This is a genomic window from Pseudomonas rubra (assembly GCF_028656935.1).
GTDB classification, from domain to species: Bacteria; Pseudomonadota; Gammaproteobacteria; order Pseudomonadales; family Pseudomonadaceae; genus Aquipseudomonas; species Aquipseudomonas rubra.
Map to the genome: position 1 here is coordinate 115,344 of NZ_JAMDGZ010000015.1, position 93,228 is coordinate 208,571.

A 93,228-nucleotide genomic window follows, 5' to 3' on the forward strand; every position below is an offset into this window, starting at 1 on the left:
ACCACCAGTGGCTTGCCGGCAAAGCGTTCGCAGAGATCAATCTGCTCCTTGCCACGCAGTTCCGGCAGCGTGCCCTTGAGCACAGCCGGGCAATCGGCGGCCAGGGCATTGGCAGCGGCGGCCAGGGTCAATAGCGGAACCAACATCCAGCGTGTGCGCATCTTCTCTCTCCCTCGATCGTGCCTGGAGAAATCAGAGTACTCCTAGCACACGCTCATGCCCAACTGCATCAATGCAAGACCACCCTCATGCCAACCCCACCAGGCCAGCGCCAGCAGCAACAGTGCGGCAAGGCCAAGCAAGGTGCGAATCGCCACAGAGCTCATGCCGCTTGCGCCTGCAAGCGTGCTACCGGGCGCTCGCGTACCGGCCAGTTGAGCGCGGCAGCGAGCAGGCTGAGCAGGATGGAAATCTGCCAGACCAGGTCGTAGTTGCCCGTCTGGTCATACACCACCCCGCCCAGCCAGCCACCGAGAAAGGCACCCAACTGGTGGAACAGGAAGACGATGCCGCCCAGCATCGACAAGTTACGCACACCGAACAAGGTGGCGACGGTGCCATTGGTCAAGGGCACGGTCGACAGCCACAGCAGGCCCATGGCGATGCCGAACAGGTAGGCGCTGAATGCGGTGATAGGCGCCCACAGGAACAGTACGATGACCACTGCGCGCAACAGGTACAGAGCGGTCAAAAGGCGCGGCTTGGACATGCGCCCGCCGAGCCAGCCGGCGGTGTAGGTGCCGACGATATTGAACAGCCCGACCAGCGCCAGCACCGTGGTACCGATGGTGGCGGGCAGGTGCTGGTCGACCAGGTAGGCCGGCAGGTGCACGCCGATGAACACCACCTGGAAGCCACAGACGAAAAAGCCCAGGGCCAGCAACCAGAAGCCCGAATGCGAGCAGGCCTCGCGCAGGGCCTGCCCCAGCGTCTGCTCGTTGCCTTCGCTGGGCAAAGGACGATCACGCAGCAAACCCACCAGCGGCACGATAAAGGCCACCAGCAAACCCAGCACCAGCAATGCGGCCGACCACCCGAGCCAGCCGATCAGGCCCAGGGTGCCAGGCAGCATGGCGAACTGGCCGAAGGAGCCTGCGGCGCTGGCTATGCCCATGGCCATGCTGCGTTTCTCTGCCGGCACAGCCCGGCCGACCACCCCCAGAATCACCGAGAATGACGTGCCCGACAGGCCGATACCGATCAACAGGCCGGCACTGAGCGACAGACTAAGGGGCGAGTCGGACATGCCCATCAGCACCAGGCCGACGGCATAGAGAACACCACCGACCAGCACCACTTTGGCCGCGCCCAAGCGATCAGCCAGAGCCCCGGCAAACGGCTGGGCCAGACCCCAGATCAGGTTCTGCAGGGCAATGGCAAAAGCGAACACCCCGCGACCCCAGCCAAAGTCGGCACTCATCGGCGCGAGGAACAGGCCAAAGCCATGCCGCACACCCAGCGACAACGCCAGGATCAGTGCCGCCCCGAGGAGAATCCACCCGCTGGTTCGCCATACCGATGTCATTGTTGTTGTCTCCAGAATGCCGCAAGGTTATGCGGGTATATACCCGCTTATAATCGTTAGAAACTCAGGCCAGCATCTCCAGCAGGCGCACCAGTTCGTCGCGCTGGCCTTCGCCGAGCGTCTGAATCAAGTCGCTCTGCGCCTGCTCCCAGGCAGGTTCTGCCGCCTGCAGCCGGGCCCTGCCCTGCTCGCTGAGCAGGACGATGCGATTGCGCAGGTCTTGCCCTTCGGCCAGAGCCACCAGGCCATCGGCTTCCAGCACCCGCAGGTTGCGCCCCAGGGTGCTGCGATCCAGACCCATGGCTTCAGCCAGGGTGGAAATACTCGGTTGATCCAGACGGCGCAGGTGGCGCAGCAGGGAAAACTGCGCGACATTGATCCCGAAGCCTTCAAGGGCTTCGTCGTAGTGTCGGCTCACCCCGCGGGCGGCACGACGCAGGTGGGTGCAGATGCATTCGCTGGTCAACATAATGCGTGTATATACCCGCACCTGGGCAACTGCAAGCCTTTTGTTAAACGCTTACAGCACCAGGGCGAGCAGGACCGTCAGCTCCAGCAGCTCCAGCAGCGCCCCGGCGGTATCACCGGTGGTACCGCCCAGGCGACGCACCATCAAGCGCCGCAGCCAGGCGAAGACCAGTGTGGCCACTGCCAGCACCCACAGCCCTTCGAGCCCTGCCAGCAACCCACAAAGCAATGCGCTGGCCAGCAGCACGAACGTGCCCGCCCTACGCGGCAAGTGGTCAGCAAGCGCCTGGCCCAGCCCCCCGCTACGCACATACGGCGTGCAGAGGAACAAGCCCAGCAGCGCCGCACGCCCGATCAGCGGCGCAAGCAACAGCAGCAGCCCCTCACCACGCTCGACCAGCGCCAGCAAGGCACAGAACTTGAGCAGCAGCACCAACACCAGGGTAACCACGGCAATCGGCCCGCTGCGCGGGTCTTTCATGATCAGCAGGGTGCGTTCGCGATCACCGAAACCACCCAACCAGGCATCGGCGCTGTCGGCCAGGCCATCCAGGTGCAAAGCGCCGCTGAGCAGCACCCAGACACTGAGCAGCAGCGCAGCGTGGAGCAGCAACGGACTGCCCGCCAGCAGCGCGTTCAGCCCCCAGAGCACTGCCCCGAACAACAGCCCCACCAACGGGTAGCACAGCAACGAGCGGCCCATTTGCTCCGGCGCCGGCATGCCCGTCAGGCGCACCGGCAAGCTACTGAGAAACTGCAGGGCAATCCAGAAGGGCAGCATCTCAGGCCACCTCACGCAGACCGCCATCCGCCGAAAGCGCCAGGCGATGCAAGGCACCGTGGGCCACTTCGACCTGCAGCAACTGTTCACGGGGCAAGCCACGGGCGCTGGCCAGCAGCAGCCGCATCACGCCACCATGGGTAACCAGCAGCAGGTGCTTGCCGGCATGTGCCTGGTACAAGTCGCCGATGGCCTGCAAGACTCGTTCGGAGAAAGCCGCCACTGGCTCGCCGCCTGGCGGTGTGTAAGTGTAGGGGTCCGCCCAGAATTGGCCGAGTTCGGCTTCGTGGGTGAGCATCAGGTCTGCCGCACTACGCCCTTCCCACTCACCAAAATGCAGCTCTTGCAGCCCCGGCGCCAGGTGCATTGGCAGATTCAACTGCGCGCTCAGTTCTTCGGCAAAGCGGGCACAGCGCTGCAAGGGTGAGCTGACCAGCGCATCCCAAGGGCCACCAGCCTTCACCGCTGCGCGCATCTGCGCCCAGCCCTTGGCGGTCAGGGCATCGTCGAGGCTGCCGCGCAGGCCGCCGCCCAGTTCGGTTTCACCGTGGCGCAGCAGGTCGATGATCATGCCGGGCGGTCCGCTACCGCAGCTTCTGCAAAGGTCGCCATCTGCCCGTGCAGGTCACAGGCCAGGCGCAACACCGGCACCGCCAGCGCCGCGCCACTGCCCTCGCCCAGGCGCAGGCCCAGCTCCAGCAGCGGCTCGGCGTCGAGCTCAGCGAGCACCCGGCGATGCCCCGGCTCGGCACCGCGATGACCAAACAGCAGCCAGTCGCGACACCCCGGATTGATGTACGTGGCCACCAGAGCGGCGACCGTACAGATGAAGCCATCCACCAGCACGGCGACACCGGCCTGGGCGCAGCCCAGATAGGCACCGACCAGCGCGGCGATCTCGAAGCCGCCAAAACAGAACAGGCGCTGCAGCGGGTCGTCGCCCAGCGCTGCATGCTGCTGCAATGCACGCTCGATAACCTCGGCCTTGTGCCGCACACCGGCGGCGTCCAGCCCGGTACCCGGACCGCTGAGCTCAGTCGCCGGACAGCCGAGCACGGCGCAAGCCAGGGCACTGGCGGCAGTGGTGTTGCCAATGCCCATCTCGCCGCCGATAAACAACCGGGCACCGCTGGCAGCCGCGCGCAAGGCACTCTCGCGCCCGCCCTGCAGGGCCAGTACACCTTGCTCGTAGCTCATCGCCGGCACCTGGGCGAAGTTCGCCGTGCCAGCGCCAAGGCGCAGGTGGCGTACCCCCGGCAGTTCCAGGGCCAGGTCGATGGTACCCAGGTCGATCACTTCGAGCTGGGCACTCAGCTGGCGCGCCAGCACGCTGATGGCGGCGCCTCCGCTGACGAAGTTGTGCAGCATCTGCCCGGTCACCGCTTGCGGATAGGCCGAGATGCCTTCGGCGACCACGCCATGATCGCCGGCAAAGATCGCGATCCAGACCTGCTCAACGCTGGGTTTGAGCTGGCCTTGCAAACCGGCCAATTGCACCGCCAGGTGCTCCAGGCGGCCCAGCGAGCCAGCCGGCTTGGTCAGTTGCTGTTGACGTGCCAGGGCCTGTTCGCGAACAGTCAGGTCAACAGGACGACAGGCTTCAAGCCACCAGGTTTGACTCATAGTGCAGGTCCTTTCAGGGTAAGCGGCAGGCCGGCGACGCTCAGCACCACGCGCTGGCAGCGCTCGGCGATGGCCTGGTGCAGCCAGCCGGCTTCATCGACGTAGCGGCGGGTCAACTCGCCCATGGGCACCACACCCAGGCCGGTTTCATTGCTGACCAGGATGATCTCACCCGGCAACTGCGCCAGGCAGTCGAGCAGCGCCGTGCGTTCAGCCACCAGGCGCTCGGGGTTGTCGAGCATCAGCAGGTTGGTCAGCCACAAGGTCAGGCAGTCCACCAGCAGGCAGCGCTCGGCGCTGGCAGTGGCACGCAGCACATGGGCCAAGTGCAGCGGCTCTTCGATCAATGCCCACTGCGCCGGACGCCGCTCGCGGTGCAATTGCACCCGCGCGTTCATCTCGCCATCGAGCGGTTCGCTGGTGGCAATATAGGTGACGGCTAGGCCGCTGTGCTCGGCCAGTTGTTCGGCCAGGCGGCTCTTGCCCGAACGGGCGCCGCCAAGAATCAGGTTGAGCATGTCAGTTCAGTCCGCAGAGTTGGCGCAGGCGCGCGGTGTCCAGGTGCTGCTCGACCAGGTCGGCCAGGCGCTCGATGTCGCGCTCGCGCAGGGCGTGATAGTCGATCTGCTCGACCTCCTGCAGCCCGGCCCAGCGCAACAGTGCCGCGCAAGAGTGCGGAGCCTCGAACAGGCCATGCAGGTAGGTGGCAAGGACCTGCCCGTCAGCGCTGATGGCGCCATCGGCGCGGCCATCGTCCAGTTGCACCGCCGGTTGCTGCAGTGCCGGCCCCCGGGTCACCCCGGCATGAATCTCGTAGCCACTGATAGCTGCCTGTTCCAGCTGCAAGGTACCGGCGACATTACGCAGCTGCTTCTGGGCCTCAAGCACGGTGACAAACTCCAGTAACCCCAGGCCATCACTGGCCCCCGCCGGCCCTTCCAGACCCAAGGGGTCTTCCACCCGCTGGCCGAGCATCTGCAGCCCGCCGCAAATCCCCAGGACCTTGCCGCCATAACGCAGATGGCGACTGATCGCCTCGTCCCAACCACGCTCGCGCAACTGCGCCAGATCGCCGCGCACGCTCTTGGAGCCGGGCAGGATGATCAGGTCGGCCGGCGGAATCGGCTGGCCGGGGCCAATGAACTGCAAATCGACCTGCGGGTGCAGGCGCAATGGATCGAAATCGGTGTGGTTGCTGATACGCGGCAGCACCGGCACTATGACCTTGAGCTGGCGTTCGGCCTTGATGCCCTGGCGCTGGTCGATGCCGTCCTCGGCTTCCAGGTGCAGGTCCATCACATAGGGCAGCACCCCCAGCACCGGCTTGCCGGTACGTTCTTCGAGCCAGTCCAGGCCTGGCTGAAGCAAGGCGATATCGCCACGAAAACGGTTGATGACAAAGCCTTTGACCCGCGCCTGCTCGCTTGGCGAGAGCAACTCCAGGGTGCCGACCAGGTGAGCGAAGACCCCGCCACGGTTGATGTCGGCAATCAGAATCACCGGGCAATCTACCGCCTCGGCAAAGCCCATGTTGGCGATGTCGCCGGCGCGCAGGTTGATCTCGGCCGGCGAGCCCGCACCCTCGACCATCACCACCGGATAAGCCGCGCTCAGGCGCTGATGAGAGGCCAGTACGGCCTGCATGGCAATGACCTTGTAGTCGTGATAAGCCACGGCGTTCATGCTGGTGACCGCGCTTCCATGGACGATCACCTGGGCACCGGTGTCGCTGTTGGGCTTGAGCAGAACCGGGTTCATGTCGGTGTGCGGCGCCAGGCCAGCGGCCTGGGCCTGGACGGCCTGGGCCCGACCGATTTCGCCCCCGTCAGCGGTGACTGCGCTGTTGAGCGCCATGTTTTGCGGTTTGAACGGCACCACGGCCACGCCTTGACGCCGCAGCCAGCGGCACAGCGCAGTCACCAGGGTGCTTTTGCCGGCATCGGAGGTGGTGCCTTGCACCATCAGGGTGGTCATGGCTGTTCCTTGGTGTATTCGCTCAAAGCCTGGGCCAGGCGCTGGAAATCCGCTTCGCAGGCTGGCAGGCCGAAGCGCAGGCTGAGTGGTTGGCTGAACAGGCGCACAAGAATGCCGCGCCGGGCCATGAATTCATGCAGTTGCACCGCCTGCTCGGTAACCAGGTACTGGAACAGGTCGCAACTGCCATGAGGGGCAAAACCGGCCCCGCCGAGGATTGCGGCCAGACGCTGGCTGGCCGCGGCGCAACGGACAATCTGCTGCTGATGCGCGGTGCTATCGAGCAGGCAGGCCTGGCCAAGGATGCGGGTCGGACCGCTGATGGTCCAGGGCCCGAGCTGTTCGGCCAGCAGTTGCAACAGCTGGCGCTGCGCCAGGACAAACCCCAGGCGCACGCCGGCCAGGCCAAAGAACTTGCCGAACGAGCGCAGCACGATCAGCCCGGGGCGCTCGGCATGCGCGGCGATACTGTGCTGTGGGGTGTTGTCCATGAACGCTTCATCGACCAGCAACCAACCGCCACGGCGGGCCAGGCGCTCATGCCATTCCAGCAGTTGCTCGGCACCGATCAACTGCCCGGTGGGGTTGTTGGGGTTGACCACCACCAGCACGTCGAGGCTGTCGAGGTAGTAATCGACCTGCTCTTGCGACAATTCACGCACCCGGTGCCCCGCACGGCGCCAGCCTTCGGCGTGTTCGGCATAACAGGGCGACAGAACACCGACCGTGCCGGGGCGGCGCAGCCGTGGCAAGGCCTGGATTGCGGCCTGGGAACCGGCCACCGGCAGCAGTTGCTCGACCCGGTAATACACACAGGCCGCCTGTTCCAGACCATCGTCGGTTTCCGGCAAGCGTGCCCAGGCACGCAACGGAATCTCGGGGATTGCATAGGGCCAGGGGGCAATGCCGCTGGACAGGTCCAGCCAGTTTTCGCGGGAGATACCGTATTGCTGGACTGCGCGTTGCAGGCGACCACCGTGTTCAAGCATAGAATTCAGCCCCCAGGCACAGCAACAGCAGCCACAACCACACACCCTGGCAGACCAGACGCCAGCCGCGCTCGATAGCCTCGGCATCGGCCTGTGGACCTTCGCCCAGTTGCGGGCGCTCATGCAGCTCGCCGTGATACACCGCCGGGCCGCCCAGCTCGACGCCCAAGGCGCCGGCCCCGGCCGCCATCACCGGGCCGGCGTTGGGGCTGTCCCACAACGGCGCCTGGCGCCGCCAGCAACGCAGGGCCAGGCGGGTCTTGCCTAGCAGTGCGTAGGTCAATGCCACCAAGCGCGCCGGAATATAGTTGAGCAGGTCATCGATTTTCGCAGCGGCCCAGCCAAAACGCTCGAAGCGTTCATTACGATAGCCCCACATCGCGTCCAGGGTATTGCTCAGGCGGTAAAGCACCACCCCGGGGACACCGGCGACGACAAACCAGAACAACGCGGCGAACACCGCATCGCTGCCGTTCTCCAGCACCGATTCGGTGGCAGCGCGAGCCACGGCGGTTTCATCGAGCTCGCGGGTTTCACGGCTGACCAGATAGCCCACCCGCAGCCGGGCCTTTTCCAGATCACCCTGGCGCAAGGCCTCGGCCACTGGCGTCACGTGTTCGCCAAGGCTGCGCAGGCCCAAGGCGCAATACAGCGCCAGCACTTCAACCAGCCAGCCAATGTACGGCAGCCAGGACAGCAGCATGGCGAGGAAGGTTAGCGGCACCACGGCCAGGAACCAGGCCGTAACCCCATGACTGCGCCAGCCACGCCCGCCGGCATTGAAACGTTGCTCCAGGCGCGCAGCCATGCGCCCGAACGCTACCAGTGGATGCCGGCGTTTAGGCTCACCCAGCAGCCCATCCAGTGCCACCCCGGCCACCGTCAGCAAGGCCACACTCATCAAGACTCTCCCCACTGGTTCTCATACAACAATTCGTGCAGCGGCTGCGCCGTGGCCCAGCCCTCGAGCACCAGCATGGGCGCCGGGTAGAATTCTTGCACCGGGCCCAGGCACAGGATCGCCAGCGGCTTGGCGCCGGCCGGCATGCCCAACAGCGTGGCCAGAGCCTGGGGCTCGAACAGCGACACCCAGCCCATCCCCAGGCCTTCGGCGCGGGCCGCCAGCCAGAGGTTCTGGATCGCACAGGACAGCGACGCCAGGTCCATTTCCGGCAAGGTGCGGCGGCCGAAGATATGCGCGTCGCGCTCATCCATCAGCGCAGCGACCAGCAGCTCGGCGCAGTCGTTGATGCCCTCGACCTTGAGTTTCATGAAGTCGTCTGAGCGCTCACCTAACGCCTGCGCGGTGCGCAGCCGCTCCTCTTCGACCAGGGCCTGGATACCCTGGCGCAATTGCGGCTGGGTAATGCGAATAAACCGCCAGGGCTGCATCAGGCCGACGCTGGGGGCCTGATGCGCAGCCTCAAGCAGGCGGGCGAGCAACTCAGGGGCGACTTCGCCACCACTGAAGTGGCGCATATCACGGCGCTCGCCGATGGCGCGGTAAACCGCAGCGCGCTCGGCTGCGCTAAAAGCATGTTCGTTCATGGACACAACAGCGCCGCCGACGCCTGGGGGTTGGAAGCAAAGTAGAAATGCACGTAGGAAGCGGTCAGCCGGCCGCGGCGGTACACCGCCTCGGCGCCCCGGCCACCGTTGGGGCTCTGGCCACGGGCAATCGGTTCAAGCTCGGTGCTGGTCAGCGAATGATGGTAGGTGTGCCCGCGCAGGGTGCCTTCCGGCAGCTCTACTGCTTGCAGGGCCAGGGCGGCCAGGCGCTTCTGCATCACCGCCTCGCCAGCCAGCAGGCCAAGCAGCTCGGCGCGCTCGCCGGCCACATCGGTCAGGGCATCGAGCAGGTAGAGCATGCCGCCGCATTCGGCGAGCAACGGTTTACCGGCGTGATGGTGGGCGCGAATGGCGTCGAGCATCGGTGTGTTGGCAGCCAGCGCCTGGTGATGCAGCTCCGGGTAACCACCGGGCAGGTACAGGCTGTCGGCTGGCGGCAAGCTTGCGTCATGCAGCGGTGAGAAGAACGCCAGCTGCGCACCCATGCCGCGCAACAGGTCGAGGTTGGCACCATAGGTAAAGGCAAAGGCCTCGTCACGGGCAACCGCGATGCGCACGCCTTGCAGCAAAGGCTCGATGGCAACTTCACTCGGCGCTGCGAAACTCACCGCCGGCGGCAAGGCCGCATCGCAGCTGGCGCCCAGGGCAGCTGCAGCCGCATCCAGGCGCGCATCGAGGTCGTTCAGCTCGCTGGCCTGGACCAGCCCCAGGTGGCGGCTCGGCAGCTCGATGCCGGTTTCACGCGACAACCCACCGTACCAGCGCAGCCCTTGGGTCAGGCTGCCTTCAAGCAACTGGGCATGGCGCAAGGTACCGACACGGTTGGCCAGCACCCCGGCAAACGGCAGGTCCGGCTGATAACGCGCCAGGCCCAGGGCCAGCGCACCGAAAGTCTGAGCCATGGCCGTGCCATCGATCACCGCCAGCACCGGTACGCCAAAATGCCGGGCCAGGTCGGCGCTCGATGGCGTGCCATCGAACAAGCCCATGACCCCTTCAATCAGGATCAGGTCGGCCTCGGCCGCCGCTTCCCACAACAGCCGACGGCTCTCCTGCTCGCCGACCATCCACAGATCAAGCTGATACACCGGCGCGCCGCTGGCGCGCTCGAGGATCATCGGGTCGAGAAAGTCCGGGCCGCACTTGAATACCCGGACCTTGCGGCCCTGGTTGCGATGCAGGCGCGCCAGCGCGGCAGTCACCGTGGTCTTGCCCTGGCCGGACGCCGGTGCTGCGATCAGCACCGCCGGGCAATGGCGCGCATCACTCATAGTTCGACGCCCTTCTGGGCGCGAATGCCGGCCTGGAAGGCGTGCTTGATCATACCCATTTCAGTGACGGTGTCGGCCAGTTCGATCATTTCATCCTTGGCCGCACGACCGGTGACAATCACATGCTGCATCGGCGGGCGGGCCTGCAGGTCGCTGAGCACCTGGTCCAGATCGAGGTAGCCATGTTTGAGGGCGATGTTCAGCTCATCGAGCAGCACAAAGGCGATCGACGGGTCCTGGAGCATCTGCCGCGACACCGCCCAGGCGGCTTCGGCAGCGGCAATGTCGCGCTGGCGGTCCTGGGTTTCCCAGGTAAAGCCCTCGCCCATCACGTGGTAACGCACCTGCTCGGGGAAGCGCCGGAAGAACAGCTCTTCGCCGGTGCTGTTGCGGCCCTTGATGAACTGCACCACACCGCACTGCATGCCGTGGCCCATGGCCCGGGCGAGCATGCCGAAGGCCGAGCTGCTCTTGCCCTTGCCGTTGCCGGTGAGCACCAGCAGCAAACCGCACTCATTAGGGGAATTGGCAATGCGCTCGTCGATCACGGCCTTCTTGCGCTGCATGCGCGCCAGGTGGCGTTCGTCGCGCTCGGTGGATTCAGTCATGAGGTTCTCCGCAAACCACTGTCGGCCGACCCGCACGAGCATGGCAGCCCATGGCTGCGCAAAGGATGCGAAGGAAACGGCGTGACAGATGAATGGATATGGCAGACGGAAAACGCGCAGGGCTGCGGCACAGGCCGGAGGATCCGCGCATCACCCTCCGTGATGCCGTTGACTGTTGCAGGCCGGTCTCCGGGCTTGTGAGCGGGGCCATGAACACCCGGGACCGCGCGCCTTCCCGGGTTGCAATCCCAGTGGCCCTGCGCGGCCTTGACTCACCTACCGTTGCGGGGGCAGCGCCGGATTCGCGCGCCCTGCGCGCCCACCGGCTTCCCTGTTTCACCCTGCCAGGCCATAGCCTGCAGAGCACCTGAAACAAGTCGCGAAGGTTAGAGGGTTGCACCCGGAGCGTCAATGAAAGGCGCCGAACTGGCCTGGATCAATGGCGCCTTTGTCATCTTGTGCAACACTGACTTCAGTGATATCAAATAGCCACAACCTCGGCTGTACTCGATCACAACTACAAGGGAGAGCAGCATGCAAGGCCTGAACATCAATAACCCGCGCCTGGAATTCCTGCGCCCGGCCCTGGAACGCTGGGTAGATTGCATCGACCGCTTCAACCAGACGCTCGGCGATGGCGAGGCGCCCTACTGGCACGGCGCCCAGGCTAATCTCGGCCTACTCTGCGCCGCAGCCTGGCAAGCAGAGTTGGTGACCCTGCAACAGCATCAAAGCCGCAAGCAGCGCGAAGACGGTGACCGTGAGGGCCGCTGCGACCTGTACATTGCCAGCCGCGAAGAAGCCGCCTACCTGCAAGCCAGCCAGCGCTGGCCGAAAATTGCCAAGCTCGACCTCAACAATGCCCTGGCCGAGACTGTGTATGCCGCCCGGCAGATCGCCGCGCCGAGCCAGCTCAAGGTTGCCGCATTGTTCGCCAGCCCCTGGAAAGCCGGCCAGCACGCCAGCCCCGAAGAGCTCCAGGACCTGGTTGACGACCTGCAAAAGCACAACGCCTGTGCCATCGCCTGGTACTTCCCCTACGCCTATCGCAAACTGCACAACGAAGCCGGCCAGTATTACCCTGGCATCGCCCTGCTGCTCAAGCAGGCCTGAAGCAGGCGAGATCAGCGCTTACGGCACAGGGTCAAGCCATCGCCAATCGGCAACATCGACAGATCCACCCGCAGGTCATCCTTGAGCGCACGGTTCAGCGCCTGGATCGCGCGGGTGTCTTCACTGTCCGGATTCTTCTCCAGCACCCGCCCACTCCACAAGGTGTTGTCGAACAACACCAGCCCGCCTACCCGCAGCAAACGCAGCGCCTCTTCCAGATAGTGCGGATAGTTGGCCTTGTCGGCATCGATGAAGATCAGGTCATAGCGCTCTGCCGGCAGTGTCGCCAAGGTCTGTAACGCCGGCGCCAGGCGCAGTTCGATACGCGCGGCAACCCCGGCCTCTTGCCAATAGCGCCAGGCCACAGCGTTGTAGCTGCCTTCAAGGTCACAGCAGAGCAGCTGCCCATGCTCCATGGCCTGGGCCATGCACAGGGCACTGTAGCCGGTGAAGGTACCCACCTCGATCACCCGTTGCGCGCCGATCAGGCGCACCAGCAGCGCCAGCAGTTGCCCCTGCTCCGGCGCCACCTGCCAGCGCGCGTCGGGCAATGCCTGGGTCTCAAAGCGCAAACGGGCGAGCAAAGGTGTCTCGCGCAGCGACACGCTTTGCAGGTAGTGGTAGAGCGGATCGTCGAGGTAGAGTGTCTGAGCGGTCATCGTCTACCTCGAAAGGTTCAGGGGTTGCGCGCCAGATGCGCCGGCTGCAGCACGCGCTTGGCGTTCAGGTAGGTTTTTTGCCAGTAGCTGTTGGACAGGGAGTCCAGGCGCACCGTTCCGCCGGTGGCTGGGGCATGAACGAAGCGCCCTTCACCGACATAGATGCCGGCATGGCTGACCTGCGAACCGCCATTGGTGGCAAAGAACACCAGATCACCGGACTGCAGCTCGTTGCGCTCGATGCTGGGGGCGCGGATGCCGATCATTTCACGGGTCGAGCGCGGCAGCGAGATGCCGGCAGCATCGCGATACACATAGCCAATCAGGCCACTGCAATCAAAACCCGAGTCCGGGGTGTTGCCGCCCCAGCGGTACGGCGTACCCACCAGGCCCAGGGCGCGAAACAGCACGTCTTCGGCAACCGGGGAGAAATACACTTGCGGGGCCATGATCGCAGGCTCAACCACTTTACGCGGGGCCGGGGCATGACTTGAGCAGGCACCGAGCAGTGCCGCGAGGGAAAGTACAGCGAGGCGCGCCATCATCGCCATGGTCAGAACATCCTGTCTGAAGCCGCTCCGGCCTAGAGCCGAAAATAGTTGAGAATTTAGATTAGACGCTTTCTGTAAACACGCACGGCGACGAGCTTTTCAGCTACGTCGCCGTGGTCGAACCTGTCGCAGGATCAGTTGCGCGAGAGGGTGGTCGCGGCCGGAGCCATGGCCAGTGCACGCTTGGCTTCGATGAAGGTCTTGCTCCAGTAGCGATCACCGAGCTTGTCGATGCGCACACCACCGCTGCGGCGGCTGCTGGAGTGGATGAACTGGTCGTCGCCCAGGTAGATCCCGGCGTGACTGACGCGGCCACGACCATTGGTGCTGAAGAACAGCAAGTCGCCTGGCTTGAGGTTGTTGCGAGAAACCAGCGGCGCCTTGACGTTGATCATTTCGCGGGTCGAGCGCGGCAGGTTGAGGCCGGCTTCCTCACGGAACAGGTAGCCGATAAAGCCGCTGCAATCAAAGCCGGTGTTCTCAGAAGTACCACCGAAACGGTAACGGGTACCGATCAGCGACATGCCGCGTTCGAGAATGTTGTCAGCCAGGGCTGGCAGTTGGTAAGGCTTGCTGCTGGCGAAATCTTGCAACTCTGCTTCGGCGGCCAGTTCTTCCTCGAACGTCGCCTGGACGGAGGACTTGGTCAAAGCCTGAGCGGAAACCTGTTGCGGCTGAACCTGCTGCTGCGATACGGGACCGGTGGTCGCGCAGCCAAAAAGCAGGGTCACGAGTGCGAGGGGCACGAGGGGTGCGAAGCGATTTAGCATGGGCACGACCGTGTCTGGGATTTAAAGAAGCCGAGACTATGCCTTCTATCGCATCGATTTGCAAATTCAATCGAAAATAATGTGACTTTTATGTGCCGAGGCTCTAGACCTTGTTTTACCAGCCCAACGTCTCTTTCAAAAACGGGATGGTGAGCTTGCGCTGAGCCTGCAAGGAGGCCTGATCGAGGCGCTCGAGCAGGTCGAACAGTGCACTCATGCTGCGGGTACCGCGGGTCAGGATGAAGTGCCCAACCTCGTCGGTCAGGTGCAGGCCACGGCGCGAAGCACGCAATTGCAGGGCGCGCAGCTTGTCTTCGTCAGACAGCGCGCGCATCTGGAAGATCAGCGCCAGGGTCAAACGCGACTTGAGGTCGGCAAGCTTGATCGGCAGCTCACGGGGCGAGCTGGAGGCCGCGAGCAACAGGCGTCGGCCGCTGTCACGCAAACGGTTGAAGAGGTGAAACATGGCCTCCTCCCACTCAGGCTTACCGGCAATCACATGCAGGTCGTCGAGGCAGACCAGTTCGTACTGCTCAAGGTTGTCGAGCAGTTCGATGCCACGGTCGAGCAATTGCGCCAGGGGCAGATACACCGCTGGCTCGCCCATTTGTTCAAAGCGCAGGCAGGCAGCTTGCAGCAGGTGGGTACGGCCCACGCCTTGCTTGCCCCACAGGTAGATCAGGCTTTCGGTCCAGCCGGCGTCGGCTTCGCAGAGTCGCTCGACGTAGCCCAAAGCGGCGGCGTTGGCACCCGGATAGTAGTTGATGAAGGTGGCGTCATCACGCAGACGCACACCCAGGGGCAACTGGATCGGTTTCATGCTGGCTGGGCAGTCCCGAAGAACCGCAAGGGGCCTTTTGTGAAAAGTCGGCAAAGTTTATACCCGTGACGTCGGCCGCACAATGCGTTAGCAAAATCAAAGGCTTGCACGGCACGCGGGGTGGACATGGGTCAATCCTCCAGCAGTTCCTCTGCACTCAGGCGAAACAGCTCCAAGGGTTGTATCGTTGCGCCCTCGACCGAGCCCAGCTTCTCCAGCACCTTGTTGACCGCGTCCATTTCGGCACTGCGTCCGGCAACCCGCTCAAAGGTGCGGCGCGGCACGGCAGTGCTCCAGCCATGCTCGAAGGTTTCGTAAGCCAGGGTCAGCGCCGCAGTGAAGTAATGTTGGCCGGCCACGGGCAACTTCACAGCTTTGTCGCCCTGATCATAGGCGACGAAGTGGTTGGGTAACGAAGCGATCCCCAGGCGCTTGAGCACCACCCAGGAGAACGCCGAGGGTACGAACATCGTGAGCTTCTCGGCCTCCAGCCGCGAGTAGCCCTGCTGCTGCAGCGCCGCCGCCACATCGTCTTCGTCGAGATCATCGGCCAGCAGCGGCAATGCATCCATCACGCCTGCCAGTGCGCAGGCGTGCTCCGTTTCATGTTCCATCACGCAGGGTGTCCTATTACAAATCAGGGTCTATCTCGCCAGCATACATGTCCGACTCTTTATACAGGTCGTGAATGTGCCGCAGCAGCACCATGATCACCGCCGCCACCGGCAAGGCCAGCAACACCCCGGTAAAGCCGAACATTTCGCCACCGGCGAGGATGGCGAAAATAACCGCCACCGGGTGCAAGCCAATGCGGTCACCCACCAGCAAGGGCGTCAGCACCATGCCTTCCAGGGCCTGACCGATCATGAACACTGCGGCAATACCAAGCAGCGGGTACGGATCGCCACCAAACTGAAACAACCCGGCGATCATCGCCGCGCCGATGCCAATGATGAAGCCCATGTACGGCACGATCGCCGCCAGGCCAGCCAGCAGGCCGATCAACAGGCCCAGCTCCAGCCCCACCAGCATCAGCCCCGAGGCATAGATGATGCCCAATGCCAGCATCACCAGCAGTTGGCCGCGAACGAAAGCGCCCAGCACCTCGTGACACTCGCCGGCCAACGCCACTACCCGCGCCTCGCGCTGACGCGGCAACAGGCTGCGGATCTTGGCCATCATCAGGTCCCAGTCACGCAGCAGGTAGAAGCTCACCACCGGGATCAGCACCAGGTTGGCCAACCAACCGATCAGGGCCAAGCCCGAGGCGGTGGCCTGGGACAGGATCACCCCGACGATATCGGTGGTCTGGCCCATGTGCTCGCTGATAGCGGCCTTGATCTTGTCGAACTTCCAGAAACCTTCGGCCAGCCCCAGGCGCGCCTGCACCCAGGGCAGGGCCTGATGCTGCAGCCAGTCGAGCATCTGCGGCGCCAGCTCGTAGAGGCGCACCAGCTGCCTGGCCAGCATCGGCACCAGCACCAGTAACAGCAAGGTCAGCAGCAGGGTGAACAAGGCAAACACCACCACCACGCCCCAGGTGCGCGACAAGCCGGCGCGCTCCAGGCGGTCAACCAGCGGGTCGGCCAGGTAGGCCAGCAGGATGCCGACCAGAAAAGGTGAAAGAATCGGGTGTAGCCAATAGAGCAAGGCGGCGCACAGCAGCCCCCCGCCCAGCCAAACCCAGCGACGTGTATCGGTCATGAACGGCTCCCGGCCAGGTCAGGGTTTACCAACGAAAACGCAGCCCGTTGAAAGGTTGCGCGGCTGCGGCCTGGGTTGCCCCGGGGTTGGCCGGATCGGCGGCGACAGGTGCTGCCGGCGCCTCGGCAGGCATCTCCTGCAACTTGGCCAGACCCAGTTGCGCGCGTAATTGATCGCTGTTGCCAGTGACCTGGTAGGTCAGGGTATCGCCCTGCGCCTCCTTGAGCCGCGCGCCATAGGGCTCGAGGACTCGACCCAGTTCGGCATAGCGCTCCAGGGTCATGCCCTGAACCTGTACTTGCATTTCGCTACTGGCACCAGGACGCGCGACGAAACGCGGCGCCAGGCGATTGCTGACTGCAAGCATCACGGCATCGGCCAGGGCAGCCTGATCTGCACCTTCGGCAGTGCCCTGCTCGCGCTGCTCGCCCAGCCACAGGCGCCACTTGCCCTGCCATTTGCCGTCGGTTTCACTGGCGTGCACCGCCAGCAAGGCGTCAGCGCCATAGCGTTCGGAGGCCTCACGCAGTGGCGCCGGATCGCTGCCTTCAAGGTACTTGCCGGTAGCCACCAGTTGTTCCTGCAGATCGGCCAGTGGCAAGCGCAGCGGCAGGCCACGGTGCTGGGCAGCGCGACGCAACGGCTCGGCGCTGCCCTGGCCGTCGCCGACCAGGTTCGAGCCTTCGAGGCTGTCGTTCAACCACCAGCCAAGGATCGATGGCCGGTTGTTGCCCCACAACGCCAGGCCCGCCTGACGCAAAGCACGTTCGGTGCTGCCCGGATCGAAGTCGACCAGTACGGTTTCCGGCGGACCGGCCTCGAAGCCGAACTGGCTGATGATCTGTTGCGGATCTTTACGCAGGGCAGCCAAGCCTGGGCTTTGTGCGGCCTTGGCATCGCCGGTCAGGCGCAAAACCAGGGTTTCGAGGGCTTTTTCGGTGGCTTGGGTACGGGCTTCGGCGCCCTGGCCGTTAACCGACTCGCGCACCTGATACAGACCGGAGAGGGTTTCAGCCTGGGCCGAGAGGCCGAACAGGGCCAGACAGCCGGCGGCCAGGTAGTTACGCAAACGCATGAAGGATTCCTGTCCTGGTGATAAAGAAGCGAAGGCAGCTAATCGGACGCAGCTCAGACCGCAGCACTCGGTAAAACATTCAACTGCGGACAGTAAATTCTGCCCATCGCCTTTGCTATACCTTATACAGCCTGCGCCGTGGCAACCAGTCGCACACTGTTAAAGCGTATTTTTCGCAAGATTAAGGCTCTGCCCGTCGGCCTGAGGATGGCCGCTACCGGGCAACCCTGATAAAATCGCGCGCCTTCGCAGACCGGCGACGGTCGGGCAGCCGGATTATCTCCGCCTTGCCTGGCAGGTCACGGTCGATTCCCCTGAATCCCTCCCCCCTAAAGGCCTGGATCATGAGCAAGCAACCCTCCCTGAGCTACAAGGACGCCGGTGTAGACATCGACGCCGGTGAAGCATTGGTCGAACGCATCAAAGGCGTCGCCAAGCGCACGGCGCGCCCGGAAGTCATGGGCGGCCTGGGCGGTTTCGGCGCCCTCTGCGAGATCCCGGCCGGCTACAAACAGCCGGTTCTGGTCTCCGGCACCGATGGCGTCGGCACCAAGCTGCGCCTGGCGCTGAACCTGAACAAGCACGACAGCATCGGCCAGGACCTGGTCGCCATGTGCGTCAACGACCTGGTGGTCTGCGGTGCCGAGCCGCTGTTCTTCCTCGACTACTATGCCACTGGCAAACTCAACGTCGACATCGCCGCCACCGTGGTCACCGGTATCGGTGCCGGCTGCGAGCTGGCTGGCTGCTCCCTGGTCGGCGGTGAAACCGCTGAAATGCCAGGCATGTACGAAGGCGAAGACTACGACCTGGCCGGTTTCTGTGTCGGCGTGGTGGAAAAGGCTGACATCATCGACGGCTCCAAGGTTGCCACCGGCGACGCGCTGATCGCCCTGCCGTCCTCCGGCCCGCACTCCAATGGCTACTCGCTGATCCGCAAGATCATCGAAGTCGCCGGCGCCGACATCGAAAACATCCAGCTCGACGGCAAGCCGCTGACCGAGCTGCTGATGGCCCCGACCCGCATCTACGTCAAGTCGCTGCTCAAGCTGATCAAGGACACCGGCGCGGTCAAGGCCATGGCCCACATCACCGGCGGCGGCCTGCTCGACAACATCCCGCGCGTCCTGCCAAAAGGCGCCCAGGCTGTGGTCGATGTCGCCAGCTGGCAGCGCCCAGCGGTATTCGACTGGCTGCAGCAGCAAGGCAACGTCGACGAGCACGAAATGCACCGCGTGCTGAACTGCGGCGTAGGCATGGTCATCTGCGTTGCCCAGGATCAGGTCAAAAACGCCTTGAACGTCCTGCGTGAAGCCGGCGAGCAGCCTTGGGTCATCGGCCAGATCGGCGTTGCTGCCGAAGGCGCTGCCCAGGTCGAGCTGAAGAACGTCAAGGCACACTGATGCCGAGCAAGACCTGTGATGTCGTGGTGCTGTTGTCCGGCACCGGCAGTAACCTGCAAGCGTTGATCGACAGCACCCGCACCGGCGACAGCCCGGTGCGGATCTGCGCGGTCATCTCCAACCGCGCCGATGCCTATGGCCTGCAGCGCGCCAAAGATGCCGGTATCGCCACCGCCGTGCTCGACCACAAAGCCTTCGACGGCCGCGAGGCATTCGACACGGCGCTGGTCGAGCTGATCGACGGCTACCAGCCGCAACTGGTGGTACTGGCCGGCTTCATGCGCATCCTCAGTGCCGGCTTCGTTCGCCACTACCAAGGCCGCCTGCTGAATATCCACCCTTCCCTGCTGCCCAAGTACAAAGGCCTGCACACCCATCAACGGGCGCTGGAAGCCGGCGATGCCGAGCATGGCTGCAGCGTGCACTTCGTCACCGAGGAACTCGATGGCGGGCCGCTGGTCGTACAGGCAGTAATACCGGTAGAGTTGGATGACACGCCAGAACGTCTGGCACAGCGGGTTCACAGCCAGGAACACCTGATCTATCCGCTGGCGGTGCGCTGGTTTGCCGAGGGCCGTTTGCGCCTGGGCGAGCACGGTGCTCTACTGGATGGCCAGCCTCTGGCGGCCAGCGGCCACTTGATTCGACCCTAGGAGAAATTATGCGTCGCGCCCTGCTCTTCGCTCTTGCCGTGCTCGCGTTACCGTTGCAGGCAGCCGATCTGAAGCCTTTCTCGGCCAGCTACACCGCCGACTGGAAGCAGCTGCCCATGAGCGGCACTGCCGAGCGCAGCCTGGAAAAGAACGCCAACGGTACCTGGGACCTCAATTTCAAGGCGTCGATGATGATCGCCAGCCTGACTGAGCAAAGTACCCTGAAGCTGGACAAGGACACCCTGCTGCCCCAGACCTACCACTTCGAACGTGGCGGCTTGGGCAAGGCCAAGAAGGTCGATCTGGATTTCGACTGGACCAGCAAGAAGATCACCGGCACCGACCGCGGCGACGCGATCAACCTGCCGCTCAACCGCGGCGTGCTGGACAAGTCCACCTATCAACTGGCCCTGCAGCACGACGTGGCAGCGGGCAAGAAGAGCGTGAGCTACCAGGTGGTCGATGGCGACGAGATCGATACCTACGACTTCCGCGTCTTGGGCCTCGAAAAAGTCACCACCAAGACCGGCCAGGTCGATGCCATAAAGGTTGAGCGCGTACGCGACCCGAGCCAGAGCAAGCGCATCACCGAGCTGTGGTTCGCCAAAGACTGGGACTACCTGCTGGTGCAACTGCGTCAGGTCGAGACCGACGGCAAGGAGTACGTGATCGTGCTGCAGGAAGGCACGGTCGACGGCAAGGCGGTCAAGGGCAACTGATTGCCTGACTGCTGGTTATCCCCCAAACCCCGCCTTGTGCGGGGTTTCTTTTTATACCCAGGTAGGAGCGGGCTTGCCCCGCGAAAGCGAGCTGTCTGTCCCATCGCATCGCGGGGCAAGCCCGCTCCTACTGACATGAAAGATGTTTCATGCGTTGTTTATTTACTTAGCCTGCTAACAAATTCTATAAAAGAGACCTGCGACACGGTGCCGCAGTTAACTGAACGTGGAGTTTGCAGATGACTGTCAAAGTAACTGAGCGCGACGAAAGCAAAATGTCTCACGAAGGCCTGGCTGCAGGCCTGCGCATCTGGGATGTGCATCAGCAGGATCAATTGGTCGGCATGTTCCACAACGAGCATGAAGCCCACAGCTACCGCATCGAGCTGGAATACCTCGAAAACAGACAGCAGCAGCCATAGCATCCTCCAGCAAAAACAAACCCCGCCGAAGCGGGGTTTGTTTTTGTTACCACATCAGATCGTCAGGGATCACGTAGGCTGCGTACGGATCGTCGGCATCCGGCTCTTCAACCTGGGTGTTGAGCAAGACAATACGCTGCGGGTCGCGCTCCTGGATCTTCACTGCGGCCTCACGGGGGATCACTTCGTAACCGCCGCCATGGGCGACGATGGCCAGCGAACCACTGCTCAGCTTGCTGCGCATCAGGGCGTTGACCGACAGGCGCTTGACCTTCTTGTCGTCGACGAAGTTGTAGTAGTCCTCGGTGGTCAGCTTGGGCAGGCGCGAGACCTCGATCAATTGCTTGACCTGGGCGGCGCGGGCTTTCTGCTCAGCCTTCTCCTGCTGCTGGCGGTTGAGCTCCTGGTCGCGCTTGGCTTTCTCGGCCATGGCTTCCTTGGCCAGCCGCTGCTGGGTATCGTCGACCTCGACCTGGCCTTTGTGCTCCAGGCGTTTTTGTTTCTTCTGATCTTTACTGACCTGCTTGACCTGTTTCTGGTTGACCAGACCGGCCTTGAGCAATTGGTCGCGAAGGGAAAGGCTCATCGTTCACTCACTTATGCAACAGCTCAGCCGCAGCTGGGCAGGTTCTTTTCCTGACGTTTGGCTTCGCCCCAGAGCGCATCCATGTCTTCGAGGGTGCAATCTTCAATCGGACGGCCTATCTCGCGCAATGCCTGTTCGATAAAACGAAAGCGTCGTTCAAACTTTTTGTTGGCCCCGCGCAGGGCGTTTTCCGGGTCGACCTTCAAGTGCCGGGCCAGGTTGACTGCCGCGAACAGCAGGTCGCCAAGCTCGTCGGCCAGCGCCACGCTGTCGTCGTCGGCCATGGCCTGGAGCACTTCATCGAGCTCTTCGCGCACCTTGTCCAGCACCGGCAAGGCGTCGGGCCAGTCGAAGCCGACCCGGGCCGCGCGCTTTTGCAGTTTGGCTGCGCGCGACAGGGCCGGCAATGCGGCCGGCACATCATCGAGCAGCGACAACTGTTCAGGCTCGCCCTTCTCGGCGCGCTCCTGGGCCTTGATTTCTTCCCAGCGCTGCTTGACCTGGGTTTCATCGAGCTTGGGCGTATCCAGTGCAGCGTACAGCTCGCCGGTAGGAAACACGTGAGGGTGACGGCGGATCAGCTTGCGGGTGATGCTGTCGACCACACCGTCGAACTCGAAACGGCCTTCTTCACGCGCCAACTGGCTGTAGTAGACCACCTGGAACAGCAGGTCACCGAGTTCACCCTGCAGGTGCTCGAAGTCGCTGCGCTCGATGGCGTCGGCCACTTCGTAGGCTTCTTCGAGGGTGTAGGGGACGATAGTCGCGTAGGTCTGCTTGAGGTCCCACGGGCAGCCGTGCTGCGGGTCGCGCAGGCGGGCCATGAGGTGGAGCAGGTCGTCTAGGGTATACATGTCGGGTTCCTTATCGCGGGGCAAGCCCGCTCCCACAGAGCCTGATACCTGTGGGAGCGGGCTTGCCCCGCGATGACGATGTCAAGGCGTACGGTTGCGCCGCGTCTCGATGATGTTCGGCAGTTGCGAAATCCGCCCCAGCAAGCGCCCAAGGGCATCCAGGCCAGGAATTTCGATGGTCAGCGACATCAGTGCGGTGTTGTCTTCCTTGTTCGAGCGGGTGTTGACCGCCAGCACGTTGATCCGCTCGTTGAGCAGGACCTGGGAAACGTCACGCAGCAAGCCTGGACGGTCGTAGGCACGGATGATGATGTCCACCGGGTAGGTTTGCACCGGCACCGGCCCCCAACTGACCTGGATGATCCGCTCCGGCTCGCGCCCGGCCAGTTGCAGCACCGAGGCGCAGTCCTGGCGGTGGATGGTCACGCCGCGGCCCTGGGTGATGTAGCCGACGATCGCATCGCCCGGCAGCGGCTGGCAGCAACCGGCCATCTGCGTGAGCAGGTTGCCGACGCCCTGGATCTGGATGTCGCCACGCTTGCCCGGTTTGTAGCCGGTTGCCTTGCGCGGCACCAGCTCGACATGGTCACTGCGCTCCGGCTCCACCAACTGCTGGGCGGCGTTGACCAGGTGCGCCAGGCGCAAGTCGCCGGCACCCAGTGAGGCAAACATGTCCTCGGCGGTGCGCAGGTTGGCTTTTTCCGCCAGGCGCTCAAAGTCGACCTGCGGCAGGCCCAGGCGGTTGAGCTCGCGCTCGAGCAGGGTCTTGCCAGCGGCGACGTTCTGGTCGCGGGCCTGCAGTTTGAACCAGTGGACGATCTTCGCCCGCGCCCGCGAGGTGGTGACATAGCCAAGGTTGGAGTTCAGCCAGTCGCGGCTGGGGTTGCCGTGCTTGCTGGTGATGATCTCGACCTGCTCGCCGGTCTGCAGGCTGTAGTTGAGCGGCACGATACGGCCGTTGATCTTCGCCCCGCGGCAGTTGTGGCCGATCTCGGTGTGTACCCGGTAGGCGAAGTCCAGCGGCGTGGCGCCCTTGGGCAGGTCGATGGCGTGGCCATCGGGGGTGAACACATAGACCCGGTCCGGCTCGATGTCGACCCGCAGTTGCTCGGCCAGGCCACCAATGTCGCCGAGCTCTTCGTGCCACTCCAGCACCTGGCGCAACCAGGAGATTTTCTCTTCGTAATGGTTGGAGCTGGGTTTGACGTCGGTGCCCTTGTAACGCCAGTGCGCGCAAACGCCGAGTTCGGCCTCCTCGTGCATGGCGTGGGTACGGATCTGCACTTCGAGGACCTTGCCCTCGGGACCGATCACCGCCGTGTGCAACGAGCGGTAGCCGTTCTCCTTGGGGTTGGCGATGTAGTCGTCGAATTCTTTGGGAATGTGCCGCCACAGCGTATGGACAATGCCCAGTGCGGTGTAGCAGTCGCGCATCTCCGGGACCAGCACGCGCACGGCGCGTACGTCGTAGATCTGGCTGAATTCCAGACCCTTGCGCTGCATTTTGCGCCAGATCGAGTAGATGTGCTTGGCCCGGCCGCTGATGTCGGCGTTGACCCCGGTGGCCAGCAGCTCGTTCTGCAGCTGGTTCATCACGTCGCCGATAAAGCGTTCGCGGTCCAGCCGGCGCTCGTGCAGGAGCTTGGCGATCTGCTTGTACTGATCGGGCTCCAGGTAGCGAAAGGACAAGTCCTCCAGCTCCCACTTGATATGACCGATGCCCAGGCGATGGGCCAGCGGCGCATAGATGTCGAAGACTTCACGGGCAACGCGGTTGCGTTTTTCGTCGTCGGCGCCCTTGACCGCCCGGATCGCGCAGGTCCGTTCGGCCAGCTTGATCAAGGCCACACGGACGTCGTCGACCATGGCTACAAGCATCTTGCGCAGGTTCTCGACCTGCGCCTGCGAGCCCAGCACCAACGACTGGCGCGGGCTGAGGCTGGCGCTGATGGCGGCCATGCGCAGCACGCCGTCGATCAGCTTGGAAACTACCGGACCAAAACGCTGGCCGACCTCGGCCAGAGTCACCTTGCCTTCACGTACGGCACGGTAGATGACCGCCGCGACCAACGAGTCCTGGTCGAGCTTGAGGTCGGCAAGGATTTCGGCGATTTCCAGGCCGGCCTGAAAACTCGACGTCCCATCGGCCCAGGAATGCTTGGCCAGGTTGCCCTTCTTCTCGACGTCCTGGGCGAACTCGCAAGCGGCCTTGAGGGCCTCCCGGTCCAGCGCCAGGTCGACGCTCACCACATGATCCAGCCATGCTTCGAGATTGATACTGCCGTCGGTGTTGACCGGCTGGTGCACTCTCACCTGTACCATCTTTGTTTACCTTTCCCTACAGCGCATTCGCGATGCGCTTGAAATCACTGGTGCTGCCCCTGCCGGACCCAAGGTGCAGCGCCGAACGCGTCAGCCAGGCTAACCCGCTTCGAATAACGCCATGGCTTCGACATGCGCCGTTTGAGGAAACATGTCGAGAATCCCGGCACTTTTTAACCGGTAACCCTGCCTGACCAGTTCGACGGTGTCACGGGCCAGGGTCGCCGGATTGCACGATACATAAACAAGACGTTTCGCTCCGAGGTCTGCGATTTTTCGCACAACCTCAAATGCACCATCACGCGGTGGGTCCAAGAGTACCGCAGAAAAGCCTCCTGCGGCCCAGCCCGACGCCGCCAAAGGCTGCGATAAATCGGCCTGAAAAAACTGCGTGTTATGCAAATTGTTGCTACGGGCATTGGCGGCCGCCCGCTCGACCATCGCCTGCACCCCTTCGACCGCCACCACCTCCCGGGCCTGCCGGGCCAGCGGCAGGGCAAAGTTGCCCAGGCCGCAGAACAGATCAAGTACACGCTCATCGGCCTGGGGTGCCAGCCAGGCCAGGGCCTGCTCGATCATCGCGGTGTTGACCTGGGCGTTGACCTGGACGAAGTCGCCAGGCCGGTAGGCCAGTTCCAGGTTCCAGGGTTGCAGGACAAAACCGAGGCTCTGACCGGCAACCACCGGTAAAGGTTCACCCTCACCTTGCAACCACAGCTGTACACCTGCTTCGCTGCAGAACGCTTCGAGGCGTGCCAGGTCGCCATCACCCAAAGGTGCGGTATGGCGCAACAACAGTGCCAACGCGGTACCGCTGAACAATTCGACGTGGCCCACCACCTGCGGTTTGCTCAGGCTGCGCAACAGGGTCGGCAGGTGACGCATGATCGACTGCAAGGGTTGTACCAGCACCGGGCAATCGTCGATGGCGACGATGTCCTGACTGGCTTCGGCGCGAAAGCCGACTTCAAGATTTTTTGCCTTGTTGTCCCAGCGCACCGCCACCCGCGCCCGGCGCCGGTAGCCGAACTCCGGCCCGGTCAGCGGCGCGGCCCAATGCTCGGGCTGAACGCCCGCGACCCGCTGCAACTGCTCGGCCAGCAAGCGTTGCTTGAGCGCCAGTTGCTCGGCATGGGGCAGGTGCTGCAGGTTGCAGCCGCCACAGCGGTCGAAGTGCTTGCAGGGGGCGTCGCGGCGCGCCGGGTTGGCCTTGAACACCCGTTCCAGGCGGGCCTCGACCACCTTGCCGTGGGTATTGAGTACCCGCGCTTCGACGTCTTCCTCGGCCAGTGCACCACTGACGAACCAGGTACGCCCGTCGAGAAAGGCAATGCCGCGGCCGTCACCGGCCAGGCGCTCGATGCTCAGGCGCTGTTTCTTGCCGGTGGGGATCTGTGGCGCACGGGTGCCACCGGCCGGCTGAAAGCGCAGGCCGCTGTTACGTTTATTCTTGGACATCAGTTCACTGAATCGAAAATGCCGGTCGACAGATAACGGTCGCCACGGTCGCAAATGATCGCCACCATCACGGCGTTTTCCAGCTCGTGGGACAGGCGCAGCATCGCCGCCACTGCACCACCGGAGGACACGCCACAGAAAATGCCCTCTTCGCGGGCCAGCCGGCGCGTGGTTTCTTCGGCTTCGCTCTGGGCCATGTCGACCACACGGTCAACACGCTCGGACTGGTAGATCTTCGGCAGGTATTCTTGCGGCCAGCGGCGAATACCGGGGATGGCCGAGCCTTCCATGGGTTGCAGGCCAATGATCTGAATCGCCGGGTTCTGCTCCTTGAGGTAGCGCGAGCAGCCCATGATGGTGCCGGTGGTACCCATGGAGCTGACGAAGTGGGTAATGCTGCCCTGGGTCTGGCGCCAGATTTCCGGGCCGGTGCTCACATAGTGAGCTTCGGGGTTGTCGCCATTGCCAAACTGATCAAGCACCAGGCCGCGACCTTCGGCCTGCAGTCGGTCGGCCAGGTCGCGGGCGCCTTCCATGCCCTCCTCCTTGCTGACCAGGATCAACTCGGCGCCATAGGCAGTCATCGCTGCCTTGCGCTCGGCGCTGGAGTTGTCGGGCATGATCAGGATCATCTTGTAACCCTTGATCGCCGCCGCCATGGCCAACGCGATACCGGTATTGCCCGAGGTCGCCTCGATCAGGGTATCGCCCGGCTTGATCTGCCCACGCAGTTCGGCGCGGGTGATCATCGACAGCGCCGGCCGGTCCTTGACCGAGCCTGCCGGGTTGTTGCCTTCGAGCTTGAGCAGGAGGGTATTGCTGGTGTCACCGGCAATGCGCTGCAGGCGGACCAGAGGCGTGTTGCCGACGCAATCGGCGATGGTTGGGTACTGCAAGGTCATGGCGTATTCGCAATCCAGACTGCGGGGGCGCCTATCATACCGGCAAACGGGATTTGCCCATATCACGCAATGTGTGGGGGTTATAGCTGGGAGCTATAAGCAGGGATTGGGGGTGGATGTTCCGGCCCTATCGTGGCATAGGTATCTACACATCTCTAGCGAGTCAGCCTATTGGCTCTTGATAGGCGTGCTTATCCAGTTGATGTGGCGAGGCTGGATAAGCACACATGCCCAGACCAACCCTGAGCCCTCTTCATAGATCAGGATTAGAGATGTGTAGATACCAATGCCTATCGTGGGGCAAGCCCGCGCCTACAGTAGGTGTGCATGCACTCAGGACCATATTCAGCCGCAGGCCCTGGCCGGTGTTTTGCGCCCACAACCGACCGCCCTGGCGGACGATGGCATTGCGGGCAATGCTCAAGCCCAGGCCAAAACCACCGTCTCCCGGCCGCGACCCGTCAAGGCGGGTGAAGGGGGCAAAGATTCGCTCAAGCTCAGCTTCAGCCACCCCGCCGCCCTGGTCTTCCAGCCAGATCAACCAGTCATCGCCCTGACGCCGCCCATCCAGGCGGATCACGCCACCGGCTGGCGAATGACGGATGGCATTGCGCAAGATGTTCTCCAGGGCCTGGGCCAGGCTGTTGAGGTTGCCCTGCACCCAGCACGAGGCGTCGAGCACGCAGTGCAACTGCGCAGGCTGCCAGGCACTTTCATAGCAGGCATCTTCGGCCAGCATCTCCCACAGCGCCTGAACCTGGATCGGTTCCTTGCTCAAGGGCGCCCGCTCGGTGTCGAGCCAGGCCAATTGCAGTGCGTCCTCGACCAGGCGTTGCATGCAATCGATCTCCCGGCCCAGGCGTTCGCGCAACTGTTCGGCATCAGCTTCACTGTCGCACGCCACGCGCAAACGGCTCAGGGGCGTGCGCAGCTCATGGGAGAGGTCACGCAACAACTGTTGCTGCAGGGCCACGGTGCCCTGCAGACGTTCGGCCATGTCATCGAAGGCGCGGCCCAGCTCACCCAGTTCATCCTGGCGGCTGGTGGTGCTGCTGGCCACCCGTGCCGAGAGCCGATCGGCGCGCCAGGCATTGGCCTGTTCGCGCAACTGGATCAGCGGCACGATCAGCATGCGGTAGAGACCGATACACAGCAGCAAGGTAAACAGCCCCGGGATAATGCCATTGGTCACTACCCGCCACAGCACCTTGTACTGCCCCGGCGCCAGGCGTTGCGGCAGTTCCATGACCAGGGTTCCCAGGTGCGGCTGCTGCGGGAACGGCAGGCGCATCCACGGCATGCCGATCGAACGCGGGCTCACCGGCCAGTCAATGCCGCGCAAAAAGGTCAGGCGCCGACTTTGTGCTTCGTTCAGCGGCGTGCCGCTCAAGGACTGCAGGTCCGGGCCGACCACCCCGACCCAGCCGGACTCCTTCTGCCGCACCGCACTCAACCAGGCGTCGATACCGGCCTGGCCGCCTTGCAGCCAGGCCTGCTCGGCCTCACCGGCATAGGCTTGCAACGTGCTTTTGGCCTGCTCGGAGAGGAAAGCGTTCTGCGTGTCCATGTGCCGGCCCCAGGTCCAGCTCAGGCCGATCATCAACAGGCAGAAGCCCACCAGCAGGATGGCCAGCTTCCAGAACAACGAATGACGATTGGGCATTTTCAGCTGACCTCAGCGCTGCTGAGCACATAACCCTTGCCCCAGACTGTTCGCACTTCGCGCTCCAGGTAGCCGATGGCCTTGAGCTTGCGGCGAATCTGGCTGACATGCATGTCCAGGCTGCGGTCATGACGGGCATAACCACGCTGCAACACCTGTTGGTAGAGGAAGGCCTTGCTCAGCACCTCTTCATCGCTGCGCTGCAGGGTATCGAGCAGGCGGTACTCGCTGAGGGTCAGGCCCGCCCGCTGCTCGGCGTAATACACATCATTGACCTCTTCATCGAAGCGCAACTGACTGGGTAATACCGGATTGGGTTGCTGATGGCGCCGCTCCAGCGCCACCCGGCGCAGGATCGCTTCGATACGCACCTGCAACTCGACCATGCTGAACGGCTTGGGCAGGTAGTCATCGGCGCCGCGCTGGAAGCCGGTAATGCGGTCGGCCTCGGCGCCCAGGGCCGACATCAGGATCACCGGCGTCGAACTACTCTGGCGCAACTGCGCGAGCACCTCCAGGCCGCCCAGGCCAGGCAGCAGGATGTCCATCAGCACCACATCAAAGCAGCTGCTTTGCGCGACCTGCAGGCCGTCGCGGCCATTCTGGCACCAGGTGACCTTGCAGCCGCCGCGCTGCAGTTCTTCACGCAGATAGGCACCGAGGACCGGATCGTCCTCGATGGCGAGGATGTTGGAGGTATGAATGGATACGGGAGTCATTGGCCGATGCTAGCAATTCTCAATCACGCGATTATTGGACATTCACCGAATACAGGCAACCAGCGCTCGACCAAAGCCTGGCGTTAACCGGGGTAATCGACAAAAGCAGATACAAATGAGTGCATTACGCGAGTAGGCGCGGTACTTTTCCGACTTGGTCCGTCAGCAGGAGCTGACGGGGGCTTACAGCGCTTACCAAGCACAGGAGAGTGGCGTGCTGAATAGATTGGGGATCAGAAGCCGCGTGCTGTTGCTCGCCTTGTTGCCTGCCGGCCTTATGGCGCTGGTGCTGGGCGGCTATTTCACCTGGCTGCAGCAGAACGAGCTGCAGACCCAACTGCTGCAACGCGGCAAGATGATTGCCGAGCAACTGGCACCGCTGGTGGCGCCAGCCCTGGCGCGGCACGACCCGGCGCAACTGGAGCGCATCGCCGCCCAGGCCCTGGAACAATCCGACGTACGCGCGGTGGCTTTCCTTGGGCCCGATCGCAATGCCCTGGCCCATGCAGGCCCGAGCATGCTCAACCAGGCGCCCACCGGCGGCGGCACGCAATTGCTCCAGCGCACCGGCAATGACGCCACCCGTTACCTGTTGCCGGTGTTCGGCCGCCACCGCGACCTGGCCGGCGAGCTGATCCCCGGCGAAGCCGACCGCCTGCTCGGCTGGGTGGAAATCGAGCTGTCCCACGACGGCACCCTGCTGCGCGGCTACCGCAGCCTGTTCACCAGCCTGCTGCTGATCCTGCTGGGCCTGGCCGCCACCGCCCTGTTGGCGATGCGCATGAGCCGTGCGATCAACGGCCCGATCGGCCAGATCAAATATGCGGTCAACCAGTTGAAAGACGGCAACCTCGAGGAACGCCTGCCAGCCATGGGCAGCTACGAGCTCGATGAACTGGCTGCGGGTATCAACCGCATGGCCGAAACCCTGCACAACGCCCATGAAGAGCTGCAGCACAGCATTGACCAGGCCACCGAAGACGTGCGCCAGAACCTGGAAACCATCGAGATTCAGAACATCGAACTGGACATGGCACGCAAGGAGGCCCTGGAGGCCAGCCGGATCAAGTCCGAGTTCCTCGCCAACATGAGCCATGAGATCCGTACCCCGCTCAATGGCATCCTCGGCTTCACCCATCTATTGCAGAAGAGCGAGCTGACCCCGCGCCAGCTCGACTACCTGGGCACCATCGAAAAATCCGCCGGCAGCCTGCTGGGGATCATTAACGAGATTCTCGACTTCTCCAAGATCGAGGCCGGCAAACTGGTGCTCGACAGCATTCCGTTCAACCTGCGCGACCTGATCCAGGACACCCTGACCATCCTCGCCCCGGCCGCCCACGCCAAACAGCTGGAGCTGGTCAGCCTGGTGTATCGCGACACGCCGCTGTCGCTGGTCGGCGACCCGCTGCGGCTCAAGCAGATTCTCACCAACCTGGTGAGCAATGCCATCAAGTTCACCCGTGAAGGCACCATCGTCGCCCGGGCCATGCTTGAAGAAGAGCGCGAAGACAGCGTGCAGTTGCGCATCAGTGTCCAGGACACTGGCATCGGCCTGTCCACCCAGGACGTACGCGCGCTGTTCCAGGCCTTCAGCCAGGCTGACAACTCGCTGTCGCGCCAACCTGGCGGCACAGGCCTGGGCCTGGTGATTTCCAAGCGCCTGATCGAACAGATGGGCGGCGAGATCGGCGTTGACAGCACGCCGGGCGAAGGCTCGCAGTTCTGGATCAGCCTGAGCCTGCCCAAGGCCCGTGACGACGCCGAAGACCTGCCTTTGCCACCCTTGGTCGGGCGTCGGGTGGCAATTGTCGACAGCCATGAACTGGCGCGTCAGGCACTGGAACATCAACTCGAGGACTGCGGCCTGAGCGTCAGCTTGTTCAGCACCCTGGACCAGTTGCTGCATGCGGTCGAAGCCGCCATCCTGGCCGGACAACCCTTCGAACTGGCGGTGCTCGGAATCAGCCTCGACGACCTCTCGCCTGAACGCCTGGGCCAGTACATCCAGCAACTGGAGCGCCTCGCCTGTCAGCCGCTGGTCCTCTGCCCGACCACCGAACAGGCGCTGTACCACCCTTACCTGCCCAATGCCCATAGCCAGTTGCAGGCCAAGCCTGCCTGCACCCGCAAGCTGCGCCGGGCGCTGGTCGAGATGATCCAGCCGCGACGCCCGGGCAGCGACAGCAAACCGGTGTCCGACCAACCCTTACCCAAAGTGCTGTGTGTCGATGACAACCCGGCCAACCTGCTGCTGGTACAAACCCTGTTGGAAGACCTGGGTGCCGAAGTGCTGGCGGTCGACAGCGGCTATGCGGCGGTTCAAGCGGTGCAGGACGAGCGCTTTGACCTGGTGCTGATGGACGTGCAGATGCCCGGCATGGACGGACGCGAATGCACCGAGCAGATTCGCCGCTGGGAAACCAGCCAGAGTGGCGCCGCCTTGCCGATCGTTGCGCTGACCGCCCACGCCATGGCCAATGAGAAGCGCGCCCTACTGCACAGTGGCATGGACGACTACCTGACCAAACCGATCAGCGAACGCCAACTGGCCCAGGTGGTACTCAAGTGGACTGGCCTGGCCCTCGGCGCACCACGCCCGGAACGGCCGCAGGAGCGCACGCCCGAGAACATTGAACTCAAGGTGCTGGACCCGGAAGAAGGCCTGCGCCTGGCCGCTGGCAAACCGGACTTGGCCGCCGACATGCTGGCCATGCTGCTGGCCTCGCTGGAGTCCGACCGCGAGGCAATCCGGGTCGCCCGCGAGGCCGCCGACCGCAATGGCATGATCGAGCGCGTGCACCGCCTAAATGGCGCCTCGCGCTACTGCGGTGTGCCGCAATTGCGCGCCGCCTGCCAACGCAGTGAAACCCTGCTCAAGCAGGATGACCCACAGGCGCCGCAAGCCCTGGACGAACTGGACCGGGCCATCACCCGGCTGACGGCCCAGGCGCGCATGAGCGCCTGAGCCCTGGCTGACCTGGGGCAAGGCTGAATCCTTGCCCCTTGGTTAAACTTTCAGGCAAAGCCTTCAGGAAGATCCTATGCGCGTATTGTTTTTCAGCAGCCAGACCTACGACCAGGACAGCTTCACCCACGCCACTGCTGCGCCAGGGCTTGAGCTGCACTTCCAGCCCGCGCGCCTGACTGAAGACACCGCAGCACTGGCCGCTGGCCATGAAGTGGTCTGCGCCTTCATCAACGATGATCTCGGCGCTAGCGTGCTGCAACGCCTGGCCGCCGCCGGCACGCGCCTGATCGCCCTGCGCTCGGCCGGCTACAACCATGTCGACTTGGCCGTTGCCAAACGCCTGGGCCTGGCCGTGGTGCGGGTGCCCGCTTACTCGCCCCACGCCGTGGCCGAACATGCGGTGGCGCTGATCCTGGCGCTCAACCGACGCCTGCACCGGGCCTACAACCGCACCCGTGAAGGCGACTTCACCCTGCACGGGCTGACCGGCTTCGACCTGCACGGCAAGACCGTCGGCGTGGTCGGCACCGGGCAGATCGGCGCGGCGTTCGCCCGGATCATGGCCGGCTTCGGTTGTCAGTTGCTGGCCTATGACCCCTACCCCAACCCTGAATTGCTGGCCTTGGGCGCACGCTACCTGAGCCTGCCGGAGCTGCTGCGCCAGGCCCAGGTCATCAGCCTGCATTGCCCACTGAACGACACTACCCGTCACCTGATCAATGCCCGCAGCCTGGCCGACCTTACCCCCGGGGCGATGCTGATCAACACCAGCCGTGGCGCCCTGGTCGACACCCCGGCGCTGATCGAGGCCCTGAAAAGCGGCCAACTCGGCTACCTGGGGCTGGATGTCTACGAGGAGGAAGCCCAGCTGTTCTTCGAGGACCGCTCCGACCAGCCCTTGCAGGACGACGTGCTGGCGCGGCTGCTGACCTTCCCCAACGTCATCGTCACCGCCCACCAGGCTTTTCTCACCCGCGAAGCACTGGCCGCCATTGCCGCCACCACGCTGGACAACATTACCCGCTGGGCGGCAGGCAATGCGCAGAACTTGGTCGAGGGTTGATGCTAGGATACGCGGCAGATTTGGAGGACCCATGGTCGAACACGATTTCCGCTACACCCTGTTTAACCCGCAACACACCCTGATCGAGTGCCGCGCCCTGGTACCGGGCCGCTATCAAGTGACCGGCAACGGTGGTTCGATCCAGAAGAGCGACGTTCTGCTGGTGACCCTCAAGGGCAGCAAGGATTTGTCCATGCGCCTGACGGTGGAATCCGTGCGCCACCTGATCAACCCGACCGGCCAATGGGTCGCGGTGGCCAGCGGCCCGGTATTCGGCGAACTGGCGATCCACACCTGGGAGGTCAACTGCGACAGCTGCCAGGCGAACCTGAATTTCGAGTTCGCGGTCGACGCCAAGCTGGGCAAGAAGGCCCAACAGCCGGCCGCCAGCGTACGCATCGCCGAACTTGGCTGGATCAGCCGCGGCGACAAACACCTGTGCCCGAAATGCAAGGAGACGGCCCAGTGAAAACACTGTTGCTCTCAGCCCTGATTGGCACGACGCTACTCGGTTGCGCCGCCGAGCCGATGAAGCTGGAACAGGAACGCAGCTATCTGCTGGAATGGATTGGCGAGCGGCCGCTGATGGACTACAGCCACCTGACCCTGACCCTGGCCAGCGACGGTCGCGCCTATGGCAATGCTGGCTGTAACCACTGGTTCGCGCCCTATCAGCTCGAAGGCGACAAGCTGACCTTCGGTAAGGTCGGCAGCACCCGCAAGCTGTGCGCACCGGCACTCATGGAGCAGGAAAAACGCTTCCTCCAGGCCCTGGAAACCGTGCAGCGCTGGGACATCTCGCCAATCGAGCAGGTGCGCTTCTGGCCGGCCGAGGGCAAGCCGCTGCGTTTCTGGCCTGAAGAAGGCTGAAATGCATCGCGGGGCAAGCCCTCAAGCGTCTGCTCCCCCATCAGTTGCTCACGTACCTTGCCCTTGTCATCGATGATGTAGGTCACCGGCAAGGCTTCGCTGCGCGGCAGCTCGTAACGCTCGGCCGGGTCGCTGGCCAGTACCGTGAAGCCAATGCCCAGCGCTTCACTGGCCTTTTTCAGCTCCTCGCCCTGCAAGCCGTCGAAGTTCACCCCCAGCACCTGCACGCCCTGCCCCTGCCACTGCTTGGCAGCCGCGTTGAGTTCAGGAATTTCTACACGGCACGGGCCGCACCATTCCGCCCAGTAGTTGAGCACCAGCCAGTGCCCTTCAATCTGCTCGGCTTTCACTGCCTGACCGTGCTGGTCCAGGCCGTAATCTGCACCGCAACCGCCAAGCAACAGGCTCGCGGTGATGGCCAGTGCTGCTGCCAAACGCCTTGTCATGGGTCAATCCTTCTCGAAGATTCAAGCAAAATGCGAAGTCGCTGCGGTTAGAATAGCCGCCACACCCTGCTGGATGCGACCCGAACATGACCGACCTGACCCTGTATCACAATCCACGCTGCTCCAAATCCCGTGGCGCCCTCGAACTGCTCGAGGCTCGTGGCCTGGCCCCGACTGTGGTGCGCTACCTGGAAACCCCGCCGACGGCCGGCGAGCTCAAGGCCCTGCTCGGCAAGCTGAACATCAGTGCGCGCCAGTTGCTGCGTAGCGGTGAAGACGAATACAAGGCGCTCAACCTGGCCGACGCCAGCCTCTCTGACGCTCAATTGATCGACGCCATGGTCCAGCATCCCAAACTGATCGAACGGCCGATCCTGATCGCGGGCGACAAAGCCGTGATCGGCCGGCCACCGGAAAAGATTCTGGAGATCCTGCCGTGAGCGCGCCGTATATCCTGATCCTGTTCTACAGCCGCCACGGCTCGACCAGCGAGATGGCCCGGCAAATTGCCCGCGGCGTCGAGATGGCCGGGCTGGAAGCGCGCATCCGCACGGTACCGGCGATCTCCACCGAGTGCGAAGCGGTGGCCCCGGATATCCCTGAAACCGGCGCGCTGTATGCCACCCTGGACGACCTGCGCCACTGCTCGGGCCTGGCCCTGGGCAGCCCGACGCGCTTTGGCAACATGGCCGCACCGCTCAAGTACTTCATCGACGGCACCAGCAGCCTGTGGTTGAGCGGTGGCCTGGTCGGCAAGCCAGCGGCGGCATTCACCTCCACCGCCAGCCTGCACGGTGGCCAGGAGTCGACCCTGCTGTCGATGCTGCTGCCGCTGATGCACCACGGCATGCTGATCATGGGCCTGCCCTACAGCGAGTCGGCGCTGCTGGAAACCCGTGGCGGCGGTACGCCGTATGGCGCCAGCCACCATGCCGGCGCCGACGGCAAGCGTGACCTGGATGCCGACGAAATCGCCCTGTGCCGCGCCCTTGGCCAGCGCTTGGCAAGCACCGCCAAATTGCTGGAGAACGGCCGTGGCTAAAAAGCCCAAGGTACTGCCCTCGATCGATTGGTTGATGCCGCGCTTGCGCCTGTCCCGGGCACTGAGCCTGGCGAGCTTTTTCGGCCTGGTCGCCTTGCTGACCCTCAACAACCTGCTGTTCGCCGACCTGCACGGTGCGCGTGTCGGGGTGATCCTGGCGATCGAGCTGGTGCCACTGGCGCTGCTGCTACCGGGCATGCTGCTGGGCAATGCCCGCGCTCACGCCTGGGCCTGCTTTGTGGTCAACCTGTACTTCATCAAGGGTGTGCTGGCCGCGTTCGACCCGGCCCGGACACTATTCGGCTGGCTGGAAGTGGTGATCAGCCTGACGCTGTTCGTCAGTGCGTTGCTGTATGTGCGTTGGCGCTTTCAGTATGAGCGGCGGATGGCGGGGGAAGGTTCGAACTAGGTAAATTCATCGCGGGGCAAGCCCACCACCGGATTTCATTGCCCCGCGATAAATACTCAATGATTGACGGTATGCGCCAGCATCACCGACAGCTGGCACAGCGGCCGCCCACTCTCGGCATGCCACTGGTTGAACGCGTCCTGCACCAGCGCCAAGTCGCGCTGGCTGGTCGGTGGCTTGTCGATGATGTCCTGGGCGATCAGGGCCGCAGCCATATCATCGGTAGGGATGAAGGTGTCCTTGCCGCACATGCGCAAGAAGCGCGGCGCCGACAGCCCACCCAACTGGTTGCCGTGCTTGGCCAGGTACTTCCACAGGCCGACGATATCGGTTACCGGCCAGTCGGCGATGAATGCACCGAAACTACCGTGGGCCTTCTCCACATCGAGGATCATCTGCGCATTGCGCGGCACGCTCTTGAGCTTGCCCAGGTGGCGGATGATCCGCGTGTCCTGCATCAGCCGCTCCAGGTGCTCAGCGCCCATCAGTACGACCTTTTGCGGGTCGAAGCCGAAGAACACCTGCTCGAAAGCCGGCCATTTGGCGTCCACCAGGCTGTGTTTCAAACCGGCGCGAAACACCCGCAGGGCCAGGGTCGACAAGTAGCGGTCGGCACTGGTTGCGCGCAGTTGCTCGGGGCTTTTGGCCTGGGGCAGGAAGGCTTCCAGGGCCGCGGCCGAGCCAAAGCGGTTCAGGCAGTACTCATGCAGCCATTGGTAGTCACGCATGGCCGTCAGATGTTCAGCACGTCGACAAAACGCGGGGTGGCCGTCTCGTCGATCTTCAGGTTGGTGAAATCGAACAGGTTGCGGTCAGCCAGTTGCGACGGCACCACGTTCTGCAGGCCGCGGAAGATGCTCTCGGTACGCCCAGGGGTCTTGCGCTCCCACTCCACCAGCATGTCCTTGACCACCTGGCGCTGCAGGTTTTCCTGGGAGCCGCAGAGGTTGCACGGGATGATCGGGAATTCGCGCATGTCCGAGTAGGCCTGGATGTCCTTCTCGCTGCAGTAGGCCAGCGGACGGATCACCACGTTGCGCCCGTCATCGGCCCGCAGCTTGGGCGGCATGGCCTTGAGGGTGCCGTTGAAGAACATATTGAGGAAGAAGGTCTCGACGATGTCGTCGCGGTGGTGCCCCAGGGCCATCTTGGTCGCGCCGATTTCGTCGGCGAAGGTGTACAGGGTGCCGCGACGCAGGCGCGAGCACAGCGAGCAGGTGGTCTTGCCTTCGGGGATCAGTTCCTTGACCACCGAATAGGTGTCCTTCTCGACGATGTGGTACTCGACGCCGAGGGTTTCCAGGTAGGCCGGCAGCACGTGCTCGGGGAAGCCTGGTTGCTTCTGGTCCATATTCACCGCGACGATGTCGAACTTGATCGGCGCCACTTTCTGCAGGTGCAGCAGAACATCGAGCATGGTGTAGCTGTCTTTGCCTTATAGCTTAAGAAAACATAACTGGACAGCACCAGCATAAGCACAACCTATTGATTTTAAATGAATTAAATAGAAAGCTGGCTTTACAGAAAAAGGTGGAAAAGTAAATTTTGCGTATTCCTGAGCTCTGAAAACCCTCATACCTCCCGAAAAATCACCTTGAACCTTTACAAAATCCGAACGACATCAATTCGACCTTCAACACTGGATGATGAAACCTCGGCTGCTTCGAATTCGTAGGGCGGTCGGGCATCCGACCTATCAATGGATAGATCTATAAAATCGAAGAGGCTGCGATCAGCTAACTGGGAAGGACTTACGCTTTGTAAGCTGTGAAAGATGTTTTCTACGCAGCCAGGATTTACCGAATCCCACTCCGCAATCATCGACTTGATTTTTTTCCTCTGCAAATTCTCTTGCGATCCGCAGAGATTACACGGAATGATTGGATATGCGCTATCGGCAGCGACCTTTGCTATATCTTTCTCGCGACAGTAGGCGAGTGGCCGGATGACTATATTCCTCTTGTCATCGCTAAGAAGCTTAGGAGGCATCCCTTTCAATTGCGCTTGGAAAAACATGTTCAGAAACAAAGTTTCAACCATGTCATCCATATGATGACCGAGTGCCAATTTAGTAGCCCCAATTTCCTCAGCAAAACTATAAAGCGTGCCCCTTCTGAGTCTAGAGCAAAGAGAACAAGTAGTCTTACCTTCTGGGATCTTACTCTTGACAACGGAATAAGTATCCTTGTCAATTATATAATAATCAATCCCTTTAGCCTCGAAAAACTCAGGCAATATATGCTCCGGAAAGCCAGGTTGCTTCTGATCAAGATTAACCGCCACAACACTGAATTTTATTTGCGCAACTCTCTGCAAGTGCAGCAAAGCGTCAAGCATAACGAATGAATCTTTGCCACCACTTACGCAGGCCATAACTTTGTCGCCATCTTCGATCATTGCATAATCTACAACAGCCTTGCCCACATTGCCGCGCAGCTTTTTACGACGAAGTTCCGCAGCTTTATTAATCTGAGATACCTGTTCGCCCATCATCATAAACACTAGCTTCCAATTAAATATTTACAAGCCCAGCTTACTATAAAAACCTCGCCCACCTTGCAACATCCCGCACCACTTGCGAAGGATTGAGATAGTTAGACACTACCAAAATCGGACGCATAAACAATTCGAAGCAAAGCACAACATTGAGGTCACGTATTTAATATACGACATACACTCTTAAGTAAATCTATAAGTCAGTATCATCTGCCGAGTTTGACGCCAGCTATATCATAACAAGATTATGCCTGCGTTTTATAGAAGCTCCTGACCAACGATTGCATTTAGCTTGACCGAGTCGCAACAGAGGAGGATCACAGCACGGAACTCTGCGAGTCACGCGGAGAGGCCGCAGCAGCCTCAGAATCACATGTGGTGTCAGGCAGGCTCAGTCATTGAGGCTGGATTCAGACGTTGGAGATTAAGCCTTCAGCGCAGCCTCGATCGCGACAAAGTCGATCTTCGTCATGCCATCAATGGCCTCGAACGAACGCGTTGCTGCCGCTCGATCAGGGCTGGGTATTGCAGCCGTCAGGATATGTAGGGAGATCTACCACGAAACACCCACTCGTCCCTGTGCCAGCCATACGCGCTCACCTGGCCCCATTATTAATGATCGCGCTCACAAGTGGTCCGTCTCAGCCTGATCATCGGTCGCGACCTGGAACGAAAAAGGCTCTTTGTACTGGAACACCGGGTCGTCGTTCAGGCCAAGGCAGGACATGCGCTACCCTGATCTCGACCGCGAACACATCGCCCAGCTTGCCGGCTGGATGGTCGCCGGGAGCGTGGTGGACTGAATCTCGAACTGAGAAAGGAATCAGCCACCGAATAGAACGGCAACGAGATCGTGAATGTGTAAGCGTCTGGGGAATACACCTGTCCCAAAACCCGGTCTTGGTGCGCTCACCGTAACCGTCCGCCCAACACACCTTCCCGATCCCAGCAATTAGGGCAATGATGCCAAATCAATCCAAAGTGGGCACCTGAAATGCCCATACCGGCACAGTCACATTAGTTTTGGCTAAGGTCAGTTATCCCACCATGCGTCTCGAGGCGTGTTTGCCTGCGATAAAAGGCGTGAATAGCCCATACCACCCCTACGAATAGCAACCCTGTCCCAAGCGCTTCCATAGGAGAGGGCCAGCGTTGGTTGATGAGCAGGCCCATCGTAGTTGCATAGATGGTTCCGCTGGCGATCAATTGCCCGCTGAGAGCCAGAGGTAGACGTCGAGTTGCAATTGACCATGCCCAGGCACCCGCAAGGGTAGCCCCTAACCCCTGAATCAACCCACAGACTAATAGCGCCTGAGTACCTGCTAACCCGCTCGGATGGCTAGCGAAGTGGGACAGGTTCAAGTGCAGACCAACGGGTATGAACGCCAGCATCTCGACGCTGCACATGAAGATCAGCATGGCTGACCACAACATGGGGGACATGCTTGGGCGCTGAGCCAAAGCACTTTCATTTAACAATCCAAAGCTCGTCCAAAATCCAATTGCCATTAACGATGCGAGCAGCCCCAGCAGTATCGAATGGGTCGGGAGCACCACCTTTGCGGCGCTAAAATCAAACACGCTCAAGTTGACCAAACTTATGCCCAATGCCGCCACCAGCAGCGGCCCTGCAATGGCGCGCCAGGGCACGCTGGAGCTTCGCATGTTGCCGGCAATCGCTAGAACAATCGGTACTGACCCCATCATTACCGGAGGGATCACCGGCCCAGCTGCCAAGACCGCAGTGGTGATCAGGAAGAAGTAGCCGATGTATCCCAAGAAGCCCAGCAGTGCGGCACAGGCCCAGTCGCTCAGTCGCAATTGCCGAACTTCGCTGCGGTAAACAAACAGCACAAGCAGGCTACCTAAACCGGCAAAGGCATAGCTCACCACAGCCAGATCAAAAAGGCTGTAATCGCCGACCAACCCCGGAAAGATGTAGAGCAGCGACCATGAAAAAGTGGCGGCAATGGCCGCCAATAGGCCGAGGGTCATACGCTCTGCTCCTGTTGGGTCTGCTTCCGGATCCAGCAATGAGCTACGTGTCGGGCAGTGTCGAATACCCGCACGTCCTGGCCCATGGCGCCGCTGACAAAACTGCCCTCCAGTAAGATAAACAGCCCCTCAGCAACTACGTCAGGGTCACTTATACCGGCGCTCACGGCCAAGGTAGTGAGATTGTCGCGTATCCCTTGCTTGTGCCTGCTCACTGCCAAATGCACAGGGTGGCTAAACTGTGGGAATTCAGCCGCACTGTTGACGAACAGGCACCCGCGCTCGCTATCTTGCAAAAGAAAGCATTGATACAAATCGAAAAAAGCGAGCATGCCACTGACCGGGTCAGGATGCCCTGCCAAAGTGCGCGCTACCTCTTCACGCCAGCGTCGGTCACGCTCCTCAAGGCAAGCCACTATCAGCGCATCCTTAGAGGGGAAATGGCTGTAGAGCGTCATCTTGGTAACACCCGCCATAGCGGCGATGGCCATCACACCAGTAACGTATATACCTTGTGACAGAAACAGCTTCAGCGCTGAGTCAATCAAGCGCTCACGGGTATTGTCCAATTTAAGGCACTCCGGCATGGGGACGGAGATGACTATACTGACCGGTAAGATTAATGTGCATCCAAATACGACCTGAATCATGGCCGTTACGACACAGACCGCAGCATGCCAGTGCAGCAGTAAATCGTAGGATTTGGCCAATCAGGAAGTTCGCTACGCTAGCTAAGCGCCCCCTGCACCTGCGTGGTTAAACGGACGCCCACTGATGCGGCAGTAGCTGGTCGATCTCACTCGCCCGCTGCGTCGGCAGCCGCGTCAGCACATCTTTGAGATAGGCATACGGATCATGCCCATTCATCCGTGCCGACTGGATCAAACTCATGATCGCCGCCGTCCGTTTACCGCTGCGAAGCGACCCGGCAAACAACCAGTTCGACCGCCCAAGCGCCCATGGCCGGATCAAGTTCTCGATCTGGTTGTTGTCGATGGGCACAGCACCGTCTTCCAGGTAGCGCGTCAGCGCTACCCAACGTTTGAGGCTGTAATCCAGAGCCTTGGCCGTGGCCGAACCCTCAGGCACGAGTTCACGCTGGGCCAACATCCACTCATGCAGCTTTTAAGCGATGGGCACGGCTGTTTCCTGGCGTAATCGCCAACGGTCTTCGTCGCTCATTTCCTTGGCGTGTCGCTCGACTTCGTACAGCCCGCCAATCGAGTGAAGCGCCTGCTCCGCCAATTGGCTTTGGCTACATGCAAGTCAAAGAACTTGCGGCGTGCATGGGCCATGCAGCCGATCTCGGTGATGCCCAGCTCAAAGCTGGCCTTGTAGCCGGCAAAGTCATCACAAACGAGCTTGCCGTTCCAGGTGCCCAAGAAGTTACGCGCATGTTCGCCAGCACGACTGGGGCTGAAGTCGTAGACAACGGCCTTTAAGGCCGAGAACGGCGCAGTGCTGTAGGCCCAGACATAAGCGCGGTGGGTTTTCTTCTCGCCGGGCGCCAGCATTTGTACCGGCGTTCATCGGCGTGGACGACGCGCTGGGCCAGCACTGCTTCTCGCAACGCATCGACCAGCGGCTGAAGCTGTACGCCGGTTTGCTGGCGTGGTTCTGCCTGTGCGAGAGCGGGATGAAGTGCTTTTAACTCCGCCTCGATGGCTTCGAGGTCGGTATTGAGCAGGTCATCAAGCAAGCTACCTTGAGCCGGGCTGATCTGCTCGCTGCGCTTGGCAAACTTGTGGCGTTTGAGAATGGCGATTTCGTGAGTGAGTTGCTCGATGATCGTCTCATCACGATGAATTTTTCTGTCCTGGGTGTCGATCTTGGATATCAACTGCGCAGCCAGTGCGCGCAGTTGTTCGGGAGTCATTTGGTCGAGATCGGGCAAGGAAGTCATGCCGTGGATTTTACCAAAGCAGCCCGAGTGCTAAAGCTGAAAGGCGCGTTTAAAGCAATGTAATTGCGCCGCCCGCACCGACTCGTTGCCAGGGTAATCCAAGTACCAGCGCCTGAAGTTGTTCGGGGTCGAGTTCGACCTCCGTCCCACGATGGACGCCTGACGGTGATGTATTTATCACCCAGAGGCAGCGAGATGATCACCATCTCTTCTGATGCTCGCCTTGGTACCGCTTTTACCGGAACGAAAGCCGGCAGGGTTGCAGGTGATTGATCCCGGTAGGTCGGTAGCCACTTGCGGATCACGTTGGCATTGATGCCGTGATGGATGGCTACGCTGGAAATCGTCGCTCCGGGTTGGAGGCATTCCTGGATGACCTGGGCTTTGAATGGTTTGGGGTAAGAGCTTCGTTAGCGCATGGAAATCCTGGCGATAAGGGCGATCGCGTCCGCTTAAAAATACGCGGACACGATCGTCCTTAATGCTGGGATTTTGAAGGTGTGTTCGCCGGGCGCTTACGTGAATGTATGGTGTTTGAACTTATTTCATGAAAGCGTTGCATACCAACTAAGCTGAGTAGGCCCCTTTCAGGGGAGAGTATTTTGCGGCGGAAGCAAATTCCGCGCCCAGCAGGGAGTTGGCGGATGAGAAAACGCAGTACTTGGACATGGAGCTGGGGCGTTATTGCCACGCTTATCTTGGGTTTTGGTTTCAGTTTTCTCGGGAGTTGGCTCCTCGAGCGAACGAATGAGCAACGGGCTACAGACGCTGTCGCTGCGGCCACTGAAAACGCGGCGGTGTCAGTCCTGAGTCGTCTGAACCTCTACCAATATGGCCTGCGTGGTATCAGAGGGGTGGTGTTGACTGCAGGTGAGCATGGCATCAGTCGGGAGGCGTTCGACCGATATAGCCTCACACGTGATTTTGCTACCGAGTTTCCCGGGGCTAGGGTGATGGGGTTTGTGAGACGTGTACCGGAGCAGGAAGAAAGTCAGTTCCTCAAGTTGGCGCGCGCCGATGGCAAAGCGGATTTTTCAGTTCGTCAGTTCTCACCACAGGCTGGTGAGCGCTACATCATTCAGTATGTTGCACCTGTCCAGGGGAATCAGGCCGCTATCGGCTTGGACATTGCGTCAGAACAATCCCGTTATGCCGCCGCCCTAAGTGCTGTGAAAAGCGGAGAAGCTCGTATCACCGCTCCCATTACGCTGGTGCAAGCCACTGGCAAACCGCAGCAGTCCTTCCTGGTGCTCATGCCGATCTTCCGTGGCGGAGCAACCCCGGAAACTGTCACGGAGCGTGAGACGCAGACGATAGGTTGGGCCTACACGGCAATCCTGACTGGAGATGTGCTGAAAGACCTGGGTATCGAAAACGAAACGGTGCACCTTCAACTGACTGATGTCACCACCCCCGGGAAAGCGGAGGTTTTCTACGAGAGTACCGATGACTTGAAAAGTCATGAGGTGCTAATGACCCACAAGCTTGAGCGTGAGGTCTATGGCCGAAAGTGGCAGATAGTGCTTAGCGCACACCCCTCATTTATCGAGCGCCTGCATCAGGTCTCACCAAAGCTCATTCTTTTGTTGGGGGGCTTAGTAACCCTGCTGTTGGCGGCCTTGACTGGGGTCACGAGCCTCAGCCGCCATCGACGGCGGCTGATTTTTGCTGAGCAAGCAAGGTTGGCCGCCATCGTCGATGGTTCGGCCGACGGCATTATCGGCAAGACTCTCGACGATATCGTGACCAACTGGAACAAAGGTGCGGAGCAACTTCTTGGCTATACCGCAGAAGAAGCCGTCGGCAAGCCCATGGCCGCACTTATCGTTCCCAAGGAGTTGGTCGCCGAAGAAGCCGACTACCTTGCCCGTATCAAGGAGGGAGAACGGATCTCTAACTTTGATACGCAACGTATTTGTAAGGACGGTCGACAGGTTGAGGTTTCGGTCAATATATCGCCTATTTATGATGAGACCGGACACGTGGTCGGCGTCTCAAAGACACTGAGAGACATTTCCTCGCAAAAGCTGGCAGAAGCCAGGATTCTCGAACTCAACTCTAATCTGGAGCAGCAGGTCGCCCAACGAACGTCTGAGCTGCGACACCTCAATCTGCTGCTGGGTAGCGTTTTGCGCTCGGCTACCGAGGTCTCAATCATTGCGACTGATCTAGATGGCACTATTCGTGTGTTCAACAATGGCGCCGAGCATTTGCTGGGATATGACGCCGCAGAAGTGCTGGGAATCCGCAGCCCCATGCTGATTCATGTCCCCGAGGAAGTCGCAGCCCGTAGTATCGAATTGACCAGTGAATATGGTCTGGCGATCGAGGGTTTTCGGGTATTCGCTCATAAGCCTGAACTTGAGGGGGCGGAAACCCGTGAATGGACCTACGTCCATAAGGACGGCTCGCAGTTTCCGGTGACGTTATCGGTTACTGCTATGCGTGACGACGACGGAGCATTGAGTGGTTACTTGGGCATTGCGGTGGACGTTACTGAGCGTAAGGCGGTTGAGGAAAAACTTGCAATTAGTCTTGCTACAACTCAAGTACAACGCGCAGAGCTGTTGGCGGCACGTGATCAATTGCTGATGGCTGCGGAAGTTGCCGAGTTGGGAATCTGGTCCTGGACATTGGAAGATAACTCCTTGCAATGGAATGACAGGATGTTTGAACTCTATGATCTACCACTTTCGTTGCAAAATAATGGGTTGAATTATGAGCACTGGCGCTCCCGCGTTCACCCCGATGACTTGATGATTGCTGCGCAAGAACTCGATGCGGCGATCGAAGGGCGGGATGTATACGATTCAATTTTTCGTATTGTTCGTCTTGATGGACAGGTACGTTCTATTCACGCGGGAGCACAAGTCGAGCGTGACCACGCGGGTGTTGTATTGCGGTTGACCGGGATTAATCGAGACATCACGACGCAGCGCGAGCTTGAGTCTCGGCTGCTTTATGCTAAAGAACAGGCCGATGCTGCGAGCGCGGCCAAGTCTGCGTTTTTAGCAAATATGAGTCATGAAATTCGTACACCAATGAATGCAGTTCTGGGGATGTTGCAGTTGGTGCAGAACACTGACTTGAGTGTTCGGCAGCTTGATTATGTGAGCAAGGCGCATAGTGCTGCTAAGTCGTTATTGGGCTTGCTTAACGATATTCTTGATTACTCCAAGATTGAGGCTGGCAAGTTACAACTGGACGTGCATCCTTTTGAACTTGAAGCACTTATGCAGGAGCTGGCCGTTGTATTGGCGGGTAACCAGGCACAGAAAGAGGTCGAGGTGATGTTCGATCTTGATTCGAACTTGCCAAATGACCTGATAGGCGACAGTTTGAGACTGCAGCAGGTGCTGATCAATCTGGCAGGCAATGCTCTGAAGTTCACCCTGCAAGGCCAGGTCGTAGTCAGCCTCAGTCTGCTGCAATGCAGCCAAAATATAGTGAGCATACGTGTTGCCGTATCTGACACTGGAATTGGTATCAGTCCGGAACAGCTTCAGTGGATTTTTGATGGCTTCACTCAGGCCGAGGCCTCGACCACTCGGCGTTTTGGTGGCACCGGCTTGGGCCTGGTGATCTGCAAGCGCCTAGTAAGGATGATGGGAGGCGACCTGCAGGTAGAGAGTCAGGTGGGAACGGGCAGTCGTTTCTGGTTCGATATCGATCTGGAGATTTCTACGACCCCCTTGCCAAAGCTTGCTCACACGGCGATCGATGCCAGCACCCGAATTCTTATTGTCGACGATAACGCCATCGCCGGAGAGCTGCTATGGAGAGCTGTTCAAGCCTTGGGAGGGCAGGCAGATCACGTCAATAGTGGCGCTCAAGCCCTGGAGTGGGTACACAAGGCGCGGGCGCAGGGAGAGGCCTACGATCTGATTCTAATGGACTGGCGAATGGCTGATATGGACGGCATCAGTACTGCGCGGATGATTAAACAACAGAGTGATGGTGCGCCACCGAAAGTGATCATGATCACCGCTTATGGTCATGAAGTATTGGCTGATGCCTATCAAGCCGGAGATGCTCCTTTTGTCGGCTTCCTCATCAAGCCTGTGACCCCCAAGCAATTGGCAAGTGCAGTGCAACGTGCGCTCAACACCACTAACGACGCCCAGGCGTCTTGCGCCAAGTCGGTAATCAACAAGATCCGGCGCCTCGACGGCCTACGGTTTCTGGTAGTGGAAGACAACATGCTCAATAGGCAGGTCGCCGATGAGTTGCTGACAGCAGAGGGAGCGCAGATCACGCTAGCGGAAGGTGGACTGGAGGGCGTAAGCAAGGTACTGGCTGGTGGTGATCCGTTTGATGTCGTACTGATGGATATACAGATGCCGGACATTGATGGTTTTGAAGCAACCCGCCGAATTCGCGCAGACCGCCGTTTCGTCACACTGCCGATTGTAGCGATGACGGCGAATGCATCCAGCAGTGATCGGGAGGCCTGCCTAGCAGCAGGCATGAATGGACACATCGGTAAGCCTATAGACTTGGAGCAACTTGTTGCGACACTTCTACTTCAAGTGAAACCTACGAGCAGCGTGACAGTACCGACTGAAGCACAGTGTGCTGTAGAAGAGACTGTTGTCGAGCCGCGTGAATCAATCATGCGCCGTTTTGGCAGCAATCTGGATTTGATTCACAGTGTTTTGCGCAACTTTGGCCCAGAAATCGAGAAGCAACTGACTGAGTTGCATGATCAGATCCAACATCAGGATTTTTTAGCGGTGACACGTACGCTTCACGCCATAAAAGGCAGTGCTGGCACCATGGGAGCCAGGGCGCTCTCATCGCTCGCGGGTCGTCTGGAGTCCATGCTTTTGCATAACACCGACGCTTCGGTGCCAACCGCCCTTGCAAGCACTACCTGTGTCGACGAGTTGAGCGAGTTGCTGCATGCTAGTGTTGAGAAACTGAATACGGAGTTTGATTCGCCCGCGCACTTGAATGTTGATGCCCGTTCGGAGCCCATTGCAATCACACAGTGGCGAGAGTCCCTGGAGCAAATTCTGCTATTGCTTGAGGTGGGCAACCTTCAGGCGATAGAGCTGGCGGATGCACTGGCGCCAAAAACACCACCGCCGCTGCGCGATCGATTCGACGAATTAGTCATTCTGGTGCAGTCACTTGATTTCGGCACCGCGATACCGATTGGCCGCGACCTCTTGAAAATCGCTTGATGGAGCCATTTATGGAAGCTTGGTTACCACTCACTCATGTTCGCCCTAAACTCTTAATTGTCGACGACCAGCCGGCCAATATTCGAGTATTACATGAGCTGTTTCGTGAATATTGTCATGTGTTCATGGCTACCAATGGCGAGCAAGCAATCAACCTGTGTCAGACCCAGCTACCTGACCTGATCCTACTGGACGTGGTCATGGAAGGCGTGGATGGTCACGAAGTCTGTCGACGGTTAAAGGCCGATCCGTTGACCCGTGCTATCCCTATCATTTTCATTACAGCTCAGCAGCAAGACTCTGACGAAGTGTTAGGGCTTGAGCTGGGAGCTGTTGACTTCATTAGCAAGCCTATCAATGCGGTAATTGTCAGGGCGCGTGTACGAACACATTTGACCCTCAAGTTACAGAGCGACCTGCTGCGTACCCTGGCGATGATGGACGGTCTTACAGGCGTGGCTAATCGGCGTAAGTTCGATGAGCACCTGATATCTGACTGGAGACAATGTTTCCGAGAGCAGAAACCATTGTCGCTGATTATGGTCGATGTCGATTTTTTCAAACGCTTCAATGACCGTTATGGGCATCAGGCAGGAGATGCCTGCTTGCGAGCGGTTGCTCAGGCACTAGCAGAAGCGGTGAGGCGTCCCTATGACCTTGTGGCGCGTTATGGTGGCGAGGAGTTTGCGTGCATTCTGCCCAATACAGATCTTCCTGGAGCCATCGAAATTGCAGAAAAGATGCAAGCACGTATTCGTGGGCTGGGTATTGAGCATGCTGCTTCCGATGTAGATCGCGTGGTGACTATCTCATTAGGTGTCGCAAGCATGACGCCGGCAGGTGATCTTGATTGGCAACAATTGATAACGATGGCAGATAAGCAACTATACGAGGCGAAGATAAAGGGAAGGGCCAGAGTTTGTTTTCTTGCTGCCTGATCCTTCACTGAATAAGTTGCGAACATCCGCTGAAGCAGTTGGGGGTGGGGCAAGTGTTTGAAGGCATCTAAAACGGAAAGCCTCCCTGGCCTTGTGCGAGACGCAAGCTTCTTGGGTCTCCACAACAGCCCCGGAAGCTTCCCCTTTGCTACCATAACCGCTTGCTCGTGCCAGGACCTCAAGGCCATGGACGATCAGCGTTTCACACTGGCGACCAGTATGTCAGAAACACCCAATTTGCCTAGGCATTAGAACTGGCGTAGATGTTGTTCAGAACATGGTGTTTACGTTGGCTGATTGTTGTGGAACGGCTTGATTGACATCCCAGTGTTCAACAATCCTGCCATCCTTGACCCGAAAGATATCGACACCGGCTGTCCCAGGATCATTAGGAGTTCGGGTCGAGTGGACGTGTAAGTAGACTAAATCACCATCCGTAGCACTTCGAACAACCGTTGTATGCGCTTGGGGATTCCTGTTGAAAAAGTCAGTGAAGTAAGAGACGAATGCTACCTTTCCATCCGGAACATGCGGGTTGTGCTGCTTGTAGTCATCGACTATGACCTTGGCAGCCTCATCGACTTGATGTCTGTTGAAAAAGGCGTCATAAAACTTCAGTACAACTAGTCGATTCTGTTCCTCCGTTATTAGGTTTCTTAGCGTATCAGGATTGGCTAAAACACAGGTGCTTTTTGCCAAAAGTATAATGGCGGCGACCACGAACAAATTGAACTTACTTAAGGCCATCATGTGTACTTTCCTGTGCTTAATGTTTTAGCGAAAATACTGAGTTGTTAGTGATCGGCAGCACCGCTTCGAGCTTCGGAGAGTACTATCATTCCCTCCTCAGAGTTTTGACGTTTTGTTTGTGAATGGCGAGTTTACAATATTCATCCGGAGCTAGTTTGAGTATCTCCGCAGCCGCTTTCATGGCTTCATAGTCCTTCTGATGCAGTGCAATATGGATGTGAATTTTTTCTGTCTGACTATTCATCGAGTTCTCTATTTTCACGTTAGGTGCGTTTCCGCTAATGGCGCGTCAAACCGAGAAATAGGCCCAGTTGGTGATCAGGTCTTTAACAACTTGAAAGCATGCATCCATTCATTTCGAGAAAACCCGGGGATACACCACAGCATGCACAGCGGTTCAATAGCGCGAGCTGCCTCAGCAGCGCCCATGTCAGCTGTTTCCCAGCCAATTTGTGCCAGAAGCCCTCTCACTTCGACCTTAGCTTTCGGTTCGTTACCGGCAATGAACATGGTTGGTGGCCCGCCGTCGAACTTGGGGTCGATGAAGTGCAAGTAGCCTACTGAATTCAGCGCCTTGACGAAGTGAATATCTTGGAATTCTGCTTGAATCAACTCCAGCAAAGACTCATTGGGACCAGTGAAAAATGACATCACTCCATTTACCGGTGGCGCATCAGCAACTGGATTGGTGGCGTCGATAACCGTCTTACCCAACATCCTCTGTGGTCCTGAAGCGCGCAAGACAGCCATAGCTGCCGAGCCTTTGACAACGAGAATTAGTAGCGCCGCAAACTCCGCGGTCTCCGCAAAGCTGCGTATTCCGATGCCCTCCTCGCGAGACCAGTCGGCCAGCTTGGTGGGATTGGAGGTTCCCACTACCACGTCATGCCCTTTGCTCTTGAAACCGACAGCCAGTGTCTGCGCTACGATGCCCGAACCAAGAACGCCTATCCGCATATACATATTGAAGTCCTCCCAGCTAGTGTTGTTGAGTTGGTGAGAGGACTTTAGGGCTAGGCACAGATGGTTTGAAGTCACTAACGATCAATTAACTAACAACTAGAAGTTAAAAATAACCAAATGAAAAATCTGCAAGGTTTGTTGGCTTTTGTCGAAACAGTCAACACAGGTAGTCTCACAGCGGCCGCTGAGCGCCTCGATGTCAGCCCGGCTGCGGTCAGTAAGAACCTGGCCACATTGGAACGTCAGCTGGGCGTGCGTCTGCTCAATCGTAGCACCCGGCGGCTCTCAACCACCGAGGAGGGGCAGCACTTTTTGCTCCGTGCCCAAACTGCGCTTCGGCTACTGGATGAGGCCATAGCCGATGTTAGCCAATCTGCCAGCACGCCGGTCGGTCGGGTACGCATCTCAGTGGGTGTGGGTTTCGGTCGTCAATGGGTGCTGCCCGTCCTGCCGGCGCTCACTCGTATGTATCCGCAACTCCAGATTGATGTGGACCTGAATAACACAGTGGTCAATCTGGTCGCAGAGGGCTGCGATATTGGTATTCGAGGTGGCCGCTTGGAAGACTCCAGCCTGATCGTGCGCCGGGTCTGCAATCTACCGGTTGCCTTATTTGCCAGCCCAGCATATCTGCGACTGAACGGCAGTCCCAGCACCCCCGAGCAGTTGCTCCAACACAGCTGCGCAACACCAAGATTTGGTCACGCACCACCGGCAGCCTGGCGCTTTAAATCGCCCGATGGTCGGAGTTATGAGCTAATCCCTAAGCCGCAGTTGACCACCACCGACCCCGAAACCTTACTGGATTTAGCGCTGGCCGACGCGGGTATCGTCCAAGCCTCATTGCTGCAGGCCCTGCCCTATCTGAGATCAGGGCGCCTTAAGTTGCTAATGCCCGAATTGCATCAAGGAGTGGGGCTTGAGTTCGTTCTGCAATATCCGCACCGGCTCTATCTGGCCCCCCGGGTTCGGGTCGTGGTAGATGCGTTAATGCAGCATTTTAAAGAATCGTCGGACCTGCATCTCTCGGTTGAGGACTTGATAAAGGCTCTACCCTCATGCGTAGCAACTTAACGAGCTCAAGCAACCATCAGCGAGCCTCACTGGCGATGGAGGCGTGGACTGCCCCCGGCATCGTAGACATCTCCAGCCTATGCTTTGAGCATAGGAGGAAGTTTATGAGCACCCAACGACTCTCGCCGGAATTCAAGGCAGAAGCCGTCAGGCAAGTCATTGAGCGCGGATACTCCGTTGCGGAAACAGCCGAGCGCCTCGGCGTTTCGACCCACAGCCTCCTACACCGCTCGGGCTTGTGAAAAGCTGCGCGCGCAGCGCTCCCTGTGCAAGAAGGTACGGATCAGCATTCGCACTGGCATGTTCAACCCGGACGAGCCGAAGTTCACCAAGGGCATTATCTGTGAGTTGCCCTATCCGACCGACGATACCCGACTGATAACCAAGGCCGCCTCCGCAGGGCTGGAACTGATCTTCCGGGCCGGCTTTGCATTCAGTAAGGCGGAGATCCTGTTGCTCGATCTGCGCCAGCGTGGCGAGTTCACCGATGACCTGTTCGTCGCGACACCGCAGATGGCTGCCGAGCGGGTGATGGGGGTGATGGATGCGATCAATGCACGATGGGGGCGTGGAACGATGCGACCTGCAGGGGTGCCGGCGAAACCGGACTGGGGCATGCGGCGGGAGATGATGAGCCCGAGCTATACGACGCGGATTGATCAGTTATGGACGGTAACGTAAGGGCTTGAGGCGGCTTACCCTGGAAGAGACAGGTGCCGGCCAAGAGCTGCCCGAGTGCGAACTGACTCGATCTAGTTGACTCAAGCGTTCATTGCCCCAGAGCAATCAGCGAGGCGTGGACTGACTGACGGCTGTTGCGGCTCTATGATGAAACCTGCCTGATATCCAACACGACCCAGACCTCATACCCTTTCTCCCGTGCTGCTTTCTCGGCCTCGAGTTGGGCAGCGAGAGTACTGATGGAGCGGGAGCGGTGCTCGAAGCGGAATGGCGAACCACCGTTCTTACGCACGCTCAATTCAACGAGTGTGACGGTAGAGTGCTGTTTGGGTATGGGCTGCTGCGATTTCGAAGGCGCGAGGTCTAGGCCAAGCGCGCGCCGCATCTCGACTTCAGTGAGTTTTGCGTCAGTCAAGCGAGATCCCTAGAGCGATTGCGGGTGACGCCATTGTACCGAGAAGTCGTGCTGACATGGCCTGAGTTCGATGCTGGCGAGCCAATAACCTCATCTCTGCGATATGGCTACGAATCACCAAAGTAGTCATCGCGGGCGACTAGTCCGAATGGGCGCTCCTCGCAGGGCTGCTCATCGCTGAACAGATTCTGCGTGCGGCGCTCCTGCTTCAAAAACGCTAGTGCCGCGAAAAAGCAGCTTTCGCATAGATTGACTCGATAGCGTTCGCCATCATGCCCTGCGCCATAGCCCCAGAGCGCCTGAAGCGTCCCGAACTGCTCGCCGTACCCCGGCACCCTCGTACTGGTAGCGCATACATCGCAAATGGTGTCTTTATGGCTCTCTGTCACCGGGCAGACCTCATCTTCGTATTAAAGAGAGTAACCGAGGGCACTGCGCAACGGAGCGTCTTTTGCCAATTCTCCAGCCCCACTGCGTTAGCTCAAGCATGGTCTGGTGCGCCATGCCAGCGGTGGATATAGCAGGTCTTCGACAGATGCGGTTGGCGTTGGTTCGTCATGGTTGTCCGCTGCACGTTTCTTGCGTTGCCGGCGGCGACCACTCCATTCCCTCTTCAAGGATCGGATGGCTTTCACTAACGACGATCAACGGTTTGTTCCGATTCTCCAGCGCGAACATGGCGATGGAGCCTTCGACGTCCACCGCCGGCACCTCCCCCTGTGGGTCAAGCCTGCCAACCCAGACATATTGCCGGGTCTCCAAACATGCGAGGTAATACGAAATACCCATGTTTCCTCCGAATTTGAATCAAGTCTATTACTGTGCCAATCCGGAACGGGAGGCGGTACTGCCGCAAACATCAAATGTTATCGCCAGTGCATTTTTAACCCAGGTGCCGACGCTATTTTGCCCTATCCCAGCAGTCTGAAAGCGAAATTCTACAACTCGTTTGGTGCTCGAAACTGGGTCAATGAAATTACGGCATGTGGGTGGAAAATGCACAGGCGGCAACACGCATGCTGCAACGTCCTCTCGGTCTCCCTTCGCGACGTGTGCTTCTTGTTTTTTAACCTCAATTGAGGAAGAATAACCGGAAGTCACCGTTGCGTTAGGAGTCCTCAGATGCAGGCTTGCCAGGTATTCAGCGATCAGGATGAAATCGCCGCCCGTCTTGAACAGTTGAGTCTGGAGCGCGAGCCACTGCGTGAGGCTATCAATCAAGCTCACCTACAGCGGGTTCGCCTGACTCCTAACCATCCCAGCATTTTTCCCGGCCTTGAAATGTGGGGCTGGTTGGTAGGAGCGGTGCGCGATCAGCTGCGCCCACTAGGGTGGGTCGCGCATGAACAGTCGAACTACCCGCTTACCGTTCACTCGGCGCTCAATCTCGCGATTGCGGTCGCATCGGGGGATAGCTATGTTGGAAATCTGCTGGGGATGCCGAGCAGCCGATCCAGGAAGGGTAAAAATACAGTTGATGCTGTTGAGCGGAATTGCCAGTTCGACATGTTTGCTGACTTGCTGCCCGATCCGGAGGAGCTGCCTGAATCAGGCCCTCATGAGACCTGGATCCTGCTCCACCACACCGACACGGTGAAGAAGGAAATCCGCATCGAGCTCTCACGTCCATCGGGAATGGGTAAAGGCGGCAAGATCAATTTCTGGTCTGAACGCATCATGCTTGGCACCCTTGCTCTTGATGATGATTTCTTTGAGGTTACCTCCCCAGGCGGTCCGGATATCGACATCGAAATTCGCCGTAAAAGCTCGTGATAGATCATGTTTAATCCACAACGATTTGCGCTCGCCCGTCGCCGGCGAGGTATGAAAAAGCGTGAGCTTGCCACTCATATAGGAGTAACGGAGCGATCGGTCTCCGGCTACGAGAGTGGCACGCAGGAGCCAGAGCCTGGAACCCTGACAAAAATCGCTAAAACGCTTCGGTTCCCCGAAGCGTTTTTCTTTGGTGATGATCCTGAGGTGCCAACGCCGGATGTTGCCAGTTTCCGGTCGCTCTCAAAGATGACTGCTGGCCTTAGGGATTCAGCTCTCGGTGCAGGCGCAATTGCGCTCCTGCTGAATGACTGGATCGAGCAACGTTTCGATTTGCCAGAGCCGGATCTTCCGGACCTGGGGTCCGAACGCGCTGCACTGACGAATTTTGAGGCGCTCGATAAGCTGGAACTATCAAGCAGTGCCCAAGCGCCAGAGGCCGCTGCGGAGATGCTGAGGGCACACTGGGGTTTAGGTGAGCAGCCGGTTAAGAACATGATTGCGCTTCTTGAGTCGAAAGGCGTTCGTGTCTACTCACTTGCAATTGATGCAAGGGAGGTCGACGCGTTCTCGATGTGGAGTGGCGGCCGCCCCTTTATGTTCTTGAATACCTTCAAGTCGGCCGAGCGTTGCCGCTTTGACGCAGCTCATGAATTAGGACATTTGGTTATGCACCAGCATGCCCACCCACAAGGACCTGATTTAGAGCGTGAGGCGAATGCCTTTGCGTCGGCTTTTCTAATGCCACGTGCAAGCGTTCTAGCGATGGCTCCACGTTCGATCACTATCAAAAGCCTCATCAAATACAAGAAGCTCTGGTCCGTTTCTGTGGCAGCCTTAAATTACCGACTTCATAGCCTGGGGCTTTCCACGGAGTGGGCTTACCGAACGCTGTGTATTCAGATTGCTCAAGAGGGCTATCGCACCGAAGAGCCGGAATCTATTGCTCATGAGCGGTCAGTGATCCTGGAGAAGATTTTCGCCGCGTTACGTGCAGATGGGGTTGGGAAAGCTGGCATCGCGGGAGAACTGGCAATCAGTCCTGAGGAGATCAATGAATTGACGTTCGGATTGATGTTGAACGTGTTGAAGGGGCAGAGCGCTAACCCCTCCGACTCTGGCGGGAAATCAGGTGCCCATCTTCGTTTGGTCAAGGGGTGAAGGGATGCCGCCGATGTCGCTTGGCCGGACTCGGCCAGCAACGGAGACCTGCCTGATAGAGCGTTAAGGAGCAGGCGTGTTGACGGTGTGTATGCGCGCTGACAGCTCCAACGCCATGCGCATCCATTTCGGCATTTTGCAGGCCATTAATGTGGTTAGCTCTTCAGGCCTGAGCACCTTCTTGATCGCGGCAATGCATTCCGGGGTCGAGCTGTCTTTACCGAGATAAAATAGCGCGCTGATAGCCGTCCCTACCTCGGTCCCGGCACGCTGCATGACCATTGGTTCCGCATGTACCAACCGGACCTCAGCCTTCCCCATAAAAAATGATCGGCTGGGTCCGCTGGTGTAATAGATCGGAATGAGCGGCATCTGGGTGCTCAGTCCAAACAACCTGACCGCATGAGCGCCATGAATCTGTAGAACATGGCGGTGCTGCCTAGCGATCAAGCTCACTACTTCCCATACATTTGGGCGAACCCGTGCAACGTATCGACTGGATTTCGGGCGCATGTAAATTCCTCGATGCACCCGTTCAAGTTCGCCTTGGCTGACCAGCCGAGCTACTGCCTTGGATATGGCACCACGCGCTCCAAGCTCCGCAAAGCGGCTGATGCAGAAGGGTTTCCCTTTGGGTAAGCGCTTGACCCGTTGCGCAATGCGGGTGGATACCGACAGAGCAAAATCAGTGCTGGACATTGCGGCTCTCATTTCTATCGCGTGAAGTCCAATGACGAGCTGAACAGCGGCTGATGGAAAGCGATCACCCGCCGTCGATATTCATCATCTGGTGCATCGCTCACCAGGCACTCTTCAAGGCGCCCCAACGAGAGGATCTGGTCGGCCGACGGATAGTGCCTAAGCAGGCTTTTCGCATAGCTGCGGATATCCTGGGGCAGTTCAGAGTCGCGAGAGAGCTCTCGCAGGAACTCTTCGGTTTTGATGACACTGCGGGTTCTTTCGCGGGGAAGGGTCAATGCGGTTATCTCCTGATTCAGTCAACCACGTCTGCCGACGCTTGAATTCTGGCTTCCATACAAGCATCAAAAGCAAGCCAGCAACTGTTGCCGGTAGTGCTTGGAAAAGCTGACCAGATGGCTTGGCTCAGCGGCAGAGCCCCCCAGGGATAAGGTGCATGTAGCACCTGCCCCAATTACCTGCGCAATGCCACTTCCAATACTGTCATCCACGACATCGATATTGCCAGCAGCCCCAATCCAGCCAGATATTGAACCTGAAGTGGAGGCTGGCATCTCTACCTCGTTCAGCACTGCCAGGTCATCCGGTAGATCATCTGCAATTCTCTCTGCCAAGCACTGCAGTGTCGGCTCCGCTAACATGAATAGCCACGCCTGATTATCGGGCTCGCCTGTGCGCCGAAGCACTCGCCCCAGCACTTGTCGGTAATGCAGCTCAGTGCGGATGCGACTGAGGTAGCAGCACACCTGGAGTCGGGGAATGTCCGTGCCTTCGCTGATCATTCCAACTGCGATAATCCAACGGCAGGCGCTGTGTCTGAACGCATTGATAACCTGCTGCGCAGCCGGGGTTTTGTTGGTCACGATGCGGCAACCTTCACCCAAGGTTTCCAGGGCGAAGGCAATTTGCTGGGCGTGCTCGATGTCGGTGGCAACCACCAAGCCTGCCGCATCAGGCTTGACCAGGCGAAGCTCATCCAGCTTGCTGCACCCGAGACCGAGTAACTGATCAATCACCTCATCATGACGCAATAGCTCTTCGTAGGTGACAGGGGACTCCCCCAATAGTTTGGCAATGCTGGGAAACATCCTGACAGTGCTCTCTGCGTCCAGTTCCTCGGTAAGTTTCACCTTCTGGTTGTCGAGCAGGACAATGCGAGGGGAGCGGCACACACCATCAGCAATGGCCTCTTTCAATCCGTAGCGGTAGTCGCAGATCAGGTACCCCTCGGGCGTCGAGTAGCGGGCCAGGGCAATAGCCCGGTCGTCCGAACGCCATGGGGTGCCGGAGAGGGCCAGGGTGAAGGTGGCCCTGTCCTGTATCCGCTGAAGAATCTGTTGGCCCCAGGCGTTACTCAGAAGTACATCGTGGCCGGCGCAGTGGTGGATTTCGTCGAAAACCACGAACACACGGTAGTCATCGAGGAGTCGCCAGAACGCCTCATCTCGGTATTCCATGGCTTGATAGGTGAACGCCGCCCCCACTGCGCCTAGTTGGCCGTCCAAGCGTCTGCCGAGCACCGCAGCAAAGGACGAGCGAAAGCCCTCGACAACCTGGCAGGATGGCGCGAAGCAGAGCACCAGATCGATTCTGTCCTGCTCAAGCAGCCTGCTTGCCAGCTCTGCCGCCATGCGCGTCTTGCCGGCGCCCGGCGTTGCCTGGCAGAAGAAGTGTGGCGTGGCAGTAAAGTGCTCCAGTGCTGTGTCAATGCAGCGGCGTTGCCAGTTTCGCAGCAGTGTGGTCATCGTGCGGAGGCAAGCGTCTTGAGCGTCTTCTCGATGGCGCGGAGATGGCCCAGCAGGCGCGAGCTTCGGTCTCTAGCTTCCAGGTATTCGACTTCGACCTTATCCCGGAGGTGCGGCATATCTTCGAGGAGCAGCTTGTATCGCTCCGCCTCGCCCATCGATGCCAGGAAGTCCAGCCTGATTTCCTTGAGGAGCGCCTCCAGGTGCTGATCCGCATCGACTGATGGTTGCGGCACCGCCGCATTATCGAACGCTGACGGCTCCTGCTCTGGCTCACAAGCAGTCTTATGGCTGTTCTCGAACCCGTTGTCGATCAGCTCCAATTGCAGATGTGCCGGAATCGGCTGCAAGTGGTAGACCTGTCCCCGCGAACGGCGCTCTTCATCGAGCACAACCCAACCCATGCGCAGCATTCGGCGGATCTGCTCATACACATAGCGGCGCACATCACCGATACGGAAAGTCATGCCATCCAGGCGCTTGGCATAGGCATCACGCAGTTCACGCGTCGTGAACCTTGCACGCCCTTCCTCCTGAAGCAGCTCATACAGACGCCTGTCGAAGATAAACGAGGCCGATTTCATTGAGGCACCAGAAGAGTAATCGCAAAAGATGCGGATTATAGTCCGTGGCCTGTACATCCGCAAACGCACGATAGTGCCGCCTCAAGTGGAATTGAGACGGTCATGGAAAAGTTGGCGAAAGCGTTAGGGGAACGCATCCGGGCACAGAGAAAGGCCTGCCGGATTTCTCAGGATGCACTAGCGCTAGCCTGCAGCATCGACCGCAGCTACATGGGGCGGATCGAGCGTGGTGAAGTTAATATCACCATCGAGAAGCTTTATCGGATCGCAAGCGAGCTCGCCTGCGATCCGTCCTGCCTTCTGCCTCAGATGTCAGATCTGTAACCCAGCCTGATCGGGAGCGGCGCTCAAGAACGCCTGACCAAATCCGAGCCGAATTTCGCTCCCGGATAGCACCTAGGACTGCAGATAGTACGTGGAGGTCTGCGGCTTTTTCGCATTACAGAAGCACCTTCCTTTATCATCACCGGCATCGTGTAGTGGTTGACTCACCGGTCACTGGCTCAGGGCGCTCGGCTGTCGCATACAGTGGTATCCGGCATAAACCGATGCGGCTGAGCAGAGCAGAGCTGAGTTGAGTTGCCGATGCAGACGCTAAGCCGACAGAACGGCATGTGCCGGCCGGGATGTAACCATTACCCAAATTTTTAGCGGCTAAAAACGCCGCCTTCGCGCATCAGCGATCTGGACAGTGGTAAACCATTAATGCAGTAGAAATTGAGTCCGCCATATCGGACCTGGCCCTAGAGCCCTTTGACGTGGCGGAATTCCCGTTCACCTTCTTGGCTGCATTTGGCAGAAAGGACGCGGAGATCAAGCGTCTACGCGCAGGCAACAACAACGCTTCGGACGTACCCGGCGGCGTACTACTGCGCAATAACATTCATATCGCCGCCTGCGAGCCCGGCAGCGTGGGCGAAACGCTCAAAGCGCTGCGTACCAGCTTGGCCACCACAAAAGCCAAAGCCAAATTCATCCTCGCCACCGACGGACAAACGCTGGAGGCCGAAGAGCTGATCACGGGTGAAACCATCACCTGTGACTACCCGGACTTTCCCAACCATTTCGGTTTCCTGCTGCCGCTGGCCGGCATCTCCACCATCAAGGAGATCAAGGACAACCCCATCGACGTGCGCGCCACCACCCATTCGTAGCCAAACACCGCGAGCTGATCCACAAGATTGGCGTGACCGGTGGCAAGGTGGAAACCCGCATCGCGGCGGCTGCGAAAGATGCCACCTACCTGCTGGCTGATGTGGAGGTGGTCGCTACTTACAAGTTGCACAACCTGAACCGCACTAGGCTGGAAAATATCTTCCACCGCCTATTCAGCGCAGCGCAACTGGACTTAACTATCGAAGACTGCTTCGGCCATCCGGTGAAACCCAGGGAGTGGTTCCTAGTGCCGCTGCATGTGATCGATGAGGCGGTTGAGCGCATTCGAGATGGGTCGATTACCGGTTTTGCATATGACCCGCAAACAGCTCGCCTAGTCAGCGAAGGCGCAATTAAAGCGTGATGATCATATCCGGGAGAAAGCAAGTCTTCTCTCCCGGATGCCCCCTTGGATTGCACACCAAGCGTGTGCCCAATACGGCATAGTCGAGGAGGTGTACGAATGATTAGCCATTTTGTATCTCTTCAGGTCTTTTCTTGACCAAGGCATAGAGATCCAGGTTGGGAATGGCATTGGCGTTCAAAAGCATCCTCTCAATCATACGCAGTTGCTCTGCATTATTTCTTTTGAGAACCGCAACCTCAGCCTTCAAGTGCTCTATTTGCTCCACAAGCTTTACTTCAGAAGCAGTTATCTTTGTGAGCAGGGAAGGAGTTGCGCCACGAAGTTGAGCTTTTTTATTCTTATAATATGTGTTAATACCGACATAAGTGCATAGAGTTTGCCTAGTTGTTTTTATGCCAAGCTCAAGCTCTACCTTAGCGACCAGCGCGTCCCAAGTCAGCTTACCTACCCACTTAGCTAACATAATCTCTATTTTACGCTGTTGCTGAGCTGATATTTTTGGTACTACCACATCACACCTCCCCTTCAGACAGGCCGAAAGAGGATAAAAGAGAGCGCAACTCGGGATTAGTATCAGACGCTGTTCTCGCGGTCTTATCTTCAATGACACCTTTCAGGCGAGCCTCAAAATCCGGCAGGGCACACGCGACCTTTGTAATGATCATAGTATTTAAATCAGTCAAACTGAACTCTGCATTATTATTTGAATAACGAATTACCGTTCCGACAGGCCTACTTCTCATCAAATCATTCAGCATGGATAGAATATGGGTATTTCGCGAGTGAATTAAATACCACTGCTTCATTGCTTGGGAATTTGGCAAACGTGGATCACATGCAACAGATTCTAACCTCACAGTTTGAAACGATAAGTCTTTCTCAAGAAATTCGATAGTCTTCACATCGCCAGCAATGTGACAAGTCTCCGGACACATAAAGCACTGAGAGACGAAATCGTTCAAATAATTGCAAGGGGTCACATTCAGATTTTGAGTGCAAAGACCGGTGGAGGTAACAGATGCCGGCAGGTTGGTGGTTTGTGCAAGTTGATCTTGGGAAACGACTCGAATATCCCGCTTGTCGATATCTGGCGGATTCAATATCGCACTCACACGACTGGCTTTCTCGTCGTGACTCGTATGAATATAAGTATGGGTTTGATCGGGATTCTTTCTGCCCGACCAAGCAGTAATGATTTCCACTGAAATTTTACTTAGATCAGCAAAAGTGTTCGATAAGTGGCGTAGACTGTGCGGTCGTAGCCTTAGCTCTGAAGAAAATCCGTAATTCTTAAAGATTGATAGCTTGTAGCGAGGATTGCTAGTTAGCCTAACAGCAACCGAACTGCCTAGAGATGCTAATGGCACCACCGCATAATTTGTTTTTTGAAATAATTTCCCACCACTTCCGACACTCTCGGACGCACCATAAAGCCAACTCCCCAAGAGGCAAAACATGGCATCCTTCAGTTTGATACTTGATTCTCCGCTTGAAAATGAGAGTGGAAATTCCGGCAAAATTGATTTTCTATAGAAAGCAATCCACCACTCCTGCACTTCTTCAACCGAAACGACAGACTTATCGGAAAAAACTTTTGGCATATTGGCGTACCCGAACAAGTGGGGTAATCCTGCTAAAGCTGCACTTCTTGTTTGCGACACGGACAACTGATCTTGAGGCAGCAACGAGTAAATCGGTTTTTTTTCGAAAAAACGACCTCTTTGACTTTTATGGATGGAAGTCAGATCAGCTCCTTCCTTAAGGACCGGAACGCAATCATTAACCCCATAAAACCCTAATGCATAACCCAATGTGAAAAGATTAGGCCGTTTGGTTAAATCTAAATTTCTCTCTAGCTCTGGTTCCATCTCGAACCCACAGAGCAACGCCTTCAAGCTTTTGCCCGGATTCTCGTAGAATCGACAGAGAATTCTTGCTGGCTCGCATGCCTTGTAGAAAAAGTTTAGGGCTTTCTTTATCGGCTCAGCGAGCACCGCAAGTACGTGATTTTTGTGGTTCCCGTAGCCTTTGCTTCCAATCCAGTCGAGATAATAAACTGGCTCTCCATTACTTTCAGAGTAACAATGCAGTCTTTGTTTAGGCAGAACTGGTATTTCCGCAGAAATTCGATTAGGCGATGCCAGCGAGAGTAGTGCAGAAGTCACCACTAAGGCATCATGGATTTTTATCTCTTTACCAGGGCTCAGCGAGCCATGTTCATCCACATATTCAAACACACTAGAGTAGATGTCGGCTAGCGCAAGCACTGTTTGGGTATCTGGGAGTTTCTCCAGCGTATTGTCAAACGCGGCATGTCCCGTCCTGTCTCTGTTGTCGCTGCCCTTCAGGTTGACCTTTCGCATTACCCCCTTTTCAGCGCAGAACGCGAGAAACGGCCGCAAGCGGTCAGCTGAACGCGCCCCCAAATTAAGGCTGGTGATTGTGCACTCTGATTGCTCATAGAGATCACCATCCATGAGTGACAACAATTTCCTAACTACCGACGTCCGAGCTTTTTTTTCGTTGACGGAAAGTGGTGTGTTCGTTGTTTCTATGATCCACACTTTTATCAGGTGGTCATAGGGGTAAGGAAGGGCGTATATGGGATGGTTGCCGGCGTTGCCTTTGCCCTTACGCCCATGTACACCACACAAGAATCTGGTTCGGCGGCCAGTATTGGGGTTCACATGATACCAGACCAAATCATCAAACTCCGCTTTCTTGCCGCCATGCCCTTCAAATTGCGCTAGCTCGGCTTCGCGATATTCGCTGATGAGCCGTTCCAATCGGCCAAGGTATTTGTTAAGCATCGATTGTGCGCTGCCTTGCGAGCTCTTCATCGCAAACCATTATTGTCAGCCTCACCCAAAGAATCTGCCTCTCCAATTTTTCAATACTGCGGGCATAAAGAGGATTGACTAGGGAGTTGCGGTTTGCAGCAAGCTTGCCCTCTGCATCTCCCAATACCGACCTGTGATCAGCTTCTAGTACCGGACGAAAGTTTGGGCACCCATAACACCCCAACGGCCTCCCAAGAGCTGTTGAGCAGGTAGCGCAGGAATGCTTGTTGCGTGCCCCACCAACAGGGTTGAACTTATTGTCGACAATGACCTCATCGCCTTCCGGAACTACAGTTAAGGTATGGCTAAAAGCCTTTTTCAGAAACTCATTGCCGATATACTTTGAGTCAATCTCTCTCCTAGATACATAGTCCAAATCTATGTAATGCCTTGCAGCTGGCACGGTGACACCTGTCATCTTGGCCAATTGAACGGCGGGCAAACCATTTTGAGCGCCGCGAGTTAATACGGTGTGACGAATTCTGTTGGAAGTAGCCATACATTCGAGAGTTCGATCAGAGGTAACCGGAACCCATCTCATGGCCTGTGCAACTGCAGTCTCCGATATGTGGTAGGCAGTAGACTTAGGCGTAAACATACCTTTGAAAAAATCCAAAGAATCAAATCGCACTTCAAAAAAGCTAACTTCTGGAAACATGGGCATATCATTCATGAGACTCAAGAGCTCAGATTGATTCACTTGAATCTTTGCCGAGTCCATCACCAATGTAAGCCCTTCCAAGACAATTCGCTTATAGTCTATAAGAATCTTTGAGATATATTCGGAAAGATGTATTGGATAACGCTCGGGACGCTCCCTTGAAAATTGTGCCCCCTTAGACTTAGCGATGAACACTCGAAGCTGTAATGTTTGCGCCCCTACCGTGCCGATTTCGTCCACAGGAAGAATTCCTGCGTCTCGAAAACTTGCACCTGAAGGGATCAGATCAGACCATTTCAATAGCGCGATCTGAATTGGCCGCCTCACAATGGAGAGCAACAACTTGTTAGTGACCAAATTTCTGAGCCGCGCATAGAGCCTCGGCGACTGGAAAAACAAAAGATCACGACGTGCCCCCCAATCGAACTCTTGTATGTTTGTATTGATCTGCTTGGCTAACGAATCAAACTCAATATCACTTAATGCCCCAATGGAAGGGTCAAGGGTGTTGTCTTTACCCTTATCCAAATGTGACCGTGTATACTTGTGATATTCTTCATACCGTGTATCACCTTGCCTAGAGAGCGCTCCAAAGAACTGATTTAGTCCCTTCTTATTATTTGTCTGCAGCCCACTCCATATGGCTTTCACTCTGGCTAACGCGGGAATGCCATCCATCATAAATGGCTTTACATTGCAAACAATACCTGACGCCGTACTCGCAGCCTTGGTTCGCACGTAGTCCACAAATACACTCAGAATTAACTTTTTATCATCATCTGGCATGTTAGACGAATGAACCCAGTCAACGCACAACCGTTTTCCTTTTCCATTATTCGGTAGTAATATCCATACATCGTCCGAGGTATTTACCATCAGGCCAGATTTGGCCGTAATCCATGAGCCTTCATTAGTCAGAGACTTAAAAACTTCCCGCCTCTTCTCGCGAGTCATTTTTGCTGATCCACTCTTTTTTGATGCACCATTGATATCTCTCTCGCCTTCAGCGCAATTCGCTTTTCATTATATCGCCTGTTCTGAGTGGTATTTTGCGACCAGCCCATGGCATATTTTCTAGCATCCTCAAGCAAAGCCGGATTGACCCCAAGCGACTCCCCTTTCTTATCAAAAATTTCATTCCATTTGTGGCGCAACACATGAGGATGGACATGAAAGCCCAGCGATCTAGAGAGCTTTTGAAATATTGCATTTATTGCCTTTAAAGAAAGAGGCTGACCTGCAGTGCCTTTAGAGTCATTTTCGCTGACAAACACGAAGTCATGGAATTGCGCACGAGGAAAGACAGTACGAACGTTGTCAATATAAAACTTAACCTTCTCCAAAAAACCTGGATCAACCGAGGCGAAGTGTGCTTTTGTCTTTTGATTGGGTTTTTCAGAGCGCGGATCTGTTGGATCATTTGCAGATCGATAAATAGCTAGCTGATCGTTAGTGCCATGAAATAGACAGTCAGAAATCTTCAATTTTGCCAGCGCACCTCTTCTGATGCCGCTTAGGACTAGCAAATTGGCGATCAAGTAATTCCTCACCCTAGATGCTTTAAAGGGATTATTAGGAGATGACGGCATCACCATCTCTAAAAACTTTACGAAAACGTCATCCGGGATCACCGATTCCTCAGGATCGCCGACATGTTGCCCTCCATTCTTGCCAAGGGCATCTTCATCTAACCTAATTTTTGAAATAAGCCTATTAAATTTATTTTTTGTTTTTTCGTCAGCATCTTGCACTTCGTGAAACTCATCGAACAGCCATAAAAGAAATTGTCGAAGTCGTCTGATGCGACCTTGCAAGGTTTCGCTAGCGACCTTTGTCATCCTTTTCTGATTGGCAACAATGATGTTCCTTAGATGTTTATCATTTATATCTAGAAATTTTATATTTATACCTTCATCACCAGAACCCTTACTTAAGCAGCATCTGTCATAGAACTGCATGTACTCCATCTGGGATATAAAGATGCCCGATGCAACTCGTTCGGGTAGGTCAATATTTTTTTCCGAAAAGTACTGCAGCACGAACAGCAGTTCATTTGCGTACCTAAATCTCGTATTGGCCGATTTAGCAGATAAAGCGCCATTGAGATAGCAGGAAACATACGGATCAATAGGGCAATCCGCTTCGTCCACTATCGACACGAAGGGCAACGAATTGAATTGGTATCGTTTGACTTTCATAATTGACAAAAAAGCTAGTCCAATAACCGATTTAGTTACAAACTAGCCCACAAATGAGTTCTGTCAAACGAGAGGAAAGGAAAATCGACGGAAGGCGGGGCTTACAGGCAATGCCTACAGGTTTATAGGCTTTACAAATATTTTTTTGGTTATAATTTGCCGCCGGACAGGCAGACCATGACCTTGTCACCGTCTTCGATCATGTTGAAGTCGGTGATGGCTTCGCCGGCGAGACGACGCAGGCGTTTTTGCAGTTTGTTCTGGTTGACCGAAAGGGTGCCCATAGCGCTTGGAATCCGCGAGGTGTGACAAAAGCCGAGCATTTTACCCTTAAACCGCCAGCGGGCGTAGGCCAATCCGATAAAGACTGCATTGTGATTAAGCAGGGCCCTGACAGCGCGATTTGCTCTAAAAAGCCGGCTTTATGCGGCGAACGCCTTCCTATACTGCGACATAAGGCCACACAAAGGTGACCTCCAACCTCTGGCCCAGACTTGGGGCTGCAAGCGCTCCGTTGGGGGGCGATGGCAACAACGACAGGAGTGACCGGCATGATCCATCACGTTGTTGGGCTGTTTACCCATCCCGATCAGGAATGGAAAGAAATACGCGGTGAAGAAGAAAGCATCAGCCACATGTACCTGACCCACACCCTGATTCTCGCCGCGATCCCGGCGGTTTCGGCGTTCATCGGCACCACCCAGGTCGGCTGGGTCATCGGCGATCGCGCTCCGGTCATGCTGACCCAGGAAAGCGCGCTATGGATGACCATCATGTCCTACCTGGCCATGCTCGGCGGCGTGGCGGTCATGGGCGCATTCATCCACTGGATGGCCCGCACCTACGACGCCAACCCGAGCCTGGCACGCTGCATTGCCTTTGCCACCTATACCGCTACACCGCTGTTCGTGGGCGGCCTGGCGGCCCTGTACCCACACCTGTGGCTGGGCATGATCATCGGTACGGCAGCAGTGTGCTACACGGTGTACCTGCTGTATGTCGGCTTGCCGACCTTCATGAACATTCCGTCCGATGAGGGGTTCCTGTTCTCGAGTTCGGTACTGGCGGTAGGGCTGGTGGTGCTGGTCGCCATCATGGCCTTCACCGTAATTGTTTGGGGACTGGGCGTGGGGCCCGTCTACACCAGCTAGCGCAACCTATTAGAATCGTCTGCAACATAGGCGCAACACCTTCAGGCCGCCGCAAGGCGGCCTGATGCTGTGCGCTGACAGGTGGCTCGGCAGCCGCGCCGCGCTTGCGGCATAATTGTCGGCCAGGAGTGTTCCCCGATATGCCCGAACTGCTCAAATCCCGCGTCGAAACCTGTTACCAGCAAGCCGAAAGCTTTTTCAAACGCCCCTTCCCGCGCCCCGAAGTCAGCTTCAAGCTGCGCGGACAGAAGGCCGGCGTTGCGCACTTGCATGAGAACCTGCTGCGCTTCAACCTGCAGCTGTACCGCGAAAACAGCGAAGATTTCCTCAAACAGACCGTGCCCCACGAGGTGGCCCACCTGGTTGCCCACCAGCTGTTTGGCGAGCGCATCCAGCCCCATGGCGAGGAATGGCAGCTGATCATGCGCGGGGTCTATGAACTGCCGCCGCACCGCTGCCACAACTACGCGGTCAAGCGCCGCACGGTGACCCGCTATATCTACCGCTGCCCCTGCGCCGGCAGCGACTTCCCGTTCTCGGCCCAACGCCACAGCCTGGTGCGCCAGGGGCGGCGGTACCTGTGCCGGCGGTGTCGCAATACCCTGGTGTATAGCGGCGAGACCAGGATGGAATAAACGCATCGCGGACCTGTAGGAGCGGGCTTGCCCCGCGATGCCCCCCCACCGCAGACACAAAAAAGCCCATCCGAAGATGGGCTTTTTAACATTACCGAGGCCTTAGCGCGCCGGACCTTCAGCTACGCCCAGGTCATCCATCGGACGGGTGTCGACCAGTGGCGAACCACCGGAAGCCAGCTCAGCCTGCAGCTTGTCTTCGTCCAGCTCATTGACCCACTTGGCCACGACCACGGTGGCCACGGCGTTGCCGATCAGGTTGGTCAGGGCACGGGCTTCGGACATGAAGCGGTCGATACCGAGGATCAGCGCAAGGCCGGCAACCGGCAGGTGGCCAACAGCCGACAGGGTCGCGGCGAGGACGATGAAACCACTACCGGTAACGCCTGCAGCACCCTTGGACGCCACCAGCAGTACCAGCAGCAGGGTGATCTGGTGAGTGATGTCCATGGTGGTGTCGGTCGCCTGGGCGATGAACACGGCGGCCATGGTCAGGTAGATCGAGGTACCGTCGAGGTTGAACGAGTAGCCGGTCGGGATCACCAGACCTACCACGGATTTTTTCGCCCCCAGACGCTCCATCTTGGTCAGCATGCGTGGCAGCGCCGACTCCGAGGAGGAAGTACCCAGCACGATCATCAGCTCTTCACGGATGTAGCGGATCAGCTTGAGGACGCTGAAACCGTGGGCGCGGGCGATACCGCCAAGCACCACCAGGATGAACAGCACGCAGGTGACGTAGAAGCAGATCATCAACTGGCCCAGTTGCACCAGCGAGCCTACGCCGTACTGGCCGATGGTGAAGGCCATGGCACCGAAGGCACCGACCGGCGCCAGCTTCATGATCATGTTGATGATGTTGAACATGACATGGGCAAAGCGGTCGATCAGGTCCAGCAACGGCTTGCCGTAGGCACCCAGGCGATGCAGGGCGAAGCCGAAGATCACCGAGAACATCAGCACTTGCAGGATGTCGCCATTGGCGAAGGCACCGACTACGGTGTTGGGGATGATGTTGAGCAGGAAGCCGACGGTGGTCTGCTGCGCGCCGGCAGCAGCATAGGCAGCCACGCTGCTGGCGTTCAGGGTGCTGACATCGATGTGCATGCCGGCGCCTGGCTTGACCACGTTGACCACGACCAGACCGATGATCAGGGCGATGGTCGAGACGATTTCGAAGTAGAGCAGCGCGTAGCCACCGGTCTTGCCGACCGATTTCATGTTCTGCATGCCAGCGATGCCGCTGACCACGGTGCAGAAGATGATCGGAGCAATGACCATTTTGATCAGTTTGACGAACCCGTCACCCAATGGCTTCAAGGCCACGCCGGTTTCAGGGTAGTAGTGGCCCAGCAGGATACCGATGGTAATCGCTACTAACACCTGGATATACAGCGATTTGTACAGTGGCTGACGCGTCGTCATGGCTAATTCCTCAAGGGTATCGGCTCATCCTTCCCAGGATGCGCTGGTACCTAAAGCGCGAACCCTCCTGCACTGGAGGGATTTGTTGTGTCGAGCTGCCTGGCAGAACTCTGCTGAGTCCATAGCAAGCCCAATGCCAAAATGCGCTTTTAAGGTGCAAGCCCAGAATTTACGGGGCTGCGCTGCACAATGAGGTTGCAGGTTGAGGGGATGAGGTTGGCGGATTTCCGCACGCCCCGGAAAAGAATCCGACAATGATGGCGGTAATCCGCCTAGGTGTTTCGCTCCACCTCAAAGCGAATGCGAAAGGCCGCGCCGCCCAATGGCGAGTCATCCAGGGTCAGGCTGGCGTCGTAGCTTTCGATGATGTCCTTGACCACCGCAAGACCAATGCCCTGCCCCGGATTCTGCCGATCCAGGCGCTCACCACGCTGGAGGATGCGCTCACGTTGGTCGGGTGGCACGCCAGGGCCATCATCCTCGATACTCAGCACCACCTGGGTTTCGCTGGTTTGCAGGCTGACGCGCACCTGATTCAGACACAGGCGATAGGCGTTCTCCAGCAGGTTGCCAAGCAACTCGAGCAAAGCGCCCTGCTCCACCGGCACCAGCGCCAGCTCCGGTACATCCACGCTGATGTGCACGTGTTTGTCGCGATAGACCTTGGCCAAGGTACTGCACAAGCTGTCGAGCAACGGCCGCAGCTGCACCTGGTGGCGTACCAGGCCGCTCTTGCGCAGGCTGGCGCGCTGCAACTGGTAATCGATCTGCTGGCTCATGCGTTCGATCTGGCTTTGCAGCACCCGCGCCTGCTCACGGTCTTCGCGGCGCTGGGCCATGCTTTCACTGACCCCCTGGAGCACGGTCAACGGGGTCTTGAGGCTGTGGGCCAGGTCACCCAGGGAGTCACGATAGCGCCGGCGCTGCTCACGCTCGCTACGCAGCAGGCGGTTGAGCGAGTCAGTCAGGCGCAGCAGTTCACGCGGGTGTTCGCCACTCAGGCCCTCGCGGGCGCCCGACTCGACATCGTCCAGCTCGCGGCTCATCTGCCGCAACGAACGCAGGCCCCAGGTCAGGCCGGCCCAGAGCAGCACCAGCAGTGCCAGCAACGCCGCGCCAAACCCCAGGTAGAGCTTCTCGCGCAGGCCATCGAGGGTGTGCTGGTACTCACGCACCGGCTGCAGGGCAACGATACTGAAGGCTGCGGTCTTGCCTCCGAGCAGCTTGACCTCGACGTCATAAACGAAGAACTCCTCACCGTTGCCCTGGCGAATGCGCGCGAACTCGTTGCCGCGCCCGTCATAGCGCGGGGTGTAGTTGATGTTCTCGTCTGCCGTGGCCCGTGAACGCCACACCAGGTTGCCCTGGCGGTCGTAGATATAGCCGAGCAGACGGCTATCGGGCAGGTTGAATTTCTCGTCGGGCAACAGCACCGGCATCTGCAGGTTGCCATCCTCGATGCGCGCGGCGGAAATCAGCGTGGTGACGTCCGAGGCCAGGCGCTGCTCGATCGACTCCTGCAAGGCCAGGCTGAAGGCCTTTTGCAAGGCGGGCAGCAAACCGAGCATGAACAACAGCGCCAGCACGGCAGCCGCCAGCATCAAACGCAGGCGTAACGAACGGATCATCGGCAACGCTCGGTAAACAGGTAACCCAGGCCACGCACGGTATCAATCGGCTTGAAGCCGTTGTTGCCCTCAAGCTTGCGCCGCAGGCGACCGACCAGCACTTCGATGACATTCGGGTCGCGCTCGTCATCGTCCGGATACAGTTGCTCCATCAGGCGGTCCTTGGCCACCACCTGCTGATGATGACGCATCAGGTACTCGAGAATGCGGTACTCATACGCCGTAAGCGCCAAAGGCTGCTCGTCGAGGCTGGCCTGCTTGCGATTGAGGTCGAGCACCAGCGGGCCGGCGGCGATGGTCGACTGGGTAAAGCCGCTGGAGCGGCGCAACAAGGCGTTGAGGCGGGCTTCGAGCTCTTCGAACTGGAAGGGTTTGACCACATAATCGTCGGCGCCCGCGGCCAGGCCTTCGACCTTGTCCTGCCAGTTGCCACGGGCAGTCAGGATCAGGATCGGGAAACTCTTGCCCTGGGAACGCAACTGGCGGATCAGGTCCAGCCCGCTCATGCCCGGCAGGCCCAAATCGATCACCGCCAGGTCATGGTTGAACTGCTCGGCCTGGTACAGGGCCTCCTCGGCATCCGCCACCGCTTCGACCACATGCCCGCTCTCCGTCAAGCGGCTGTACAAGTGATGACGCAAAAGTGCCTCATCCTCGACCACCAGCAGTTTCATATGCTCCTCCAGACCCGCGCCGGCCTTCATTGGCCAGTCAATGTTATCGACCGATTGCAGAATAACAGCGAACCGGCCGTGCACATGCAGACCGGTCCGGACTTCGCCAGGCGACTTAGAACGCGTAGTTGGCCGACAGGTAAGTCTGGGCGCTGCTGTTCAGGCGCAGGCTGCCGACTTTCGGGCCATCATGCTCGGACAGCTCGGTACTGGCGTTGCTGCGCAAGTAACGGTAGCCCAGTTCCACCGAGGCATTGTCGCTGACTTGTTGCAGCACGCCGGCCTGCAGGCCGATGGCATAGCCGGTGTCGGTGTCACGGCTGTAGCCGGAGGACTCCATGCTCATTTTGGTCAGGCCGGCGCTGGCGCCACCGAACAGCTTGGTGGTGTTGCCCAGCGGGTAGAACAGGTCGTAGCTGCCCAGCAGGTTTTCCTGACGTACTTTCAGGCCGCTGTGGTCGTTGGACACGTTGTCGTAGGTGAGGTAGTAGCGGCCTTGGTCGTTCATCTGACCGAGCCGGATGCCGTAGGTGCTGTCCTTGCGGATGATGCCGTCGGTGTTCAGGTGGTCGGTGTTGCTGCTGAGCATGCCGGACTTTTTCATCTTGTCGCTGGTCTGACCATAAGTGACACCGGCAAAGGTGGTGTCAGCGGCCTGGGCAGCGGCGCTGGCGCCAAGGAAAGCAACGGTGAGCAGCAGGGTATTGAGCTTTTTCATGGTGTGGTACTCCAGGTGATGCACTGTGTTGGTGTGGAAGCTAGAGTACGCACGCCGCCCTGAACCGCTGCTGAACCCCTCCTGAACCTCGGCTGAACAGTTGCAGTGACACACCGGCAACCGTCACGGCACAATAGCGGCCATGAACCGACTGCCCACCTGCTGTGCCCCGCTGCTGCATCACTGGCCCCTGCCGCGCCCAGTCCCCGGCGCGCTGCTGGTCAGTTGCCCGTTCGACCCCGCCCTGCTGGCCAGCGATGATTTTGCCCGCGCCGGTATCGAGCAGACCGCCAGCTTGCAACGCTCGGTGGCCAAGCGTCAGGCCGAGTACCTGGCCGGCCGGGTCTGTGCACGGGCGGCCTTGATGCGCCTCGATGGCCGCGACTATGTCCCGGGTACCGATGAAGACCGCGCGCCCATCTGGCCGGCCGGCATCTGCGGCTCAATCACCCATGGCAAAGGCTGGGCCGCCGCCGTGGTTGCGCGCAGCAGCGATTGCCTGGGCCTGGGCCTGGATCAGGAAAGCCTGCTCAGCGACGAGCGCGCCAAGCGCCTGGCCCGAGAGATTCTCACCGACGCCGAAATGCAGCGCATGGACCCCAGCCAGTTGGGCCTGAGCGTGACCCTGACCTTCTCGCTGAAAGAAAGCCTGTTCAAGGCCCTCTACCCCATCGTTAAACAGCGCTTCTATTTCGAGCACGCCGAAGTGCTGGAGTGGTCTGCCGAGGGTCACGCACGCTTGCGCCTGCTGACCGACCTGTCAGCGCAGTGGCAGCACGGCCGCGAGCTTGAGGGGCAGTTCTGCCTGCAGGATGATCAACTGTTGAGCCTGGTCAGCGTCTAAGCATCAGGACAGCAGCGGGCAGTGCTCGCAATGCCCGACCCAGTCGACCTTGTAGCTCAAGCAGCAGGTACGGCGCCGGCGCCGGCCTGCAGCATCCTGGCTGACGGCGGCATATAAAGGGCTGTCTGGCGTTTCCAGCAGCGCCTGCAACCCTGCATGGCCCGCGCCGCCGTACAGGGCCTGATCCAGGCAATCGCCGGCATTGCCCCACAGCACCGCCACTGCCACCGGCCCCAACTGCGCCAGGCGCGCAACCATGGGCTGCAGGTGTTCCGCCAGCAGCGCCTGCAGGCCTTGGCACGGCGCCCCCTCAGCACCCAGCGCAAGCGGCAGGCCGCGCCCATCCAGCATCACCGTGGTATGGCTGAACGCCGACAAGGGTGCACCGTCAGCCAACATCCGCCACACCAACGCGAAGTAGTACTTGGACCACTGCGACACCAGCACCGGCCGCTGAGCCGGCATCAACGCCGGGCCATACAGCGCCAGCAGTAATGCATCAAAACGAGCTTCATCGAGCAACGCCGGCAGGGCAATCGGCGTGCTCATGCGCCGTCCTGGTTGCGCGGCCAGTTCAGGCTGAAGCAGGCGCCGCCCAGGCGCTCACTGTGCCCCACCGAGGCCCGGCCACCATGCCAGTAGATGATCCGCCGCACGATCGACAAGCCCAGGCCGTGTCCGCCCGACGCCCGAGCGCGGCTGTCATCGAGCCGGGTAAAGGGGGTAAAAATGCGCTCCCAGACACTTTCCGGCACACCCGGACCATCGTCCTCGACATCGATCCGGCAGCGCTGCACGCCCAACTGATAGCTGAGGCTGACCTGCGACTCGGCGTGACGCATGGCGTTGCTGACCAGGTTCTGCAGCGCCCGATGCAGGTAGCGCGGCTCAGCCTCGACCCACGGCCCCTGCCCGTCCGGGCCTTTTTCGCCGCCCTGGCAGGGGCCACGCAGCACCCGCACCTCACGTCGTAAAGGCGCAAGCTCGGCGATCACCTGATCGAGCAGAGCATCCAGGTCGACCCGTTGAAAGTGCAGGGCCGGCGCGCCTTGCTCGAGGCGGGCGTAGGTCAGCATTTCATCGACCAGCTTGTCCAGGTCCTGGATATCGCCATCCATGCCGGTCAAGTACTTGTCCCGGGCCTGATCGGTGCTGGCACTGGCGATCATCTCCAGACCAAAGCGCAGGCGCGCCACTGGCGTGCGCAACTCATGGGACACCGCCCGCACCAGTTCGCGCTGGATAGTCAGCGAACGCTGCAGGTGCTCGGCCATGCCGTTGAACGCCGCGGCCAGGCGCCCGACCGAATCGGCGTCATCGGCGGCGACGCGGGTGTCCAGGCTGCCCTGGGCAATCAGGGTCGCGGCGGCTTCAAGCCCGGACAGACGCCGTTCCAGCTGGCGCACCAGCAGGTAGACGATCAGGCCGATCAGGCACAGGCCCAATGCGGCAATCAATACCAGCAGGTGCGGCGGATAAGGGTTCATCTGATACAGCGGGCCAATTTCCAGCACCCAGGGCGTACCCACCAGGCCAGCAAACACGCGGATCGAGTCGCCGTCCTTGCCCAGCGCCATCACCGTGTCGCCTTCGTCGATGCGCCGGCGCTGGTCCTCGTCCATGTCGGTTTGGTTGACCCGCTGCAAGCGCAGGTCGAAGCCAAAGCCCTTGCTTTGCTTGAGTGCGGCCAGGCGTTGGGGCTGCTCGGCGACCGGGTAGCGCACCAGTTCATCGGCCAGCAGGTAGATGGTGGCGCGAGCCAGTTGTTCGCTGATCTGCTGCACCTCGCCAACCAGCAGCAAATCCTGCTCAGCCACCTGGCGCAGCACCCTGGCTGCGTGCGGGCCGGTCTTTTCCACCAGCACCTGGCCGCGCTGCAACTGGCTGCGCTGGCTGCCGTCGAGGGCGGTGCTGCTGAGCGCCTGCAGTTCCAGCGGAATGCCGAGCAGGCGCTCCCAGATCAACAGGGTGCGCTTGCGTTCGACGCCGTCAAGCGCCGCCAGGTTGTCTGCCATCAGGGTAAAGGTGCCATGGGCCAGGCGCTCGCGGTACTGGCCGGCGCGCACCTCGTTGAGCAGGTGAAGGCTGAGCACGCCGAGCACTGCCACCAGTACCAAGGCGGCGAGCATGCCGCCATAGATGCGCAGGAAGATCGAGTTCATTGCGCCTGGCCCATGGCTTCGGCCGCCTCACGGACGAACAGGTAGCCCTTGCTGCGGATGGTCTTGATCATCCGCGGGTGCTCGGGATCGTCGCCGATTTTTGGGCGGATACGAGAAATGCGCACATCAATGGAGCGATCCTGGCCGTCATAGCCGACCCCGCGCAAGGAGGTGAAGATCTCCTCGCGCGACAAGGTGCGCCCGGCATTGCTCACCAGCAGCCATAAAAGGTCGAACTCGGCGCTGGTCAGTTCGATGCCGCTGTCGTACAGCCAGGCCTCGCGCAGGCTGTTGTCGACCCGCAGCGGACCGAACTGCAACGCTTGCGGCGCCTGAGCAACGGCCTCGCTGCGGCGCAACAGGGCGTTGATGCGTGCCAGCAGCAAGCGCGGGCGCACCGGCTTGCAGACATAGTCGTCGGCGCCCAGGTCCAGGCCCTGGACCTGATCGAGGTCGTCGCTGCGCGCGGTCAGCATCAGGATCGGCCCGGGGTACTGTTGGCGCACCTTGCGGCAAATACTCAGGCCGTCCTCGCCAGGCAGCATCAGGTCAAGGATCACCAGGTCCGGCTGCTCGGCAATGATCCGCGCCGCCGCCAGCGCGCCATTGCCCTCCACTTCCACGGCAAAGCCATTGGCCTGCAGGTATTCACGGGTCAGGTCGGCCAGACGCTGGTCATCCTCGACAATCAATACCCGACTGCTCTGCTCCACGGCTCACCTCAACAGCGTGTTGTTATAAAGAGTGCCCACTTCACCGAAAGGCAACATTGGCCCCGGATACTACGTCGGGTACCGACGCCTGCCAACCGCCGTTACCAGCAGTAAAAAACCCGCAGAAAACCCGCTCGGACAAGCCGGTTTTTTGTGGTAGGGTTCGCGCCCGCAAAATCTGCCTCAAGCCCTGCAACCTGTGAAAAAATCGGTGACGGGCGGTCATCCCGCGCTAAGACGCGGCCTACAAGGGGTTGAGTGAAATCACTCACAAAATACGCACAAGTTATCCACAGACCCCGACCTTGCATTAGCCCCCAGACCGCATTATCTTGTATCCCAAGCGAAACAAAACACTACATCTTGGGGTTTACTGAAAATCCCAAGCACAAGTGAAGCAAAGAACTCAAGCCCTCAACGGGTAGATTTTTTGCCGGAACTTTAGAAGAGATCAGCAGCCAAACCGCTCCTGCGCAGGCGTCCGCTGCAAGCCCTTTGAGGGCGTTGTTTCGGGTACGGGTGAAGCCATCGGCACACTCGACAGCAACAGTTTTGAGTCACGGACTCAAGACCTTTGACTTCGGCCAGGGAGCGGCAAGCATTTGCCCTAATTCCTGAACTGTCCCGAAGTGAGTATTCCCGCCCCGTGCGGCATGCCGGAACCTCTGGTTCCCGCGCGCCCTCGGGGTCGGTTGTTGAGCTTTCGGACGGAACGGTTGGCGCTCACAAAGCGCCTCAACAAACTTAAAGAACGTGGAGACACCCATGCAAACCGACACAACTCGCGAGAACCCGCAGGCCAAGGCGCCGCAGGCCGCCGATTCGAACCTGGATCTGGCAGCCACCGCCCCCGGCCAACTGCGCGTGATCAAGCGTAACGGCACTGTCGTCGCCTACACCGACGACAAGATCACCGTGGCCATCACCAAGGCGTTCCTCGCAGTTGAAGGCGGCACCGCTGCCGCCTCGTCGCGCATCCACGACACCGTTGCCCGCCTGACCGAACAGGTCACCGCGACCTTCAAGCGTCGCATGCCTTCGGGCGGCACCATCCACATCGAAGAAATCCAGGACCAGGTCGAACTGGCCCTGATGCGCGCCGGCGAGCAGAAAGTCGCCCGTGACTACGTGATCTACCGCGACCAGCGTGCCAAGGAGCGTGCCACCCGTGGCCACGCCGAAGACGCCAGCGTGCAGCCGCACCCAAGCATCCGCATCACCCTGGCCGACGGTAGCCTGGCGCCGCTGGACATGAACCGCCTGAACACCATCATCAGCGAAGCCTGCGAAGGCTTGGCCGAAGTCGATGGCGACCTGATCCAGCGCGAAACCCTGAAGAACCTCTACGACGGCGTGGCCCTGACCGACGTCAACACCGCCCTGGTGATGACCGCCCGCACCCTGGTCGAGCGTGAACCGAACTACTCGTTCGTTACCGCCCGCCTGCTGATGGACACCCTGCGTGCCGAAGGCCTGGGCTTCCTTGAAGTCGCCGACAGCGCCACCCACCACGAAATGGCCGACCTGTACGCCAAGGCCCTGCCTGCCTACGTCGCCAAGGGTGTCGAGTTCGAACTGCTCAACCCTGCCCTGGCCGACTTCGACCTGGACAAACTGGGCAAGGCGATCAACCACGAGCGCGACCAGCAATTTACCTACCTGGGCCTGCAGACCCTGTACGACCGTTACTTCATCCACAAGGATGGCGTGCGTTTCGAACTGCCTCAGGTGTTCTTCATGCGCGTGGCCATGGGCCTGGCGCTGGAAGAGAAAGACAAAGAAGCCCGTGCCATCGAGTTCTACAACCTGTTGTCGTCCTTCGACTACATGGCTTCGACCCCGACCCTGTTCAACGCCGGTACCCTGCGTCCACAGCTGTCGAGCTGCTACCTGACCACCGTGCCGGACGACCTGTCGGGCATCTACCACGCGATCCACGACAACGCCATGCTGTCGAAATTCGCCGGTGGCCTGGGCAACGACTGGACCCCTGTGCGTGCACTGGGCTCCTACATCAAGGGCACCAACGGCAAATCCCAGGGCGTCGTACCGTTCCTCAAAGTGGTCAACGACACCGCGGTCGCCGTTAACCAGGGTGGCAAGCGCAAGGGCGCTGTCTGTGCCTACCTGGAAACCTGGCACCTGGACATCGAAGAATTCATCGAACTGCGCAAGAACACCGGTGATGACCGTCGTCGTACCCACGACATGAACACCGCCAACTGGATCCCTGACCTGTTCATGAAGCGCGTCTTCGATGACGGCAAGTGGACCCTGTTCTCGCCGAACGAAGTACCGGACCTGCACGACCTGACCGGCAAGGCCTTCGAAGAGCGTTACGAGTACTACGAAGCCCTGACCGAGTACAACAAGATCAAGGTGTTCAAGACCATCCAGGCCAAAGACCTGTGGCGCAAGATGCTCTCGATGCTGTTCGAGACCGGCCACCCATGGCTGACCTTCAAGGATCCGTGCAACCTGCGCTCGCCGCAGCAGCACGTGGGTGTGGTCCACAGCTCGAACCTGTGCACCGAGATCACCCTGAACACCAACAAGGACGAGATCGCGGTCTGCAACCTGGGCTCGATCAACCTGCCGAACCACATTGTCGATGGCAAGCTGGACACCACCAAGCTGCAACGCACCGTCAACACCGCCGTGCGCATGCTCGACAACGTGATCGACATCAACTACTACTCGGTGCCGCAAGCGCGTAACTCGAACATCAAGCACCGTCCGGTCGGCCTGGGCATCATGGGCTTCCAGGACGCACTGTACCTGCAGCACATCGCTTACGGTTCCGACGCTGCTGTCGAGTTCGCCGACAAGTCGATGGAAGCGGTCAGCTACTTCGCCATCCAGGCTTCCTGTGACCTGGCCGACGAGCGTGGCGCCTACGAGACCTTCCAGGGCTCGCTGTGGTCCAAAGGCATCCTGCCGCTGGATTCGCAACAGATCCTGATCGAAGCCCGTGGCCAGAAGTACATCGACGTCGACCTCAACGAGACCCTGGACTGGGCGCCGGTACGTGCCCGCGTACAAAAAGGTATTCGTAACTCGAACATCATGGCCATCGCGCCGACCGCGACCATCGCCAACATCACCGGCGTGTCGCAGTCCATCGAGCCGACCTACCAGAACCTGTACGTGAAATCGAACCTCTCGGGCGAATTCACCGTGATCAACCCGTACCTGGTTCACGACCTCAAGGCCCGTGGCCTGTGGGACTCGGTCATGATCAACGACCTGAAGTACTACGACGGTTCGGTACAGCAGATCGAGCGCATCCCGCAAGAGCTCAAAGACCTCTACGCGACTGCCTTCGAAGTGGAAACCAAGTGGATCGTCGACGCCGCCAGCCGCCGTCAGAAGTGGATCGACCAGGCCCAGTCGCTGAACCTGTACATCGCCGGCGCTTCGGGCAAGAAACTCGACGTGACCTACCGCATGGCCTGGTACCGTGGTCTGAAAACCACCTACTACCTCCGTGCCCTGGCCGCGACCAGCACCGAGAAGTCGACCATCAACACCGGCAAGCTCAACGCCGTTTCCAGCGGTGGCGACAGCGCGCCCATCCAGGCAGCCGGCCCTGCGCCAGTGCCGAAGGCTTGCGCGATCGACGAGCCGGATTGCGAAGCCTGCCAATAAGTAATAGGTGGCGCCGCACGATTCTGGGCGGCGCCCGCGTTGTTGCCAGGTTACCTGACCTCCTCACGTACTAATGTACGCTCCGGGGGCCAGGCAACCCGGCGCCTAGCGGGCACTCGCCCAGACTCGCGCTACATCGAGATGACGACAAAGAGCGCTCTCGATTAGCCAAGCCAAGTTTTTGCGTGCACAGCAGTACCCAACCGCAAGCACCGCAACCAAGATCCACCGGCCATACTGATATGGCCCTCAAGCAGGAGACCCACCATGCTGAGCTGGGACGAATTCGATAAAGACGAAGGCGAAGAAGCCGCCAAAGGCACCACCGCCACGCAAGCCGCTGCCGCAGGCATCGACAAGCTCGACAACGCCGGCGGTGTCGCCGCCCTGGAAGCCCGCGCCGTAACCGCTGACGACTCCGAAGCCGTCAAGCGTGCCAAAGCTGCCCTGGACAAGCTCGACATCGCCGAAGGCCTGGCTGAGCTGGAAGGTTCCGCTGCCCGTGTCGCGGTTGACGAAAAGCGCATGATCAACTGCCGCGCCGACCTCAACCAGCTGGTGCCGTTCAAGTACGACTGGGCCTGGCAGAAGTACCTGGACGGTTGTGCCAACCACTGGATGCCGCAAGAGGTCAACATGACCGCGGACATCGCCCTGTGGAAAAACCCGGAAGGCCTGACCGACGACGAGCGTCGCATCGTCATGCGCAACCTGGGCTTCTTCTCCACCGCCGACTCCCTGGTTGCCAACAACCTGGCCCTGGCCGTGTACCGCCTGATCACCAACCCCGAGTGCCGCCAGTACATCCTGCGCCAGGCCTTCGAAGAGGCGATCCACACCCACGCCTACCAGTACTGCATCGAATCGCTGGGCATGGATGAAGGCGAGATCTTCAACATGTACCACGAGATCCCGTCGGTCGCGAAAAAAGCCGCCTGGGGCCTGAGCTACACCCGCGCGATCTCCGACCCGGAATTCAACACCGGCACCGTCGAGACCGACAAAGAACTGCTGCGCAACCTGATCGCTTACTACTGCGTCCTGGAAGGCATCTTCTTCTACTGCGGCTTCACCCAGATCCTGTCCATGGGTCGCCGCAACAAGATGACCGGCGTTGCCGAGCAGTTCCAGTACATCCTGCGTGACGAGTCCATGCACCTGAACTTCGGTATCGACGTGATCAACCAGATCAAGATCGAAAACCCGCACCTGTGGGATGCCGAAATGAAGGAAGAAGCCTCGCAGATGATCCTGCAGGGCACCCAGCTGGAAATCGAATACGCTCGCGACACCATGCCGCGCGGCGTACTGGGCATGAACGCGGCGATGATGGAGGACTACCTCAAGTTCATCGCCAACCGTCGCCTGTCGCAGATCGGCTTGAAGGAAGAGTACCCAGGTACCACCAACCCGTTCCCGTGGATGAGCGAGATCATGGACTTGAAGAAGGAGAAGAACTTCTTTGAGACTCGTGTTATCGAGTATCAGACTGGCGGTGCTCTAAGCTGGGATTGATTCCTCGCTCGTGTTCTGGAAAAGGCTGCCGCAAGGCGGCCTTTTTTGTGCTTGCGCTACAGATCTCGCCCGGTAGGAGCGGGCTTGCCCCGCGATTGTGATTCACCCGCAAGCCCGCTCCTACTGGCATTCGTAATTTCAGAAACGGCCTACGCCCCACTGATTGACCCATTTTTCCAAGCCCCCTACTGTGTTGCTTGGCGCCTAAGAAACGCCCACACAGCGGCTAGCCCGCTCCCGACAGATGCGGCATATTTGCGCCCGTAGTTTAATGCTGCTCGCAAATTTCACTCTGTTATGTCGGGAGTGGGCTAATACAAGACCCGAGAGGGGAATACGTCCGGCCCGCTGTGTGGGGTTTCTTAGCTCCCGACACCCAGCCCTGAGAAAGCTGTCATCACACAGAGGTTAATGAAATGCCTACCGACGCTCATGCTCGCTGGCCTTTCGCAGACGCGGCTCGCCTGACCACAGATCCGGAGGTCAGCTATGAATGACCTCCATGAACCGGTGCTGTTCACCCGCCACAACCGCCCCCTCCACACCCTCTGGCTCGAATCCCAAGCCTGGTTCTGCGCCCACGAACTCGGCCGGCTGACAGGTCGCTTCTTCGACGGACACTGCATCCGCAAGCTCGACCCGGACCAGCATCGTAATGTGCAACTGCTGCGCTACGGCCATTATCAAGAGACCACCATGGTCAGCGAGTCCGGGGCCTATACCCTGCTCGCCCATCATCACATTCCGGAGAACCGCCACCTGCGGCACTGGCTGACCCATGAGGTGGTGGCGGTGTTGCGTGATGGGCAGGAAACAGGGATGGCGGATCTGCCGCGGCTGGGGAGGATGTGCTGGCCGGGTGGACATACGGCGAGTCTGCTGTATTGGTAGAGCGAGCCATGGGTGCGCTTGCGGGATGTGCCCGTGGTGATGGCTGCAGAGATGCCGGTGAAGCGCAAGCTGAGTTGGCGTGAGTGCGCGCAGCGGGCGTTGCGTTTGAATGGGCTGGGAAATTGAGTTGGACGCCCCGAGATCCGGGATTCAGGATTTACGACTGCTGCGCAGCCGATCGCAGGCAAGCCAGCTCCTACATAGGAATCGCGCTGAAACCACCACTGCATGCAGCACAACATATCCTGTGGGAGCGGGCTTGCCCCGCGATGTAGATTTGCCTGTTTCCTACATGCTAGGCGGTGCCCTTGGCCTGCTGTTCCAGGTGCACCTGCAAATCCGGATCGATTTGCAGTGCGCCGGCCAGTTCATCAAGGTAGGCCCGCTCTGCGTCCTGCTGGTCATCCACCAGCATCACGCTGGCCAGGTACATTTCTGCGGCCATGGCCGGGTCCCGGGCGGACTGGGCCACTTCGGCAGCATCCAGTGGCTTACTTACTTCCGTATCCAGCCATTGCTGCAGTTGCGGGTCGCTGGTTTGACGTTTGATTTCAGCGTAGATCAACTGTTCTTCCTGCTTGTCGATGCGACCGTCAGCCTTGGCTGCCGCAATCAGCGCGCGCAAGATCGCGTGGCTGTGATCCTCGGCCTCAGGGCCGGACAATAGATCGACGGTACGCACCGGCTGTTGCGGGGCCGTCGCCTGGCTGCGCTGCCAACTTTGATAGGCCTGGAATGCCATCATGCCCAACGACGCCAGGGCAGCGTAGTTGGTGCCACCGCCGGAGCGACCTTGGGAATAACCGCCAGCGCTGCTGTTACCGCCACCCAGCAAGCCGCCCAGTAGACCACCGAGGCCGCCACCGCCACCACCTGCGCTGCCGCCGCCAAGCAGACCGCCCAGCAAGCCGCCCAGGCCGCCCATGGGGTCTTGCGACGACATGCCGCCGCCCCCTTGTTGCGCTTGTGAGCCCTGCCCGGCCCGGAGTAATTGTTCGAGTAGATCACTGGTGTTCATGGCACCGCCCTCTGTTGGTAGTCGTTGCCCGGACAAGCAACGATAGCCCCCTCAAGGCACCCCGTCATGACCGTCTGGCCGACGGGAAACCCGGGGCTTACCGAGCGAGTAGGTTTATGTGAGCATAGCCACCCTGCTACCCGCTGCACCCATGAGAGCCAGTATGTCGTTTTTCAACAAAAGAACCCTGACGCTGACCCTCGCCGTGGTCGCCCTGCTGGGCCTGCCGAACCTGCACGCCGCCAGCAAACCCGCCGCGAAGCCGGCACCGACAGTAAAGGTCGCGGTGCTCGGCGGCAAGTTCAGCTTCAGCCTGCCAGCAGGCTTTGAAGCCAGTCCCCTGAGCGCCGATGAGCAAAACAGCGAAGGTGCCAGCGCCGTGGGCACCCTGTATGCCAATGCCAAGGAAAAGCGCGTGGTCATGGTGATCGAGAAACCGCTGCCCGAAGCCTCTCGCCCCGGCGACAACGACGATGCCTTCCTCGACGGCGCCGTCACCGGTTTCGTCGACCGTCAGAGCGCCGCGCTGCCGGACTTTCGACAAACCGGCGAAGCGCGCCTGAACCGCAACGGCCTGGGGGTGCGCCGGGTCGACAGTACGGCGACCCTGGGCGGCGGCAAAACCCTGAACAGCACCTTTATCGCAGGTTCCGGCGATCGCATGGCCGTCATCCAGGTGATATCCCGCAGCGACGATGCCAGCGGTCATGCTGCACTGGCCAAGAGCATCGCGGCTGAACCCTAGGCACCGATATCGGACTTTTCCCACTCCAGGCAATTGCTCCCACTGAAAATCTGCTGAACACCCTTGTCCCTTTTTCAATCTGGATCGGCATAGCAATCGATAATGATTTCCACTTCGGTGGAGTTGCATCGAGACTGCATAGGATCCCGATTGATGTTCCGTCATCACCCCCACCTTCCGTCGTTGCTGTGTGCTTCATTGTTGCTGGTTGCTGTGCCTCCTGCCCTGGCCGAAGACGCCGGGCGCAGTGCCGGGCAGTCTGCTGAAAAACGTTACTTTTCCTTGCCCGCCGGGCCGCTGGGTTTGAGCCTGGCACGTTTTGCCGAGCATGCCGGAATTCGCCTGGCGTTCGATGCGCGCCTGGTCGATAAGATTCAGGCATCACCACTGCAAGGCAATTTCAGCCCGGTGGCCGGCCTGCAACTGCTGCTCGACGGTACCGGGCTGACCTATGAGCAGGTCGATGGTGGTTACCTGATCAAGCCGCAAAAAATAGACAGCGTGAGGCTGCCCAGTACTGCGGTGACCGGCCCTGCACTGCAGGAGGAAAACCGCTTCGCCCACCCGTTCAAGCTGACCGCCGAGCAAATCGAACAGCGCCCCCAGGCCAACAGCAACCTGACCGATCTGCTGCGCAGCCATCCACTGGTGCAGTTCTCCAATCAAAGCCAGAACGGCATGAGTCAGGGGGAAATCAAACCCGATTCGATCTCGATCCATGGTTCACGTCCCTACCAGGGTTTGTTCAGCCTGGACGGCATGCGCATGAACAATGACCTGGACCCCGTTGATGCCGGCAACGGCGTGACCCTGGCTTCAGGCACCTCCAGCGAGCAGGGCTTTTATCTGGACAGCCGCCTGGTCGAGAGCCTGGAAGTCCATGACTCGAACATCTCCGCCCGCTACAGCGGCTTTACCGGGGGCGTGGTAGAGGCCACCTCGCGCAGTTGGCGCGGCGGTCAGGCCGGGCGGATCTACTACCGTCACACCGACGCCGACTGGAACCGCACCTTCACCGACGACAGCCTCGACTTCGACAGTGCCAACAACAGCGCCTCGCACCCCTCGCGCTTCCAGCCCAACTATCAGAAAAGCGACTATGGCTTCTGGGGCGAAACGCAACTGGCGGAAAACCTCGGGGTGGTGGTCAGCGCTTCACGGCGTGATTCAAAAATCCCCATGCGTGACCTCGGCGGGCTGGGCTTCGCGCTTGAGGGCGAAGAGCTGATCGGTTTCAACCATCCGGCGAGCACGCGCATGCAACGGCGCCAGTCCGACAACCTGTCGAGCAAGTTCAGTTGGTACGCGACCCCGGACACCACTGTGCACTGGACAGTGCTGTACTCAGGCTACGAGGAGCAGATGTTCCAGAACACCGTGGCCAACTCCGGTTACCACAACAGCCACGATGGCCTGGCCAGCATCCTCAAGCTGGAACACCTGACCTCACTGGGCCAACTGGAACTCAACGCCAGCTACCGGCACCTGACCGATATTCGCGACAGCGACACCGACTACCGGGTCTCATTGCTCGACTCCAGCGATTGGCGCAACCCTAGCACTTACGATTACGGCGGCCCTGGCAGCCTGAACAGCTACCAGGACACCCTCGAGCTGTCTGGGCAGTTTGCCTTCGACCGGATCTTCGCCGCCGGGCTTGGGCATCGCATTACCCTGGGTGCCGGGCTCAACCGCGTGGATGCGGAGTTCGAGCGCGAGCAGACTTATTACGCCGCCAACTTCACGATGATGGACGAGTTCATCAACCTGCGGCAGGTGGATGCCTTCTTCGCTGGCACCGCCAACACTCGCTACACCAGCTACCACCTGTTCGCCGAGGACGAAATGGACTGGGGGCGCTTGACCGTTCGCCCCGGCCTGCGCCTGGATCGCGACGATTTCATCGAGCGCAGCAACCTGGCGCCACGCCTGTCGGTGTCCTTCGACGCCTTCGGCAATGGCGCGACCGTACTCAAGGCCGGCGCCAACCGTTACTACGGCAGTTCAATGCTGACCTATGCGCTGTATGGCGCACAAAACGGTGGCCTCAAGCACTGTTACTTCGGATGCTGGCCGATGATTGATGAAGGCGACGGGACCTGGGACGCGACACCGGACTATGAAGGCCTGGACCAGTTGAAAACGCCCTACAGTGATGAGCTGATGCTCGGTATTGACCAACGCTGGGGCAACAGCCTGTGGGCCCTGCAATACGTCAACCGCAAGCACCGCGACGAAGTGCGCAGCCGGCCCAAATACCCCGACAGCAGGGCCTCCAACAAGCGCAGCGTCAAGGAATTCGTCAACGACAGCAAAACCGACAGCGACAACGTCTACCTGAGCGTCAGCATGATCGAGCCGCTGCGTGGTTTGCACGCCGAGCACCGTTTCAGCGCCGCCCTCGCCTGGCAGAAGACGCGCAGCGACACGGCCCTGGAGCTGGGCTACAGCGACATCGACCTGAGCATGAAACTGGACCCCAGCAAGGCCTGGTTCGAGGGCAAGGTGATCGATGCCAAGGACCTGCCGGCCAGCGACTTCAATGCGCCCTGGAAACTCAACCTGGACTGGCAGGCCGATTGGCAGGACTACAGCGTGTCGCTGTTCAACCGCCTGACGTGGGAGAGCAGTCGCGATCAGGTGTACAAGCACGACACCGGCGTGGACGGCTACTACCCGTTGCCTGACAGCAACCTGCGTGTTCGCAAGTACAGCTCGGCGCGGATCGGTTCGCTGTGGCGCTGGGACACCAGCCTCGAGTGGAAGCCGGCGTTCGCCCACGGCCTGGGCTTCAACGCACAGGTCAACAACGTGCTGAACAACAAGAACCAGAGCGACACGATGTCCTGGAACGGTGGCACTTACAAAGTCTACCAACCGGGCCGGCAGGTCTGGCTGGGGTTGTCCTACGACTTCTGATGTGAATCCTGATGAAACGACTTCGACAATTCTGGGCCATCACTCGGCCCTTCTGGCGCTCGCGCGCGGCGTTGCCGGCCTGGCTGCTACTGGCGGCGGTGATCAGCCTGACGCTGCTGAGCGTGTGGTTCAGTGTGCGAATGAACCAGTGGAACGGGGACTTCTACAATGCCCTGCAAGCGCTGGACGGCAAGGCGCTGTACCCACTGCTGTACAGCTTCGTGGGCCTGGTGACGGCGATGATCCTGGTGGTGGTGTATGCCGACTACCTGCGCAAGCTGCTGCTGATCCGCTGGCGCGCTTGGCTGACCGAACACTGGTGCGCGCGCTGGCTGTCGGCTGACAGCCATCATTATCGCCTGCAACTTACCGGCAGCGAGCCAGACAACCCGGACCAACGGATCGCCGATGATGTGCGCCTGATGGTCGAGCATTCGCTCAAACTGCTGGTGTCCTTCACTCGCTCGGTGGTCTCGCTGGTTTCCTTCGTCAGCATCCTCTGGAGCTTGTCGGGCGCCTTTACCTTCAGCCTTGCCGGGCACACTTACCATCTGCCCGGCTACATGGTCTGGACGTGCCTGGCCTACACCCTGGTCGGCATTGCCTTGACCCACTGGATTGGTAACGCCTTGCAGGGTTTGAACGTCGGCCAGCAACGGCGCGAGGCCGATTATCGCAGCGCTTTGATGCTGCGCCGCCGCCATGCCGATGCCATCGCCGGCCAGCACGGCGAGGTCCAGGAGCGTGAGGCGCTGCGCACGCGCTTCGCCGAAGTCGTCGGCAATTGGTACCGCTTGATGCGTGCCGAACGCAACCTGGCGTTCTTTACCGTTGGCTACCAGCAGACCACCCTGCTGGCACCGTTCTTCTTCGCCTTGCCCAAGTTCCTTTCCGGCGAGCTGCAACTGGGCGGGCTAATGCGCATTCAGTCCGCCTTCGGCCAGGTGGCCGCGGCATTGAGCTGGTTCATCTACGCCTACCGAGATATCGCTGCCTGGTCGGCCTGCGTCGAACGCCTGCATGGTTTTGCAAGCCAACTGGACGAGCCGTTACCCGCCACGGCGGCAACGCCGATCCCAAGAGGCACAGCGCTGCTGGACGCGCGGCTCGCGGTACAGCGCATCGACGGTTCAGCGTTGCTGCCAATGCTGCACCTGCGCCTGGAGCCAGGCACCCTGAGCGTGCTGCGAGGACGTTCCGGGCTGGGAAAATCAACCTTGTTACGCGCCCTGGCCGGTTACTGGCCACACATCGAGGGACAACTGACGCGACGCACGACAGTGTTCTGGATGCCACAGGATCCTTACCTCGGCGATGGCTCGCTGGCCGATCTGCTCGCCTATCCAAGCCCGTCCAGCGCTTTTAGCGAAGAACGCTTGCACTGGGCACTAGACGAAGTCGGGATGGGCCATTGGCGTGATCGACTCGCTCACTGTAACGATTGGATGCAGCGGCTTTCCGGCGGCGAACGCCAGCGCCTGCTGGTCGCCCGCCTGCTGCTCAACCGCCCTGCCCTGTTGCTGCTCGACGAAAGCCTTTCGGCCCTTGATCCCCCGGCCGCCAGCAGCCTGCTGGGCTTGCTGCGCCGCCATCTGGCCGACAGCGCGATCCTGCTGGCCAGCCACCAACCCCATCTTGCCGAGCATGCCGACCAGGTAGTGGACCTGGACGCCCTGACTCGACCTTCCGAGGAAGCCCTTGCCCATGAACGCTAGACCCCTTCTGACGCTGTGCATGCTGCTGGGCCTGACGGCGTGTGGCAGCACCGCAACGCCGCGCAGCGCCGCCCCATTGCCCGAGACGTCCCGTGCAGAACTGCCGGTGCGCCCTGAACTGCGCGACTACCGTTTGCCCAACGGCCTGCGGGTCATGCTGGTACCGCGCCAGACTGACGGTGTGGAACTGCGCCTGCTGGTAGCCAGCGGTTCGCTGCAGGAGAGCGCGCAACAACGTGGCCTGGCGCATTTTGTTGAACACATGGCGTTCAAAGGCAGCCGTAACTTCCCCGGTAAGGCTGGCCTGGCTGCACTGGAACGCCTGGGGATGAGCCTGGGCCCGGACATCAACGCCGCGACAAGCTTCAACAGCACCCTGTACAAGATTTCCCTGGCAGACAACGACACTGCCCACGCCGATCTGGCCCTGCGGCTGATGGCTGACTGGGCTTCACAGCTCAGTTTCGATCCAGCAGCATTTGAAGCCGAGCGCGAAGTGATCGTCGAAGAATGGCGGCTGCGCCAAGGCGTCGGCCAGCGTATCAATCAACAACTCGATGACCTGCTCTACCAGGACAGCGACTACCAACAACGCAGCCCCATCGGCGACCTGGAGGTCATTCGGCATGCCCCGCTGGAGCAGGCACAGGCTTTTTACCGCGACTGGTACCAACCCCAGCGCATGACCTTGCTGCTGGTCGGGCGCTTCGATGAGGCGCAACTGCGCCAACGCATCGACACCCTGTTCTCCAGCCAGCCCCGCGGAACCGCGCCAGCGGCAAGCACTGCCCAATTTCGCGATACCAAGGCATTGCGCGTGGCGTCGGTGTTCGATGCCGAACAGAGCCAGCGTCTGTTGCAACTGGTCCTGCAACGCAATCTTCCCGCCATGCTGGACAGCCAGAACGGCCAATGGCGTGATCTGATCGACGCCTTGTGGCTGAGCGTGCTAGATGAGCGCCTTGACCTGCTGGTCGAGCAAGGGCTGTTCAGCCAGGCCGGCGTCAGCGAACGCGCCACCCTACTTGACGCTCGCCGCGGCCAGTACCGAATGCTGCTGCACCCACGCGACGGCAACTATGCCAAGGCCGCCGAGTTGTTGTTCACTGAACTTCAGCGCATGGCCCAACATCCGGTAAGCGTGCAAGAACTCGAAGCGGCCAAGCAACGCCTGCAGGAAAAGCTCGAGCAGCAAGCTGCTGGCCAGCAACGCTATGCCAACCAGGTGCTGGCCGATGGCCTGGCGCAAGCCGTCGAGTTCCAGATGCCACTGTTCGACAAGCGCCAACAATGGCAAATCACTCAAACCTGGCTGCCAACGATCGGCGTACTCCATCTGCAAGCGGCGGTCAGCGAACTGCTGGCCGAGGCTTCGCCACGACTGGCGCTGGTGGGGCCTCAGGGCGATACCTCTAAGACCTACGACAACCAATGGGCAGCACACTGGCACAAAGCCTTGTCCAGCCAACCTGGGCCGTTTCCCTACACTGCAAAAACCCAGCAACTGACACTGCAGACGCCCGTTCAAGGCAGCCTGAGCAAAACCGCTGCCTTGCCGGAAGTGGGCGCGGTGCAATGGCATCTGGGCAATGGCCTGCGGATCATCGTCAAGGCCGATTCGGCCCTGCAGGACAACGTGCGCCTGGAGCTGCGCCAGAGCGGCGGTACCTCGCTGGAGGACAGTCATCAGGCCGGTCTTTCCAACTGGGCCACGGGCCTGGCCGAGCGCAGTGGCTACGGTAACTATTCAGCCTTGCAACTGGCACGCCTGGGGCAAGCCAGCCAGGTACAACTGCAACCGTTCAGCGAAAGCCTGTTCCACGGTATGCGCGGTAGTGCACCGGCCGACCAGCTCGAGCCATTGTTCAAACTGCTGCACCTGAAGCTCTCGGCACCGCGCTTTGATCCCCAGCGGCTGGACGAAATGCGCCAGCGTTACTCGGCGAGCCTGGACAACATGCCCGGGGAGCGGCGCTTCATGGATGCGATCAACCGCACGGCCTACAGCAACGGTGAACGCCTGGTCAGCGATGCCCGGGGCCCCTGGCGAGACTTCAACGCCGAGCAATTGCGCCAGGCCTATCAAGGGTTGTTCGGCATACGCCAGGGCATGACCCTGGTGGTGTCTGGCCCGGTGGACCCGGCTCGCCTGGAACAGCTTTCGCGCACCTGGCTGGCCAGCCTGCCAACGGCGCCGGGGCCTTTGCTGCACTGGCGTGACCTGGGTGTGCAGCCACTGCAGCAAAGCCTGCAGAAACAATACGCCTGGTCGAGCAGCCCGAAGACCATGGTCAATCTGCTCTACAGCAACCCCGCACAGTGGCGTGCGGAAGATGTCCTGGCATTGCAGCTGGTGGATAAAGTGGCCAACCAGCGTTTACGCCAGGCCATTCGCGATGAGGCGTCGGGGGTGTACGCCATTGGTTTCAGTCAGTTGCTGGCACGCTTGCCGTCGGCCTATTACCTGGCGCGGTTGAACTTCACCGCCTCCCCCGAGCGCGCCGAAGCACTGACCGCCAAGGCGCAAACCGTGCTGGGCGAGTTGGCCGAGCACGGGATCAGTCAAGCCGAACTGCAACAGGCCCGCCAGGCGCTGCTCAACGAGCAGACCCAGCAGCGCCGCAGCGCCACCTACTGGAGTGAAACGTTGGCGCAGGTGGCGATGGTCGACAATGATTTCCGCAGCCTGGCTCAAGCCCCAGAACGTTTGCACGAGCTGGATCTGTCCAGGGTCAACGGGTTGTGTCGGCAACTGCTGGGAGGCCACCCCAAGTTGTTCGTGCTCACACCCGAGCGCGCAAACCTTCAGGCGACCGGGACCAGCGTCGCCCAGTAACGGGTACGGTACTGCATCTTTACAGGCAGTACCTGGCTCAGGGTCGCGAGTACCTGTTCCGGGTTTTTCAGGTCAAAGACACCTGAGACACGCAACTCTGCGACCTTCGGGTCGCAGTACAACCGGCCACTGCGGTAGCGGTCCAGCTCGCGGGTGAACTCAGCCAAGGGCATACCGTCGCTGATCAACAAGCCACGGGTCCAGGCATCCGAGGCCAGGGGCAGTTCCTGGCGACGGCTTTCATTGCCAGAGAACAACAGTTGCTGGCCACCTTCAAGGCGCTGCTCCAGGGTACCGTGGATGACGCTGAGCTGCCCCTGATACACACAGACACGCTGCAGATCGCCTTCCAGGGCGCGGACCGCAAAGCGCGCCTGGCCGGCCCAAAGCCGCGCCTGAGGCAACTGGACCTGAGTGGACTCGGCCATCACCTGACGCGAGTCGACCATGATCTCGCCCTTGAGCAGCGCAATCCGGGTACCCTCGCGGTCATGACTGATATCCAGTGCCGTGGCGGTGTTCAGGGCCAGTTGCAAGTGATTGTCCAACGTCAGTTGGCGCAGTTCACCGGTTCGGGTGTGGTAGTCGGTGCCCAGCTCCGGCCAGGCCAGGCGCTGACCGCTGTAAGCCAGAACGCCGGTGCCTGCGAACAACAGGCAGAGTTTGCCGACAAATGCACGGCGAGACGCGTGGACCGGTGTCGCCTGCAAGGAATGCAGCAGCAGCCGCCCCTGGGCACCTGACAAGCGCTGCCCCAGCGCCTCGACGCGCTGCCAGGCTTCACGATTCTGCCCGCTGGCTGCCAGCCAGGCCTGCCAATGGCTGTGTCGCGGATCGTCATCCAGTACTTCGCGCAACTCAATGAGCCAGTCCAGCGCTTCGCTCAGGCTCTGCTGTTCGCCACGTGGCACACTCATGCCTCCAGCTCCAGTTCCAGCTCCAGGCAACGCAACAGAGCGGTGTGCATGTATTTCTTGATCGAACTGACGGTGACACCCAGGCGTTCGGCGGCTTGCGCATATTTCAGGCCGTCCACCTGGCAGAGCAGGAAGGCCTGGCGCACTTTCACCGGCAAGCTGGTAAGCATTCGATCCAGGGCGTACAGGGTTTCGAGGATCGAGCAGGTCAGCTCAGGTGACGCACCCAGGGCTTCAGGCATCTGCTGCAGGGTTGTCAGGTAGGCACGCTCGAGTTCCTTGCGACGCACCTTGTCGACCATCAGGCCGTGGGCGATGGTCCTGAGAAAGGCTCGCGGTTCACGCAGGTCGTCAAGGTTGCGGTTGAGTACCTTGACGAAGATGTCATGCGCCAGGTCAGCGGCGTCGCTGGAGCAGCCCAAACGTTGTTGCAACCATCCCTTGAGCCAGCCGCAATGTTCCCGATAGAGGCTGACGACTACTTCCTTGGTATGCATGATCATCTAGACACAAGAAATAATCGTTAATGATAATCATTATTCATATTGAATGGAAAGCTGAACCTCACCTGGAGGTGCGCCACGACACGGCAAGTGCATCGGACGGCTTGGCACCTTGCAGATCAGCAGCGCTCGATCTGATCTGATCCGCATTTTGACGCGCCATCTGACTCTGTTTCGGTAACAGCGTCAGGGCGAAAATAGACCTGCGTTCCGCTCTAACGGGCGCATTTCGCTAGTGCGGCTTGCTGCTGCACCGCAAAACCTTCATCTGGAGCGCTCAATGGGTAAGCTTGCATTCTTCGTCGTGGGTTTTCTGGCGCTGGCCATTGCGATTGGCGCACTTGGAACCATTTCCCCCCTGTAACCAACACTGATCTCCAACCGTATGACTCAAGCCTGCGGCACCGCGTTGACGATGGCGCCGCATATGCCGCCAACCTGTGCGAAAATAGAGGGCTTTTGTTCATATGTTTGGAGATGTACAGCTTGGTAATGCACTACTCAACCAGCAGCGACGCCGTCGCTTGCGGTCGCGCCGGTAATACTCTCACCAGCACCTCCACCCCTGACCTGGTTTCCTGCAAATCCTGTCAGCGGTCCCTGGTCAAGACGGATTCGCCGGCTTCGGCCAAGAAATCCACCCCATCCCTGGCAGAGCTGCGCAAACAGCGTACGGCCAAAGCCAGCCCTGCCCCTAGCACGTTCTGCTTCAAAGCCAACTGGCGTGCACGCCTGACCAATCTGCCTGGCAGCAGCCGCCTGCCCCGCGGCGTGGTACCTCAGCGCTTCGTCTAAGTGCCTGCCTGAGGACACGTGGGGCCGACAGGCGGCTCCCACGTGATCTTCCCCTTGGAATACACCGGATCTGTAGGAGCGGGCCTTGCCCTGCGATAGCATTCTGTCAGGCACATCGCATCGCGGGGCAAGCCCGCTCCCACAGCTCCATAGAATTTTTGTGAACGCAGAAAAGACAAAACCCCTATCC

At 59.6% G+C, this 93,228-nt stretch carries 83 protein-coding genes, 9 pseudogenes and 1 riboswitch (1 of these 93 cut by a window edge); of the genes and pseudogenes, 32 read left to right on the forward strand and 60 right to left on the reverse strand.

Translation table 11 applies throughout. The features are described from left to right. From M5G17_RS07815 to cobO, 14 genes are all read right to left on the reverse strand, one after another. A protein-coding gene (locus tag M5G17_RS07815) for a glutathione peroxidase (RefSeq protein ID WP_273892393.1) crosses the window boundary here: on the reverse strand, positions 1 to 161 show its 5' end (the start). 391 nt of this gene lie to the left of the window's left edge; the window shows 161 of its 552 coding nt (coding positions 1-161); it begins with the start codon at positions 159 to 161; its stop codon lies beyond the left edge, outside the window. Positions 162 to 203: 42 nt separating this feature from the next. Continuing rightward, positions 204 to 326, reverse strand: a complete 123-nt coding sequence (locus tag M5G17_RS07820) for a hypothetical protein (protein ID WP_273892394.1) — start codon at positions 324 to 326, stop codon at positions 204 to 206. Then, positions 323 to 1,525, reverse strand: a complete 1,203-nt coding sequence (locus tag M5G17_RS07825) for an MFS transporter (RefSeq protein ID WP_273892395.1) — start codon at positions 1,523 to 1,525, stop codon at positions 323 to 325. Before M5G17_RS07825 ends, M5G17_RS07820 begins: the two co-directional genes overlap by 4 nt. A gap of 64 nt (positions 1,526 to 1,589) precedes the next feature. Further along, positions 1,590 to 1,994 carry a MarR family winged helix-turn-helix transcriptional regulator gene (locus M5G17_RS07830; RefSeq protein ID WP_273892396.1) on the reverse strand — a complete coding sequence of 135 codons (405 nt, stop codon included), beginning with the start codon at positions 1,992 to 1,994 and terminating at the stop codon, positions 1,590 to 1,592. A gap of 51 nt (positions 1,995 to 2,045) precedes the next feature. Next, positions 2,046 to 2,774 (reverse strand): adenosylcobinamide-GDP ribazoletransferase, encoded by a 729-nt coding sequence (locus M5G17_RS07835; RefSeq protein ID WP_273892397.1) that lies wholly within the window; start codon positions 2,772 to 2,774, stop codon positions 2,046 to 2,048. Position 2,775: 1 nt separating this feature from the next. Next, a complete protein-coding gene (gene cobC / locus M5G17_RS07840) occupies positions 2,776 to 3,345 on the reverse strand; it encodes an alpha-ribazole phosphatase family protein (protein ID WP_273892398.1) in 570 nt (189 codons plus the stop codon). Further along, positions 3,342 to 4,397: a nicotinate-nucleotide--dimethylbenzimidazole phosphoribosyltransferase gene (gene cobT, locus M5G17_RS07845; RefSeq protein ID WP_273892399.1), complete on the reverse strand. Its 1,056-nt coding sequence runs from the start codon at positions 4,395 to 4,397 to the stop codon at positions 3,342 to 3,344. Before cobT ends, cobC begins: the two co-directional genes overlap by 4 nt. After that, complete coding sequence (gene cobU, locus M5G17_RS07850) at positions 4,394 to 4,915, reverse strand: bifunctional adenosylcobinamide kinase/adenosylcobinamide-phosphate guanylyltransferase (protein WP_273892400.1); 522 nt, start codon at positions 4,913 to 4,915, stop codon at positions 4,394 to 4,396. The genes cobT and cobU overlap by 4 nt, the downstream gene beginning before the upstream one ends. Position 4,916: 1 nt before the next feature. Then, positions 4,917 to 6,371, reverse strand: coding sequence for a cobyric acid synthase (locus M5G17_RS07855; protein WP_273892401.1), 1,455 nt, complete (start codon positions 6,369 to 6,371; stop codon positions 4,917 to 4,919). Beyond that, positions 6,368 to 7,360, reverse strand: coding sequence for a threonine-phosphate decarboxylase CobD (cobD, locus tag M5G17_RS07860; RefSeq protein ID WP_273892402.1), 993 nt, complete (start codon positions 7,358 to 7,360; stop codon positions 6,368 to 6,370). The genes M5G17_RS07855 and cobD overlap by 4 nt, the downstream gene beginning before the upstream one ends. Then, positions 7,353 to 8,261, reverse strand: coding sequence for an adenosylcobinamide-phosphate synthase CbiB (gene cbiB, locus M5G17_RS07865; RefSeq protein ID WP_273892403.1), 909 nt, complete (start codon positions 8,259 to 8,261; stop codon positions 7,353 to 7,355). The genes cobD and cbiB overlap by 8 nt, the downstream gene beginning before the upstream one ends. Then, the gene (gene bluB / locus M5G17_RS07870; RefSeq protein ID WP_273892404.1) at positions 8,261 to 8,914 is read right to left on the reverse strand and encodes a 5,6-dimethylbenzimidazole synthase; all 654 of its coding nucleotides are present in this window, start codon (positions 8,912 to 8,914) and stop codon (positions 8,261 to 8,263) included. Before bluB ends, cbiB begins: the two co-directional genes overlap by 1 nt. Further along, on the reverse strand, positions 8,905 to 10,200 hold the full coding sequence (locus M5G17_RS07875) for a cobyrinic acid a,c-diamide synthase CobB (RefSeq protein WP_273892405.1): 1,296 nt from the start codon (positions 10,198 to 10,200) through the stop codon (positions 8,905 to 8,907). Before M5G17_RS07875 ends, bluB begins: the two co-directional genes overlap by 10 nt. Further along, positions 10,197 to 10,808: a cob(I)yrinic acid a,c-diamide adenosyltransferase gene (gene cobO, locus M5G17_RS07880; RefSeq protein WP_273892406.1), complete on the reverse strand. Its 612-nt coding sequence runs from the start codon at positions 10,806 to 10,808 to the stop codon at positions 10,197 to 10,199. Before cobO ends, M5G17_RS07875 begins: the two co-directional genes overlap by 4 nt. 163 nt (positions 10,809 to 10,971) lie before the next feature. Then, positions 10,972 to 11,194: riboswitch (cobalamin riboswitch) on the reverse strand. A gap of 148 nt (positions 11,195 to 11,342) precedes the next feature. On the opposite strand from cobO, the gene M5G17_RS07885 reads away from it, so the two are divergent. Further along, positions 11,343 to 11,921 carry a hypothetical protein gene (locus M5G17_RS07885; RefSeq protein ID WP_273892407.1) on the forward strand — a complete coding sequence of 193 codons (579 nt, stop codon included), beginning with the start codon at positions 11,343 to 11,345 and terminating at the stop codon, positions 11,919 to 11,921. An 11-nt stretch (positions 11,922 to 11,932) separates the two neighbouring features. On the opposite strand, the gene M5G17_RS07890 is transcribed toward M5G17_RS07885, so the two are convergent. The 7 genes from M5G17_RS07890 to M5G17_RS07920 form a co-directional block, all read right to left on the reverse strand. Next, positions 11,933 to 12,580, reverse strand: a complete 648-nt coding sequence (locus M5G17_RS07890) for an O-methyltransferase (protein WP_273892408.1) — start codon at positions 12,578 to 12,580, stop codon at positions 11,933 to 11,935. A 17-nt stretch (positions 12,581 to 12,597) separates the two neighbouring features. Further along, positions 12,598 to 13,131, reverse strand: coding sequence for a C40 family peptidase (locus M5G17_RS07895; protein ID WP_273892409.1), 534 nt, complete (start codon positions 13,129 to 13,131; stop codon positions 12,598 to 12,600). Positions 13,132 to 13,265: 134 nt separating this feature from the next. After that, positions 13,266 to 13,901 carry a C40 family peptidase gene (locus tag M5G17_RS07900; protein WP_273892410.1) on the reverse strand — a complete coding sequence of 212 codons (636 nt, stop codon included), beginning with the start codon at positions 13,899 to 13,901 and terminating at the stop codon, positions 13,266 to 13,268. Between the two features lie 115 nt (positions 13,902 to 14,016). After that, positions 14,017 to 14,721 (reverse strand): DnaA regulatory inactivator Hda, encoded by a 705-nt coding sequence (hda, locus tag M5G17_RS07905; protein WP_273892411.1) that lies wholly within the window; start codon positions 14,719 to 14,721, stop codon positions 14,017 to 14,019. A 131-nt stretch (positions 14,722 to 14,852) separates the two neighbouring features. Continuing rightward, positions 14,853 to 15,335, reverse strand: coding sequence for a hypothetical protein (locus M5G17_RS07910; RefSeq protein ID WP_273892412.1), 483 nt, complete (start codon positions 15,333 to 15,335; stop codon positions 14,853 to 14,855). Between the two features lie 16 nt (positions 15,336 to 15,351). Beyond that, positions 15,352 to 16,425: an AI-2E family transporter gene (locus tag M5G17_RS07915; RefSeq protein WP_273892413.1), complete on the reverse strand. Its 1,074-nt coding sequence runs from the start codon at positions 16,423 to 16,425 to the stop codon at positions 15,352 to 15,354. A gap of 25 nt (positions 16,426 to 16,450) precedes the next feature. Next, a complete protein-coding gene (locus M5G17_RS07920) occupies positions 16,451 to 17,500 on the reverse strand; it encodes a DUF2066 domain-containing protein (RefSeq protein ID WP_273892414.1) in 1,050 nt (349 codons plus the stop codon). Positions 17,501 to 17,844: 344 nt separating this feature from the next. Between M5G17_RS07920 and purM the strand changes: the two genes are divergently transcribed. The 4 genes from purM (at position 17,845) to M5G17_RS07940 (ending at position 20,697) form a co-directional block, all read left to right on the forward strand. Continuing rightward, a complete protein-coding gene (gene purM, locus M5G17_RS07925) occupies positions 17,845 to 18,903 on the forward strand; it encodes a phosphoribosylformylglycinamidine cyclo-ligase (RefSeq protein ID WP_273892415.1) in 1,059 nt (352 codons plus the stop codon). After that, positions 18,903 to 19,556, forward strand: a complete 654-nt coding sequence (purN, locus tag M5G17_RS07930) for a phosphoribosylglycinamide formyltransferase (protein WP_115085736.1) — start codon at positions 18,903 to 18,905, stop codon at positions 19,554 to 19,556. Before purM ends, purN begins: the two co-directional genes overlap by 1 nt. Positions 19,557 to 19,564: 8 nt before the next feature. Further along, on the forward strand, positions 19,565 to 20,275 hold the full coding sequence (locus tag M5G17_RS07935) for a DUF3108 domain-containing protein (RefSeq protein ID WP_273892416.1): 711 nt from the start codon (positions 19,565 to 19,567) through the stop codon (positions 20,273 to 20,275). 239 nt (positions 20,276 to 20,514) lie between these two features. Then, positions 20,515 to 20,697 carry a hypothetical protein gene (locus tag M5G17_RS07940; protein WP_130265858.1) on the forward strand — a complete coding sequence of 61 codons (183 nt, stop codon included), beginning with the start codon at positions 20,515 to 20,517 and terminating at the stop codon, positions 20,695 to 20,697. Positions 20,698 to 20,743: 46 nt separating this feature from the next. Here the strand turns inward: M5G17_RS07940 and M5G17_RS07945 are convergent, their stop codons facing one another. The 7 genes from M5G17_RS07945 to M5G17_RS07975 form a co-directional block, all read right to left on the reverse strand. Next, positions 20,744 to 21,283 (reverse strand): DUF2058 domain-containing protein, encoded by a 540-nt coding sequence (locus M5G17_RS07945; RefSeq protein WP_273892417.1) that lies wholly within the window; start codon positions 21,281 to 21,283, stop codon positions 20,744 to 20,746. 23 nt (positions 21,284 to 21,306) lie between these two features. After that, entirely contained in the window at positions 21,307 to 22,137 is an 831-nt protein-coding gene (mazG, locus tag M5G17_RS07950; protein WP_273892418.1) for a nucleoside triphosphate pyrophosphohydrolase, read from the reverse strand. Positions 22,138 to 22,218: 81 nt separating this feature from the next. After that, positions 22,219 to 24,459, reverse strand: coding sequence for a GTP diphosphokinase (gene relA, locus M5G17_RS07955; protein ID WP_130265861.1), 2,241 nt, complete (start codon positions 24,457 to 24,459; stop codon positions 22,219 to 22,221). 99 nt (positions 24,460 to 24,558) lie between these two features. Then, positions 24,559 to 25,917, reverse strand: coding sequence for a 23S rRNA (uracil(1939)-C(5))-methyltransferase RlmD (gene rlmD, locus M5G17_RS07960; RefSeq protein ID WP_273892419.1), 1,359 nt, complete (start codon positions 25,915 to 25,917; stop codon positions 24,559 to 24,561). Continuing rightward, complete coding sequence (gene cysM, locus M5G17_RS07965; protein WP_273892420.1) at positions 25,917 to 26,819, reverse strand: cysteine synthase CysM; 903 nt, start codon at positions 26,817 to 26,819, stop codon at positions 25,917 to 25,919. Before cysM ends, rlmD begins: the two co-directional genes overlap by 1 nt. 253 nt (positions 26,820 to 27,072) lie before the next feature. Then, entirely contained in the window at positions 27,073 to 28,482 is a 1,410-nt protein-coding gene (locus M5G17_RS07970) for a sensor histidine kinase (RefSeq protein ID WP_273892421.1), read from the reverse strand. A 2-nt stretch (positions 28,483 to 28,484) separates the two neighbouring features. Further along, positions 28,485 to 29,201, reverse strand: a complete 717-nt coding sequence (locus tag M5G17_RS07975; RefSeq protein ID WP_273892422.1) for a response regulator transcription factor — start codon at positions 29,199 to 29,201, stop codon at positions 28,485 to 28,487. Between the two features lie 214 nt (positions 29,202 to 29,415). On the opposite strand from M5G17_RS07975, the gene M5G17_RS07980 reads away from it, so the two are divergent. From M5G17_RS07980 to M5G17_RS07995, 4 genes are all read left to right on the forward strand, one after another. Further along, a complete protein-coding gene (locus M5G17_RS07980; RefSeq protein WP_273892423.1) occupies positions 29,416 to 32,169 on the forward strand; it encodes a response regulator in 2,754 nt (917 codons plus the stop codon). A 76-nt stretch (positions 32,170 to 32,245) separates the two neighbouring features. Beyond that, positions 32,246 to 33,235, forward strand: a complete 990-nt coding sequence (locus tag M5G17_RS07985) for a 2-hydroxyacid dehydrogenase (protein WP_273892424.1) — start codon at positions 32,246 to 32,248, stop codon at positions 33,233 to 33,235. Between the two features lie 31 nt (positions 33,236 to 33,266). Further along, complete coding sequence (locus M5G17_RS07990) at positions 33,267 to 33,704, forward strand: hypothetical protein (protein ID WP_273892425.1); 438 nt, start codon at positions 33,267 to 33,269, stop codon at positions 33,702 to 33,704. Then, on the forward strand, positions 33,701 to 34,105 hold the full coding sequence (locus M5G17_RS07995) for an META domain-containing protein (RefSeq protein WP_273892426.1): 405 nt from the start codon (positions 33,701 to 33,703) through the stop codon (positions 34,103 to 34,105). Before M5G17_RS07990 ends, M5G17_RS07995 begins: the two co-directional genes overlap by 4 nt. A 14-nt stretch (positions 34,106 to 34,119) precedes the next feature. Here the strand turns inward: M5G17_RS07995 and M5G17_RS08000 are convergent. Then, positions 34,120 to 34,551, reverse strand: a pseudogene (locus tag M5G17_RS08000) (TlpA disulfide reductase family protein); the annotation flags it as partial. A gap of 86 nt (positions 34,552 to 34,637) precedes the next feature. Here M5G17_RS08000 and arsC point away from each other — a divergent pair. Genes arsC through M5G17_RS08015 form a run of 3 tightly spaced genes read left to right on the forward strand, consistent with a single transcriptional unit; the run spans position 34,638 to position 36,002 of the window. Next, positions 34,638 to 34,991, forward strand: a complete 354-nt coding sequence (gene arsC / locus M5G17_RS08005) for an arsenate reductase (glutaredoxin) (protein ID WP_273892427.1) — start codon at positions 34,638 to 34,640, stop codon at positions 34,989 to 34,991. Further along, the gene (gene wrbA / locus M5G17_RS08010; protein ID WP_010220380.1) at positions 34,988 to 35,593 is read left to right on the forward strand and encodes an NAD(P)H:quinone oxidoreductase; all 606 of its coding nucleotides are present in this window, start codon (positions 34,988 to 34,990) and stop codon (positions 35,591 to 35,593) included. The genes arsC and wrbA overlap by 4 nt, the downstream gene beginning before the upstream one ends. Next, positions 35,586 to 36,002 carry a DUF2069 domain-containing protein gene (locus M5G17_RS08015; RefSeq protein ID WP_273892428.1) on the forward strand — a complete coding sequence of 139 codons (417 nt, stop codon included), beginning with the start codon at positions 35,586 to 35,588 and terminating at the stop codon, positions 36,000 to 36,002. The genes wrbA and M5G17_RS08015 overlap by 8 nt, the downstream gene beginning before the upstream one ends. A gap of 56 nt (positions 36,003 to 36,058) precedes the next feature. Here M5G17_RS08015 and M5G17_RS08020 read toward each other — a convergent pair whose 3' ends face one another. The 7 genes and pseudogenes from M5G17_RS08020 to M5G17_RS27560 all read right to left on the reverse strand — a co-directional run. Then, positions 36,059 to 36,730: a DNA-3-methyladenine glycosylase I gene (locus M5G17_RS08020; protein ID WP_273892429.1), complete on the reverse strand. Its 672-nt coding sequence runs from the start codon at positions 36,728 to 36,730 to the stop codon at positions 36,059 to 36,061. 5 nt (positions 36,731 to 36,735) lie between these two features. Beyond that, a pseudogene (ttcA, locus tag M5G17_RS08025) lies at positions 36,736 to 37,437 on the reverse strand (tRNA 2-thiocytidine(32) synthetase TtcA); the annotation flags it as partial. A gap of 167 nt (positions 37,438 to 37,604) precedes the next feature. Next, positions 37,605 to 38,492: a tRNA 2-thiocytidine(32) synthetase TtcA gene (gene ttcA, locus M5G17_RS08030; protein ID WP_419185016.1), complete on the reverse strand. Its 888-nt coding sequence runs from the start codon at positions 38,490 to 38,492 to the stop codon at positions 37,605 to 37,607. Between the two features lie 1,023 nt (positions 38,493 to 39,515). After that, positions 39,516 to 40,493: a DMT family transporter gene (locus M5G17_RS08035; protein WP_273892430.1), complete on the reverse strand. Its 978-nt coding sequence runs from the start codon at positions 40,491 to 40,493 to the stop codon at positions 39,516 to 39,518. Further along, positions 40,490 to 41,062 (reverse strand): TetR/AcrR family transcriptional regulator, encoded by a 573-nt coding sequence (locus M5G17_RS08040; protein ID WP_273917266.1) that lies wholly within the window; start codon positions 41,060 to 41,062, stop codon positions 40,490 to 40,492. Before M5G17_RS08040 ends, M5G17_RS08035 begins: the two co-directional genes overlap by 4 nt. Positions 41,063 to 41,249: 187 nt before the next feature. Continuing rightward, positions 41,250 to 42,396, reverse strand: a pseudogene (gene tnpC / locus M5G17_RS08045) (IS66 family transposase). Next, positions 42,393 to 42,794: pseudogene (locus M5G17_RS27560) on the reverse strand (transposase); the annotation flags it as partial. The pseudogenes M5G17_RS27560 and tnpC, both read right to left, overlap by 4 nt. 246 nt (positions 42,795 to 43,040) lie before the next feature. On the opposite strand from M5G17_RS27560, the gene M5G17_RS08050 reads away from it, so the two are divergent. Together M5G17_RS08050 and M5G17_RS08055 are read left to right on the forward strand one after the other, a co-directional pair. After that, positions 43,041 to 47,582 carry a PAS domain-containing hybrid sensor histidine kinase/response regulator gene (locus M5G17_RS08050; RefSeq protein WP_273892432.1) on the forward strand — a complete coding sequence of 1,514 codons (4,542 nt, stop codon included), beginning with the start codon at positions 43,041 to 43,043 and terminating at the stop codon, positions 47,580 to 47,582. A gap of 11 nt (positions 47,583 to 47,593) precedes the next feature. Further along, a complete protein-coding gene (locus M5G17_RS08055; RefSeq protein WP_273892433.1) occupies positions 47,594 to 48,520 on the forward strand; it encodes a diguanylate cyclase in 927 nt (308 codons plus the stop codon). A gap of 270 nt (positions 48,521 to 48,790) precedes the next feature. Here M5G17_RS08055 and M5G17_RS08060 read toward each other — a convergent pair whose 3' ends face one another. The 3 genes from M5G17_RS08060 to M5G17_RS08070 form a co-directional block, all read right to left on the reverse strand. Continuing rightward, a complete protein-coding gene (locus tag M5G17_RS08060) occupies positions 48,791 to 49,270 on the reverse strand; it encodes a nuclear transport factor 2 family protein (RefSeq protein ID WP_273892434.1) in 480 nt (159 codons plus the stop codon). Between the two features lie 85 nt (positions 49,271 to 49,355). Beyond that, positions 49,356 to 49,514 (reverse strand): hypothetical protein, encoded by a 159-nt coding sequence (locus M5G17_RS08065; protein WP_273892435.1) that lies wholly within the window; start codon positions 49,512 to 49,514, stop codon positions 49,356 to 49,358. 74 nt (positions 49,515 to 49,588) lie between these two features. After that, positions 49,589 to 50,233 carry an NADPH-dependent F420 reductase gene (locus tag M5G17_RS08070; RefSeq protein ID WP_273892436.1) on the reverse strand — a complete coding sequence of 215 codons (645 nt, stop codon included), beginning with the start codon at positions 50,231 to 50,233 and terminating at the stop codon, positions 49,589 to 49,591. A 117-nt stretch (positions 50,234 to 50,350) separates the two neighbouring features. On the opposite strand from M5G17_RS08070, the gene M5G17_RS08075 reads away from it, so the two are divergent. The 3 genes and pseudogenes from M5G17_RS08075 to M5G17_RS08085 form a co-directional block, all read left to right on the forward strand. After that, the gene (locus M5G17_RS08075; protein ID WP_273892437.1) at positions 50,351 to 51,307 is read left to right on the forward strand and encodes a LysR family transcriptional regulator; all 957 of its coding nucleotides are present in this window, start codon (positions 50,351 to 50,353) and stop codon (positions 51,305 to 51,307) included. 104 nt (positions 51,308 to 51,411) lie between these two features. Next, positions 51,412 to 51,528 (forward strand): annotated as a pseudogene (locus M5G17_RS08080) (transposase); the annotation flags it as partial. Then, positions 51,524 to 51,988: pseudogene (locus M5G17_RS08085) on the forward strand (DUF4113 domain-containing protein); the annotation flags it as partial. The pseudogenes M5G17_RS08080 and M5G17_RS08085, both read left to right, overlap by 5 nt. 522 nt (positions 51,989 to 52,510) lie before the next feature. Here M5G17_RS08085 and M5G17_RS08090 read toward each other — a convergent pair. Beyond that, positions 52,511 to 52,792: a hypothetical protein gene (locus tag M5G17_RS08090; RefSeq protein ID WP_041106953.1), complete on the reverse strand. Its 282-nt coding sequence runs from the start codon at positions 52,790 to 52,792 to the stop codon at positions 52,511 to 52,513. Between the two features lie 166 nt (positions 52,793 to 52,958). Next, the gene (locus tag M5G17_RS08095; protein WP_031653269.1) at positions 52,959 to 53,192 is read right to left on the reverse strand and encodes a hypothetical protein; all 234 of its coding nucleotides are present in this window, start codon (positions 53,190 to 53,192) and stop codon (positions 52,959 to 52,961) included. A 333-nt stretch (positions 53,193 to 53,525) separates the two neighbouring features. Here M5G17_RS08095 and M5G17_RS08100 point away from each other — a divergent pair, with 333 nt between their 5' ends. Both M5G17_RS08100 and M5G17_RS08105 read left to right on the forward strand, forming a co-directional pair. Further along, entirely contained in the window at positions 53,526 to 54,176 is a 651-nt protein-coding gene (locus M5G17_RS08100) for a hypothetical protein (protein ID WP_031653270.1), read from the forward strand. 6 nt (positions 54,177 to 54,182) lie between these two features. Further along, on the forward strand, positions 54,183 to 55,337 hold the full coding sequence (locus M5G17_RS08105) for a helix-turn-helix domain-containing protein (RefSeq protein WP_273892438.1): 1,155 nt from the start codon (positions 54,183 to 54,185) through the stop codon (positions 55,335 to 55,337). 63 nt (positions 55,338 to 55,400) lie between these two features. Here M5G17_RS08105 and M5G17_RS08110 read toward each other — a convergent pair whose 3' ends face one another. The 4 genes from M5G17_RS08110 to M5G17_RS08125 all read right to left on the reverse strand — a co-directional run bounded on the left by M5G17_RS08110 (position 55,401) and on the right by M5G17_RS08125 (position 58,365). Further along, positions 55,401 to 56,036 (reverse strand): DUF6088 family protein, encoded by a 636-nt coding sequence (locus M5G17_RS08110; RefSeq protein WP_273892439.1) that lies wholly within the window; start codon positions 56,034 to 56,036, stop codon positions 55,401 to 55,403. Positions 56,037 to 56,050: 14 nt separating this feature from the next. Continuing rightward, complete coding sequence (locus M5G17_RS08115) at positions 56,051 to 56,314, reverse strand: BPSL0761 family protein (protein WP_071567490.1); 264 nt, start codon at positions 56,312 to 56,314, stop codon at positions 56,051 to 56,053. 66 nt (positions 56,315 to 56,380) lie between these two features. Then, a complete protein-coding gene (locus M5G17_RS08120; protein WP_273892440.1) occupies positions 56,381 to 57,781 on the reverse strand; it encodes a DEAD/DEAH box helicase in 1,401 nt (466 codons plus the stop codon). Then, the gene (locus tag M5G17_RS08125) at positions 57,778 to 58,365 is read right to left on the reverse strand and encodes a hypothetical protein (RefSeq protein WP_273892441.1); all 588 of its coding nucleotides are present in this window, start codon (positions 58,363 to 58,365) and stop codon (positions 57,778 to 57,780) included. The genes M5G17_RS08120 and M5G17_RS08125 overlap by 4 nt, the downstream gene beginning before the upstream one ends. A gap of 102 nt (positions 58,366 to 58,467) precedes the next feature. Between M5G17_RS08125 and M5G17_RS08130 the strand changes: the two genes are divergently transcribed. The 3 genes and pseudogenes from M5G17_RS08130 to M5G17_RS08140 form a co-directional block, all read left to right on the forward strand. Then, entirely contained in the window at positions 58,468 to 58,689 is a 222-nt protein-coding gene (locus M5G17_RS08130; protein ID WP_273892442.1) for a helix-turn-helix domain-containing protein, read from the forward strand. A gap of 377 nt (positions 58,690 to 59,066) precedes the next feature. Further along, a pseudogene (locus M5G17_RS08135) lies at positions 59,067 to 59,510 on the forward strand (type IIL restriction-modification enzyme MmeI); the annotation flags it as partial. Further along, positions 59,492 to 59,884: pseudogene (locus M5G17_RS08140) on the forward strand (GIY-YIG nuclease family protein); the annotation flags it as partial. The pseudogenes M5G17_RS08135 and M5G17_RS08140, both read left to right, overlap by 19 nt. A gap of 103 nt (positions 59,885 to 59,987) precedes the next feature. On the opposite strand, the gene M5G17_RS08145 reads toward M5G17_RS08140, so the two are convergent. From M5G17_RS08145 to M5G17_RS08165, 5 genes and pseudogenes are all read right to left on the reverse strand, one after another. Then, entirely contained in the window at positions 59,988 to 60,398 is a 411-nt protein-coding gene (locus tag M5G17_RS08145) for a hypothetical protein (protein WP_273892444.1), read from the reverse strand. Position 60,399: 1 nt separating this feature from the next. After that, the gene (locus tag M5G17_RS08150; protein WP_273892445.1) at positions 60,400 to 62,727 is read right to left on the reverse strand and encodes a hypothetical protein; all 2,328 of its coding nucleotides are present in this window, start codon (positions 62,725 to 62,727) and stop codon (positions 60,400 to 60,402) included. Continuing rightward, the gene (locus M5G17_RS08155) at positions 62,690 to 64,342 is read right to left on the reverse strand and encodes a hypothetical protein (protein WP_273892446.1); all 1,653 of its coding nucleotides are present in this window, start codon (positions 64,340 to 64,342) and stop codon (positions 62,690 to 62,692) included. The genes M5G17_RS08150 and M5G17_RS08155 overlap by 38 nt, the downstream gene beginning before the upstream one ends. Continuing rightward, entirely contained in the window at positions 64,339 to 65,538 is a 1,200-nt protein-coding gene (locus M5G17_RS08160) for a site-specific integrase (RefSeq protein WP_273892447.1), read from the reverse strand. The genes M5G17_RS08155 and M5G17_RS08160 overlap by 4 nt, the downstream gene beginning before the upstream one ends. Positions 65,539 to 65,741: 203 nt before the next feature. Further along, positions 65,742 to 65,870, reverse strand: a pseudogene (locus M5G17_RS08165) (tRNA 2-thiocytidine(32) synthetase TtcA); the annotation flags it as partial. A gap of 267 nt (positions 65,871 to 66,137) precedes the next feature. On the opposite strand from M5G17_RS08165, the gene M5G17_RS08170 reads away from it, so the two are divergent. Both M5G17_RS08170 and M5G17_RS08175 read left to right on the forward strand, forming a co-directional pair. After that, the gene (locus M5G17_RS08170) at positions 66,138 to 66,737 is read left to right on the forward strand and encodes a Yip1 family protein (protein ID WP_130265874.1); all 600 of its coding nucleotides are present in this window, start codon (positions 66,138 to 66,140) and stop codon (positions 66,735 to 66,737) included. A gap of 140 nt (positions 66,738 to 66,877) precedes the next feature. Continuing rightward, positions 66,878 to 67,372 carry a SprT family zinc-dependent metalloprotease gene (locus M5G17_RS08175; RefSeq protein WP_273892448.1) on the forward strand — a complete coding sequence of 165 codons (495 nt, stop codon included), beginning with the start codon at positions 66,878 to 66,880 and terminating at the stop codon, positions 67,370 to 67,372. Between the two features lie 102 nt (positions 67,373 to 67,474). On the opposite strand, the gene M5G17_RS08180 is transcribed toward M5G17_RS08175, so the two are convergent. The 4 genes from M5G17_RS08180 to M5G17_RS08195 form a co-directional block, all read right to left on the reverse strand. Continuing rightward, on the reverse strand, positions 67,475 to 68,797 hold the full coding sequence (locus tag M5G17_RS08180; RefSeq protein ID WP_273892450.1) for a dicarboxylate/amino acid:cation symporter: 1,323 nt from the start codon (positions 68,795 to 68,797) through the stop codon (positions 67,475 to 67,477). 272 nt (positions 68,798 to 69,069) lie between these two features. Next, positions 69,070 to 70,425, reverse strand: coding sequence for an ATP-binding protein (locus M5G17_RS08185; protein ID WP_273892452.1), 1,356 nt, complete (start codon positions 70,423 to 70,425; stop codon positions 69,070 to 69,072). Beyond that, positions 70,422 to 71,099, reverse strand: coding sequence for a response regulator (locus M5G17_RS08190; protein ID WP_273892453.1), 678 nt, complete (start codon positions 71,097 to 71,099; stop codon positions 70,422 to 70,424). Before M5G17_RS08190 ends, M5G17_RS08185 begins: the two co-directional genes overlap by 4 nt. A gap of 115 nt (positions 71,100 to 71,214) precedes the next feature. Then, positions 71,215 to 71,817, reverse strand: coding sequence for an outer membrane protein (locus tag M5G17_RS08195; RefSeq protein ID WP_273892454.1), 603 nt, complete (start codon positions 71,815 to 71,817; stop codon positions 71,215 to 71,217). Between the two features lie 142 nt (positions 71,818 to 71,959). On the opposite strand from M5G17_RS08195, the gene M5G17_RS08200 reads away from it, so the two are divergent. Further along, complete coding sequence (locus tag M5G17_RS08200; protein ID WP_273892455.1) at positions 71,960 to 72,661, forward strand: 4'-phosphopantetheinyl transferase family protein; 702 nt, start codon at positions 71,960 to 71,962, stop codon at positions 72,659 to 72,661. 3 nt (positions 72,662 to 72,664) lie between these two features. On the opposite strand, the gene fhuF is transcribed toward M5G17_RS08200, so the two are convergent. Genes fhuF through M5G17_RS08215 form a run of 3 tightly spaced genes read right to left on the reverse strand, consistent with a single transcriptional unit; the run spans position 72,665 to position 75,536 of the window. Beyond that, on the reverse strand, positions 72,665 to 73,210 hold the full coding sequence (gene fhuF / locus M5G17_RS08205; protein ID WP_273892456.1) for a siderophore-iron reductase FhuF: 546 nt from the start codon (positions 73,208 to 73,210) through the stop codon (positions 72,665 to 72,667). Continuing rightward, the gene (locus tag M5G17_RS08210) at positions 73,207 to 74,823 is read right to left on the reverse strand and encodes an ATP-binding protein (protein WP_273892457.1); all 1,617 of its coding nucleotides are present in this window, start codon (positions 74,821 to 74,823) and stop codon (positions 73,207 to 73,209) included. Before M5G17_RS08210 ends, fhuF begins: the two co-directional genes overlap by 4 nt. Next, positions 74,820 to 75,536: a response regulator gene (locus M5G17_RS08215; RefSeq protein WP_273892458.1), complete on the reverse strand. Its 717-nt coding sequence runs from the start codon at positions 75,534 to 75,536 to the stop codon at positions 74,820 to 74,822. Before M5G17_RS08215 ends, M5G17_RS08210 begins: the two co-directional genes overlap by 4 nt. Before the next feature lie 765 nt (positions 75,537 to 76,301). Here M5G17_RS08215 and M5G17_RS08220 point away from each other — a divergent pair. The 3 genes from M5G17_RS08220 (at position 76,302) to M5G17_RS08230 (ending at position 81,590) form a co-directional block, all read left to right on the forward strand. Then, a complete protein-coding gene (locus M5G17_RS08220; protein ID WP_273892459.1) occupies positions 76,302 to 79,184 on the forward strand; it encodes a ribonucleoside-diphosphate reductase subunit alpha in 2,883 nt (960 codons plus the stop codon). Between the two features lie 267 nt (positions 79,185 to 79,451). Beyond that, the gene (locus M5G17_RS08225; protein WP_045195614.1) at positions 79,452 to 80,699 is read left to right on the forward strand and encodes a ribonucleotide-diphosphate reductase subunit beta; all 1,248 of its coding nucleotides are present in this window, start codon (positions 79,452 to 79,454) and stop codon (positions 80,697 to 80,699) included. 489 nt (positions 80,700 to 81,188) lie between these two features. Then, a complete protein-coding gene (locus M5G17_RS08230; protein ID WP_273892460.1) occupies positions 81,189 to 81,590 on the forward strand; it encodes a BRO-N domain-containing protein in 402 nt (133 codons plus the stop codon). Between the two features lie 295 nt (positions 81,591 to 81,885). On the opposite strand, the gene M5G17_RS08235 is transcribed toward M5G17_RS08230, so the two are convergent. After that, a complete protein-coding gene (locus tag M5G17_RS08235) occupies positions 81,886 to 82,608 on the reverse strand; it encodes a tellurite resistance TerB family protein (RefSeq protein WP_273892461.1) in 723 nt (240 codons plus the stop codon). Positions 82,609 to 82,771: 163 nt separating this feature from the next. Here M5G17_RS08235 and M5G17_RS08240 point away from each other — a divergent pair, with 163 nt between their 5' ends. From M5G17_RS08240 to M5G17_RS08255, 4 genes are all read left to right on the forward strand, one after another. Then, positions 82,772 to 83,353 (forward strand): DcrB/PsbP domain-containing protein, encoded by a 582-nt coding sequence (locus tag M5G17_RS08240; protein WP_273892462.1) that lies wholly within the window; start codon positions 82,772 to 82,774, stop codon positions 83,351 to 83,353. A gap of 153 nt (positions 83,354 to 83,506) precedes the next feature. Then, complete coding sequence (locus tag M5G17_RS08245; protein WP_273892463.1) at positions 83,507 to 86,272, forward strand: TonB-dependent receptor; 2,766 nt, start codon at positions 83,507 to 83,509, stop codon at positions 86,270 to 86,272. A gap of 11 nt (positions 86,273 to 86,283) precedes the next feature. After that, positions 86,284 to 87,987: an ABC transporter ATP-binding protein/permease gene (locus M5G17_RS08250; RefSeq protein ID WP_273892464.1), complete on the forward strand. Its 1,704-nt coding sequence runs from the start codon at positions 86,284 to 86,286 to the stop codon at positions 87,985 to 87,987. Beyond that, on the forward strand, positions 87,977 to 90,823 hold the full coding sequence (locus M5G17_RS08255; protein ID WP_273892465.1) for a M16 family metallopeptidase: 2,847 nt from the start codon (positions 87,977 to 87,979) through the stop codon (positions 90,821 to 90,823). The genes M5G17_RS08250 and M5G17_RS08255 overlap by 11 nt, the downstream gene beginning before the upstream one ends. Here M5G17_RS08255 and M5G17_RS08260 read toward each other — a convergent pair. Further along, the gene (locus tag M5G17_RS08260) at positions 90,793 to 91,740 is read right to left on the reverse strand and encodes a FecR domain-containing protein (protein WP_273892466.1); all 948 of its coding nucleotides are present in this window, start codon (positions 91,738 to 91,740) and stop codon (positions 90,793 to 90,795) included. The genes M5G17_RS08255 and M5G17_RS08260 overlap by 31 nt on opposite strands. Further along, on the reverse strand, positions 91,737 to 92,243 hold the full coding sequence (locus M5G17_RS08265) for a sigma-70 family RNA polymerase sigma factor (protein ID WP_165392246.1): 507 nt from the start codon (positions 92,241 to 92,243) through the stop codon (positions 91,737 to 91,739). The genes M5G17_RS08260 and M5G17_RS08265 overlap by 4 nt, the downstream gene beginning before the upstream one ends. Positions 92,244 to 93,228 lie beyond the last annotated feature (985 nt).

Excerpts from the sequence above, each read along its gene's own strand:
- purM (WP_273892415.1), top strand. The coding sequence starts at position 17,845 with ATGAGCAAGCAACCCTCCCTGAGCTACAAGGACGCCGGTGTAGACATC.
- M5G17_RS07975 (WP_273892422.1), bottom strand. The coding sequence starts at position 29,201 with ATGACTCCCGTATCCATTCATACCTCCAACATCCTCGCCATCGAGGAC.
- cbiB (WP_273892403.1), bottom strand. The coding sequence starts at position 8,261 with ATGAGTGTGGCCTTGCTGACGGTGGCCGGGGTGGCACTGGATGGGCTG.
- M5G17_RS07915 (WP_273892413.1), bottom strand. The coding sequence starts at position 16,425 with ATGACCGATACACGTCGCTGGGTTTGGCTGGGCGGGGGGCTGCTGTGC.
- M5G17_RS08020 (WP_273892429.1), bottom strand. The coding sequence starts at position 36,730 with ATGCGTGACTACCAATGGCTGCATGAGTACTGCCTGAACCGCTTTGGC.
- M5G17_RS08130 (WP_273892442.1), top strand. The coding sequence starts at position 58,468 with ATGGAAAAGTTGGCGAAAGCGTTAGGGGAACGCATCCGGGCACAGAGA.
- M5G17_RS08180 (WP_273892450.1), bottom strand. The coding sequence starts at position 68,797 with ATGACGACGCGTCAGCCACTGTACAAATCGCTGTATATCCAGGTGTTA.
- M5G17_RS08120 (WP_273892440.1), bottom strand. The coding sequence starts at position 57,781 with ATGACCACACTGCTGCGAAACTGGCAACGCCGCTGCATTGACACAGCA.
- M5G17_RS07945 (WP_273892417.1), bottom strand. The coding sequence starts at position 21,283 with ATGAGCCTTTCCCTTCGCGACCAATTGCTCAAGGCCGGTCTGGTCAAC.
- rlmD (WP_273892419.1), bottom strand. The coding sequence starts at position 25,917 with ATGTCCAAGAATAAACGTAACAGCGGCCTGCGCTTTCAGCCGGCCGGT.
- M5G17_RS08150 (WP_273892445.1), bottom strand. The coding sequence starts at position 62,727 with ATGAAGAGCTCGCAAGGCAGCGCACAATCGATGCTTAACAAATACCTT.
- M5G17_RS07830 (WP_273892396.1), bottom strand. The coding sequence starts at position 1,994 with ATGTTGACCAGCGAATGCATCTGCACCCACCTGCGTCGTGCCGCCCGC.
- M5G17_RS07855 (WP_273892401.1), bottom strand. The coding sequence starts at position 6,371 with ATGACCACCCTGATGGTGCAAGGCACCACCTCCGATGCCGGCAAAAGC.
- M5G17_RS08110 (WP_273892439.1), bottom strand. The coding sequence starts at position 56,036 with ATGTCCAGCACTGATTTTGCTCTGTCGGTATCCACCCGCATTGCGCAA.
- M5G17_RS08245 (WP_273892463.1), top strand. The coding sequence starts at position 83,507 with ATGTTCCGTCATCACCCCCACCTTCCGTCGTTGCTGTGTGCTTCATTG.
- fhuF (WP_273892456.1), bottom strand. The coding sequence starts at position 73,210 with ATGAGCACGCCGATTGCCCTGCCGGCGTTGCTCGATGAAGCTCGTTTT.
- M5G17_RS07835 (WP_273892397.1), bottom strand. The coding sequence starts at position 2,774 with ATGCTGCCCTTCTGGATTGCCCTGCAGTTTCTCAGTAGCTTGCCGGTG.
- M5G17_RS08095 (WP_031653269.1), bottom strand. The coding sequence starts at position 53,192 with ATGGGTATTTCGTATTACCTCGCATGTTTGGAGACCCGGCAATATGTC.
- relA (WP_130265861.1), bottom strand. The coding sequence starts at position 24,459 with ATGGTACAGGTGAGAGTGCACCAGCCGGTCAACACCGACGGCAGTATC.
- M5G17_RS08035 (WP_273892430.1), bottom strand. The coding sequence starts at position 40,493 with ATGACCCTCGGCCTATTGGCGGCCATTGCCGCCACTTTTTCATGGTCG.
- ttcA (WP_419185016.1), bottom strand. The coding sequence starts at position 38,492 with ATGGGCGAACAGGTATCTCAGATTAATAAAGCTGCGGAACTTCGTCGT.
- M5G17_RS07910 (WP_273892412.1), bottom strand. The coding sequence starts at position 15,335 with ATGGAACATGAAACGGAGCACGCCTGCGCACTGGCAGGCGTGATGGAT.
- M5G17_RS07970 (WP_273892421.1), bottom strand. The coding sequence starts at position 28,482 with ATGCCCAATCGTCATTCGTTGTTCTGGAAGCTGGCCATCCTGCTGGTG.
- M5G17_RS08240 (WP_273892462.1), top strand. The coding sequence starts at position 82,772 with ATGTCGTTTTTCAACAAAAGAACCCTGACGCTGACCCTCGCCGTGGTC.
- M5G17_RS07920 (WP_273892414.1), bottom strand. The coding sequence starts at position 17,500 with ATGCGTTTGCGTAACTACCTGGCCGCCGGCTGTCTGGCCCTGTTCGGC.
- M5G17_RS07985 (WP_273892424.1), top strand. The coding sequence starts at position 32,246 with ATGCGCGTATTGTTTTTCAGCAGCCAGACCTACGACCAGGACAGCTTC.
- M5G17_RS08055 (WP_273892433.1), top strand. The coding sequence starts at position 47,594 with ATGGAAGCTTGGTTACCACTCACTCATGTTCGCCCTAAACTCTTAATT.
- M5G17_RS07885 (WP_273892407.1), top strand. The coding sequence starts at position 11,343 with ATGCAAGGCCTGAACATCAATAACCCGCGCCTGGAATTCCTGCGCCCG.
- M5G17_RS08175 (WP_273892448.1), top strand. The coding sequence starts at position 66,878 with ATGCCCGAACTGCTCAAATCCCGCGTCGAAACCTGTTACCAGCAAGCC.
- M5G17_RS08155 (WP_273892446.1), bottom strand. The coding sequence starts at position 64,342 with ATGACTCGCGAGAAGAGGCGGGAAGTTTTTAAGTCTCTGACTAATGAA.
- M5G17_RS08185 (WP_273892452.1), bottom strand. The coding sequence starts at position 70,425 with ATGATCCGTTCGTTACGCCTGCGTTTGATGCTGGCGGCTGCCGTGCTG.
- cobC (WP_273892398.1), bottom strand. The coding sequence starts at position 3,345 with ATGATCATCGACCTGCTGCGCCACGGTGAAACCGAACTGGGCGGCGGC.
- M5G17_RS07900 (WP_273892410.1), bottom strand. The coding sequence starts at position 13,901 with ATGCTAAATCGCTTCGCACCCCTCGTGCCCCTCGCACTCGTGACCCTG.
- mazG (WP_273892418.1), bottom strand. The coding sequence starts at position 22,137 with ATGTATACCCTAGACGACCTGCTCCACCTCATGGCCCGCCTGCGCGAC.
- M5G17_RS08125 (WP_273892441.1), bottom strand. The coding sequence starts at position 58,365 with ATGAAATCGGCCTCGTTTATCTTCGACAGGCGTCTGTATGAGCTGCTT.
- M5G17_RS08260 (WP_273892466.1), bottom strand. The coding sequence starts at position 91,740 with ATGAGTGTGCCACGTGGCGAACAGCAGAGCCTGAGCGAAGCGCTGGAC.
- M5G17_RS08230 (WP_273892460.1), top strand. The coding sequence starts at position 81,189 with ATGAATGACCTCCATGAACCGGTGCTGTTCACCCGCCACAACCGCCCC.
- M5G17_RS08210 (WP_273892457.1), bottom strand. The coding sequence starts at position 74,823 with ATGAACTCGATCTTCCTGCGCATCTATGGCGGCATGCTCGCCGCCTTG.
- M5G17_RS08200 (WP_273892455.1), top strand. The coding sequence starts at position 71,960 with ATGAACCGACTGCCCACCTGCTGTGCCCCGCTGCTGCATCACTGGCCC.
- M5G17_RS08070 (WP_273892436.1), bottom strand. The coding sequence starts at position 50,233 with ATGTATATGCGGATAGGCGTTCTTGGTTCGGGCATCGTAGCGCAGACA.
- cobD (WP_273892402.1), bottom strand. The coding sequence starts at position 7,360 with ATGCTTGAACACGGTGGTCGCCTGCAACGCGCAGTCCAGCAATACGGT.
- M5G17_RS08170 (WP_130265874.1), top strand. The coding sequence starts at position 66,138 with ATGATCCATCACGTTGTTGGGCTGTTTACCCATCCCGATCAGGAATGG.
- M5G17_RS07935 (WP_273892416.1), top strand. The coding sequence starts at position 19,565 with ATGCGTCGCGCCCTGCTCTTCGCTCTTGCCGTGCTCGCGTTACCGTTG.
- M5G17_RS08105 (WP_273892438.1), top strand. The coding sequence starts at position 54,183 with ATGTTTAATCCACAACGATTTGCGCTCGCCCGTCGCCGGCGAGGTATG.
- M5G17_RS08075 (WP_273892437.1), top strand. The coding sequence starts at position 50,351 with ATGAAAAATCTGCAAGGTTTGTTGGCTTTTGTCGAAACAGTCAACACA.
- M5G17_RS08065 (WP_273892435.1), bottom strand. The coding sequence starts at position 49,514 with ATGAATAGTCAGACAGAAAAAATTCACATCCATATTGCACTGCATCAG.
- hda (WP_273892411.1), bottom strand. The coding sequence starts at position 14,721 with ATGAAACCGATCCAGTTGCCCCTGGGTGTGCGTCTGCGTGATGACGCC.
- purN (WP_115085736.1), top strand. The coding sequence starts at position 18,903 with ATGCCGAGCAAGACCTGTGATGTCGTGGTGCTGTTGTCCGGCACCGGC.
- cobU (WP_273892400.1), bottom strand. The coding sequence starts at position 4,915 with ATGCTCAACCTGATTCTTGGCGGCGCCCGTTCGGGCAAGAGCCGCCTG.
- M5G17_RS08050 (WP_273892432.1), top strand. The coding sequence starts at position 43,041 with ATGAGAAAACGCAGTACTTGGACATGGAGCTGGGGCGTTATTGCCACG.
- M5G17_RS07890 (WP_273892408.1), bottom strand. The coding sequence starts at position 12,580 with ATGACCGCTCAGACACTCTACCTCGACGATCCGCTCTACCACTACCTG.
- M5G17_RS08220 (WP_273892459.1), top strand. The coding sequence starts at position 76,302 with ATGCAAACCGACACAACTCGCGAGAACCCGCAGGCCAAGGCGCCGCAG.
- M5G17_RS08250 (WP_273892464.1), top strand. The coding sequence starts at position 86,284 with ATGAAACGACTTCGACAATTCTGGGCCATCACTCGGCCCTTCTGGCGC.
- M5G17_RS07895 (WP_273892409.1), bottom strand. The coding sequence starts at position 13,131 with ATGGCGATGATGGCGCGCCTCGCTGTACTTTCCCTCGCGGCACTGCTC.
- M5G17_RS08100 (WP_031653270.1), top strand. The coding sequence starts at position 53,526 with ATGCAGGCTTGCCAGGTATTCAGCGATCAGGATGAAATCGCCGCCCGT.
- M5G17_RS08235 (WP_273892461.1), bottom strand. The coding sequence starts at position 82,608 with ATGAACACCAGTGATCTACTCGAACAATTACTCCGGGCCGGGCAGGGC.
- M5G17_RS07940 (WP_130265858.1), top strand. The coding sequence starts at position 20,515 with ATGACTGTCAAAGTAACTGAGCGCGACGAAAGCAAAATGTCTCACGAA.
- arsC (WP_273892427.1), top strand. The coding sequence starts at position 34,638 with ATGACCGACCTGACCCTGTATCACAATCCACGCTGCTCCAAATCCCGT.
- cobT (WP_273892399.1), bottom strand. The coding sequence starts at position 4,397 with ATGAGTCAAACCTGGTGGCTTGAAGCCTGTCGTCCTGTTGACCTGACT.
- M5G17_RS07825 (WP_273892395.1), bottom strand. The coding sequence starts at position 1,525 with ATGACATCGGTATGGCGAACCAGCGGGTGGATTCTCCTCGGGGCGGCA.
- M5G17_RS08060 (WP_273892434.1), bottom strand. The coding sequence starts at position 49,270 with ATGATGGCCTTAAGTAAGTTCAATTTGTTCGTGGTCGCCGCCATTATA.
- M5G17_RS08265 (WP_165392246.1), bottom strand. The coding sequence starts at position 92,243 with ATGATCATGCATACCAAGGAAGTAGTCGTCAGCCTCTATCGGGAACAT.
- cobO (WP_273892406.1), bottom strand. The coding sequence starts at position 10,808 with ATGACTGAATCCACCGAGCGCGACGAACGCCACCTGGCGCGCATGCAG.
- M5G17_RS07875 (WP_273892405.1), bottom strand. The coding sequence starts at position 10,200 with ATGAGTGATGCGCGCCATTGCCCGGCGGTGCTGATCGCAGCACCGGCG.
- M5G17_RS07990 (WP_273892425.1), top strand. The coding sequence starts at position 33,267 with ATGGTCGAACACGATTTCCGCTACACCCTGTTTAACCCGCAACACACC.
- M5G17_RS08195 (WP_273892454.1), bottom strand. The coding sequence starts at position 71,817 with ATGAAAAAGCTCAATACCCTGCTGCTCACCGTTGCTTTCCTTGGCGCC.
- M5G17_RS07820 (WP_273892394.1), bottom strand. The coding sequence starts at position 326 with ATGAGCTCTGTGGCGATTCGCACCTTGCTTGGCCTTGCCGCACTGTTG.
- M5G17_RS08190 (WP_273892453.1), bottom strand. The coding sequence starts at position 71,099 with ATGAAACTGCTGGTGGTCGAGGATGAGGCACTTTTGCGTCATCACTTG.
- M5G17_RS08255 (WP_273892465.1), top strand. The coding sequence starts at position 87,977 with ATGAACGCTAGACCCCTTCTGACGCTGTGCATGCTGCTGGGCCTGACG.
- M5G17_RS08225 (WP_045195614.1), top strand. The coding sequence starts at position 79,452 with ATGCTGAGCTGGGACGAATTCGATAAAGACGAAGGCGAAGAAGCCGCC.
- cysM (WP_273892420.1), bottom strand. The coding sequence starts at position 26,819 with ATGACCTTGCAGTACCCAACCATCGCCGATTGCGTCGGCAACACGCCT.